Source organism: Providencia sp. PROV267 (genome assembly GCF_028477825.1).
In the GTDB taxonomy this organism is placed as follows: Bacteria; Pseudomonadota; Gammaproteobacteria; order Enterobacterales; family Enterobacteriaceae; genus Providencia; species Providencia stuartii.
In genome coordinates this window covers 1-115,343 of sequence record NZ_JAMPLX010000002.1, presented here as the reverse complement: position 1 = coordinate 115,343, position 115,343 = coordinate 1, and the positions used below count along the sequence as shown (strand labels likewise).

Annotated in this window: 110 protein-coding genes and 1 tRNA gene (1 of these 111 running past the window's edge); 39 read left to right on the top strand and 72 right to left on the bottom strand. The window is 41.0% G+C overall.

The window, feature by feature from the left end; genetic code table 11:
• Positions 1–690 carry the 5' portion of an NAD(P)/FAD-dependent oxidoreductase gene (locus PR709_RS01360; RefSeq protein WP_004920811.1) on the bottom strand. Its footprint begins 615 nt before the window's first position, so only the first 690 of its 1,305 coding nucleotides appear in the window; its start codon is at positions 688–690; its stop codon lies off the left edge, out of view.
• 1,309 nt (positions 691–1,999) lie between these two features.
• On the opposite strand from PR709_RS01360, the gene PR709_RS01355 reads away from it, so the two are divergent.
• From PR709_RS01355 to PR709_RS01330, 6 genes are read left to right on the top strand one after another with little or no spacing between them, the layout of a single operon-like run.
• Entirely contained in the window at positions 2,000–3,040 is a 1,041-nt protein-coding gene (locus tag PR709_RS01355; protein WP_040133242.1) for a LuxE/PaaK family acyltransferase, read from the top strand.
• Complete coding sequence (locus PR709_RS01350; RefSeq protein ID WP_272570689.1) at positions 3,037–4,128, top strand: acyl-CoA reductase; 1,092 nt, start codon at positions 3,037–3,039, stop codon at positions 4,126–4,128. The genes PR709_RS01355 and PR709_RS01350 overlap by 4 nt, the downstream gene beginning before the upstream one ends.
• Entirely contained in the window at positions 4,115–5,146 is a 1,032-nt protein-coding gene (locus PR709_RS01345; RefSeq protein ID WP_141173241.1) for an NAD-dependent epimerase/dehydratase family protein, read from the top strand. Before PR709_RS01350 ends, PR709_RS01345 begins: the two co-directional genes overlap by 14 nt.
• Positions 5,143–7,374 carry a penicillin acylase family protein gene (locus tag PR709_RS01340; protein WP_076914079.1) on the top strand — a complete coding sequence of 744 codons (2,232 nt, stop codon included), beginning with the start codon at positions 5,143–5,145 and terminating at the stop codon, positions 7,372–7,374. Before PR709_RS01345 ends, PR709_RS01340 begins: the two co-directional genes overlap by 4 nt.
• Positions 7,375–7,386: 12 nt before the next feature.
• Positions 7,387–8,805 carry an AmmeMemoRadiSam system radical SAM enzyme gene (gene amrS / locus PR709_RS01335; RefSeq protein WP_053109906.1) on the top strand — a complete coding sequence of 473 codons (1,419 nt, stop codon included), beginning with the start codon at positions 7,387–7,389 and terminating at the stop codon, positions 8,803–8,805.
• A gap of 1 nt (position 8,806) precedes the next feature.
• Positions 8,807–10,057 carry a lipase/acyltransferase domain-containing protein gene (locus tag PR709_RS01330; protein ID WP_272570688.1) on the top strand — a complete coding sequence of 417 codons (1,251 nt, stop codon included), beginning with the start codon at positions 8,807–8,809 and terminating at the stop codon, positions 10,055–10,057.
• Between the two features lie 339 nt (positions 10,058–10,396).
• On the opposite strand, the gene nagZ is transcribed toward PR709_RS01330, so the two are convergent.
• From nagZ to yceD, 18 genes are all read right to left on the bottom strand, one after another.
• On the bottom strand, positions 10,397–11,416 hold the full coding sequence (gene nagZ / locus PR709_RS01325; protein ID WP_004920819.1) for a beta-N-acetylhexosaminidase: 1,020 nt from the start codon (positions 11,414–11,416) through the stop codon (positions 10,397–10,399).
• Between the two features lie 63 nt (positions 11,417–11,479).
• Positions 11,480–12,340, bottom strand: a complete 861-nt coding sequence (locus PR709_RS01320; RefSeq protein WP_004920820.1) for a phosphotransferase — start codon at positions 12,338–12,340, stop codon at positions 11,480–11,482.
• Complete coding sequence (lpoB, locus tag PR709_RS01315; protein ID WP_004920821.1) at positions 12,330–12,914, bottom strand: penicillin-binding protein activator LpoB; 585 nt, start codon at positions 12,912–12,914, stop codon at positions 12,330–12,332. Before lpoB ends, PR709_RS01320 begins: the two co-directional genes overlap by 11 nt.
• The gene (locus tag PR709_RS01310) at positions 12,914–13,330 is read right to left on the bottom strand and encodes a YcfL family protein (RefSeq protein ID WP_014656171.1); all 417 of its coding nucleotides are present in this window, start codon (positions 13,328–13,330) and stop codon (positions 12,914–12,916) included. The genes lpoB and PR709_RS01310 overlap by 1 nt, the downstream gene beginning before the upstream one ends.
• A gap of 9 nt (positions 13,331–13,339) precedes the next feature.
• Positions 13,340–13,690 (bottom strand): purine nucleoside phosphoramidase, encoded by a 351-nt coding sequence (hinT, locus tag PR709_RS01305; protein WP_004920823.1) that lies wholly within the window; start codon positions 13,688–13,690, stop codon positions 13,340–13,342.
• A 28-nt stretch (positions 13,691–13,718) separates the two neighbouring features.
• Positions 13,719–14,510, bottom strand: coding sequence for a metal-dependent hydrolase (locus PR709_RS01300; protein ID WP_014656172.1), 792 nt, complete (start codon positions 14,508–14,510; stop codon positions 13,719–13,721).
• 13 nt (positions 14,511–14,523) lie between these two features.
• The gene (gene holB / locus PR709_RS01295; RefSeq protein ID WP_036940789.1) at positions 14,524–15,516 is read right to left on the bottom strand and encodes a DNA polymerase III subunit delta'; all 993 of its coding nucleotides are present in this window, start codon (positions 15,514–15,516) and stop codon (positions 14,524–14,526) included.
• Positions 15,517–15,525: 9 nt separating this feature from the next.
• Positions 15,526–16,152 carry a dTMP kinase gene (gene tmk, locus PR709_RS01290; protein WP_014656174.1) on the bottom strand — a complete coding sequence of 209 codons (627 nt, stop codon included), beginning with the start codon at positions 16,150–16,152 and terminating at the stop codon, positions 15,526–15,528.
• Between the two features lies 1 nt (position 16,153).
• Positions 16,154–17,182 carry an endolytic transglycosylase MltG gene (gene mltG, locus PR709_RS01285; RefSeq protein ID WP_061063927.1) on the bottom strand — a complete coding sequence of 343 codons (1,029 nt, stop codon included), beginning with the start codon at positions 17,180–17,182 and terminating at the stop codon, positions 16,154–16,156.
• A gap of 18 nt (positions 17,183–17,200) precedes the next feature.
• Positions 17,201–18,031 (bottom strand): aminodeoxychorismate lyase, encoded by an 831-nt coding sequence (gene pabC / locus PR709_RS01280; RefSeq protein ID WP_141173238.1) that lies wholly within the window; start codon positions 18,029–18,031, stop codon positions 17,201–17,203.
• Positions 18,032–18,191: 160 nt separating this feature from the next.
• On the bottom strand, positions 18,192–19,442 hold the full coding sequence (gene fabF / locus PR709_RS01275) for a beta-ketoacyl-ACP synthase II (RefSeq protein WP_014656177.1): 1,251 nt from the start codon (positions 19,440–19,442) through the stop codon (positions 18,192–18,194).
• A gap of 80 nt (positions 19,443–19,522) precedes the next feature.
• Positions 19,523–19,759, bottom strand: a complete 237-nt coding sequence (gene acpP / locus PR709_RS01270) for an acyl carrier protein (RefSeq protein WP_004920830.1) — start codon at positions 19,757–19,759, stop codon at positions 19,523–19,525.
• 155 nt (positions 19,760–19,914) lie between these two features.
• Positions 19,915–20,649 carry a 3-oxoacyl-ACP reductase FabG gene (gene fabG / locus PR709_RS01265; RefSeq protein ID WP_004920831.1) on the bottom strand — a complete coding sequence of 245 codons (735 nt, stop codon included), beginning with the start codon at positions 20,647–20,649 and terminating at the stop codon, positions 19,915–19,917.
• A 7-nt stretch (positions 20,650–20,656) separates the two neighbouring features.
• Positions 20,657–21,589, bottom strand: coding sequence for an ACP S-malonyltransferase (gene fabD, locus PR709_RS01260; protein WP_004920832.1), 933 nt, complete (start codon positions 21,587–21,589; stop codon positions 20,657–20,659).
• Positions 21,590–21,607: 18 nt separating this feature from the next.
• A complete protein-coding gene (locus PR709_RS01255; RefSeq protein ID WP_004920833.1) occupies positions 21,608–22,558 on the bottom strand; it encodes a beta-ketoacyl-ACP synthase III in 951 nt (316 codons plus the stop codon).
• Positions 22,559–22,561: 3 nt separating this feature from the next.
• Entirely contained in the window at positions 22,562–23,608 is a 1,047-nt protein-coding gene (plsX, locus tag PR709_RS01250; protein WP_014656180.1) for a phosphate acyltransferase PlsX, read from the bottom strand.
• A 23-nt stretch (positions 23,609–23,631) separates the two neighbouring features.
• A complete protein-coding gene (rpmF, locus tag PR709_RS01245; protein WP_004920835.1) occupies positions 23,632–23,802 on the bottom strand; it encodes a 50S ribosomal protein L32 in 171 nt (56 codons plus the stop codon).
• 12 nt (positions 23,803–23,814) lie between these two features.
• Positions 23,815–24,339, bottom strand: a complete 525-nt coding sequence (gene yceD, locus PR709_RS01240; protein WP_004920836.1) for a 23S rRNA accumulation protein YceD — start codon at positions 24,337–24,339, stop codon at positions 23,815–23,817.
• A gap of 143 nt (positions 24,340–24,482) precedes the next feature.
• Here yceD and PR709_RS01235 point away from each other — a divergent pair, with 143 nt between their 5' ends.
• Positions 24,483–25,067: a Maf family protein gene (locus PR709_RS01235; protein WP_004920837.1), complete on the top strand. Its 585-nt coding sequence runs from the start codon at positions 24,483–24,485 to the stop codon at positions 25,065–25,067.
• A 48-nt stretch (positions 25,068–25,115) separates the two neighbouring features.
• Here the strand turns inward: PR709_RS01235 and rluC are convergent, their stop codons facing one another.
• Positions 25,116–26,069 (bottom strand): 23S rRNA pseudouridine(955/2504/2580) synthase RluC, encoded by a 954-nt coding sequence (gene rluC, locus PR709_RS01230; protein ID WP_004920838.1) that lies wholly within the window; start codon positions 26,067–26,069, stop codon positions 25,116–25,118.
• Positions 26,070–26,613: 544 nt separating this feature from the next.
• Between rluC and rne the strand changes: the two genes are divergently transcribed.
• The gene (gene rne / locus PR709_RS01225) at positions 26,614–29,865 is read left to right on the top strand and encodes a ribonuclease E (RefSeq protein WP_004920839.1); all 3,252 of its coding nucleotides are present in this window, start codon (positions 26,614–26,616) and stop codon (positions 29,863–29,865) included.
• A gap of 179 nt (positions 29,866–30,044) precedes the next feature.
• Positions 30,045–30,671 carry an SDR family oxidoreductase gene (locus PR709_RS01220; RefSeq protein WP_042116667.1) on the top strand — a complete coding sequence of 209 codons (627 nt, stop codon included), beginning with the start codon at positions 30,045–30,047 and terminating at the stop codon, positions 30,669–30,671.
• A gap of 43 nt (positions 30,672–30,714) precedes the next feature.
• On the opposite strand, the gene tmaR is transcribed toward PR709_RS01220, so the two are convergent.
• The 3 genes from tmaR to PR709_RS01205 all read right to left on the bottom strand — a co-directional run bounded on the left by tmaR (position 30,715) and on the right by PR709_RS01205 (position 32,948).
• Positions 30,715–31,047, bottom strand: a complete 333-nt coding sequence (gene tmaR, locus PR709_RS01215) for a PTS system regulator TmaR (RefSeq protein WP_004920843.1) — start codon at positions 31,045–31,047, stop codon at positions 30,715–30,717.
• 162 nt (positions 31,048–31,209) lie between these two features.
• Complete coding sequence (locus PR709_RS01210; RefSeq protein ID WP_004920844.1) at positions 31,210–32,481, bottom strand: MFS transporter; 1,272 nt, start codon at positions 32,479–32,481, stop codon at positions 31,210–31,212.
• 272 nt (positions 32,482–32,753) lie between these two features.
• Entirely contained in the window at positions 32,754–32,948 is a 195-nt protein-coding gene (locus PR709_RS01205; RefSeq protein WP_004920847.1) for a hypothetical protein, read from the bottom strand.
• Between the two features lie 374 nt (positions 32,949–33,322).
• Between PR709_RS01205 and sbcB the strand changes: the two genes are divergently transcribed.
• Positions 33,323–34,750 (top strand): exodeoxyribonuclease I, encoded by a 1,428-nt coding sequence (gene sbcB / locus PR709_RS01200; RefSeq protein WP_004920849.1) that lies wholly within the window; start codon positions 33,323–33,325, stop codon positions 34,748–34,750.
• 46 nt (positions 34,751–34,796) lie between these two features.
• Here sbcB and dld read toward each other — a convergent pair whose 3' ends face one another.
• From dld to yieE, 8 genes are all read right to left on the bottom strand, one after another.
• Positions 34,797–36,530, bottom strand: a complete 1,734-nt coding sequence (gene dld, locus PR709_RS01195) for a D-lactate dehydrogenase (protein WP_004920852.1) — start codon at positions 36,528–36,530, stop codon at positions 34,797–34,799.
• A gap of 224 nt (positions 36,531–36,754) precedes the next feature.
• Entirely contained in the window at positions 36,755–38,137 is a 1,383-nt protein-coding gene (locus tag PR709_RS01190; RefSeq protein WP_004920857.1) for an APC family permease, read from the bottom strand.
• 593 nt (positions 38,138–38,730) lie between these two features.
• Positions 38,731–40,704 (bottom strand): ligand-gated channel protein, encoded by a 1,974-nt coding sequence (locus PR709_RS01180; RefSeq protein ID WP_004920862.1) that lies wholly within the window; start codon positions 40,702–40,704, stop codon positions 38,731–38,733.
• A 264-nt stretch (positions 40,705–40,968) separates the two neighbouring features.
• Positions 40,969–41,757, bottom strand: a complete 789-nt coding sequence (locus tag PR709_RS01175) for an ABC transporter ATP-binding protein (RefSeq protein WP_004920863.1) — start codon at positions 41,755–41,757, stop codon at positions 40,969–40,971.
• Positions 41,754–42,848: a FecCD family ABC transporter permease gene (locus PR709_RS01170; protein ID WP_004920866.1), complete on the bottom strand. Its 1,095-nt coding sequence runs from the start codon at positions 42,846–42,848 to the stop codon at positions 41,754–41,756. Before PR709_RS01170 ends, PR709_RS01175 begins: the two co-directional genes overlap by 4 nt.
• Positions 42,849–42,866: 18 nt before the next feature.
• On the bottom strand, positions 42,867–43,991 hold the full coding sequence (locus PR709_RS01165) for an ABC transporter substrate-binding protein (protein WP_154598944.1): 1,125 nt from the start codon (positions 43,989–43,991) through the stop codon (positions 42,867–42,869).
• A gap of 347 nt (positions 43,992–44,338) precedes the next feature.
• Complete coding sequence (locus PR709_RS01160; RefSeq protein ID WP_004920869.1) at positions 44,339–45,829, bottom strand: amino acid permease; 1,491 nt, start codon at positions 45,827–45,829, stop codon at positions 44,339–44,341.
• Between the two features lie 215 nt (positions 45,830–46,044).
• On the bottom strand, positions 46,045–46,908 hold the full coding sequence (yieE, locus tag PR709_RS01155; protein ID WP_004920871.1) for a DNA-binding transcriptional regulator YeiE: 864 nt from the start codon (positions 46,906–46,908) through the stop codon (positions 46,045–46,047).
• A gap of 225 nt (positions 46,909–47,133) precedes the next feature.
• Here yieE and PR709_RS01150 point away from each other — a divergent pair, with 225 nt between their 5' ends.
• The gene (locus PR709_RS01150) at positions 47,134–48,213 is read left to right on the top strand and encodes a YeiH family protein (RefSeq protein ID WP_004920873.1); all 1,080 of its coding nucleotides are present in this window, start codon (positions 47,134–47,136) and stop codon (positions 48,211–48,213) included.
• Positions 48,214–48,319: 106 nt separating this feature from the next.
• A complete protein-coding gene (nfo, locus tag PR709_RS01145; protein WP_004920874.1) occupies positions 48,320–49,162 on the top strand; it encodes a deoxyribonuclease IV in 843 nt (280 codons plus the stop codon).
• 58 nt (positions 49,163–49,220) lie between these two features.
• On the opposite strand, the gene fruK is transcribed toward nfo, so the two are convergent.
• Positions 49,221–50,156 (bottom strand): 1-phosphofructokinase, encoded by a 936-nt coding sequence (gene fruK, locus PR709_RS01140; protein ID WP_004920877.1) that lies wholly within the window; start codon positions 50,154–50,156, stop codon positions 49,221–49,223.
• Between the two features lie 161 nt (positions 50,157–50,317).
• Here fruK and PR709_RS01135 point away from each other — a divergent pair, with 161 nt between their 5' ends.
• The 3 genes from PR709_RS01135 (at position 50,318) to yeiP (ending at position 52,874) form a co-directional block, all read left to right on the top strand.
• On the top strand, positions 50,318–50,755 hold the full coding sequence (locus tag PR709_RS01135) for a nucleotide triphosphate diphosphatase NUDT15 (RefSeq protein WP_004920878.1): 438 nt from the start codon (positions 50,318–50,320) through the stop codon (positions 50,753–50,755).
• 165 nt (positions 50,756–50,920) lie between these two features.
• On the top strand, positions 50,921–52,171 hold the full coding sequence (mtr, locus tag PR709_RS01130; RefSeq protein ID WP_004920881.1) for a tryptophan permease: 1,251 nt from the start codon (positions 50,921–50,923) through the stop codon (positions 52,169–52,171).
• A 130-nt stretch (positions 52,172–52,301) separates the two neighbouring features.
• Positions 52,302–52,874 (top strand): elongation factor P-like protein YeiP, encoded by a 573-nt coding sequence (gene yeiP / locus PR709_RS01125; RefSeq protein ID WP_004920883.1) that lies wholly within the window; start codon positions 52,302–52,304, stop codon positions 52,872–52,874.
• A gap of 98 nt (positions 52,875–52,972) precedes the next feature.
• Here the strand turns inward: yeiP and PR709_RS01120 are convergent, their stop codons facing one another.
• Positions 52,973–53,320, bottom strand: coding sequence for a hypothetical protein (locus PR709_RS01120; protein ID WP_036940824.1), 348 nt, complete (start codon positions 53,318–53,320; stop codon positions 52,973–52,975).
• Between the two features lie 324 nt (positions 53,321–53,644).
• On the opposite strand from PR709_RS01120, the gene PR709_RS01115 reads away from it, so the two are divergent.
• On the top strand, positions 53,645–54,262 hold the full coding sequence (locus tag PR709_RS01115) for a YrbL family protein (protein WP_004920888.1): 618 nt from the start codon (positions 53,645–53,647) through the stop codon (positions 54,260–54,262).
• Between the two features lie 589 nt (positions 54,263–54,851).
• The gene (gene mepS / locus PR709_RS01110) at positions 54,852–55,433 is read left to right on the top strand and encodes a bifunctional murein DD-endopeptidase/murein LD-carboxypeptidase (protein ID WP_004920890.1); all 582 of its coding nucleotides are present in this window, start codon (positions 54,852–54,854) and stop codon (positions 55,431–55,433) included.
• Between the two features lie 86 nt (positions 55,434–55,519).
• Here the strand turns inward: mepS and PR709_RS01105 are convergent, their stop codons facing one another.
• The 3 genes from PR709_RS01105 to rsuA form a co-directional block, all read right to left on the bottom strand.
• Positions 55,520–55,861: a hypothetical protein gene (locus PR709_RS01105; RefSeq protein ID WP_004920891.1), complete on the bottom strand. Its 342-nt coding sequence runs from the start codon at positions 55,859–55,861 to the stop codon at positions 55,520–55,522.
• Positions 55,862–56,539: 678 nt separating this feature from the next.
• The gene (locus PR709_RS01100; protein WP_014656192.1) at positions 56,540–57,727 is read right to left on the bottom strand and encodes a Bcr/CflA family multidrug efflux MFS transporter; all 1,188 of its coding nucleotides are present in this window, start codon (positions 57,725–57,727) and stop codon (positions 56,540–56,542) included.
• Positions 57,728–57,825: 98 nt separating this feature from the next.
• Complete coding sequence (rsuA, locus tag PR709_RS01095) at positions 57,826–58,530, bottom strand: 16S rRNA pseudouridine(516) synthase RsuA (protein WP_004920895.1); 705 nt, start codon at positions 58,528–58,530, stop codon at positions 57,826–57,828.
• Positions 58,531–58,755: 225 nt separating this feature from the next.
• Here rsuA and PR709_RS01090 point away from each other — a divergent pair, with 225 nt between their 5' ends.
• The gene (locus PR709_RS01090; RefSeq protein WP_004920898.1) at positions 58,756–60,516 is read left to right on the top strand and encodes a DEAD/DEAH box helicase; all 1,761 of its coding nucleotides are present in this window, start codon (positions 58,756–58,758) and stop codon (positions 60,514–60,516) included.
• A gap of 162 nt (positions 60,517–60,678) precedes the next feature.
• A complete protein-coding gene (gene rplY / locus PR709_RS01085; RefSeq protein ID WP_004920900.1) occupies positions 60,679–60,960 on the top strand; it encodes a 50S ribosomal protein L25 in 282 nt (93 codons plus the stop codon).
• An 88-nt stretch (positions 60,961–61,048) separates the two neighbouring features.
• Here the strand turns inward: rplY and yejK are convergent, their stop codons facing one another.
• Positions 61,049–62,050, bottom strand: coding sequence for a nucleoid-associated protein YejK (yejK, locus tag PR709_RS01080; protein WP_004920902.1), 1,002 nt, complete (start codon positions 62,048–62,050; stop codon positions 61,049–61,051).
• 242 nt (positions 62,051–62,292) lie between these two features.
• On the opposite strand from yejK, the gene PR709_RS01075 reads away from it, so the two are divergent.
• The 3 genes from PR709_RS01075 (at position 62,293) to PR709_RS01065 (ending at position 64,411) form a co-directional block, all read left to right on the top strand.
• Positions 62,293–62,520, top strand: coding sequence for a YejL family protein (locus PR709_RS01075; protein WP_014656193.1), 228 nt, complete (start codon positions 62,293–62,295; stop codon positions 62,518–62,520).
• A 22-nt stretch (positions 62,521–62,542) separates the two neighbouring features.
• Positions 62,543–64,261 (top strand): LPS biosynthesis-modulating metalloenzyme YejM, encoded by a 1,719-nt coding sequence (yejM, locus tag PR709_RS01070; protein ID WP_004920906.1) that lies wholly within the window; start codon positions 62,543–62,545, stop codon positions 64,259–64,261.
• A 73-nt stretch (positions 64,262–64,334) separates the two neighbouring features.
• Positions 64,335–64,411 (top strand) — tRNA-Pro (locus PR709_RS01065).
• 293 nt (positions 64,412–64,704) lie between these two features.
• On the opposite strand, the gene PR709_RS01060 is transcribed toward PR709_RS01065, so the two are convergent.
• From PR709_RS01060 to PR709_RS01045, 4 genes are all read right to left on the bottom strand, one after another.
• Positions 64,705–65,163 (bottom strand): Hsp20 family protein, encoded by a 459-nt coding sequence (locus tag PR709_RS01060; RefSeq protein WP_004920908.1) that lies wholly within the window; start codon positions 65,161–65,163, stop codon positions 64,705–64,707.
• 199 nt (positions 65,164–65,362) lie between these two features.
• A complete protein-coding gene (locus PR709_RS01055) occupies positions 65,363–65,695 on the bottom strand; it encodes a DMT family transporter (RefSeq protein ID WP_376738364.1) in 333 nt (110 codons plus the stop codon).
• A gap of 78 nt (positions 65,696–65,773) precedes the next feature.
• Positions 65,774–67,084: an HdeD family acid-resistance protein gene (locus PR709_RS01050; protein WP_004920912.1), complete on the bottom strand. Its 1,311-nt coding sequence runs from the start codon at positions 67,082–67,084 to the stop codon at positions 65,774–65,776.
• Positions 67,085–67,111: 27 nt separating this feature from the next.
• Positions 67,112–68,383 carry an MASE1 domain-containing protein gene (locus PR709_RS01045; protein ID WP_004920914.1) on the bottom strand — a complete coding sequence of 424 codons (1,272 nt, stop codon included), beginning with the start codon at positions 68,381–68,383 and terminating at the stop codon, positions 67,112–67,114.
• 300 nt (positions 68,384–68,683) lie between these two features.
• Between PR709_RS01045 and PR709_RS01040 the strand changes: the two genes are divergently transcribed.
• Together PR709_RS01040 and PR709_RS01035 are read left to right on the top strand one after the other, a co-directional pair.
• Positions 68,684–69,361 carry a DUF1345 domain-containing protein gene (locus tag PR709_RS01040; protein ID WP_014656196.1) on the top strand — a complete coding sequence of 226 codons (678 nt, stop codon included), beginning with the start codon at positions 68,684–68,686 and terminating at the stop codon, positions 69,359–69,361.
• 92 nt (positions 69,362–69,453) lie between these two features.
• Positions 69,454–69,864, top strand: coding sequence for a GNAT family N-acetyltransferase (locus PR709_RS01035; RefSeq protein ID WP_004920918.1), 411 nt, complete (start codon positions 69,454–69,456; stop codon positions 69,862–69,864).
• Positions 69,865–69,907: 43 nt separating this feature from the next.
• On the opposite strand, the gene PR709_RS01030 is transcribed toward PR709_RS01035, so the two are convergent.
• Positions 69,908–70,483, bottom strand: coding sequence for a GNAT family N-acetyltransferase (locus tag PR709_RS01030; protein WP_004920920.1), 576 nt, complete (start codon positions 70,481–70,483; stop codon positions 69,908–69,910).
• 213 nt (positions 70,484–70,696) lie between these two features.
• On the opposite strand from PR709_RS01030, the gene PR709_RS01025 reads away from it, so the two are divergent.
• Positions 70,697–70,957, top strand: coding sequence for a DinI-like family protein (locus PR709_RS01025; RefSeq protein ID WP_004920922.1), 261 nt, complete (start codon positions 70,697–70,699; stop codon positions 70,955–70,957).
• 74 nt (positions 70,958–71,031) lie between these two features.
• Here PR709_RS01025 and PR709_RS01020 read toward each other — a convergent pair whose 3' ends face one another.
• Both PR709_RS01020 and PR709_RS01015 read right to left on the bottom strand, forming a co-directional pair.
• The gene (locus tag PR709_RS01020; protein ID WP_004920924.1) at positions 71,032–71,832 is read right to left on the bottom strand and encodes a MipA/OmpV family protein; all 801 of its coding nucleotides are present in this window, start codon (positions 71,830–71,832) and stop codon (positions 71,032–71,034) included.
• Positions 71,833–71,854: 22 nt separating this feature from the next.
• Positions 71,855–72,097 (bottom strand): hypothetical protein, encoded by a 243-nt coding sequence (locus tag PR709_RS01015; RefSeq protein ID WP_004920926.1) that lies wholly within the window; start codon positions 72,095–72,097, stop codon positions 71,855–71,857.
• A 175-nt stretch (positions 72,098–72,272) separates the two neighbouring features.
• On the opposite strand from PR709_RS01015, the gene PR709_RS01010 reads away from it, so the two are divergent.
• The 3 genes from PR709_RS01010 to PR709_RS01000 all read left to right on the top strand — a co-directional run bounded on the left by PR709_RS01010 (position 72,273) and on the right by PR709_RS01000 (position 74,990).
• Positions 72,273–72,950 (top strand): response regulator, encoded by a 678-nt coding sequence (locus PR709_RS01010; protein ID WP_014656200.1) that lies wholly within the window; start codon positions 72,273–72,275, stop codon positions 72,948–72,950.
• Positions 72,940–74,301, top strand: coding sequence for a sensor histidine kinase (locus PR709_RS01005; protein ID WP_004920930.1), 1,362 nt, complete (start codon positions 72,940–72,942; stop codon positions 74,299–74,301). The genes PR709_RS01010 and PR709_RS01005 overlap by 11 nt, the downstream gene beginning before the upstream one ends.
• 98 nt (positions 74,302–74,399) lie before the next feature.
• On the top strand, positions 74,400–74,990 hold the full coding sequence (locus tag PR709_RS01000) for a cysteine hydrolase family protein (RefSeq protein ID WP_004920932.1): 591 nt from the start codon (positions 74,400–74,402) through the stop codon (positions 74,988–74,990).
• A 9-nt stretch (positions 74,991–74,999) separates the two neighbouring features.
• Here the strand turns inward: PR709_RS01000 and PR709_RS00995 are convergent, their stop codons facing one another.
• Positions 75,000–75,848, bottom strand: a complete 849-nt coding sequence (locus tag PR709_RS00995) for a D-amino-acid transaminase (protein ID WP_004920934.1) — start codon at positions 75,846–75,848, stop codon at positions 75,000–75,002.
• 321 nt (positions 75,849–76,169) lie between these two features.
• Between PR709_RS00995 and PR709_RS00990 the strand changes: the two genes are divergently transcribed.
• The 5 genes from PR709_RS00990 (at position 76,170) to PR709_RS00970 (ending at position 82,816) form a co-directional block, all read left to right on the top strand.
• Positions 76,170–76,745 (top strand): DUF308 domain-containing protein, encoded by a 576-nt coding sequence (locus PR709_RS00990; RefSeq protein WP_004920937.1) that lies wholly within the window; start codon positions 76,170–76,172, stop codon positions 76,743–76,745.
• 671 nt (positions 76,746–77,416) lie between these two features.
• On the top strand, positions 77,417–78,682 hold the full coding sequence (locus PR709_RS00985; protein WP_014656205.1) for a mechanosensitive ion channel family protein: 1,266 nt from the start codon (positions 77,417–77,419) through the stop codon (positions 78,680–78,682).
• A gap of 297 nt (positions 78,683–78,979) precedes the next feature.
• Positions 78,980–81,409 carry a DMSO/selenate family reductase complex A subunit gene (locus tag PR709_RS00980; RefSeq protein ID WP_004920940.1) on the top strand — a complete coding sequence of 810 codons (2,430 nt, stop codon included), beginning with the start codon at positions 78,980–78,982 and terminating at the stop codon, positions 81,407–81,409.
• Between the two features lie 11 nt (positions 81,410–81,420).
• Complete coding sequence (locus PR709_RS00975) at positions 81,421–82,038, top strand: DMSO/selenate family reductase complex B subunit (RefSeq protein ID WP_014656207.1); 618 nt, start codon at positions 81,421–81,423, stop codon at positions 82,036–82,038.
• A 1-nt stretch (position 82,039) separates the two neighbouring features.
• Positions 82,040–82,816: a dimethyl sulfoxide reductase anchor subunit family protein gene (locus tag PR709_RS00970; RefSeq protein WP_004920946.1), complete on the top strand. Its 777-nt coding sequence runs from the start codon at positions 82,040–82,042 to the stop codon at positions 82,814–82,816.
• Between the two features lie 774 nt (positions 82,817–83,590).
• Here the strand turns inward: PR709_RS00970 and PR709_RS00965 are convergent.
• Positions 83,591–84,133: a DUF924 family protein gene (locus tag PR709_RS00965; protein ID WP_004920950.1), complete on the bottom strand. Its 543-nt coding sequence runs from the start codon at positions 84,131–84,133 to the stop codon at positions 83,591–83,593.
• Positions 84,134–84,826: 693 nt separating this feature from the next.
• Here PR709_RS00965 and fumC point away from each other — a divergent pair.
• Complete coding sequence (gene fumC / locus PR709_RS00960; RefSeq protein ID WP_004920952.1) at positions 84,827–86,278, top strand: class II fumarate hydratase; 1,452 nt, start codon at positions 84,827–84,829, stop codon at positions 86,276–86,278.
• A gap of 665 nt (positions 86,279–86,943) precedes the next feature.
• Positions 86,944–87,213 (top strand): hypothetical protein, encoded by a 270-nt coding sequence (locus PR709_RS00955; protein ID WP_014656212.1) that lies wholly within the window; start codon positions 86,944–86,946, stop codon positions 87,211–87,213.
• Positions 87,214–87,257: 44 nt separating this feature from the next.
• Here the strand turns inward: PR709_RS00955 and PR709_RS00950 are convergent, their stop codons facing one another.
• The 5 genes from PR709_RS00950 to PR709_RS00930 are packed head-to-tail and all read right to left on the bottom strand — an operon-like array spanning position 87,258 to position 93,437.
• The gene (locus PR709_RS00950; protein WP_004920957.1) at positions 87,258–88,997 is read right to left on the bottom strand and encodes an acetyl/propionyl/methylcrotonyl-CoA carboxylase subunit alpha; all 1,740 of its coding nucleotides are present in this window, start codon (positions 88,995–88,997) and stop codon (positions 87,258–87,260) included.
• Positions 88,990–90,597, bottom strand: coding sequence for a 5-oxoprolinase/urea amidolyase family protein (locus tag PR709_RS00945; RefSeq protein ID WP_014656214.1), 1,608 nt, complete (start codon positions 90,595–90,597; stop codon positions 88,990–88,992). Before PR709_RS00945 ends, PR709_RS00950 begins: the two co-directional genes overlap by 8 nt.
• A 9-nt stretch (positions 90,598–90,606) precedes the next feature.
• Entirely contained in the window at positions 90,607–91,413 is an 807-nt protein-coding gene (locus tag PR709_RS00940) for a putative hydro-lyase (RefSeq protein WP_004920961.1), read from the bottom strand.
• Positions 91,410–92,183 carry a LamB/YcsF family protein gene (locus PR709_RS00935; RefSeq protein ID WP_004920963.1) on the bottom strand — a complete coding sequence of 258 codons (774 nt, stop codon included), beginning with the start codon at positions 92,181–92,183 and terminating at the stop codon, positions 91,410–91,412. The genes PR709_RS00940 and PR709_RS00935 overlap by 4 nt, the downstream gene beginning before the upstream one ends.
• Before the next feature lie 15 nt (positions 92,184–92,198).
• Positions 92,199–93,437, bottom strand: a complete 1,239-nt coding sequence (locus PR709_RS00930; RefSeq protein WP_014656216.1) for an NRAMP family divalent metal transporter — start codon at positions 93,435–93,437, stop codon at positions 92,199–92,201.
• A gap of 386 nt (positions 93,438–93,823) precedes the next feature.
• Here PR709_RS00930 and PR709_RS00925 point away from each other — a divergent pair, with 386 nt between their 5' ends.
• Positions 93,824–94,486: a GntR family transcriptional regulator gene (locus PR709_RS00925; protein ID WP_004920968.1), complete on the top strand. Its 663-nt coding sequence runs from the start codon at positions 93,824–93,826 to the stop codon at positions 94,484–94,486.
• Positions 94,487–94,914: 428 nt separating this feature from the next.
• Here the strand turns inward: PR709_RS00925 and PR709_RS00920 are convergent, their stop codons facing one another.
• Together PR709_RS00920 and PR709_RS00915 are read right to left on the bottom strand one after the other, a co-directional pair.
• Positions 94,915–95,268 (bottom strand): hypothetical protein, encoded by a 354-nt coding sequence (locus PR709_RS00920; protein WP_272570687.1) that lies wholly within the window; start codon positions 95,266–95,268, stop codon positions 94,915–94,917.
• 343 nt (positions 95,269–95,611) lie between these two features.
• Complete coding sequence (locus PR709_RS00915) at positions 95,612–96,190, bottom strand: DUF3828 domain-containing protein (RefSeq protein WP_004920974.1); 579 nt, start codon at positions 96,188–96,190, stop codon at positions 95,612–95,614.
• Between the two features lie 633 nt (positions 96,191–96,823).
• On the opposite strand from PR709_RS00915, the gene gltP reads away from it, so the two are divergent.
• Positions 96,824–98,131, top strand: coding sequence for a glutamate/aspartate:proton symporter GltP (gltP, locus tag PR709_RS00910; protein WP_004920976.1), 1,308 nt, complete (start codon positions 96,824–96,826; stop codon positions 98,129–98,131).
• A gap of 441 nt (positions 98,132–98,572) precedes the next feature.
• Entirely contained in the window at positions 98,573–99,526 is a 954-nt protein-coding gene (locus tag PR709_RS00905) for a glycoside hydrolase family 6 protein (protein WP_004920978.1), read from the top strand.
• Positions 99,527–100,089: 563 nt separating this feature from the next.
• On the opposite strand, the gene PR709_RS00900 is transcribed toward PR709_RS00905, so the two are convergent.
• Positions 100,090–100,755, bottom strand: a complete 666-nt coding sequence (locus PR709_RS00900) for a DUF7822 domain-containing protein (protein ID WP_014656221.1) — start codon at positions 100,753–100,755, stop codon at positions 100,090–100,092.
• A 434-nt stretch (positions 100,756–101,189) separates the two neighbouring features.
• On the opposite strand from PR709_RS00900, the gene PR709_RS00895 reads away from it, so the two are divergent.
• A complete protein-coding gene (locus PR709_RS00895; RefSeq protein WP_004920986.1) occupies positions 101,190–101,663 on the top strand; it encodes a hypothetical protein in 474 nt (157 codons plus the stop codon).
• 367 nt (positions 101,664–102,030) lie between these two features.
• On the opposite strand, the gene PR709_RS00890 is transcribed toward PR709_RS00895, so the two are convergent.
• From PR709_RS00890 to PR709_RS00810, 18 genes are all read right to left on the bottom strand, one after another.
• A complete protein-coding gene (locus PR709_RS00890; RefSeq protein WP_004920987.1) occupies positions 102,031–102,648 on the bottom strand; it encodes a tail fiber assembly protein in 618 nt (205 codons plus the stop codon).
• Positions 102,648–104,228 carry a tail fiber protein gene (locus tag PR709_RS00885; protein ID WP_004920989.1) on the bottom strand — a complete coding sequence of 527 codons (1,581 nt, stop codon included), beginning with the start codon at positions 104,226–104,228 and terminating at the stop codon, positions 102,648–102,650. The genes PR709_RS00890 and PR709_RS00885 overlap by 1 nt, the downstream gene beginning before the upstream one ends.
• Complete coding sequence (locus tag PR709_RS00880) at positions 104,215–104,871, bottom strand: DUF2612 domain-containing protein (RefSeq protein ID WP_004920991.1); 657 nt, start codon at positions 104,869–104,871, stop codon at positions 104,215–104,217. Before PR709_RS00880 ends, PR709_RS00885 begins: the two co-directional genes overlap by 14 nt.
• Positions 104,864–105,988 (bottom strand): baseplate J/gp47 family protein, encoded by a 1,125-nt coding sequence (locus tag PR709_RS00875; RefSeq protein WP_004920993.1) that lies wholly within the window; start codon positions 105,986–105,988, stop codon positions 104,864–104,866. Before PR709_RS00875 ends, PR709_RS00880 begins: the two co-directional genes overlap by 8 nt.
• Positions 105,972–106,334, bottom strand: a complete 363-nt coding sequence (locus PR709_RS00870; RefSeq protein WP_004920995.1) for a hypothetical protein — start codon at positions 106,332–106,334, stop codon at positions 105,972–105,974. Before PR709_RS00870 ends, PR709_RS00875 begins: the two co-directional genes overlap by 17 nt.
• Positions 106,334–106,990 carry a Gp138 family membrane-puncturing spike protein gene (locus tag PR709_RS00865; RefSeq protein ID WP_004920997.1) on the bottom strand — a complete coding sequence of 219 codons (657 nt, stop codon included), beginning with the start codon at positions 106,988–106,990 and terminating at the stop codon, positions 106,334–106,336. Before PR709_RS00865 ends, PR709_RS00870 begins: the two co-directional genes overlap by 1 nt.
• Positions 106,987–107,811, bottom strand: coding sequence for a phage protein (locus tag PR709_RS00860; protein WP_004921005.1), 825 nt, complete (start codon positions 107,809–107,811; stop codon positions 106,987–106,989). Before PR709_RS00860 ends, PR709_RS00865 begins: the two co-directional genes overlap by 4 nt.
• Positions 107,786–108,124, bottom strand: a complete 339-nt coding sequence (locus PR709_RS00855; RefSeq protein WP_004921008.1) for a phage baseplate plug family protein — start codon at positions 108,122–108,124, stop codon at positions 107,786–107,788. The genes PR709_RS00860 and PR709_RS00855 overlap by 26 nt, the downstream gene beginning before the upstream one ends.
• Positions 108,121–108,852: a phage baseplate protein gene (locus tag PR709_RS00850; RefSeq protein WP_004921010.1), complete on the bottom strand. Its 732-nt coding sequence runs from the start codon at positions 108,850–108,852 to the stop codon at positions 108,121–108,123. Before PR709_RS00850 ends, PR709_RS00855 begins: the two co-directional genes overlap by 4 nt.
• Before the next feature lie 82 nt (positions 108,853–108,934).
• Positions 108,935–110,719 carry a hypothetical protein gene (locus PR709_RS00845; RefSeq protein ID WP_004921012.1) on the bottom strand — a complete coding sequence of 595 codons (1,785 nt, stop codon included), beginning with the start codon at positions 110,717–110,719 and terminating at the stop codon, positions 108,935–108,937.
• 144 nt (positions 110,720–110,863) lie between these two features.
• Positions 110,864–111,256 (bottom strand): phage tail assembly chaperone, encoded by a 393-nt coding sequence (locus PR709_RS00840; protein WP_004921014.1) that lies wholly within the window; start codon positions 111,254–111,256, stop codon positions 110,864–110,866.
• Positions 111,256–111,690 carry a phage protein gene (locus tag PR709_RS00835; protein WP_004921015.1) on the bottom strand — a complete coding sequence of 145 codons (435 nt, stop codon included), beginning with the start codon at positions 111,688–111,690 and terminating at the stop codon, positions 111,256–111,258. The genes PR709_RS00840 and PR709_RS00835 overlap by 1 nt, the downstream gene beginning before the upstream one ends.
• Positions 111,691–111,699: 9 nt before the next feature.
• Positions 111,700–113,211: a DUF3383 domain-containing protein gene (locus PR709_RS00830; protein WP_004921017.1), complete on the bottom strand. Its 1,512-nt coding sequence runs from the start codon at positions 113,209–113,211 to the stop codon at positions 111,700–111,702.
• The gene (locus PR709_RS00825; RefSeq protein WP_004921019.1) at positions 113,208–113,708 is read right to left on the bottom strand and encodes a phage neck terminator protein; all 501 of its coding nucleotides are present in this window, start codon (positions 113,706–113,708) and stop codon (positions 113,208–113,210) included. Before PR709_RS00825 ends, PR709_RS00830 begins: the two co-directional genes overlap by 4 nt.
• A gap of 98 nt (positions 113,709–113,806) precedes the next feature.
• A complete protein-coding gene (gene lysC, locus PR709_RS19530; RefSeq protein ID WP_004921021.1) occupies positions 113,807–113,986 on the bottom strand; it encodes an Rz1-like lysis system protein LysC in 180 nt (59 codons plus the stop codon).
• Positions 113,958–114,269: a hypothetical protein gene (locus PR709_RS00820; RefSeq protein WP_114143460.1), complete on the bottom strand. Its 312-nt coding sequence runs from the start codon at positions 114,267–114,269 to the stop codon at positions 113,958–113,960. Before PR709_RS00820 ends, lysC begins: the two co-directional genes overlap by 29 nt.
• A gap of 62 nt (positions 114,270–114,331) precedes the next feature.
• The gene (locus PR709_RS00815) at positions 114,332–114,727 is read right to left on the bottom strand and encodes a M15 family metallopeptidase (protein WP_004921025.1); all 396 of its coding nucleotides are present in this window, start codon (positions 114,725–114,727) and stop codon (positions 114,332–114,334) included.
• Complete coding sequence (locus PR709_RS00810) at positions 114,727–115,068, bottom strand: phage holin family protein (RefSeq protein ID WP_004921026.1); 342 nt, start codon at positions 115,066–115,068, stop codon at positions 114,727–114,729. Before PR709_RS00810 ends, PR709_RS00815 begins: the two co-directional genes overlap by 1 nt.
• Between the last annotated feature and the right edge of the window lie 275 nt (positions 115,069–115,343).

The following is a 115,343-nucleotide window of genomic DNA, read 5'->3' as shown; positions in this document are numbered from 1 at the left end:
CGCAGAAATACGTGGTGGTAATGCAGGCAGAATACGTTCACCGGCTTCGACTAATGTCACATTTAACGCGTCAGTATCTAATCCTTTAAATCCATAACTGGTTAGCTGCTCTACCGCGTTATACAACTCAGCCGACAACTCAACACCTGTAGCTCCAGCTCCAACAATCGCAATATTCACTTTCTCTTCTGCATTGTCGCGAACAGAATAACGTAAAAATAGATTAAGCATTTCATCGTGGAATCGATGGGCTTGTTGCGGATTATCTAAGAAAATACAATGCTCTTTAACACCCGGCGTACCAAAATCATTTGAAGTACTACCTAGTGCCATGACTAAAATGTCATAATCAATTTCACGCTCAGGAACCAATAACTCCGCGTTTTTATCCCGTAATTCACCCAAAATGATCTTTTTATTGTCACGATCGATTTGTGTCAAAGAGCCTAATTGGAAGTTAAATGCGTTGTGACGAGCATGGGCAAGATAGCTCAAGGCATCCACACCATCATCTAAAGAGCCTGTTGCTACTTCATGTAACAGAGGTTTCCATAAATGACTTGGATTACGATCCACTAAAGTGATTTCTGCACGTTTTTTACGCCCTAATTTACGACCTAGTCGTGTTGCTAGCTCTAAGCCGCCAGCACCACCACCGACAATCACAATTTTTGGTTGAGAAAAGGCCATATTTCCCTCATTGCAAAATAAATTAATGTTATTTAAGCCTTATTCGAAATAAAAAACTTAAATAACATTAATCACCACTTATAAGACCAAAAGTTTGTTGAGGATAACATGCTTGGTCATTTGGTCATACCAAATATTGATGTATATCAAATTAATTGATTAATATGACAGCGATCACAAAAAAGTGTGATTCATTAGCAAAATGAAACGAGTCAGCTTGCATAGATTGATATTAATCAATATTTGAGCCAATTTCCAATCTATTTGATAATGAGAATCAGTTATTATTGGTAGTCAATATATGTGGACTTAAGGGGGTCATGACAGCTTATTGTTCACTAAGGGCTTACAAAAAAAGCGGGATAGTGTAAATTTTGTAGAGAAAACAACCCATATTAGAGATCATCATTTGCCTATTTTTGGCTAGTTTCTCTGATAAATCTCTCGGTTTTTATCATTTCGGCGGTAAACGGCATCGTTCTTGTTGAAAGGCATAATTAATGAAATTTATTTTATATCAAATCATTACTAGCATTGTATCGAGCATTATTTGTATCTATCATCTTGTTACACTCTATCTTGTCTTTTCCTCTTTGCCTTTTGAGCTGTCCAGTGGTTATTTTTTAATAACTAAAATAACGATAATATTTCTTTCATTATACGTGATCGTTATTAATGAAGTGGCGAGACGGAACAAACGCTGGGAGTTTTGTGTTAATTTATTTAAATATAAAAAACAAAATAATATTCAACGAATTGATTTATTTATTCTTTTTTCATTTTCACTTGTCATCACCTACATCGTTACTCTACTGTTTAGTTTGCTACTCATCTTACTCATTCGCCTAAATCCAACCTTCTTGGAAAACCTCAATATTTGGATGTTACATATGACGATCACCGTCATTAAATATGCAACTTTATTGCTATGTTTAATCCCTTTATATAAAGCATTTATCGCCTATAAAAAGCAAAAAAACGATAAGTGAGACATTGTAGCGAAGAGATATCACTTTACCTCTTCGCACTTAAAAGCACGCTATGTCATCCCCATTAACTTTTTATACTGCTTGATCACTTAAATAAATCAATAACACAACTAAATTAAGTGACACTTTCTATTTACCAACGATTAATATTTCCCCAATCCGCTATAAATACCACTAACAAAACGGCTTTCATGATAACTTTTCAAACTTAAAATTCTCCTAAAGTGATAACTGCAACGCTTGATTCAGAATATTTACCTTTAGTTAGGTCATATAATAAAACTTAATAATAACTAAGCATTCTGATATAAGTGAAAAAAATGTCTGAGAACACAAGCAATCCTATTGATTTACTTATCAATAACCCGCAACCCTATGCGCCAGAAAGTATTGATGATGCGTTATTTTCAGCCGCAATGAAACAAGCTGATACCTGGCATTTAAACCGTAATGTTAATTATGCAAAGTTATGGGAAACAGAAGCCAACCCTCTGATCCCTATTAATTTGTTTAAAACCATGGATTTGGCGACAAATACCCAGCTTGATGGTATATGGTTAAATAGTTCAGGTACTGGGCAACATGGGAAAACACGCGTTTTCTTTGACAATCTCAGTTTAAAACGTATTGAAACGGCTATGGTGCAAATTTTTTTGCATAATCATTTGATTTCAACCACACCTTCTCGCTTTTTAATGTTATCTCCTGATCCCGCCACAGGTGAGCATGCAGGTTATGCCACTGCCTTTTTAAAGTTCACCCAATGTGCCCCAATACAAGAGCTTGTTTTTACTGTGTCAGAGCAAGGTCAATTTGATAGTGAGTTAGCGTGGTCTACACTCAAACGCTGGGCTAATGATCCTGCCCCTATCTATATTTTAGGCTTAACACTGTTTTTTGAATTTTTATGCCTAAAACGCCCTGAACCATTTACCTTGAAATCACCGATAAAAGGCTTAACCGGCGGTGGTTGGAAAGGGATGACAAAACAACTTGAACGCCCTGAGATTATTCAAGGTTTGCAACAAGTTTTACAAGCGCCTAGCGTCGATATTCGCGATATTTATGGTATGACTGAACATCCTCTTCACTACATTAGTTGTCCTGAAGGTCATTTTCATCTCCCTGCTTATTCACGTTTTTCAATCATGGCTGAAGATGGGAGCCATGCACCAGAAAATAAAAATGGACTCATTGTACTTGAAAGCCCTCTGTTTGCCTCAATACCTTCACATCGCTTATTAACGCAAGATCTGGGTTGTTGGGGCAATAATTGTGCCTGTGGTCAACCGCTACCCTTCCTGCGCTATCTAGGACGAGCATCTACCCCAGAGGGCACCTGTGCGGCACAAGTAAAATGAAAAACTCACTACAAACGCGTGTAAATAAAATCAAACTGTGCCTAACAACTTTGCGTGAAGCTAATTGGTCGTTTTCGGAAGATGAAAATACGCAACAATTTTGTTTATCGCGTTTGGAGCGTCTGACTGAAAATCAGTTATTGGAACAAAAGATCCATCGTGAATTAGGTGGAAAATATTGGCATGCACCGAAGCGTTTGCTGATTATTGTTTCTGAAAAAGATCCATTAGGTACACTAGAAGCGCTATGTGCCGCTTACCTTATTGGCAGTAAAATTCGCCTGAAAGCCCGCATATCAATCAATTATTTGCAACAGGTTAAACGCATTCTGTCACTTGATGATGAGGAGTGTGAAATCATTGATTGGCAAAGTCATTTACAAAATGATCAGCAGATACTCTCTGGCGTCGATACGGTCTTACTCGCAGGGGGCGAGGCATTAATCCAACACTATCGCCAAATCACACCGCCACATATCAAATTGGTCGAACTAGGGCCAAAAATCAGTGGCATGGCAATCATTGGCAAGCAACTTCCTGCAATTGAATTGATTTTGTACGATATCGCCCTTTTTCACCAACAAGTCTGTAGCTCACCTCGATTCATTTTGTTGGATAACCCCTTAGCGGCAGAAGCGCTTTATCATCAACTGATAACCACACTTGGTCACCTTCCCATTTTGTCTGACAACCTACGTTTACAAGGCATATCGCAATTTCGCGAGCATCGGTTCACTTATTCACTATCCACTCCCGACAAGCCGAGTGTTTACAGTGAAAAAACAGGCTGGGGAGTCACTTATCAAACAGAGTTTGCCCCTCAAGCATGGTTAACTCAGGGCTTTCAAATCGTCGTTGCTCCTATCGAAGATAGCCTAAAACAAGCGCAAACACTTTGGCCTGGGCGCCTACAGACCCTTGGTTATTTTGGCGATTTAGATTCTTTGTCATTACAACAATACAGTTTTACCCGTTATTGCCCAATTGGTCGCATGCACCAGCGCCCTATTCATGCGCCGCATGATGGCTTTTTCATGCTATCTGCCCTCGTTAACTTTATCAGTAAGGAAGAAAATGGCGATAAATAACCGCAACCTATTAATTACTGGTGGAACTGGGTTTATTGGCTCTCATCTGCTGCATAAGCTTGCTGAACAAGGTCATAATTTAACTGTATTATCTCGAAATCCACAAAATCGTGTGATTCCCTATCGCCCCAAATTACCTGAAAAGGTGAACGTGGTGATTGGTGATATTTTGCAACCTCAAAGCTTAAAACAAGCATTGGCAGGGCAAGATGCCGTGATCCACCTTGCTGCGGATTACCGTGTCGGTTTAGCGCCAACCCGCCAAGCACGGCAGCATATGTATCAAACTAATGTCATCGGCACCTCAAACCTGTTAGCAGCGGCTCAAGATGCTGATATTTCAAAAATCGTTTATATGAGCTCAACCGCTGCTTTAGGCGAAACCCAAGGCGCATTACTTGATGAATCTCACCGGCACAATGGCATCTTTCGTAGTTATTACGAAGAAACAAAACATATTGCACACGAATTGGTTGTAAAACAGCAATGCCAAGGCGCTCCTATCAATATTGCTATCAGCGGTGGGGTATTTGGTTTAGGTGATAACAGCGTATTAGCCCAGACCGTAAACGCCTTTTTACTTGGAAAAATCCCTTTTCAAATCGCAACGACAAGCACATTTCAACTTTGTCATGTGTCACATGTTTGTGATGGACTCATCACACTACTATCACCGGAAATTGTTCGCCAAAACTATATCTTGGCTGGCGAGACTTTCTCTATGCCCGAACTTTTTCAGATGCTAAGCCATTTTTGTGGCAGACCTTCTTTACCTGCCAAAAAGGCTTCTTCACTGAAAATACCTGCTTGGTTAATGGATAAACTCGCCAGCCTTGGGCTGACAATGCCGTTATCTTGCGAAGCGCTTCATATAATGGATGGCAGCTCCTACACTTATTCTTCCTATAAGGCCCAACAACAATTAGGTTGGAGTGCAGGCTATCCAAAAGAAGAGTTTATCGAATACGTATCACACCTCGCGACTCAATTGTCATCTGCTAAAAAGGATGTAGCATGAAAACCAAACATCTCTCATGCCAATGGGGGCACGTCACTCTATCCCTCGAATCAGCACAATTACTTTCCGTTAAAGGGAATAGCGATAATGCGGTTTTTTTTGGTCAAGGTTATGGCACCGCTAAACTACGTTTATGGCAACTCGATTTATCCCGCCGTGTCGCCAGTGGTCGCTTATCTGAAATTATGGGAAATGGGGCCTTACGTACCGATGTTTTTCAGCGACGATTAGGATTAGTGGAGCTGGCTGAGCGTGCGACAAACATTGATTGTGCCGCACCAACTCACTCTTGGCAGGCTATGCAATATCAACATATTCAAGCTTATACTGCCGGTATCAACCAAGCACTCAGTGAAATGAAAGTCTTACCCATCGAGTGCTTATTACTGCACTACCGTCCTGAAATTTTTTCAATCTCAGACAGTTATTTATTAGGACAACTGAAATATTTTATTAATTCCGCTTGGCAATATGAACTATTCCACACGCGCATAGCAAATCGATTGACGCCAAAACAGCATCAACAGTTATTGGCAACCTTTAGCCATGAAGGCCATCAAATTCCCCCACTACCACTAAATGAAAATGGGGATTGGCACCAAGAAGTGGTTAAGGCACTCAAAGATGGATTAAAAGGATTGCAGTATTTAGGGCTAGCTTCACCCGATACGGGCTCGAATGTCATTGCCATCAGTGGGTCATTAACCCAATCAGGAAAACCGCTATTGGCTACCGACCCTCATATGGGGCATGTGAATCCTAATTTTAATCTACTTTGCCGCCTTGAAAGTGATGAAGGACTCAATGTCGTCGGCTCTCATTTTCCAGGCTCTCCTGGCATTATCGTCGGTCGTAATAACCATGCTGCATGGGGAATGGTTGGTATCATGGCGGATAACCAAGACTTATTTTGGGGTAAGCTCGACCTTGAAAATGAGCAGGTTGAAACGGCATCAGGGAATCTGCCTTTAACTAAAAATATCCATGAAATCAAACTGAAAAATGGTAAATCACACAGTTTCACAACTTATAGCTTTGCTCAAGGGCGGTTAGTGTCAGAAAAAAATGGCTACGGTATGTTTTTACGTTGGCCTGCACTGGATGACCCAAGTGGTGACATTACCTTTTATCAGCTCGCCAAATGCCAAGATTGGCCTTCATTTAGAGATGCCCTTAAGCATGTAAAAAACTCACCAATGATGGTTGGCTATGCTGATATTCATGGGGATATTGGTCTGCAAACCATGGGATATATTCCAAAGCGTCATCAACAAATCGGTAGCTTGGTACTAAGCCTAACAGAGCCACAGCACCAGTGGTTGGGTTATGTGCCTTTTGATGAATTACCTTGCGAACATAATCCTGAACGAGGCTATACTCTTTATGCCAATCAATATAGTGAGTCACTGTTTACGGGAAAAGTGGCTTTATCTAATCGCTGGCATCCCCCTAGCCGTTCACGACGTATCGAGGCGTTGATCCAACACACCGACCAACACACCACCGAAACATTGACCGCTATTCAGGATGATAAAACAGATTATTTTGCCCAGCAGGCAAAACATTTTTTATTACCTTTCGTCCCTGAAGACAAGATGTTATCGCAGTGGGATGGTAACACAGAGAATATCCAAGCTTCGCGCTTACTTGATGTATGGTTCCAACATTTAACCGATAAATTACTTGGCAAAGTACTCAAACGAGGTTCCAGAACGCTATATACCGATTTTTGGCCAAGTTGCCGCTGGAGCATTCTCAATATCCTGCAACACCATATTGAGGATTGGCAGCATGAAGCCGATGCTTTGCCTGATCTGATCCGTGAATGTTATGCCACTGCGTTAGTCGCTAGCCAAAAAATGGCCCACCCCCAAGTTGAGTTTCAACACAGCATCAAAAAACCAATATGGCTCAATAAACTGTTAACAGGTCGTTTTCCTTATCAAGGCGGTAATCGCGAAACAGTCCATGCCACACGACAAAATGCCGATTTTCTGACGCAATCCCAAGCGGGTAAAAATAAGTCTATTAAGACTAAACCCTATACCTTTGGTCCTGGATTCAAACTAATCTCAAATTTAGCAAATCGAGGGGAATGTGTGTATTTAATCAATACACCGGCAAAAGGCTCCCCATTTTTCTGGCAACTAAGGAAAACACTTAACGATTGGCAAGCAGGTAAAAGAAAAACGACAAGACTGGCAAATAAGCAAAATAATAATGAGTGAGGATTTAGATCAATGGCAATATTGAAGCAATGGCAGCAAACTAGTCATCCTGCTCGCCTTTGGCACCCGATTTCTAATTCACGTATTCAATGTGAATTATGCCCTCGAGCCTGTAAAATTAACCTAGGTCGAGTCGGGACTTGTAAAGTCCGTCGCAATGAAAATGGTCGCCTAGTGACGCTTAACTACGGCAAATCCGTTCCTATGACACAAGAGTCCATTGAAACCGAAGCCGTTTATCATTACGCTCCCGGTGAACGCATTCTTTCTTTAGGCAATATTGGTTGTATGCTGCGTTGTGACTTTTGCCAAAACTGGACAACGAGTCAAGCCCGCTATGTTCAAGACAGCCATGTAGCATATTATCGCCCTGAAGATGTGGTGAATTATGCCTTAAAACACAATATTCGTGTTCTTTCTTGGACTTATAACGATCCGGTTGTTTGGCACGAGTTTGTCATGGATACCGCGAAACTGGCACGTGAAAAAGGCTTAAAAAATCTCTATAAAAGCGCATTTTATATCAGTGAAAAAGGGATTGATGAATTACTCACCGTCATGGATATTTTTAGTATTTCATTAAAATCAATGCAGGATAGCTTTTATCGCAAACACACCGGTGGTCGCCTTCAACCTATCCTTGATGGGATCAAACAAGTTTATGATGCTCGAAAATCAGGTAATTACCCACATTTAGAAATCTCCAATCTGTGTGTGACAGGCCGCAATGACACATTAGAAGAGGCTAAAAAAGTCTCTGATTGGATGCTAACCCATCTTGATGCTGAAATCCCGCTACACTATGTACGTTTTCATCCCGACTACCAATATACCCATGTCGAGCGCACCGCTATCCCACTCCTTGAACAAGCACGTTTGCAAGCGCTCAATGATGGAATGCGTTATGTTTATGTCGGTAATGTATTCGATACGCAAAGCGCCAATACCTACTGCCCTGAATGCCAAACACTGTTAGTAAAACGTAGTGGACTCATTGCAGAACCTTATATGGATAAAGGCTATTGCCCTCGTTGTCATTTCCATCCTCCAATTATTTTACCATGGGAAGATGCGAACACCGATAAAACAGTCTTGAGCATACCAGATGGGTTACATTGTATTACCCACATGTTCCGCGGCCCAGTTCAAGCCTGCCATATTGAGCAACAGCATGAATCGGATATTTATTACCAATTTGTCTCAAAAGACGGCACTCCTGTTAGCGATATCAATATGAATAACTGCGGTCGTTTTATGCTTTCTAAAAGTAACCCTAGCGCGGAAGGTATTCGCCTCTATCATCATTTAAATGAACCTTGCCAACTATTTGAAGTTTATGACCGTGCCCATTTTCCTGTCACGGAAGCAGAGAAAACCCACCTTGGTAGTGAAAATGTGCCGGTGACTTTTATACCGTTAAAGGGGCGATAATATGCCGTTAAATCGTGGATGGTCATATCTACGCGCACAATCCATCGCCACGCAGCTACGTCGTGCCAAACTCAATGATAAAAGCCCTAATTTACCCATTATTTATCTACCGGGTATTTTAGGCAGTAAACTGTTTGATAGATCCAAACAAGCATTTATCTGGGGGGATTATCGTGGCGTTTTCACGAAAAGCGATTATGAGTATCAGGCTCCTTCTCCCGATACCCCTTGTAATATCTTAGCCACAGAGCAACTGCATGAATTCACGATTGTTCCTAAGCTCATCACAACATTGGTCACACAGGAGCTGAAAGATGTTTTGCACGTTGGTTTAGGTTATCGAGAAGGCCAAGACCTCTTCTTTTTAGCCCATGATTGGCGAGCGGATCACCGAGAGCTTGTTACAATATTAGATGCCGAGATTAAGCGCATAAAGACCCTTTTTGGTGACAAACAAAAATGTATTATCATTGCGCAATCGGCATCTAATTTGGCTGTACGCTACTGGTTGCGTCAAACCAGTGAAGAGAATCGGCAGCTTATTGCCAAATGGTATGCTTTCGGCCCGCCATGGGAAGGAACGTTTCATGCGTGGTCAATGATGGAAACTGGCTATTACACCGGTAGTCGCTATTTTTATGGCTTTTCTCCCGATGATATTGCCGGATACCCGAGTGCTTACCAGTTACTTCCTGCTAATCCAACCGTTATCGATCATCATGGCAAAGCCATTGAACCGTTTGATATCTATGATGCCGACTGCTGGCAGCGGTTACGTATCGGCCCATACAAAACCTCCATCGTTTCAGAGCAATGCCAACGTGTACGCGATAATCTAGCAAGTTACTTACACAGTGCGAAAACATTTAACCATGCAGTTTCTGGTGTATGCCCTCATGAGCAGTCTGTTCCACAGGTTTGGTATCTGAGTGATAACAATACCGCTTTAACCGCTGCAATCTGGGCGCGTGATCGCTGGTATCTGAAAGCCAAAGAGATAAAACGAGATTTTGCCCATTTAGCTGATAAGACGTTAGCTAAAGGCGATGACCATTTACCACTTGCAGGCTTACTTAAACATCGTTGTGGGCCTATTGTCCGTGATAATTATCAACAGCCTTGGGGGGAAAGTTTTGTCTTTATCAGCCAAGCATCTACTCACCGTGCATTGATTAATCATACGCCGAATTTACGCAGTCTTGCTTTTGATATTGCCACCACAAGGCGATTACATAGAGATAAAGCGGCATAGCCTTGCCCCTGTGGCTCCTCCCCCAATTGAACGTTCCCATAAAATTGACCGTGAATTAAGCGGTCTTCAAGCACTGAGTTCTGTATTCAACAGGGCTTAGTCCTTTTCATTTAACCTTGCATCTTTCATAGTGATAATCATAGATACCTTCATTCACGACTCCCCTGTTTAACAATCGAGTTAAACTTTTTTCCGCAAAAACGTTCAAGCTTAAGTAATTTAAAACTGACGTTTTAAGGACTGTTTTACCATAGAAAAAGCCCCTTCAAGTGAGACTAAAAGCATCCAACTTTTGGGGGCTGTTCAGTTTACGGCTTTTTTACTAACGACCTGTAATAGTTAACGCTGTTCTTGCCATTTACGATGCAGTTCTACCAGTTTATTGTGGCTTTCTTGCCAGCGTTGTGCGCCTTGTAAGTCTTTCAAGCTATATTGTCGACCACTATGGAACAGTGATGAAGCTAGGCTCCCTTGCTGCTTTGGTAGGTTATCTAATACACTCACTGCACCATCACGGTTGTTGCAAACCAACACCATATCACAACCGGCTGACAACGAAGCGGCTGCACGCTCTGGATAGCTTCCCATGATAGCCGCCCCTTCCATCGACAAATCATCAGAGAAGATCACACCATTGAAGCCCAACTGCTCACGTAAAATCGATTTGAGCCAGAATGGTGAGCCACTTGCAGGGCGGTCGTCTGCTTGTGTATAAATGACATGTGCAGGCATCACGGCATCAAGCAAATCGCGCTGAATAAAGTCTCTGAAGATTGACATATCTTTTTTACGAATAGTTTCAAGGTCGCGGTCATCACGAGGGGTTTCTTTATGAGAATCCGCTTTCACTGCCCCATGCCCAGGAAAATGCTTCCCTGTCGTTTTCATCCCCGCACTACGCATACCTTTAATAAACCGTTCCGCCATGATCATGGCAATTTCAGGATCTTCATGGAACGAGCGCTCGCCAATCGCAATACTTTGATGCCCAAGATCTAGCACCGGCGCGAAACTAATATCAATATCCATAGCAATCATTTCAGATGCCATTAACCAACCAGCTTCCTCCGCTAATTTTGCCCCTTCAGATTGGCTATTAAGTGCTGCAAATGCTTGAGCGGAAGGTAATGCCGTAAAGCCATCACGAAAACGTTGCACTCGCCCGCCTTCCTGATCAACCGCTATCAATAAGCGATGACGGGATGCATCACGAATTTGGCGAACTAACTCCCTTAATTGTGCTGCATCATGAAAATTACGGGTAAATAAAATTAACCCGCCCACCAGCGGATGTGCCAGTATTTCACGCTCTTCACTGTCCAGCTCATAGCCCTGAACGTCTAGCATTATCGGACCCATACATGCCTCACTATTTAAAACGGTTTTACGATTTTTGCTCGCACTTGCGTTATACGAATTTAATTAACTAGGCAAACTAAAGTATTGCCTTAATGACCTTGAGTGTAACAAAAAATCATTATTTTGACTTTGGTTCCATTGCACTTCATACCACATTAACATCATATATTTGACCCATGGCGTCCATAGCCGGCATTGGTGAGCCAAGCGTTCAACATCGCCATAAGCATGGTATTTATTGCAATACTCTGATAAGAAAAAATCACGTTGTGTGGTATTCAATTGGTTCGCTTGAAAATAGGTTTCCAATGACAACCCAATATCGGTATTTGCCGCATACTCCCAATCCAATAAAGCCAGTTGACCACTCTCAGTACAGACAATATTGCCTTTATGAATATCCATATGGGCGGGGGCTAACTTTAGAACCCTTGGCATAGGTGCGGATAAAAAATGTTGGTGCCATCGATGCCACCGAGGCCCTTGACGTTTTGGATCAACTAAATACCCGTAATGGGCAATTTCTTGCCTAAGCTGTAGACGATAAGTGAGTAAGGGTTGAGTATGTAATTTAGCAATTGTTGCCGCTAATAAAGATTGAAATGTTGGTGTTAAAAATTGAGTATCACTGGGTTGCTGACCATCACACCATGATAGTAATAACCAATCTGAATTTCTTGCTAACACTTTGGGCGCTTGACCAAAGTGTTGTAATTGATGTAATACCCGCGCCTCTTTGCGTCTATTCACGAATAGAGCCGTTTGCGCCTGACTTTGAGCACGCGCAATCAGATTGAGAGTATGTGACCGTAAGTGATAGGTTCCCCCTGAAAGCCCTGCTAATGGGGTTACTTCCCACGTTTTAACGTTAATATTTGGGAAGCAACCTGCCAGCAGTGCCAATAATGCACTGTCATTGCTCAATATCGTTTTTTCCTGACCAAAGGATCTCACCGCTTTGCACTGCCATCAGCTGCATTTCGATATCGCGTTGGTCGTTAGAGCCTGAAATCACGCTATACAATACATAATCAGCTTGTACGTAACGCCCTAAGCCAATCGCTTTACTGCGTGTAACAAGGCTATCGTCTTGCGATAAACCTAACGTTCTACGCGCGGCATTGACCACATCTTGTGGTACGACTTTAAAGCGATGACTGTCATCAACCGCTTTTACGATGGCTGAGGTCACATTTTGTACAGAAAATGAACCTGTCGTATTGTTTTTAACTGAATCCACCAGCAGAACTTTGCCGCTCTCAACACCATTTGCCCCTGTCATCTGTCCGACTAAAGGCGAGACAGCAGCAGACCAATCTGTGGTTTTTTGCTTAGGTGGTGTAGGCACCTTATCGATTGGTGGTGGAGTTGTAGGCTCAGTGGGTTCAGTTGGCTCTACAGGGACAACTGGCGGAGGCGTTTTAGGCCTATCCTGCTGAAAAGAAGGACATCCTGCCAGCATCATCGCTGCCGCTGCAACGAACAAGATCCGTTTCATTATTTGTCTCCAAGCATTTGCGGTAAAAATACATAAACACGTACATTACGCGCGAGTGATGATGTACTTTCAGCATTAACACTAATCACTGAATTTGCAGGTATCATCTGCTGCAAATCATGGGTTGTTGCGATTTTCAATCCTTTATCGTCGTACCAATAGAGACGGTACATGACAGTCATCGGATTTGGCTGGCTATTGCTCATATTGATCTTAGCCACCGTCGCATAGTTCTCAACGCTGACTACAGGTTGCTCTACAATGATACCTTGCGCAAGAACCGCAGGCTCCATAATCACTCGTTGTTGATCATTGAATACTAACCCATCACGCTTACCCCATGAGCAAGCGCTCAGCGCAAACACCACAGCACTGAGTGTTAATATACGTATCAATGTTCCCCAAATCTTTTTCACATCATTACCTTATTTTGCCAGCAATGGTCCAAGAGGACGACCGCCAACAAGGTGCATATGAATATGAAACACTTCCTGCCCGGAGTGTTCATTACAGTTCATGATCAAACGGTAACCGCTTTCAGCAATCCCTTCTTGTTTGGCAATTTTTGCTGCAACGGTAAATAAGCGCCCCAATGCCAGTTCATCTTCCGCAGTCACATCATTCACTGTTGGGATGAGTTTATTGGGAATAATCAGGATATGTGAGGGAGTTTGTGGCGAAATATCACGAAATGCGGTAACCAGTTCATCCTGATAAACGATATCTGCCGGGATTTCACGTCGAATGATCTTACTGAAAATAGTTTCTTCTGCCATTGCGAATTCCTTTAATATTGACTAATTATTACGCTTTATTCTCGCCGACATTCAAATGAAATAGGCGGTTAAAGTTTTCAGTGGTAATACGTGCCATTTCTTCAGGGCTAACCCCTTTTAATACTGCCATATACTCTGCCACATCCCGCACATAAGCAGGTTGGTTCTCCTTCCCACGATGCGGCACGGGGGCTAAATAAGGTGAATCCGTTTCTACTAAGATCCTATCTAATGGAACAACCCTTGCGGCTTCACGAATTTGCTCTGCATTGCGGAAGGTAACTATCCCTGAAAAAGAGATATACATACCAAGATCTAGCAATTCCATGGCTGTCTGTTTATCTTCCGTAAAGCAGTGCAAAACACCGCCACAATCCATCACTTGTTCTTCACGTAAAATAGTCAGTGTATCTTCTCGCGCATCGCGCGTGTGAACTATCACAGGTTTATTAACCTGACGACCAATACGAATATGTTGACGGAAAGACGCTTGCTGAAGTGCTGCATTTTCTTTCTGATAATAATAGTCTAGCCCTGTTTCCCCTAACGCGACCACTTCTTCACCAGCAGCTAATTGCGCTAAGCGTTCAAAATCATACCCTTCATCCAAATTAAGTGGATGAATACCGCAAGAAAATGCCACATTAGCACGCTTGCCAATCATGGTTTTCATGTTATCAAAACCATGTAACGTTGTGGCAACCGCTAACATAAATCCGACATCGCGTTGCGACGCCTTTGCGATCACATCATCGACGCTTGTATGTAATTTTTCATAATCAAGGCAATCGAGATGGCAGTGTGAATCAACTACAAACATATTTCACTCTTTTTTATGGTGTTGGGGTAACAATTAATGCTTCCCATTGTAATAATTGATTTGTCAAAAGTAACTCTTGATTCAGTGCGGGCACTGTCATCAATTGGTGGCGGCAATTTTGCCAAGCCTCATAAACTTCAAACAATTGTGTATTTGTCATTCGTGATGCAAGTACGCTCACAAGTGGCAATTGGTCTTGATTTAAACAAAATTGGGCTGCATGTTGTTGCAGTTTCATGCTATCGGCTAATAGTCCGAGCAGCCACCCCATCGACTCAATCGCCTTATCATGATGAATCGCAGGTAATAACGACAACATATCATTATGTTGTATCCCATGAGCGAGTTTCTGGCATAGCACACTACGCTGTTGCCAATGCTCAGGTTGCAACAATGACATCGCCGCGACTGGGGCCCCTTGGCACAACTTTAACGCGGTCAATGCGTCGTTATAGTTGACGCCAACGATTTGCTTTTGCAACCAATACCACGCAATTTGCGATTCAGGTGGTGATAAAAAGGTATATAAGCAACGGCTTCGTAGCGTCGCTAATAGATTTTCACGTTTCTCGCAACCTAATAAAAAATAGGTCTGCTTTGTTGGCTCTTCCAAGGTTTTTAAGAGCGCGTTGGCCGCTGCATCGGTCAATGCTTCTGTTCGAGGAATATAGGCGACTTTAGCCCCATTTTGCTGTGCATGACTACTTAAGGTCTCTGTCAGTTTCCTTACCGCTTCCACGCTAACCGTTGTTTTGCCCTTCTCTGGCGCTAAAACATGGTAATCAGGGTGCGTCCCTGCCAACATCAATTGGCAGCTATGGCATTGCCCACAGCTTTTTAGCCCGTCTGTATTTTGGCAAATTAACCAGCGACTAATACCATAGCATAATGCTTCCACTCCGTTACCCGGTAGTGAATGCAATAACAATGCGTGGTGCCCACGACCTTGCTGGTAGGAGGTAATTAGTTGACGATACGTTTCATTCAACCAAGGGTACCAATTCATTGTATCACCTTATTTTGCCAACCATTGCTGCAAAGCTTGGCGAATATCATGTTGAACTTGTTCAATATTCTGGCTTGCATCAATCGTTAAAATAGTCTCATCGGAGGCCGCTAACTCACGATAACGTGCACGAGTGCGTTCAAAAAATGCCAGAGACTCTTGCTCAATTCGGTCTAGCTCACCACGAGCGCGTGCACGCTGTAACCCTAATGCTGGAGGTAGGTCCAAATACAGTGTTAACGCTGGTTTAAATTCCCCCAAAACCAGATCACGCAATGACTGCATAAGTTGGCGATCAATACCACGTCCGCCCCCTTGATAGGCCTGTGAAGATAAATCATGCCTATCACCAACAACCCATTTACCCGCCGCTAAGGCTGGCTTAATGACGTTTTCAACCAGTTGGACACGTGCGGCATACAGCATCAAAAGCTCGGCTTTATCAGTGACTTTTTCCCCGCTGATCCCCTGTTTAATGAGTTCACGTAGCTTTTCTGCTAATGGGGTTCCCCCTGGCTCTCGGGTAAACGCAATGTCTTGGATCCCTGCTTGATTTAATGTTTCAACAACGGTTTTAATCGCAGTGGTTTTACCTGCCCCTTCTAACCCTTCAATAACGATATAGGCGTTTTTCATCTTACTTATCATTCTGTTTTTCAATTTTTCGATACACTTTGACGGCTCGATTATGGTCATTAAGGCTACTACTGAATGTGTGCCCACCTGTACCATCTGCAACAAAGTATAAATAGTCCGTTTTCGCAGGGTGTGCCGCGGCTTTAATTGATGCAAGACTTGGCATTGCTATCGGCGTTGGCGGTAACCCATCAATGCGATAGGTGTTATATGGTGTATAGTTGTCTAAGTCGCTACGATAAATTTTCCCGCGATACTTATCGCCTAAACCATAGATAACTGTAGGATCTGTTTGTAACCGCATATTTTTCTGCAAACGATTCACAAATACCGACGCCACTTGGTTTCTTTCACTGTCAATACCCGTCTCTTTTTCGATGATTGAAGCCATGATTAGCATCTCATACGCGTTTTTGTAAGGTAGATCTTTATCTCTCCCTTGCCAAACTTCATCGACATTTTTTTTCATTTGTTGGTGAGCGCGTTTTAATATATCAATATCACGCGTTCCCGCCGTATACAGATAGGTATCCGGATATAACCAGCCTTCAAGGGTGGTCGCTCCATCAAAACCAATTAGCGCGTATAACTCTTCTTGTGTTTTCCCTTCCGCCTCATGTTTTAAGTAAGGCGCATCACGTAAGATATTTGTCCAATCAGAGAGTCGGTTACCTTCGACAAAACGAATGGAAAACTGTGCCTCTTTGCCACTGGAAATTAATGCTAACATCTGCGCGATATCCATATTTGGCTGGAGGCGGTAAGTCCCAGCCTTCATTTTAGCTAACTCTGGGCGCAATTTTAGTAACCATTGAAATTTGTTACTTTGATTAATCACTTTTTCGTCTACCAGCAATGCTTCAAGCGCAACGCGGCCTGTTCCAGCAGGAACCGTAAAAACTTTCTCTTGTGTTAGATTTAGCGGCTCTTTTGCATAGTTCAAAACCTGTTGATACATCACATAGGCACTTACGCCTATTACCAACAGAATAACGACAATTGCGATAGAGATTTTTTTAGCGAGTTTCATTCATTAACCATTCAGTGACTAAAGTTGGCAACGTAAAAACAAATATTCAAACAGTTCCCGTGATGAATATTGCCATTGAGGTTTATTGTTACCCAAGGTGATCGTAGCAACCGGCAGTATTGGCATCAACGTATTACAAATAAACACTTCATCACAGTTCCCCAATACATCGGGAAAACGTTCAACCTCCCGAAGATGGTACTGACTAGCAGCTAAAAGCGCTATGATCTTTTGTCTCATTAATCCATTTACGCCAGAAAATGCTAAATTTGGCGTAAATACCGTATCGCCTTTGCGCCAAAAAATATTGGCACTGCAACATTCAATTAAAATACCATCAGAATCAACAACTAAAGCCTCATCAACCTGAGCTTCATCAATTTCTTGGCGTATTAACACCTGCTCAAGGCGATTAAGGTGTTTGATCCCTGCTAAATAGGGATTTTTACTCGTTGGAATACGGCTTAATATCAGTTGGATACCTGATTTCTGCAACGCTTGGTAATGTTGTGGAAAAGGCGCGATAGACATTATTACCGTTGGCTGATTAAACCCTAAAGTGCTATAGCCTCTGCCCCCCGTGCCTCGGCTAATAATCACTTTAACAACGAATTCATCATCATTATGCTGTTGGCAAATCGCGTGGATCTGCTTCTCTAACATTTGCCAATCTGGTTGGGGTAATTTAAGGCGAGAACTATCCTGCATGAGACGCCTAATATGCATATCAAGCATTTTTGGTTGATGATTAAACACATGGATCGTGGTGAAGCAGCCATCACCAAATTGCACAGCCCGATCAGTCACGTCAATATGACGGCACTCAACTCCATTAACCCAGTATCGCATTGATAATTCTTATAATAATGGCTGATAAATCAGTCAGTAACAGGATATTAACTATCATAAACTAAACTGACATAGACTGCAAAACGACACTAAAAATAAAGCCCCAGTATTGTGAACACTGAGGCTTTTACCCTTTACAACGTAAAGTAATACGTCTGGGTTACTCTTCGTGATAGCGACGGAAAATTAATGAACCGTTTGTACCACCAAAACCAAATGAGTTGCACAGAGCATATTCCATATTTTCTACTTTTCTTGCTTTGCCTGGAACAAAATCCAGTTTGCAAGCTTCATCTGGGTTTTCCAGATTGATCGTAGGCGGAACGATTTGCTCTGTCAGTGAAAGGATCGTAAAGATAGACTCAATGGCACCAGCGGCACCTAATAGATGACCTGTCATCGATTTTGTTGAGCTAACTAATACGTCGGTTCCTTCACCAAAGACCGAAATAACCGCTTGCGCTTCCGCTAAGTCACCTGCTGGTGTTGAAGTACCGTGAGCATTGATATAGCCCACTGCATTAGCTTCAATACCTGCATCATGCAGAGCATTTGCCATCGCCAGAGCAGCACCTTCACCATTTTCAGGCGGTGATGTCATATGATAAGCATCACTGCTCATGCCGAAACCAGCAACTTCAGCGTAAATTTTTGCGCCGCGAGCTTTAGCATGTTCATATTCTTCAAGTACGATAATACCCGCACCGTCACCCAGTACAAAGCCATCACGGTCTTTATCCCATGGGCGGCTAGCCGCTTGCGGATCATCATTACGCGTAGAAAGAGCCCGCGCTGCGCCAAAACCTGCAACACCCAATGGCGTTGTCGCTTTTTCAGCGCCACCAGCAATCATTACATCAGCATCACCATAAGCAATCATACGTGCGGCATGACCGATATTGTGAACACCTGAAGTACAGGCTGTGGCAATCGAAATACTTGGGCCACGGAAACCGTAAATAATGCTTAAATGACCTGCGACCATATTAATGATCGTAGAAGGAACGAAGAATGGGCTAACTTTACGAGGACCGCCATTTTGTAATGCTTCACAGTTCTCTTGAATTAGGCCTAGACCACCAATACCAGAACCAATCGCTAACCCTATACGAGTAGCATTGGCTTCTGTTACTTCCAGCCCGGAATCTTTGATAGCTTGATTACCAGCAGCAATTCCATACTGAATGAAAGGGTCCATCTTCCGTGCATCTTTGCGGGAGATACCATAATCTTCGTAATTGAAATCTTTAACTACGCCAGCAAATTTAGTTGCGTGGTTGGTAGTATCAAAATGTTCGATAAGGCTGATACCACTCTGTCCGTCACAAACAGCTTTCCATGATGATTCAACTGTGTTGCCGACAGGAGATAACATGCCCAGTCCGGTTACGACTACACGACGCTTAGACACGTAAATCCTCCAAGGAGGGAAAAAAAGTTATCAAAGAAACATAGGCGGTCGAGTGACCGCCTAGACAAGTTTTAAAACAATTAGTTAGATGCGTTCTCGACGTAATCAATCGCAGCCTGCACTGTTGTGATCTTTTCAGCTTCTTCGTCAGGGATTTCGATATCGAACTCTTCTTCCAGAGCCATAACCAGCTCAACTGTGTCAAGAGAATCAGCGCCCAAGTCATCAACAAACGAAGCTGTTGTTACAACTTCTTCCTCTTTAACACCTAGTTGCTCAACGATGATTTTCTTAACGCGTTCTTCGATAGTGCTCATACTATTAAAATTCCTATCAAAACTCGCTTTCGCGATGGTTTTCGTAGTTTATAAAATACAGGAAAAGATACAACCCAATCCCGGCTGTTGAAACCTAAATTTTGCATTATTTTGCGCTAATTAACACTAATAATGCAAATGGTTCCATCATTTCTTTAGATCATGTACATGCCGCCATTGACATGTAATGTTTCACCTGTGATGTAACCAGCTTCATCAGAAGCTAAAAACGCTACAGCACTGGCAATTTCTTGTGCATCACCAAGCCTGTCGGCAGGAACTTGAGATAAAATGCCTGCACGCTGCTCATCTGTCAATGCCTTGGTCATATCAGTTTCAATAAAACCAGGTGCAACGACATTAACGGTAATGCCACGGGAAGCGACTTCGCGTGCTAATGATTTGCTAAAACCAATTAGCCCAGCTTTCGCTGCTGCATAGTTCGCTTGACCCGCATTTCCCATCACACCTACAACAGATGCGATTGAAATAATACGTCCACAACGTTTTTTCATCATGGCGCGTAATACGGCTTTTGATAAACGGTAAACGGATGAGAGGTTAGTGTCAATAATATCTTGCCACTCATCATCTTTCATACGCATCAAAAGGTTATCACGTGTGATACCTGCATTGTTGACCAGTATATCAATTTCGCCAAATTGTTGACGAATATTATTCAAGGTTTCGTCAATTGATGCAGGGTCTGTCACATTAAGAGCAAAACCTTTGCCTTTTCCATCTAAATAAGCAGAAATCGCTTCTGCTCCTTTTTCGCTGGTTGCTGTACCAATAACCGTCGCACCACGCGCAGCAAGCGTTAAAGCGATCGCTTTCCCGATACCGCGGCTAGCGCCTGTTACAAGTGCAATTTTTCCTTCAAAGCTCATATCGTCCTCAGAGGTTTTCTAATGCAGTGCCTAATGATACAGGATCATTGACTGCAACGGCAGTTAAATTAGAGACAATACGCTTGGTAAGACCAGTTAATACTTTACCCGGACCCACTTCAACAAGATGCTCAATACCTTGATTTGCCATGAATTCTACCGTCTCAGTCCAACGAACTGGATTATACAATTGACGAACCAAAGCATCACGAATATTTTCCGCTGATTGCTCAATTTTCACATCAACGTTGTTAATAACTGGGAAATTTGGTTGATTAAACGTTATTTCTTGTAACGCAACTGCTAATTTTTCAGCCGCTGGTTTCATTAACGCACAGTGTGACGGTACACTAACCGATAATGGTAATGCACGTTTTGCGCCCGCCTCTTTACATGCTGCACCAGCGCGCTCAACCGCCGCTTTTTCACCTGCAATCACCACTTGACCTGGTGAGTTAAAATTCACAGGAGAGACGACTTGGCCTTGAGCGGCATCTTGACAAGCTTTCTCGATTGATTCGTTATCTAAACCGATGATCGCATACATCGCGCCTGTTCCTTCTGGAACGGCTTCTTGCATCAATTTACCACGCAACTCAACCAGTTTAATTGCCGCTTTAAAATCAAGAACACCCGCGCACACTAAAGCTGAATATTCACCTAGGCTATGCCCTGCCATCATCGTAGGCATCGCGCCTTTTTTTTCTTGCCAAACACGGAAGATAGCGACAGATGCAGCTAACAGCGCTGGCTGGGTTTGCCATGTTTTGTTCAATTCTTCTTCTGGCCCGTTCTGAACAAGAGCCCAAAGGTCATAACCTAATGCTTCAGACGCCTCAGCGAATGTTTGTTCTACTAACGGACTTTCCGCCGCTAATGCAGACAACATACCAAGAGACTGAGATCCCTGACCGGGAAAAACCATAGCAAATTGTGTCATGTCTATTTTCTCAGTAAATTAAAAACGAACAAGTGCAGAGCCCCAAGTAAAGCCGCCGCCAAATGCTTCTAAGAGCACTAACTGACCACGTTGGATTCGACCATCACGTACCGCTTCATCAAAGGCGGTCGGCACGGATGCAGCCGAGGTGTTACCATGTTTATCTAACGTAACCACCACCTTATCCATGGCCATATCAAGTTTTTTCGCTGTTGCGGAGATGATACGCAAATTTGCTTGATGAGGAACTAACCAATCGAGTTCTTCTTTTGCGATACCGCTTTCAGCCAATGTTTCATCAACAATGTGCGCTAATTCACGCACAGCCACTTTAAAGACTTCATTGCCTGTCATGGTTAAGTAGGCTTGATCTTCTGAGCCTCGCTCACGATTCGGCAGCGCTAACAACTCGCCATAACGCCCATCGGCATGCAGATGTGTTGATATAATACCCGGCTCTTGCGATGCGCCGAGCACCATCGCGCCTGCCGCATCACCAAACAGAATAATAGTACCGCGATCATTTGGGTCTAACGTTTTTGACAGTGCATCTGCACCAATCACTAATGCTTTTTTTGCCATTCCCGTTTTAATAAACTGGTCCACGATGCTTATCGCATACGTAAAACCTGCACACGCTGCGGCAACATCAAATGCAGCGCAATCATTAATGCCTAACATTTGTTGAATTTGGCACGCTGCGCTTGGAAACGCGTGTGTTGAAGAGGTCGTTGCGACAACAATTAGCCCAATCTCACTGCTATCGACTTGCGCCATTTCAAGGGCCTTTTGTGCGGCATGAAACCCCATTGTGGCAACACTTTCATCTTCACCAGCAATTCTTCTTTCATGAATACCTGTGCGAGTTACAATCCACTCATCAGAAGTATCAACCATTTTTTCCAGGTCAGCATTTGTTCTAATTTGTGTGGGTAAATAGCTGCCTGTGCCTAATATTTTACTATACATAGGTTATTGATCACTCCTGGGTAATACGATATTCAACCGAGCTGCTATTCTGTCCGGAACTTGTCTATCTACCGATTGAACAGCCCGTTCAATCGCAGCTTTAAATGCACTTTCGTTTGCAGCGCCATGACTTTTTATGACAATTCCCTTTAATCCTAACAGAGTTGCACCATTATACTGGTCGGGGTTCAACTCCCCGAAACGCTTCATCAGCCGTTTTTTAAGCCACTTTTTGGCCAATTGAATCAACCAACTAGGTTTTTTATTCTTTTTGCTTTCATCTGTTGATTTCAACAAGGAAAGTATGACGCGGATCACCCCTTCCATTGTTTTTAGCGTGACGTTACCTGCGAAGCCGTCACACACTAATACATCCGTTTTGCCAGTCAGCAACTCATTGCCCTCGACATAACCGATGTAATTTATTGCCGCGGTTTCTTTGAGAATTGCGGCGGCTTCGCGGATATTATCAAGCCCTTTACTCTCTTCTTCACCAATATTTAGTAGTGCCACTTTTGGTGAAGCAATTTTGGCCACCTCTTCAGCGACGACAGATCCCATCACAGCAAATTGCACTAGCATATCACTACTACAATTGACGTTAGCGCCTAAGTCTAGCACCACGGTTTGACCTTTTTGCTGATTAGGCAAAATGGTCATCAAAGCAGGCCGTTCGATGCCATCAATTGATTTAAGCATCAACTTAGCTAGCCCCATCAAAGCACCCGTATTACCTGCACTCACGCACGCCTGTGCCTGCCCAGTCTTCACTAACTCAAGCGCCACTCGCATGGATGTTCCTTTGCTTTGACGTATTGCCGTTGATGGTTTGGCATCATTAGCGATAACATTTTCAGCAGGAATAATTTCGACACGCGAAGTCAGCTCAACACTTTGTTGTGCGAGCAGTGGTTGAATGGCGTCAGGTTGACCGACTAGCAGTAATTTGAGTGCTGGATTAGATGCCAGAGCCTGCAATGCAGCAGGCACTGTGACGCGGGGACCAACATCCCCGCCCATAGCATCTAACGCAATGGTTAGATTAGCCAAAGTATCAACTTGTAAATCTATAATTACTTGTTGATAACCTTACGGCCACGGTAGTAACCATCTGCAGTCACATGGTGACGCAGGTGAGTTTCACCGGTAGTTTTGTCTACAGAAACTAGGGTAGCAGTCAGTGCATCATGTGAACGACGCATACCGCGTTTTGAACGAGTTGGTTTATTCTGTTGTACGGCCATTGACCTTACTCCTTAAGTACTTTTCTTTAAACTGGCTAATACGGCAAATGGGTTTGGTTTTTCCGCCTCAGGCGGTAGTTCACCAAAAACCATATCCGCTTCGGACACTTCACAGTGTTCAGAATCATGAACCGGAACCACTGGTAAGGAAAGAATTATTTCATCTTCTATCATTCCCAGCAAATCTATTTCACCAAATTCATCAATTTGAATTGGCTCATAGCCTTCCGGTAATGCTTCGGCCTTTTCGTCACTGACGACAGGACTAAAACAATACGATACGTAAACATGATGCTTGAAATCTTTTCTGCAACGCTGGCATTGTAGGGTGACATCCACATCAGAATGCCCCTCTATGACCGTCAGACGCTGATTATCAATTTTAAATGATAATTCGCTCTCAACATCGCTGTCTACACTGACTACTGATTCAGCAATACGTGTTACTTGCTCAGGTGTGTAACTCCCGACATAGTCGAGGTTTTTTTGAGCTGCACGCTGCGCATCGATAGTCAGGGGTAATTTTACCTTTTGCATAAGGCGCGCATATTAACTTTGTAATGAGCTATAGTCAAAGAAAAAGGCGGGCAAAACTCGCCTTTTCACCAAAAAATCGCCTGTTAAGCGTCAGATAGTTTAAAATGAGTTAACCCTTTTGGCTATGAGTTTCGAGAAAAAATATGAAATCGATTATTTTGGCATCAACCTCTCCCTATCGGCAGCAATTGTTAAAAAAGCTGGGATTACCCTTTTTAGCCGTAGCGCCGAATGTAGACGAAACCCCAGTGTTAAATGAATCCGCTGAGGCATTGGTCACTCGCTTAGCGCATGCTAAAGCACATGCCATCAGTGAACAGCATAAACAACATCTCATCATCGGCTCAGACCAAGTCTGTGTGATTGATGGTGAAATTGCAGGCAAACCATACAATTATGACAATGCCTTTAAACAACTGAAAAGAGCCTCAGGAAAACAAGTCACATTTTATACCGGTCTATGTTTATTAGATTCAACGACGGGAAACTACCATGTGCAGTGTGAACCCTTTAATGTCTATTTTCGTTCTTTAAGTGATAAAGAAATCGAGACTTACTTGCGCAAAGAAGAGCCTTACCAATGCGCCGGAAGTTTTAAGTCGGAAGGGTTAGGGATTGCCTTATTTGATAGGCTTGAAGGGCGTGATCCTAATACATTGATTGGGTTGCCTCTGATCCTGCTATTAGAGATGCTACGCCATCATGGCTACAATCCATTAGATAATTAACAACGCAATAAGTTACCGGCAAATTTGTCTGCCGGTAACTTAATATGCTTAGTTTTTACGTGAACGTAAAACCTTTAAGCATTGATTAAGCTCTTTATCAAGCGGCGCTTGTAACCGCATTTCCTCCCCCGTTTTAGGGTGAGTAAACTTTAATGCACTGGCATGCAAGAACAATCTTTTTAGGCCTGTATCCGCTAATTGGCTATCAAATTGTTTATCGCCATAGCGGTTATCAAACGCAATCGGATGCCCTGCATGTAATGTATGTACACGAATTTGGTGAGTACGCCCCGTTACTGGGCTTGCTTTAACCAAAGTGGCATTATCAAAACGTTCCTCAACCTTAAAGCGCGTCTCTGACGGTTTACCTTCAGGGCTAACACGAACAACACGTTCACCACTTTGTAAGATATTTTTTAATAACGGGGCTTGGATCACTTTGGTATGTGATTGCCAATGCCCGCGCACTAATGCGAGGTAATCTTTTTGCATCTGTTTAAGGCGCAACTGTTCGTGTAACGCTCTTAATGCTGAACGTTTTTTAGCCACCAGCAAAATCCCAGATGTGTCGCGATCCAAACGGTGCACCAACTCTAAAAAGCGTGCTTCTGGGCGAAGCGCTCTTAACCCTTCAATCACCCCAAAACTTAAGCCACTGCCGCCATGAACTGCGGTGCCTGATGGTTTATTAATGACCAGTATTGCGTCGTCTTCATAGAGAATGCAATCAGCTAACGCAGAAACTTTATCCAGTTTTGCCGAAACAGGGGCTTCTTCACGCTCAGCGACTCTTACCGGTGGTACACGGACTTGATCACCTGCAATAAGTTTATACTCAGGTTTAATACGCCCCTTATTAACCCTCACCTCACCCTTGCGAATGATGCGATAGATCATACTCTTAGGAACACCTTTTAATTTTGCGAGCAGGAAATTATCAATACGTTGTCCGGCTTCGTCATCGCTAATATCGATAAACTGAACTTGATTTTGTGTTTTCATTCAAAAATGTGTTAACTCTGATTGATTAAATTACGACCTTATATGCGGGATATATCATACCGACTCCACAAATTTTTTTATCATTTTTTTTTATTTGGTCAAAGAATAGCTCGTTAGTCATATTTCTAAATAAAATTTTCATATAACGCATGTATCGACTTGCTATAATGTCATTGGCAGTGGGATAATATGTAACTGCCATAATGTTTGATAAAACGATAATTGGCATGAAATACAGATTTGCTATTTGATTGAGTAAAAGCGCGGCAATGGCGTAAGACGCTTCGCAAAATCAAATAATTAGCGAGCAACGAATATTAGCTTTTTGGGTTAGGAACTTCCGTTAACAAAATTATGACGGCTTCCTGATTAAGAACGCTGAATTTTTAATCTAAAAATCAGGTTCACCGAATACTGCGCGTCTCTATACGGACGACTGCCGGGAGGCAGGCGGCTTTGTAAAAATCACGAGGCCATCGGTTTACAATAGCTCCCTTTTTCGCTGCTCTTTATTGAAAGTAAAAAATAATGAGTAAGTAACAATATGAAAAGAATGCTAATAAACGCGACTCAACAGGAAGAGTTGCGTGTTGCCCTTGTTGACGGGCAACGACTCTATGATCTGGATATCGAAAGTCCAGGTCATGAACAAAAAAAAGCGAATATTTACAAAGGAAAAATAACTCGCATCGAACCAAGTCTTGAAGCTGCTTTTGTTGATTACGGTGCTGAAAGACACGGTTTCCTCCCTATCAAAGAGATCGCTCGCGAATACTTCCCAAGCAATTACCACTCTCAAGGCCGCCCCAATATCAAAGATGTCCTTAAGGAAGGCCAAGAAGTTATCGTTCAGGTTGATAAAGAAGAGCGTGGCAATAAAGGTGCTGCACTCACCACGTTTATCAGCTTAGCGGGAAGTTATTTAGTACTGATGCCAAATAACCCGCGTGCGGGTGGTATTTCTCGCCGTATTGAAGGTGAAGATCGTACAGAATTAAAAGAAGCGCTCTCCTCCCTTGAGATCCCGGATGGGATGGGGTTGATTGTTCGCACCGCGGGCGTGGGTAAATCCGCAGAATCTTTACAACAAGATTTGCTCTACCGCTTACGCCACTGGGAAGCTATCAAAAAAGCGGCTGAAAACCGCCCTGCTCCGTTCTTAATACACCAAGAAAGTAACGTCATTGTTCGTGCGTTCCGTGACTATTTACGCCCAGATATCGGCGAAATCCTTATCGATAACCCGAAAGTGGTCGAAATGGCACGTAACCATATTGAAGCGATTGGCCGTGGTGATTTTGCCAGCAAAATCAAATATTATAGCGGTGATGTTCCGCTATTTAGCCATTATCAAATCGAATCACAAATTGAATCTGCCTTCCAACGTGAAGTACGCCTTCCATCTGGTGGTGCATTAGTGATTGATACCACCGAGGCGTTAACGGCTATCGATATCAACTCTTCACGCTCAACACGCGGCGGAGACATTGAAGAGACCGCATTTAATACAAACCTTGAAGCGGCCGATGAGATCGCACGTCAATTACGTCTGCGTGACCTTGGCGGCTTAATTGTTATCGACTTTATCGATATGACGCCAGTCAGGCATCAACGTGAAGTTGAAAACCGCCTACGTGAGGCCGTGCGTCAAGACCGTGCACGTATTCAAATCGCCCGTATCTCGCGTTTCGGTTTATTAGAGATGTCGCGCCAGCGTTTAAGCCCATCATTAGGTGAATCTAGCCACCATGTGTGCCCTCGTTGCTCGGGTACAGGAACCATCCGTGATAATGAATCATTGTCTCTTTCTGTTTTGCGTCTTATTGAAGAAGAAGCATTAAAAGAGAATACACATGAAGTTCATGCTATCGTTCCGGTACAAATTGCTTCCTATCTACTTAACGAAAAGCGTAAAGCAGTCAGCGAAATCGAAACGCGTCAACGCAATGTTCGCGTGGTCATTGTGCCAAACGACCAAATGCAAACGCCTCATTTTCACGTGATCCGTATTCGTAAAGGTGAAGAAGTAAATACGCTGAGCTATAACTTAGCTCACTACCATGAAACGGAAACCTTAAACAGTACGGAGGATCCAGCCGCTGAACGTAAAGCCCCTGAGCAACCAGCTATCTCTGCTTTCGCGTTACAAGAGCCCGTAGAACAGCCTGTTACTGTTAAGTCTAAAGAGAACAAAGCACGCACTGAAACACCAAAACAAGGGGTTAAAGTGGATGCCCAGCCGAGCTTTTTTAGCAAGGTAGCTGAATTCTTCAAAAAACTCTTCGCTGGTGAAGAAGAAAAAGTTGCTGAAAAACCTGCTGAGAAAAATCGCCAAAATAGCGGTAACGACAAGCGCCGTAACAATGAACGCCGCAATAATCGTCGTAATAATCGCCGTGATCGTGATGAAAACAGTGACAACCGCGAAAATCGCGATAATCGTTCTAACCGTAATGCGCAATCTGACGAAGCTAACAATCGTAAAGGCCGCAATAATAAGAACGCTAATCAGCAAGATGAGCAAAACGTTGATAGCAATAGCCGTGAAGCGCAGCAACAGCAGCGCCGCGAACAACGTGCTGAACGCCGTCGTCGTCAAGATGAAAAACGTCAACAACAAGCAGCTAAGGCACAACAAGAGGCAGTTCAAGGTGCTGATAATACACCTGTAGAGAAAGAAGAGCCTCAAACGCGCCCTGTTACGCCTCGTCGTCAACGTCGTCAATTGACACAAAAAATTCGTATCACTGATAATGTTGAAGCCGTAGCGCAAGAAGATGAAGTGGTTAAAGTTGCAACTGCCGTTGAAAATGATGCTATGCCTATCGCAGCACTCCCTGCTCCGACTCATGTTGATGAGCAAGTGGCTGAGGTAAATAGCTCAGAACAACAAGATGTTCAAGTTGCTAACCAAGAAGATAAGCAAGATACCATCATTCCACGTCGCTCACGTCGTTCACCACGTCACCTACGTGTCAGTGGTCAGCGTCGTCGTCGTTACCGTGATGAGCGTCATCTGACAAAATCACCAATGCCTCTGTTCGCTGCCGTAGCCTCACCTGAGTTAGCGTCAGGTAAGGTGTTTATCAGCTATCCTGTTGTTCAACCACAACAAGAAACCATCGCTATCATGACCAATGAAGAGATGCTTGAGCAACAAGGTATTGTTAGTGTAGAGGCCGTTGAAACCACCGATATCACACCTTCTCAGGTCATCGAGCAGGCTAATGAAACGGTTGAAACTGTCGCTATCGAACCAGTAGAAACCGTCACTGAAACCAACGTTAATCTTGTGGCTGAATCCGCAGATGAGCATGCAGTTTCTCTTGAACCTGCCATTGCCCCACAAGCTGAACCTGCTGTCGTTCATACAGAGCAAGCTCTAGAAGACACTCAACCAGAGCCTGTTGTTGAAACGGCACCAACCGTTGAACCTAAAGCACCGGTCGCGGTCGTTGAAGACGTTGTGATTGAGCAACCTAAAGTGGAGCCTACAGCTGAGACAGCCGAACAAGATGATCAGCCGCAAACCAGCACAGATGCAGTTGAAGAGCCTAAGGCTGAAGCTGTTGAAGTGCCTTATGTAGCGAAATCAACGGTTATTGTTGCAAGTAAGGCAGCACGTCATGCTTACTCACCAATGACCAAAGCACCAGCGCCTGAAGTGGTCGAATCAACATTCGAAATCAAGGTTTACCAGCGTGAAGCCTCAACCTTTGTCAGTAAAGGTGCCGGTGGGCATGTAGCAACCAATTATGCGACATCACAAATGGCAAAACCGGCTCATTTTGAATAGTATTCTTTAAATACGTCAAACAGCCCTGCAACTCGCAGGGCTTTTTTATATCTATCTCTCTGCACTGAATAGCTCTCCCACTTATTTGACAGAGCAATAAATCAAAACCTATTATTGATAATAAAAATTAAAACCATCATTATTTCTATTTACTGATTGTTAATTGAAAGGAAAATATGATGGCTCATTGGGTAATTTTTGGTGCAACAAAAGGAATAGGCCTCGCATTAGCCAACATTGGCATTCAACAAGGCCACCAAGTCACAGCCTTAGTGCGTCAACAAACGGATGCTGAGCGGCTAACGGCTGAAGGCATACAAGCCTTTATTGGCGATGCCACCGACCCGTCTTCTTTAGAGGCAATTTTTGCATACATGACACCTGATACCGTCATATTCACCACTATTGGCGGCGGGCAAGCCGATTTTGTTGGTAATTACCATATTATCCGCCAAGCAGAGCAGCATCAGATACATCGTTTATTATTTGTCACTTCAATTGGTTGTGGCGACAGTTGGTCAACCTTATCACCAAGAGCAAAAGCCCTTTTTGGGCAATCTGTACGCCAAAAATCAATGGCAGAGTCCTATTTACAGACTAGCGAAATAAATTACACCATTTTAAGACCTGGGGGCTTAATGAATAGCGCGGCAACGGGTAACGCAACCTTATTAACAGGGGAAGCCCATGGTGTCGTTAGTCGAGAGGATGTCGCGAGAATATTAGCGAAGCTCGCTGAAGATAAAAGTAGCTATAGGCAGGTTTACGCTGTTATTGACCCAGATTTAAAACCACACTGGGGTTGATGCGATGACATTGAGCCGAGCTAACCTCGGCTCTAGTCTTCAATTATTTCACGTCTTTTTTATTGAGTTCGCCCATCTCTTTTAATTTATTCGAGATCTCACGGCGCTCTTTGGACAGTTCCGCATTTTTAATGATGTAATCATCAACACGGTCGTCATAATCGCTACGCATATTCGCGATAATTGCTTGAATTTCCTCGATGGTCATACCCGGTTTAATATAGTCGCTTAAGTTATCAAGCAATAAAACACGTTTTTGGTTATCACGAATTTTCTTTTCATTGTCGGTAATTTCACGACGAATTTTATTCTTACGACGATACATACGCACAAATTCCAAAACATTATGGAAAGATTGTTTGTTAGCGTTGTCCATGTTTAAAAACCCTCTGTTAGAAAAACAAAACGCATTCACTCGTTACACAATACCTTCTAACAGCACCGTGTTACAACCCTATTTCATCTATTCATTGATATAAAAACAAATAAAAAGGCATTTTTGCTCAATCGACTCCACTCACGAGCTGAATTGTTTCAGTTACACCTTTTGTACCTCGTCCTTAACGCCTATTTCCTGAGCAACTCTGGAAGTTTGTTTGGCAAGCGCTATTTTATCGCTGCGTAAACAGAAAGCAGATAAAATTGTGGTGATCACGACAAAGCCCCCCATTACCAGATAGGTATCAGCAAAACCGATTTTATCGTAACCCCAACCCGCCAACGGCGATAAAATACTCCCCACAATCGAGGTAATACAGCTAAAACCCACTAAGTACAGTGTCGATGATAAACGCTTATCAAAATGGCGACTGTTATATTTAAAAATTGCAATCAGCAATATTGGCAGCTCTACAGCATGAAGTAATTTCATAATAGAGATCATGACAGGTCCTTCGACTAAACCTGAGCCAATAATCCGCAATGCCATCACACTACTCGCAAACAATAACCCTTTTTTGGCTCCTATGCGGTTAACAATATATGGAGCTAAAAACATACCTCCTGCTTCTAAGAAAACCTGCAATGAATTCAGATAACCATACATTTCATTACCTGTTTTCTCATCTTGGAATTGGTGTGCGAAATAGACCATAAATTGCTGATCATAAACACTGTATATGCATGTGCCCAACACAAATAAAATCAGCGCCCAAAAACGAGGAAGTGTGAACAATTGCAAGGCGTCATCAAGGGTTATGCCAGAAGGTTTTCCATGCTCTAGGCTATTAAATGCGTTTGGTTTTGCCGTTTTTAGTTTTAATAAAATAACGAGAAAAATCGCACCGGAGAGGGTCGCCATGATAAAATTGTAATTAGGGTCAACGTTAATATTGCGACCAGCAAAAAATGTCGCAATCGCCCAACCTAATGAGCCCCACATCCTCGCTTTGCCATATTCAAAATCACGCAAGCGACTGACGCGTTCCGTATACGACTCAAGTACCCCAATTCCGGCATGGAAAGTCATACCGATAAAAAGACCACCGATTAAGCTTCCTACCACCACATTCCATTGCAATAAATAGCCAAACACCATAAAAAATGGGCCAGATGATATCAAGAGTATCGCAATAAACAGTAATAAGTTCTTTCGTAGACCTAGCTTATCCTGTAAAAAGCCATAAAGAGGTTGCGCGCAAAGCGCCACTATGGAAATACATGAAAAAATGATCCCCGTTTCAGTGCCTTCTAAACCAACATATTTTCTAAGCCAAATAGCAACAATTGAAAATGTTGACGACCAAGTAAAAAAGAAAAAAAACAGCAACGCACTCAATGACACGTAGTACTTTCTCGATTCATTATTCATTGTTATTCGCCTGCATATTCCCCTAAATGCCAAAAATGTTAAGGTTAACATTTTTTCTAAACCAGTAAATCGCTCTCAAATTGTGATGTTAAGCACATTTGTTAACGTTAACATTACTGATTTATGAAGCAAATCACTCTTCAGTGTCGGTATGGAGCCGTTGTTTTAGCAATATCAACTTGCGGGTTGATCTTCTGATCAACGAAAGAAAGGTCACGTAATGAAATGATAAATGTTGCTGTCACTAGCCCTCAAACGAGGGCTCGTATTATCTAAACTTGGCTATTTAGAAAGGTCACTGCATCATCAAGAATGCTTTTTCGCGCTGGGTTGTTTTCTTCTTTTGCGTCCTTTTTCAACTTATCAATAATACTTTGTTTAGACACGTCGCTATTACCCAATAGCTCTAGTGTCACATGACCTATTTCAGATAAAATTAAACGTGTTCTTTCATCATATGTATTCATATTCACATCCTCTTTTTTGTTAGTCGCATTTAAAAGAGTAGATCAAAACATCCTTTATTAGGCAAATTTTTACGCTGATTTACCTGTTTTTTCAAGAAAAAATGGCATCTTATATCAAATGATTGATATAAATATCAATTAGATAGCAGTTTGTTCCTATTACATATTTAAATTGCAACACCAACCATTTAAGGGCCTCTGTTCAGGTTTTCACATCTATCAGGTATGATAGTCGCTACTATTTGTGAGAAGTTACCGCCTATTCTCTGGAGCAATTTTTGTGTTTATTAGCCTAAATTATTTGCCCCTTATCAGTAACCATCACAAAACCTCATCATCACAAAAATAGCAGCAAAGGCTTACGGAGAATAACGTTGCAAGAGACTAAAAAGCAGCCTACCTTTTTTATTCATGACTATGAAACCTTTGGTAAACACCCCGCACTTGATCGCCCCGCACAATTTGCAGGTGTTAGAACCGATCTCGATTTTAATATTATTGATGAGCCAGAAGTCTTTTATTGCGCACCAACAGACGACTATTTGCCCCAACCAGAAGCGGTGATGATCACCGGTATTACACCACAGCTCGCCTTAGCCCAAGGGGTCAATGAGGCTGAATTCGCTAAACGGATCCACCAGCAATTTAGCCAACCGAATACCTGTATTATGGGTTACAACAATATTCGTTTTGATGATGAAGTGACTCGAAATATTTTTTATCGTAATTTTTATGACCCCTACGCTTATAGCTGGCAGCAAGGTAATTCGCGTTGGGATTTATTAGATACTGTGAGAGCGTGTTTTGCGCTACGCCCTGAAGGGATTATTTGGCCTGAAAATGATGAAGGCTTACCTAGTATGCGCCTTGAACATCTAACAAAAGCGAATGGTATCGCCCATGAAAATGCTCATGATGCGATGTCCGATGTACTCGCCACCATAAATATGGCGAAGCTGCTCAAAGCCGCTCAACCTAGAATGTTCAACTACTTCTACCAGCTAAGAAATAAAAATAAAGTTAACCAATTAATCGACATTGTCGATATGACACCGTTGGTGCATGTTTCTGGCATGTTTGGCGCTCTACGCTCCTATATTAGCCTTGTAGCACCATTAGCATGGCACCCAGACAACCGTAATGCGGTTATTATGTGTGATTTAGCGGCGGATATTTCACCCCTGGTTAATTTGCCCGTTGAGACTTTGCGTGAGCGCTTATATACCCCTAAAACGGAATTAGATGGCGAATTACCGGTTCCGATTAAATTAGTACACATTAATAAATGCCCTATTCTTGCGCCTGAGAAAACATTGCGTATAGAAGATGCTGAACGCACGGGGGTTGACCGCGATCTCTGCCTACGCAATTTGGAAATCTTACGTAAGCACCCCGATATTCGTCATAAAGTGATTGAAATTTTTGCCCAAGCGCAACCATTTGAAGAGCCGAATGATGTTGATGCTCAAATTTACAGTGGCTTTTTCAGTAGCTCTGACCGCTCGACGATGGATATTATTAGAGAAACACCGGAAAAAAACCTGCCTGCGTTAGACCTCACTTTTGAAGACCCACGTATGAAAGAGCTATTTTTCCGTTATAAAGCACGTAATTACCCCTCAACCTTATCCTATGATGAGCAGCAACGCTGGTTGCAGCACCGCCGTGACTACTTTACTGAAAGCCGTTTAATGGAATATATGCAATCTATTGAGTCGTTAATGATTGAACATCAAAACGATGTTGAACGCTGTAAGCAGCTCAAAGCACTGGTCAATTACGCGGCTGAATTAGCCAGCTAATATGGGTTGGGCAGGGTTTCCTGCCCAAAAACAACGTTTGTACTGATTAGTGATCGTGATGGCAACCACAATCCCCTTCCCAATTTTTACGTTTCGTTGTTTTGCCTAAACCGGGGTTCATGGTGTTAGTCGGATCGGCTTTTTTATAGAAAGATTTTAGCTGTGGCTGAGCTTTATATAAGTGGCCTACGTTATGCTCTGCGGGGTATTGTGCACCTCGTTCATCTAACAGCGCTAACATTTTCTCTTTCAATTCTTTTGGATCGACGCCTTTTTTCAATACATAATCTTGGTGCATCACATGACACATAAAATGCCCACAATACAGTTTATGAACTAACAATTTTTCAATTTCTGGCGGCAATTTTTCAAACCAATCACGATCATTTCGACGCAAAGCGATATCCAGCGGCAATACATCCTCAACATCTTTATTGTGTACCGCATGGTAACGAACCGCCGATCCCGCTGCGGCAAAGCGGTGTAAAAATGCTTTTGCCCCTTCCTCTGGTGTACACTCAAAATACCCCCCATCCGCCGTTGCAAAGAAGGATTTCAGCCAAACTTTCGCCTCATCAATACCTTCACCCGCCATTTTTAACATCAGATGATGCTCATACTTATCACGAAATTGCTTCATGCGTGGAGGTAAATGTGCAGGCCATAATTTACTGAGTAGCTGCATAGTCCGGTCAACAAGGTTTGACGGTAACAACGGTACTTTATTTAATACGGCATCAATACGGCCTTTGATAGTAAAAAATAGTGGCATTTTGTCAGTGCCAAATTTATCTATCATTAAAAAGGTATCTTTTCCGTATACTTCAGCGATATCAAAACAACCGCGGTGCATATACTCACCTGCTACTGGTAAGTTTTTAAATTCACTAAGAATATGACGGCGAATGTCTTCCAGAACATCCGGATTGTTTGTGCCAATATAAAACACTTGTGTTGAGGTATCGGCAGGGAAAGTATCAAGGCGGACAGCAAATACGGCTAATTTACCCGCACAACCAGATGCTTCAAACAAGCGGCGCTCATCTGCGTTAAAGCGTGATGGTGTATCCGCATTCACATCACGAACTCGCTGAGCATATTCATGGTCTGACGCCAGCTTTTCACTGTGTTCAACATCTTCTGTTCGATAACGTCGATTTTGCAAGTTCGTTAAAATTTCTTCAGGTGTATCCCCTAAGTTAATCCCTAGGTGGTTTACTAACTCCACTTTTCCATCTTCATTTACTCGCCCATATAAGGCTAGCTCCGTATAAGCCGGGCCTCGGCGCACTAGGGAGCCACCTGAACTATTACAGATCCCGCCAACCACTGACGCCCCGATGCAAGAGGAGCCAATGAGGGAATGCGGTTCACGACCTAATGGTTTTAGTAATTTCTCGAGGTCATACAGCGTACTGCCTGGCATAGCAACAACTTGATTAAATTCAGGTAATACTTGAATTTGATTTAATTTTAATGTGCTAATAATAACGATATCACGATCATAATCATAACCGCTTGGCGTCGAACCTTCTGTCAGCCCTGTGTTCGCGGCTTGCATAATCACTATTTTATCCGCCTCGACACAGGCTTTAAAAACATACCATTGCTCTAACAACGTGGTAGGGAAGACGACCGCTATAGCATTACCAATACCTGAGCGAAACCCTTTGCGGTAACGTTCGGTTTTATGAGGCTTAGTCAGGATATTTTTTTTACCAACAATATTGGTGAGTGTCAGTAATAATCGTTGATTTTCAGGGCTGTTTACTGCATTCATTTCTGCGCCTTCCTGTCAGGGTAATTATCAATAAACTGTTCAATTAATTGTAATGTCATAATCATTTAACAACCATATCACATTATAAAGCGTTTTAGATTGAGATATCGGTGCAGTGTCACAATTAGCTGATTGGAAGGTTAAAACAAATAATAGACTAACAGCCTGAATAATAGGCAAAAAAAACAGCACTCTGAGGTGCTGTTTTTATTCAATCGACTAAATTAATAATCGCTCATTTGAGGCATTGGACGACGGAACATACGCGTCAATATCGCCATATAGACCAGACCGACAGCCGTCCAAATTAAGCCATATACCATTGAATCCTCTTCGATATTTAACCATAGTACACAAACGGTCAGCGTACCAATGACAGGCAAAATCAAATAGTTAAGGATATTCTTAATCCCATGTATACGGCGTTCACGAATGAAGAACTGGCTGATAACTGAAATGTTAACGAACGTAAACGCAATCAGTGCACCAAAGTTAATTAATGCTGTTGCAAAGTCCATCTCAAACCAAATAGCGCCAAGTGCTAACACACCGACCATTAATACGTTATAAGACGGAGTACGCCATCTTGGACTTACGTGGCCAAAGATTTTTTCTGGGAACACCCCATCACGCCCCATCACATACATCAAGCGAGCACTACCTGCATGTGCAGCCATACCTGAAGCTAATACGGTAACACATGAGAAAACCAAAATAATGGACTGGAAGAATGCCCCAGCAACAAATCTCATAATGTCAGGTTGTGTTTCATTGATGTTTTTAAAGCGCGAAACATCTGGGAAAAATTGTTGTAAGAAGAATGACACGGTAATGAAAATAATCCCACCGATAAGTGCTGTCAGGAAAATAGCACGCGGGATCACTTTACCTGCATTTGGTGTCTCTTCTGACAGAGAGCTTAACCCATCAAAACCTAAGAATGAAAAGCAGAGTATTGTCGCTCCGGCTATCAGAGGGATCAATTCCGTGTGCTCATCAGCAAATGGTCGGAAGGTCCAAACTTCACCCGTTCCTTCGCCGTTCGATACACCATGAATCACAATCAAGGTAAATACAACCATGACCCCTATTTGAATAATGGCAATCACGGTACTTAGATTAGCGATGACGTTGATACCGCGTAAGTTAGCGGCAGTCATCAGAATAACTAGCCCCACAACAAAAATAGCAGGCTCAACCGTTGGGAAGATATCTTGTAAATAAATCTTCGCTAATAATATGTTGATCATTGGCATAAAGATGTAAGACAGCAGCGAGGTCCATCCTACAAGGAAGCCAATATGTGGGCTCATTGATTTTTGAGCGTAGGTATACGCCGAGCCAGCAGATGGAAAACGTTTTACCAATTTGCCGTAGCTCAGAGCAGTAAATAGTATCGCAGCAAGTGCAATAATATAGGAAGTCGGGACGTGACCACCGGTTTTATCCGATACCATACCAAAAGTATCGAAAATCGTCATTGGCTGAATATAAGCAAGACCAATCATCACCACTTGTAACAGGGTGAGCGTTTTTGCCAGCTCTACGCGGTTGTTTGCACCAGTTTGGTTGCTACCGATGGATAATGGTACTGAATTATTTGGCATGATAAAGCCCTCCCATAACTTTCGATTGAGTACTATTTGACCTACTTAATCGACAGTTACTGGGAAGACTTTGCATCTGCCTATAGGCAGAGAAGAAAGATGAAAGGTTAAATGGTGAAGTTGCGAAGCAGCCGATTGCTCCGTAATCATCGATGCGGCAGCCACGGCCACCAGGCCCTGCTGCGAATGCGAAAAAGTAAGCCATGCAAGCATTCCTCAAATCGGTAGCATAAAATGTTTGCTACACGTAAAAATATAATTTATCTATCCGGCCTATTATCCGGCCCCATAAAATTAAACGAACTTAAAAAGCAAAAAAAAACCGATACCGGAAATTGAGGTATCAGTCATTTTTTTAGTTCGCGCATTTTGCACTTCAAGTTATCAAATAGCAATAGGTATTGTTAAAAAAACAGACAATATTTGATGAGAATTTTTGATAAATTTGCCGATTTTGCGCTGGTAGCTAATAACTTGTTTTCTTCTATAAATTTTTGCTATTAAAAGACATTTTTTACTCTTTTTCGCACGCCAAAAAACAAGGCCCTCTTAACTCAATAAGAGGGCCTTAATTCAGTCAGTTATCAAACTCATTAGAAGTTATAGTTGATACCTATATTGTATCGACGACCTTCTAATTCAGCACCATAGTTTGTTGAGTCAATGCGGCGATCTAGCACGTTATAGACACCACCGACAATATTTGCATTCTTGTTCAACTGGTAGCTTGCCCCTAAATCAAACAATGCATATGACGCCGTACCATTATTCATTGTCTCACCACGGCCTTGGTAATCAGACGTTTTACCGCGGAAGTTCATGCGTGCCCATGTTTGCAACTCTTCAGTTGTATCCCATGTCAATGTCGTATTACCCATATGTTTTGGCTGCTTGTTTAGCGGCTTACCTTTATTGACACCACTTCTTTGTTCAGTGTCGGTGTAAGTATAGTTCGCCGAAAACGCTAAATTATCCAGAATGCCCCAGTTAAACGTTAACTCAACACCACGCATTCTTGCTTTATCAACGTTTTCACGGTCACTAACAAAACGGTATGGCTTACCATTATCACCAATACCATCATCTAATGTACAGTCTCTGATATTTGCATTGCTATTATCACAGCGTCTAACTTCTGTAATTTTATCTTTGAAATCGGTATTATAGATCGTGATCCCTGCGGTAATATTGTCTTGGTTATTCCAAATTACACCAATTTCTTCTGTAACACTTTTCTCCGGTTTCAAATTCGGGTTACCGTAAATCACTGCGTTACCTGCGCGCCCACCCGTTGATTGCCCCCAGTCTGCTGAAGATTGACGTAAGTCAGGTGCTTTATAACCTGTAGACACACCACCTTTGATGGTCCATTGGTCGTCAGCATGCCAAACACCATAAAGACGAGGTGTCCAGTGAGTACCATAGTTTTCGTCTTTATCCATACGGATACCGCCGGTTAAAGCGAAATCATTGGTCATTAACCATTCATCTTCCGCAAACAGCGCCCAGCTATAACGGTCAAGTTTGTTTAGTGCAAATTTATTATCACCTGCTTCTAATTTTTCCTTACGATATTGGCCACCTAAACTTAAACTGTGGTCACCAATTAAGAAGACACTTTGATTACGTATGATGAGATCATCAAATTTCATCTTACGAGTTGGGTTCTTAGTTTCATCGTATTGAATATAAGTATCAGTGTTAGCTAGGTCATAAACCCCTGTATGAGTTAATGCAGTATGCGTCATCTCATATTTACTAAAGCTGCTACTATCACCTTCTTTATACGTATAGCCTTCACGATAGTCCCTATGCTGGCTATCTTTTTTGAAATCCAAATCAAAGGTGTTCTTTTCATCTGGTGTTAATGACAGTGTTCCACCACCACTTGCAACGATTTGACGACCGAAACCATCAACGATTTTATCTTCACCACGGTGTGAATATTGACCGCTAAGCTTCACGCCTAACAAGCCATCAATCAGTGGACCAGAAGTATAGAAACTGCCTTGTCCAGTGTTTCCTGAATTTCTACGCTCAGTAATTGTCGTATCAGCACGTAAACTTGTCGTCCACTCTTGCTGCACACGGCGAGTAATAATGTTAATTACCCCACCCATAGCATCAGAACCATAGAGGGAAGACATAGGCCCACGAACAACTTCAATACGTTCTATTGCAGGTAGTGGTGGCAGCCATCCCTGTTCGATACCTGAACCGTCACTATTTGGGCGCGTACTGCGCGTATCAACACGCTTACCATCAATCAAGATCATCGTGTATTTTGCATCCATACCACGAATACTGATATCTGAACTACTACCGCCGCCGGTGACTAGAACGCCCGGAACGTCTTTCAATGCATCGGTGACATCACGGTAAGCTTTATTTTCTAGTTGCTCACGCGTTACCACAGAAATAGACGCCGGCGCATCTTCAATTTTTTGTTGGAAGCCAGATGCGGTGGTAACCATAATCGTGTCTTTACTATCATCCGCAAATACAGGGGCTGCTGTGATTGCCGCAATAACGCTTATTGCAATTTTTCTTTTATTGAAAACTACCATTCCCAACTCTCCAAGAGATAATTTTGATTTGAATTTTGATATGACATAAGCTCAATATTCGGGTCTATAACCCTATCATTACTATTATTATTTTTTTGGTTATTAGATAATAAAAATTACCCATAGAAAATTTATGGTAAATACTATTTGTATATATTGAAATTTTCTATAACTAATTATCGCTAGAAAAATATAACCTTTATTCTTTTATTCAATTAATAGTGCCAATCTAAACTTCATTGACACTATTAATTTATATCAAAACTAGCTCGCTAACTTATCCACTAAGCCATCAATTAAAACTTGTGGTACCCCTTGAGAACAGCGCTCTATTCGCCCCCTAACACCGTACACATCAGCCAAGCTATCTGGCGTAATCACGGCCTCTGGTTCACCTTGAGCAATCAGTTTGCCTTTTTTTAGCATTAAAACATGTTCAGCATGTCTTAACGCAATATTGATATCATGAACCACAACCACCGTAATAATATTGCGACGCTTTGTTTCTTTCGCCACTAAATCCATAACGTGATATTGGTAATTTAAATCTAATGCACTTAATGGCTCATCTAATAACAATAAGTTTGGTTGACGAATTAATGATTGTGCCAAACCAACCAATTGCTTTTGACCACCTGATAATTGGTCTAAATAACTTAATGCTAAATGTTCAATACCTAATTGACGCAATAAATGCATCACTTCATCTTTACTATTTTCATTACTCAGACCACCCGATGCTCTTTGAGCAACGATCACTGATTCCAAGACATAAAGATGAACACCTGCTGGTAAGCTTTGAGGTAAATAGACAACATTTTGCGCACGCTGAGCAAAGTTTTGCTGTGTTAAATCCATTCCATCTAACAGCAATTGCCCTGTAGCTTTATTTAAACCAGCCAAAGAGCGCAGCAGAGTCGATTTGCCGCTTCCATTTGGCCCTAATAACACAGTGATCTGACCTCTTGGTAAAGCTTCTGTTGTCAGCCCTTCAATCACAGGGTTTTTAGGATAACCTGCATTAAAGCGATTAATAATCAGGCCATCTGTCATGACACACTACCTCTATGACGTAAAATAATACTTAAGAAGAACGGTACACCAACGAGTGAGGTCACAATACCAACAGGAATAATGACACCCGGTATAATATTTTTAGATGCAATAGATGCCATGGATAAGACTAAGGCACCAATTAATGCGCTTGCTGGCAAATAAAAGCGGTGATCTTCACCAAACATCAAGCGCGCGATATGAGGAGCAACCAGACCGATAAAGGCGATAGGCCCCACAAATGCGACTGCCAACGCTGATAAGATACTGATACGCAACAATGTGGTTAAACGTAACCGACGGACATCAATACCAAAACTAATCGCTCGGTCTTCGCCCAACCTCAGTGCGGTCAGTTTCCATGAACTCATCATCGCCAATGGGAAAATTAGAGCAAAGACGAGTGTCATCACACCGAGTTTTACCCATGTTGCTTTTGAAAGGCTCCCCATTGTCCAGAATACTAGACCTTGCAGAGTGTCCTCTGTGGCAATAAATTGCATCATTGAAACTAAAGCATTAAAGGTAAATACCAATGCGATCCCAAACAATACGACACCCGATGTTGCAACGCGCGTCCAACGGGTCACCGCATCTAACATCAGTGCAGCCAATAGTGCAAAAATAAAGGCATTCGCTGAAATTACCCACTGATCAGGCACACCAGGAATAGCAATACCGGAAACAATCGCTAATGCCGCACCGAAAGCAGCGGCATTGGAAACACCGAGGGTAAATGGACTTGCCAACGGGTTATTCAAGATAGTTTGCATCTCGGCCCCAGCAAGGCCAAGTGACATGCCAATCACAACGGCCATAAGGGCATAAGGCAAACGGATATCCCAAACAATCACACGAGTTCCCGCTTCTACAGATTCAGGGGATACGATGGTTTGCCATAATTTTTCCAGCGATAAGCCGGATGGGCCTAATGTGAAATCAATAACCAATGATAATACGATTGCAGCGATGATCACGGCAATCCATGCTACCCTACGACGTAACATTTTTTGATAATGCTGCTTCACACCATTATCATTTTCTCTCACTGACGGCTTAACAGTTGATATAGACTCGGTAGTAAGACTCATTATTATTACCTACAAAATTTACTTCTCACTTACCCAATAGATGCCGGTTGGCTCAACTGCAAGAAATTGGCTATGTAATTCATTCAAGGTTTTTTGCGGATCCAGATCAGCAAACTGCTCCGGATAGAACCATTTAGCAAATACTTGAGTCGCTAATACGTTGTAGGGAGAATTGTAATAGTTATGCCAAATTGCATAGTCTTTGCCATCTTTCACCGCTGACAAAGAGCTAATTCCTTTGCGTTCAGTAATTTTTTTCAAGCTACTTTTTGCATCTTCAACAGTGCCTTGTGCCCCTAATTGCACTCCGACATCTTTACTGCCGGGAGCTTTAGCACCTGTTGCGATATAAATTTGTGGGTCAACAGCGATAACCTTTTCTAGGTTCATATTACCCAAGGCACCGGGTAGCACATCTTTGGCGATATTTTTCCCACCCGCTAGGTCGATAAAATTCCCCATGTTCCCGTTGCCTGCGGTTCCACAACAATCTTCAAATGCACCAGCACGTAAATCAATAAACACGGTAGGCTTTTTATCTTCAGGGATTTTACTGGTGATATCAGTCACTAATTTTTGATTTTTTTCGTAAAAATCAGCATATTTTTCTGCAGTCTGTTCGCGATTTAATGCTTTCCCAAGCATACGGATACTCGGTAGCGTGTTTTGCAGTGGATTGTCTCTAAAATCAACAAACACAACAGGCACACCCGCCTTTTCTAACTGCCCTACTAACTCACTATTTTTACCGGGGCCATGACCAGAGAGGCCAAAAATCGCAATGTCTGGATTCAGTGTTAATACTTTTTCGGCACTGACACTATCAGCGCTGGTATTACCAATTAATGGAATATTATCAATTTGAGGGAACTTAGCTTTATAAGCCGCGTAAGTTTGTGGATCAAGTTTACGTAAGTCGCCTTGCCAGCCAACAATTCTATCAAGCGGTTTATCGCCTTCAAGTAAAGCAATTGCACTCAACAAACGGCCTTCACCAAGTAAGATACGATTAACATTATCAGGTACTTCAACCGTTCTACCAGCAACATCAGTGACTGTTGCAGCCAATGAACTAATACTGATACTCATCACAGAGCCTGCAAATAATGCTAAACCTATCCCTTTTGCTAACGACTTTGCCATCAACTTCACATCAAACCTCTTATCCCCTTTATTTTGGTGCCCATAACAATAAAGCAAATAAGAATACTTATCAATACGATTGCTGATTTAATTCCATCTATGTATTGAATTGTGATCGTGGACGAAAATTTTTGTTAATCAATTGATAAATTGGCTATTTCGTCTTTAAAAAAGAAGATAACGCCAGACTCAGCATGCAAAGCATATCATGAGGAAACGACCCGATTATTCGGTTTTTCCCATTATAAAAAATGCCAATCAACGTTCGAACTGACCCCAGTTCATTGTTGATTGGCATTTTTATTTATAACTTACTGTTATTGAATATGTGTAAATAATTTAAGCAATTATTTATTCAGATTTTCACGGTAGCTTGGGAATTCCATGTCTTTATAACGAATAATTGACGTTTTTTTGGCTATTTTATAGCCAAACCAAATTGCTAAAAATAATGGAATACCAATATAAGTGGCTGTAACCCCTACCCAATCAATTTTATCTTCTAAAAACGCTTGATAGTTTTGCCCTAATGTAATCACTAAACAGAGAACAAAAGCAAAGATAGGACCAATTGGGAAGAAGCCCGAACGATAAGGTAAGTCATTAATATCCTTACCTTGCGCAATATAACCTTTACGGAAACGATAATGGCTAATTGCAATCCCCAACCAAGCAATAAACCCTGTCATACCTGAAGTATTCAGTAGCCATAAGTAGACAGTTTGGTTACCAAACATTGAACTTAGGAAGCACAGAGCAGCAATTACCGTAGTGGCAAATAGCGCATAACGCGGTACCCCACCTTTTGAGAGGCGAGCAAAAATGCGTGGTGCTTTACCTTCACGGGCTAAGGTATACAGCATACGTGTTGAGGCGTACATCCCTGAGTTACCTGCCGATAGTACCGCCGTTAAAATAACCGCATTCATTACTGCTGCTGCCGATAGCAACCCAGCATTTTCAAATACTAAGGTAAATGGGCTAACACTAATATCTTTAACATCATTGCGCAGTAGATTAGGATCTGTATATGGAATAATCAAACTAATGATCAAGATTGCAAAGATATAGAACAAAAGGATACGCCAAAATACTTTACGTACTGCTTTAGGGATATTCTTCGCAGGGTCTTGAGATTCACCCGCGGCGATACCAATCAGTTCGGTTCCTTGGAAAGAGAAGCCGACAATCATCGCCACACCAATCATGGCAGAGAAACCACCAGCAAATGGTGCATCCCCGATGGTCCAGTTATGCCATCCCGCATTTTCAGCACCACTCATGATACCAAAAATCATCAATACGCCGACAACGATGAAAATAACAACGGTTGTCACTTTAATGAGTGAGAACCAATATTCTGCCTCACCAAACCCTTTAACAGAAATATAGTTCAGTAAGAAAATGACGGCTAAAAATATTGCGCTCCAAATCCAACCCGGCGTATCAGGGAACCAGTAAGTCATGACCAGCTGCGCGGCAACCAAGTCGACAGCAATAGTTACAGCCCAGTTATACCAATAGTTCCAGCCTAATGCGAAACCAAAACCTTCATCAACATATTTAGCGCCATAGGTCGCGAAAGAACCTGACACTGGCATATAAGCCGCAAGTTCACCTAAGCTGGTCATCAAAAAATAGACCATTAAGCCGATAATTGCATAAGAAAGAAGCGCCCCGCCGGGACCTGCTTGTGCAACGGTTGCACCGGATGCAACAAAGAGGCCGGTGCCAATGGAGCCGCCAATGGCAATCATTGCAAGATGGCGAGCTTTCAACTCACGACGTAATTTGCTTTGTCCGCTACCTTGTACCGTAGTGGTTTGTTGTTCTGACATCTGTTCCCTGTTTTTCTTTATTTAATCAATATTGAAGGAATTCTAGCAAAACATCCTGTCAGAACTAAGTAACTCTTGGCAGTTATAAGATACCTTCATAATCCCAACGGAATTATTAGTAAAACACTTATATCCTATGCATCATAGTTCAAATAACAACCTTGTTGACCATTTGGGTTTATACGAACCATAAACTTTGTTAAATCAGCAACACATTACTTGCAATAATCTAATAAGTTTTTAATTGCATTAGATAAATGTTTTTGGCGGTGATAAATCAAATACAGTGTTCGCTGTAACTGTAGCCCTTCAACCTCTAGCTCTACTAACGACCCGTTCGTCAATTGCTCCTCAATAACGCGTCTTGATAAGCAACTGATCCCCATACCAAAGCGAACTGCATGCTTAATAGCCTCCGAATTACCAAGCTCCATAAAAATATGAAAACCCGGTAAATGAGCAAATAACAGCTGATCGAGCACATCTCGTGTACCTGAGCCTCTTTCACGCAGCACCCAAGGCGCATCACGTAACTCTTTTAAGGTGAGTGCTCTTCCCGCCAATGGATTACTAGGAGCCGCAAATATCACCAATTCATCTTTTAGCCATGGTTCGGTAATTAACTCGGGGCTATGGCACACGCCTTCAATAAGACCCACATCAGCGCGAAATTCCATCACCGCTTTAATAACTTCCTCTGTATTACTGATATTTAACTCTAATGGGATCGTCGGGTGGTCACGACGATACTCCGCCAGCAGTGATGGCAGCATGTAATTACCAATTGTGGTACTGGCAGCGAGACGCACCGCCCCCATCTCTTTTTTGAATAATTGTTCTACTTCCAACGCTTGTTCAAGCAACGCCAATGCCTTGGGATAGAGCAGCCGACCATGCTCATTAGTCACAAGCCGTTTGCCTACTCGGTCAAACAGTTGTACTCCAAGTTGCCCTTCAAGGTCGGTCAACGACGCACTTACAGCAGATTGCGATAAAGCGAGTAATTGGGATGCTTGCGTCGTGGAGCCACTTTTTAGTACTTCCGTAAATACCTCGAGTTGCCTAAGTGTTATTCGCATACAGGTAGCCCCAACATTGTTCACTAGAGTTTGTAATAATATTGTTAATATTAACGATTTATTACCAACTTACCAGAAGAAACTTATAACCAGAAATTCAGATAGATTATATATAAACAATCAATTTAAATTATTATAGTTTTTGTTATATGCTTATTCCAAAATTATCTATACCCTGAATAAACCGCTTTATGAAGGGTATTAGTCGTAACTAAAGGTAAGGTTATGGATAAAAGCAATACAAAAACGTTAGTACAGAGCGCACAGCCCCCAGCTCTAAAACTAATTTCAGGTATTATTTTAGCGGGAGTTTTAACCGCAATTTCGATATATCTTGGAGAGCAGCAATGGTTTATTGATGTCGGTTTAGGCGCCCTGACATTGGCAATTTTATTAGGCATCATCGTCGGGAATACAATCTACCCTGCTATTAGTCATCGTTGCGATGAGGGGATCAAATTTGCCAAACACTATTTTTTACGTGCGGGGATCATACTTTATGGCTTTCGCCTAACATTCCAACAAATTACTGATGTTGGTGCCACAGGGTTGCTCATTGATGCACTTACCCTCGCATCCACTTTCTTGTTGGCCTTTTGGTTAGGTAAAAAGGTGTTTGGACTCGATGATGAAACCACTTTTTTAATCGGTGCAGGTAGCAGTATTTGCGGAGCCGCAGCGGTTATGGCGACAGAGCCTGTTGTCAAAGCCTCTGCCAGTAAAGTTGCCGTCGCCGTTTCAACGGTGGTGATTTTTGGTACTATCGCCATTTTTGTGTATCCATGGCTTTATCAACTTAATGCACATTTTGGTTGGTTCACACAGACCCAAGACACCTTTGGTATTTATATTGGCTCAACAGTGCATGAAGTCGCTCAAGTCGTCGCTATCGGTCACACTATCGGCCCTGACGCAGAGAATGCTTCCGTGATCACCAAAATGATCCGAGTGATGATGCTTGCACCCTTCTTAATTATTTTATCTGCTTATTTGAGCCGCCGCTCTGCGATCGCTAAAGGACAAACAGCCCAAAAAAGCAAAATCACGATCCCTTGGTTTGCCGTTATCTTTATTCTGGTCGCTGCATTCAACTCGTTCAATTTGATACCGGCAGAAATAGTAAAACACATTATCACGTTAGATACCGTATTGTTGGCGATGGCCATGGTTGCCCTCGGTTTAACAACTCATGTTAGTGCAATACGTCAGGCGGGGATCAAACCATTATTGATGGCGCTTATCTTATTTGTATGGCTAATCATTGGTGGTTTCGCCATCAATGCCATTATCCAAACTATCCTATAAACTCTTTGTTCATTTTTTAATTTGGTCGCATTTAATGCGACCTTTTTGTTGATTTCATTTATTCGCCTATTAATGGCATACTTCTTCATAAAAGAAGGAGTCAAGAATGAAATATGTTGGAGCACACGTCAGCGCTTCTGGAGGCGTTGATCAAGCTGTTATTCGCGCTCATGAAATTAACGCTACGGCATTCGCGCTGTTTACCAAAAATCAGCGCCAGTGGAAAGCCCCACCTCTTAGCGAGGAGGTGATTGAAAAATTTAAGGCTAACTGTGCAAAATACGGTTATGGTAAGCACCAAATTTTACCGCATGACAGTTACTTAATTAATTTAGGTCATCCAGAGCAAGAAGCGTTAGAAAAATCACGCATCGCATTTATTGACGAAATGCAACGCTGTGAGCAGCTTGGTATTGACCTACTCAATTTTCACCCTGGCAGCCACCTGAAAAAAATCGATATAGATGATTGCTTAGCTCGTATTGCCGAATCTATCAATATCGCCCTAAATGAAACTCAAGGCGTCATTGCCGTCATCGAAAATACGGCGGGGCAAGGTTCAAACTTAGGCTATCGTTTTGAACATTTAGCAAAAATCATTGAAGATGTGGATGATAAAAGCCGAGTAGGTGTTTGTATTGATACTTGCCACGCCTTTGCAGCAGGCTATGATTTGCGAACAGAGGAGGCTTGTGAAGAGACTTTCAAACAGTTTTCTGACATTGTTGGTTTTGAGTACCTCAAAGGTATGCACTTAAATGATGCCAAAAGTGAGTTTGCCAGCCGAGTCGACCGTCACCATAGCTTAGGGGAAGGTAATATAGGCTACACACCTTTTAGTTACATAATGAAAGACCCTCGTTTCGATGGTATCCCTCTGATCCTTGAAACCATTAATCCAGATATTTGGCCTCAAGAAATTGCTTGGCTAAAATCACAGCAAAAATAACCAGTCACTATCTATAAAGCATAAAGGCGGCGAGTTAACCTCCGCCGCCTTTATCGTTTTACAGTGATTCCATCTCAATTTTTGCCATCATATCGGCAAGCTTATTACGATTTTTTAAGCCAACATCAGGCTGTGATACGGATAACGCTGAAATAGCCGTGGCCATACGCAATGTGTGTGCGCTAGATTCACCATTCAGTAAGCCATAAGCGAGGCCTGCAACCATTGAATCACCAGCCCCCACCGTGCTGATCACTTCACAACGAGGCGGTTTAGCTAACCAAGAGCCTGAAGCATTCACCCATAATGCCCCTTCTTCACCAAGCGAGATAACTACATGAGAAATGCCTTTATCGCGTAATTCATGTGCTGCCGCAATGACATCTTTCAATTCAGGTAACTTGCGACCCACCCACATTTCTAATTCATGGCGATTGGGTTTTACTAACCAAGGCGAGGCTTTTAACCCTGCTTTTAATGCTTCACGGCTACTGTCGAAAATGATACATGGACATAATTGACGCAAGCGGCTCATCCAACGAGTGAATTCTTCGGGATCAATCCCATTTGGTAGGCTACCACTCACCACCACCATATCAAAATGGCCTAACCAATTGAGTGACTCCGTTGAGAAACGGTTCCAATCTTCTTTACTGACTTCAAAGCCAGAAAAGTTGAAATCTGTCGATTCACCATTATCTTCTGTCAGCTTTACGTTGATCCTTGTGCGTCCTGACACCATATAAAAGCGGTTTGCCATACCATTATCACTAAAGAAGTGTTGGAATTCTTCTTGGTTATCTTTCCCCATGAAGCCGCTAACTGTGATATCAATACCAAGATCTCGTAGAACTTTCGCGACATTAACGCCTTTGCCTCCTGCATTGAGGCTAGCCGTCTTCACTAAGTTGACTTCACCGACTTCGATTGATGGACATAGCCCAACAAGATCATAGGCAGGATTTAATGTAATTGTAGCAACCCGGCGAGTCATAACCTCGAATCTCCCTTATCATTATCGTCATGTGTATGCAGCCATAGTTATACCATTAAAACACAATGGCTTCAGTGATATTTGTAGTTTTTCCTGATTGTTTTTCTGCTATAAACTGGCAGAATCGCACCGAATAGAATAAAAAAAGAAAGGAGAAGTTGATGTCTACTGTTGATGGCGTTGTCGTTGGTGTTGGCGTAATTATCACGAATTCACAAGGCCAAATTTTAATGGGCAAACGCAGCAGCAAGCACGCACCTTACTGGTCAATATTTGGGGGGCATGTCGATGCTGGGGAATCATTCGAAACCTGTGCTATTCGTGAAATAAAAGAAGAAATTGGTATTGATATTACCGCCCCAACGGTTTTTGGTATTAGTAACAATATAAACACCTATCACCAAGAAGGTAAACATACTGTCTCTATCTGTATGCATGTTGAATATAATGGCGATATCGAGCCGCAAATCATGGAAAAAGATAAGTGCGAAAGCTTGATGTGGGTATCCCCGAATGAACTCCCAGAACCCCATTTTGAGGCTAGCCGTAATGCCATTGACCTCTGGCTAAACCAACAATTTTATCATCACCCCGCTTAATCGCTTTACTCAGGTACAAATAGCTCAAGGCTATTTGTACAATAATCACCCAACCTATTATTACTACTCTTAATTTTACCTATTTGTGCTTTAATTATTGTTTACATCAACATGCCTCAACTGTATCATTAAGCTAGTACAAAGAAACATTAATCGGGAGTTTCCATGTCTGTTGATGCAGTAAAAACAAATAAGCAGCCCTCCATCTTAGGTGGGGCGATGATCATCGCGGGTACAGCCGTTGGCGCTGGTATGTTTTCAATCCCCATGGTGACCTCCGGTGTCTGGTTTACAGGCTCTATCCTACTTTTGCTGTATACCTTTTTTTGTATGCTGCTTTCAGGATTAATGATTTTAGAAGCCAATATGAATTACCCTGCTGGCGCAAGTTTTCATACCATGGTTAAAGATTTACTTGGGCCTATGTGGAACTCAATTAATGGGCTATCCATTACTTTTGTCCTTTATATTTTAACGTATGCTTATATTTCCGCGGGTAGCTCGATTATCTCGGAAAATTTATCTTCCTATATAAAAATGGACGTTCCACAAGCCGTTTCTGGATTGTTCTTCGCACTTCTGGTTGCCTTTGTTGTTTGGTTATCTACGCGTGCCGTCGACCGTTTAAGTACCATTTTAATTGGTGGTATGGTTATCACCTTTATTATGTCAGTTGGCGGTATGGTCACCACAGCCTCACCTTCGATTCTGTTTAACCAAGTCGATCAAGGCAATACACATTATTTACCTTATGCCCTCGCTGCACTGCCCTATTTGCTGACATCGTTCGGCTATCACGGTAACGTTCCTGGGCTTGTAAAATACTATAATAAAGATAGCCGTTCTGTGGTTCGTAGCCTTGTCTATGGTGCGATTATCACCGTTGCCATTTATATCTTGTGGCAGTATGCGGTCCAAGGGAATATTCCACGCTCTGCCTTTATCCAAATTCGTGAGGACGGCAATAATATTGGTGCACTGCTTAAGCAAATGAATTTGTCTACCAACAGCGATTTTATTTCGAAGTTTTTGAATTTGTTCTCGTATATGGCACTGGCAAGTTCATTCTTAGGTGTATCTTTGGGGCTGTTTGACTTTATTGCTGACTTCTTTAAATTCAACGATAGCAAACAAGGCCGTTTAAAATCTGCCTTAATCACTTTCCTGCCACCGGCTGTATTTGCCCTAGCTTTTCCTAATGGCTTTATTTATGCCATTGGCTTTGCAGGCCTCGCTGCCACTATTTGGGCAGTGATTGTGCCCGCGCTGATGGCAAGGGCAAGTCGTAAGCGTTTCCCGAATAACAGTTATAGGGCGCCTGGCGGCATTGGTATCATCCTATTTGTTATCTTGTTTGGTGTCATTAATGCCGTAGCACACATACTCTCCTTATCTGGTTTACTGCCTGTTTACTGATGATACCCTCCCCAACATCACCGTTGGGGAGATTTTTTTTATTGAAAAGTACATTTCCTATCTTGCCTAATCGCCTATCTGCGAGTAATTTTGTCGCACTCTTTTCTGACGATAATAAAGAAGGTTATTTATGGCAAAAGCCAATGAGATCAAACGCGGGTTTGCGGTGAGTTACAACGGCAAGCTGCTCTTGGTTAAAGATATCGATATTCAGGCACCAAGCGCTCGTGGCGCCAGTACTTTATATAAAATGCGCTTTACTGATATTAAGACTGGCCAAAAAGTCGAAGAACGCTTTAAAGGTGATGATATTTTAGAAACCATCTCTTTAACTCGTCGCGCTGTTAGCTTCTCTTATATCGACGGTGATGAATATGTTTTCATGGATAATGAAGACTATACGCCTTATCTCTTTAAACGTGCAGACATTGAAGAGGAGCTGTTATTTATCCCTGAAGAGGGATTGCCTGGCATGCAGGTGCTCACGATGGATGGGCAAGTATTGGCGCTCGAACTTCCACAAACCGTTGATATGGTTATTGTAGAAACAACACCTGCAATTAAAGGTGCTTCAGCCAGTGCGCGAACAAAACCTGCAACAATGGCAACGGGCCTAACGGTTCAAGTCCCTGAATACCTCACGAGTGGTGAAAAAATTCGTATTCATATTCCTGAACGCCGCTATATGGGCCGCTGCGATTAATTAGATATATCACCTATGGGCATTAGCCCATAGGGCTTTCTTTTTCTTAAACAAATTAAACTAACTTCCTACCTAATAAACCGCTTAAGTTTTTTTATTCAGTTATATGTCAGTGTATACACACCCAACGTCTGTTCTTTATTTATCCATTTAAAGCTTTGAGTGCCTTGACTATTAGGCAATTCATGGATGCCTACTCTCAATTTTTTTAAAGACGTTTTTGTTATTTCTGGTTTACCTTTATTGCTAGACCAACATGTGGTTTCAATATGCCCATCAATTGCACCAATTTGACATGGAGGCATAACAATTGCACCGATAAAGGTAATCGTTCCACCGCCAACATAGTTTTTTTCTTTTGCTTGAACACTACCAAAAGGAAAAAAGCTAAAAATGGTTATTGCTAATAGCGCTGTCAAAGAAATTTTATTTGCTGTAAGTTTCATAAAAGTCATCCGCTTAAAATTAGGTTATCGTCATCTGCGATGAATTATTTATATCTGTAATAATTTTTTACTTTTTATTACTGAATAACCGAATCTTAATTTGAATGAATGAAACAATATTTAACTTACAGTCGTAGTTTTTTATTTTTCTCAAACTCTAAGAAATAACACATAATTAGTTAAGTTGATCACAAATTTGAGACGATCACACATATTGCAACTCCCATTAGGTTTAATCTATTAAAATTAGTACGGATATTTTTAGGAATAGAAGCCTTAACAATAATCGTTATGATCACTAATAGACTTATAACCTAACTCACTATGAAAACATTACTTTCAAAAACCATCGAATTGACGCCATCCCTCTTGATTGCAAGTGGTCGGCAACGTGCATGTTATCAGCATCCCGAGCGTGATGATTTATGTGTCAAAGTTCATCATTCAAATAGAGATGATCGAGAAACAATACGTGAAATTAAGTATTACAAACGAATTTACCGAAATAAATCATCATCAGATGCGATTGCCCATTATTATGGCATTCAAAAAACCACGTTAGGTACAGGCTACGTATTTCAGTTAATAAAAGATAAAGCGGGAAATGTATCCAATACGCTGGATTATTATTTAAAAAATAAAAATGCTTTTTTAAAACATCAAAAAAATATGAGAATTGCCTATGATATTTTTAAAAAGACTGTTTTTAAAGATGCAATAGTGACAATGGCATTAAAGCCTTACAATATTGTTTATCAATTAGGCTATAAACCCCACGGCCAATTTTTTATCATTGATAATCTAGGTTGTGCGACTTTAATTCCCGTCGACTACTTTTCATCTACAATCGCTCGAGCCACACTCACTCGTCGATTTACCGATTTTGAACAGCGAATGCTAAGAGAATATCACGTCAAACTGGCTAATATGCAAATAAACTAGTGGCAAAACGATATTGCGTTGCTTTGATCTTGCGGCGCAATATCGTATGCTTCACCATCGTATTAGATTATTCAATTTAGAAAAATTTAAACTTCTTTACAATTCAAAAAAGCCTGTAGACGCTGTTATACTATTAAGCAAATGTTGTTTCACTCAAAGCGTGATCTAGATCGTTATTTTTACTCGATTATTTGAGTACCTAACGATAACACACACACTTTTTTAACTCTAAATGTACAAAAGATGATACACATCCATGCTTAATATAATGTTTTGTAAATTATTACCTTATTAACTCGCCATTTTGCTTTCGTTTATGTATGCTCTCTATGTTTGGCGAAATAAGTATGCAACTGCCAAACTCTAACGGTGAGTGTTTAACAGTTTGTTGTTATGTTGACATAACAAATGTGTCGCCAACGCAGCAAATCGTCGTTTTGCTCATATACAAGTTTTAGTTGTTCTGTATTAAACGCTTTCTGTGAAAAGCCAGTGTCGCATTTTGTAAAATGCGCTTTTCACAGGGATAAGTTTACGTTTGTTGTGTGGAAAAAAACACAATAAGAAATGGCAAGGGATATTAACAATAATGGCAACATCTGAAAAATTTAAGCGCAACATTTTGCGCATCATACCAGCAATAGCAATTGCCGCGACACTGTCAGCTTGTACTGCTCCTGATTCTTCAAGAAATGCTCAACGTACCACTCATTCTGAACCACGTATGTTAAATGGTTCTTCCGATTCGTTAGCAATGGCTTCTCAAGATGAGTTCGAACAACTCGTTCAAAGCGTCGATACCAAATCGAAGATCATGAATCAATATGCAAATTGGAAAGGTGTGAGATATCGTCTTGGCGGTACAACAAAAAGTGGTATTGATTGTTCAAGCTTTGTGCAGCGTACCTTTATTGAACAATTTGGTGTTGCCTTACCACGTACGACCTCAGAGCAAGAGTCTTCCGGTAAGAGTGTTAACCGTAACAATTTAAAAGCAGGTGACTTGGTTCTCTTTAAAACCGGTCGCCGCATGAAGCATGTTGGTATCTATATTGGTGACAATAAGTTTGTTCACGCCTCTACCAGCAGTGGTGTTATCGTATCAGAAATGACTAATGAGTATTGGAGCAAACGGTACTACGCTGGTCGCCGCATCATTAATGGTTCATAACCGATAATACCTTTTTAAATTCCTTGCCAATAAAAAAGCTTCCAAGTTAAAAACTGGAAGCTTTTTTATTGCGTTCAATAGCGATGTTAGGATGAATAAAAACCTGACTCAAGCTCCGCGATAGCAACACCAGCCGCCTTTAAGCGGCACATGGCGGCAAGTTCATCACTAGCATGAATGAAGAGGCAAATTTCTTTTTGCCATTCTAAAATCGCACTTTCAATTTGCAATTCAGACAATGATTCTGACAACTGCTTCATTGCAATGCAATCTGTAGCACAGTCATGGCTGAGTAATTTCAGCCCCACAAGTTTATCGCTATCGAAGTCATCTGTAGGTACGACTTCAACGTCCGTGCCTATTTTCCCAGATAACCAGCGGTAACTTTGCGGCAGCCTGTGCACAACCGAAAGACCTGATTTTTCCACAACAAATTCCTATTGCTACCTAAACCATCATAGTGTTCGTTGAACGAAGGCTATTTACTTAATCAACGCTTCGCTGAGGCTGCCTTTATGGCGAGATACCTACGAGCCTTAAGCTTTGACTCTCCCTCCTCTAAATAAATGTTTAGAGGTCAGTAAACGATATCAAACTTCGTTCAAACCGAATTCGCGACAAAGCCCAAAAGTAACGGGTTTGTTAAATATACATACCTAAATATAACATTAAATATTACTCGTGTCGTTAAATTTTTGTGACATAAATCCTTGCATGCACATTTTTTTACTATGAATGTTAAATTTTAAATTTTTTTTGATCTTAAAACTCAACACAGAGACTAACTATTAGTCATTTTTTTTACATTATTAAACGGACATTAATAATAAGCTGAGTAATTTTGAAGAAAACTCACTAACTCCACCAACTTATGACTTAACTGCAATTACCTGAGTTTAATACACAAATTTAACAAATCGCTATCAAATGATTATTGATTTAGATCATTTTTATTCATACTTTCCAATTTTACTGGCAAAAAATTCGGTTTTACCGAGTAATTAATTTTTGCTTAACACTATATAAAAAGAGATGGTCACGAAATGAAATAAGTACGAAGGAAACCACTGTTTCATCCATGAAACAGCCAGTCTTATTGGATTAATTTATTTTTTGGCGCGTTTCGCCAATAAAACAAATAGCATTGAGCAAGCCACGCACGCAACCATAGAGCCAACCATCGGCCATGCTGACTTAGCGGGGATCATCGATAGTAAAGTTCCTATCAAAGCCCCAATGGAAAAACGGATTGTTCCCGCTAATGAGGAAACCGTACCTGCAATATGTGGATAATTATCTAAAATTACCGCCATTGCATTTGAAGTTATCATGGCAATCCCACTGACATAAATCGCCACACCAAGCACCAAAGCCCAGAAGCCAACATCCATTGCCGTGGTCGCCAGTAACCAAATTCCCATGGTGAATTGGACAATGATCCCTAGGTAGAGCATGCGCTCTGCCCCAAAGCGCCTAACATAACGACCATTAAATGTGGTCATAATGAATAAGAAAATAATATTAATACCAAAAAAGTAACCAAAATTTTCTGGCGCCACGCCATTCAGTTCAATATAAACAAACGGGCTCGCATTCAAAAATGAAAACATTCCCGCAAATGAAAATGAACTCGCTAAAATATAAAACAGCACTTGTTTGGCACGAAAAAGGGTTGCAAACTGCCTTAATGTATTACCTAAATGAAAGGGTTGCCGTTTCTCAACAGGTAACGTTTCACGTATAAATAAACTCACTAAAATAACCGCAATCACGGCCGCTATCGAAATACTCCAAAAAATGGCATGCCATGAGAACCATAACATCACCTTGCCACCTAAAATCGGTGCCAATAGTGGGGCTATTGTCATCACTAAAACAACAAATGACATGCTGCGTGAAAACTCATCACGCGTAAACATATCCCTCATTAATGCGTTGATCACAACACTAGCCGCCGCCGCAGCAAAACCATGTAGGAAGCGAAACAAGATGAGTGATTCGATTGACTCAGAAAGCGCACATGCTGCTGAGGCGATGGCAAATACGATGACGCCGCCTAAAATCACAGGCTTACGACCCAGACTATCGGCCATTGGACCATAAAATAGCTGCCCAATTGCAAAGCCAAAAATATAGCTATTAAGCGTCATCTGGATACGCCCTTCATCGACATTGAAGTACTCACCCATCACTAAAAAGCTAGGTAAATACATATCAATGGCTAAAGGCATAAGCATTGATAATAAGCCTAATATTAATATCAACCCTATGTAGGATGATTTTTGCTGTTGCACTCTTTAAACTCCTATCTCGCTCTCGCCTGATACGACACACCTTAAAGATATGTCGCACACCAGAAACGATTTTATTTATTTTTATTAATAATTTATCGTTAGCGCGGAACGATAACGCTGTTGATTTCGTCTTCGGTTAACTCACGATACTCGCCGGGAGCAAGATCATCATCGAGCCAAATATCACCAATACGCTCGCGGTGTAGCCCACAAACATGATTTCCTACTGCTGCAAACATTCTTTTTACTTGGTGATAGCGCCCTTCGCTGATGGTCAATAGCACTTCTTTTGGAGAGATGACCTCCAACTGAGCTGGCTTGGTTGGATATTTTTCGCCATTTAGCATGACGCCTTCGGCAAAGCGTTTTGCAACATCGTCAGCAATGTCGTTTTCTAACTCAACTCGATACGTTTTTTCACAGTGGTGCTTGGGAGAGGTTATGCGATGTGACCACTGACCATCATCGGTTAGCAATACTAACCCTGTGGTATCAATATCAAGGCGCCCTGCTGAGTGCAATTTGTCTGCCAGCGGCTCATCAATAAAATAGAGAATGGTGGGATGAGCAGGATCGTCTGTTGAGCAAACATAGCCTTGAGGCTTATGCAACATAAAATAACGCGGGCCTGTAACATGAACTAAAACACTGCCTTCATAAGCGACAACTTGTTCAGGGCTGACTTGTACCGCACCTGATTTGACAATTTCATCATCTACAGTGACTTTTCCGGCACGCAGCTCTCGCGCCACTAGGCTCCGGCTAATCCCTAATTGCTGGGACAAAAACTTATCCAGTCGCATAAACACTCTTAATTTGATGGAATAGTAACTTAGTGCCTAAAGACAACTAAGTTGTTAGAAATAAAATTGAAAGGTTATTGTGATTGTGCTCACATCTTTTATTATATCAATAACTAACTACAAGTGATAGCGTCTCAAAATTAACGCGTGTTTTTAGCTCAACCCATTGTGTTAACCTAAATTTTACATTAAGCGACTTACTATTTTTAATTAATACTGAATAATATGCCTTTTGTCCTTCGTCCCTATCAACAAGAAGCTGTCGATGCGACCGTTCGTTATTTTCGCCAACACACGCAACCTGCCGTGATTGTGCTACCAACGGGAGCAGGAAAAAGCTTGGTCATTGCCGAACTTGCTCGCTTAGCTCGAGGAAGAGTATTGGTTCTTGCTCACGTCAAAGAATTAGTAGAACAAAACCATGCAAAATATATCGCTTATGGCCTTGAGGCTGATATTTTCGCTGCTGGCTTAAATCGCAAACAATCCCAAAGCAAAGTCGTCTTTGGCAGCGTACAATCCGTTGCGCGAAACTTAGACAGTTTTAATGATAATTTCTCCTTAATCATCATTGATGAATGTCATCGTATTAGCGCGAATGAGAAAAGCCAATATCAACAAATTATCAATAACCTTAGCCAGTACAACCCTGCATTGAAGATCCTAGGTTTAACCGCCACTCCCTATCGACTCGGTTCAGGATGGATCTATCAATATCATTATCACGGCATGATAAGAGGCGATGAGAACTGTTTTTTTCATGAATGCATTTATGAGTTACCTTTGCATTACATGATTAAAAATCATTTCTTAGTCACCCCCGAACGCCTTGATATGCCAGTATTACAGTATGACTTTAGTCAAGTTTCTCTCAGTTCCGCCGGCATTTTTAATGAACAAGAATTAAACCTTTCTATTAAGAAACAAAAACGTATTACACCTAAAATTGTCGCTCAAATTGTTGAATACGCCTTACCACGGCAAGGTTGTATGATCTTTGCCGCTACCGTTGAACACGCAAAAGAAATTTTCGGCTATTTACCTGAACAGACCGCCGCCTTAGTTACCGCCGAGACGCCCGCGATAGAGCGAGAGGCTATTATTCAACAGTTTAAGCAGAAAAAGCTGCATTTTTTAGTCAACGTTTCTGTTCTGACAACAGGGTTTGATGCCCCGCATGTCGATGTTATTGCCATTCTACGCCCAACAGAATCTGTCAGCTTATACCAGCAAATTGTAGGCCGAGGATTGCGCCTTTCACCGGGAAAAACCGAGTGCCTGATCTTAGACTATGCAGGGAATCCTCACGACCTCTTTCGCCCTGAGGTAGGTTCAACTAAGCCTAACACCAACAGTGTTCCCGTTCAGGTATTCTGCCCTCTTTGTCAGTTTGCTAATACTTTTTGGGGAAAATGCACCGAAGATGGGCAAATTATCGAGCATTATGGTCGCCGCTGCCAAGGCTGGGAAGAGAATGAATTAGGTCAAAAGCAGCAATGTGAGTACCGTTTTCGTTTTAAACAATGTCCTCATTGTGGTGCAGAAAATGATATTGCCGCTCGCCGCTGCCAAAAATGCGATGGGGTATTATCTGATCCTGACGATATGCTAAAAGCGGCTTTGAAATTAAAAGATGCGTTGATCTTACGTTGCGGCGGCATGGCACTAACCAATGGTGCTGATAACAAAGGTGAATGGCTAAAAATCACGTACTATGATGAAGATGGCACCTCCGTTTCGGAGCGCTTTCGTTTGCATACGCAGGCGCAACGCCGTGCTTTTGAATACCATTTCTTGCGGGAACATTTCCGTGCGCCAGGCGTTCCTTTTCATTGGTCTTCGGCTAATGACATTATCTCTCAGCAGGCTTTATTACGTTATCCTCAATTTATAGTGGCTCGTAAGAAGGAAAGTTATTGGGAGATCCGCCAAAAAATATTTGATTATCAAGGGCGTTTTCGAGTTGCCGACCAACTCTACTCCTGATATTGATTAGATTATGATTGCTGTAAAGACGGTTTTCCGTTAAAATGCCGCCCGCTTGGATGTTTCGCGTCAGCGAATTACACATCAACAAGCCAAATCTCGAACCTGCTGCTGGGTCGCCTGTAGCAGGATTTTATTTTTTTCTTGTATAGAGAAATAGTAATGTTAACTATTAATGCAATTGCACGTAAAGAGCAGGGTAAGGGTGCGAGCCGCCGCCTGCGCAGAGCAAACCAGCTTCCAGCTATCGTTTACGGTGGCAACCAAGAAGCTATCTCTGTTACTCTTAACCATGATGAAGTGATTAACCAAGAAGGCAAAGCAGAATTTTATGAAGTTCTGAGCCTGGTTATCGATGGTAAAGAAACTAAAGTCAAAGTTCAGGCAATTCAACGTCACCCATTCAAGCCAAAAGTGACGCACATTGACTTCCTGCGCGTTTAATTAAAGCCACAAGCCGAGCTTTAGAATTTATCGGGACGCCGAGTAAATAACGCCGCAATTGCGGCGTTATTTATTTTTAGTGGTTACCTTATTTGCCACTACGACGTTGCAGTTGATCCCGCAAATTTGGCGGAGTGCCTCGAATCGTTAATGTATCTGTGACTGGATCCCAAAAAATACGCTCTCCCATCAGTAATGCATCAAAACTGATCGTTATTCCACCACCACTACCAGAAAACTTGGTCAGTTGCTTTAACGTACCTCTATCTGCGGGAAAGCTATCTTCTAATTGATAATCATTTTGGCGAGCAAAATCACTGAAGCTTTGTTCCTCAACTACCGGCAGCTCATTCGATAGCGCTTGTAATTCAATTTCTTCCCCTGATTGCAACTGCTCAGTACAATAATTATGGACTTGCTGACGATACGCTTGACGCGTATTTTTATCCATCTGAGCATTATCACAAAAATCATCTAGCGCTTGTACTAAGCCTTTATTTTGAGCTTTTGCATTTAGACCTTCTGACGCCGCTAAAAAGTCCATAAAAAAGTCAGAGACTTTGCGCCCTACTCTCCCTTTTAAAAAGGTCAAGTAACGGGTTGACTCTGGGTTCGTTTCCCACTCAGTTAAATCAATACGCGCTACAATATCTGCATGAGGGATATCCAGATAATGTGTCGTCGATAAATCGAGGTTATCTGTCACGAACATACTGTCACAGCTGCTTAATACCGCGATTAATAAATATTCAACCGCGAGGTAGCGATATTGACAAAAGAGCACCACGCCCCCTTCAGCAAAGGGATATTTTGCCAATTCATCTTTTAAGCGCACGGTCATTGCACGGCTAAAACCGAGAAACTCCTCTTCACCTTTGCGCAATAATTTCAATGCGTCCGCCAGCTCACTCTCTTCGTTGAACTCGCCAAACGCTTTGCTCTTCGCACTGTATACTCGGTGTAATTCTGCCATCATGTCTTGCACAACGTTATCGGTTGACAACAGAGAATCACGTAACATCACTTCGAGTGTTTGTTCATCGCGTTTGATCAACTGATGTAAAGCTATCTGGGTAATTTCCAGACTCATTGTAGGCTCCTTGTTCAAGCAGAAATATTGTCGCGCGTATTCAAACACCGATGCTATTTATCTGCAACTGAAACCGTCACCTCTACCTATTTTTACTTAGCAAAATTGAACTAATACTCATTCAAATTATCTTAATAAGCATTATTCTCACTTGAATATAAATTTCTTGCGAAGAATGAAGAAAAACATCCCGCTATACGCTATCATAGGTGAGCTTTAACTAATTTAGGATGTCGAAATTTATGCCACAGTCATCTCGCTATAGTGATGAAAAAGTTGAAACTTTGCTTGCTGAACTTGTCAGCGTGTTAGAAAAAAACCATACTCCTGTAGATCTTTCACTTATGGTGTTAGGCAATATGGTGACCAATCTGCTTAATACGTCTGTTGCGCCAACTCAACGTAAAATGATTGCAGACTCTTTCGCCAACGCTTTGTTGTCTTCTGTTAAAGAAGATCAATCTCACTAAATAGACTAATGAAATAAACAGTATGGTGACCCAGCAGCGCTACCGTGACAAAGTCTCCCAAATGATAAGTTGGGGGCACTGGTTTGCACTTTTCAATATACTGCTTAGCCTCGGGCTAAGCAGTAGCTATCTGTTTATTTTCGATTGGCCTGATACGCTAGCTGGGCGTATTTTTGCCTTCGTCAGTTGGATTGGCCATTTTAGCTTTGTCGTTTTTGCTTGCTACTTGCTCATTGTCTTTCCTCTGACCTTTATTGTGATGTCTCAGCGGCTGCTGAGGCTGATTTGTGTTGCCCTTGCCACCGTTGGCACCACATTATTACTCTTTGATATTCGGGTATTTAGCCAATTTGGCCTACACCTAACGCCACAAGTTTGGGATCTTGTCATCAACCCTGACAAAGGTGAAATGGCTCGCGAGTGGCAACTCATGTTTATCACCATCCCAATCATCTTTCTCGTTCAAATGCTATTTGCAACGTGGAGTTGGCAAAAGTTACGCAGTTTAAACAGGCAAACTTTTGGTAAGCCACTTGCGGGGATATTTATTGCGACCTTTATTATGTCGCACCTAATGTATGCATGGTCTGATGCTAATTTCTATCGCCCCATTACCATGCAGCGCTATAATTACCCGCTGTCACAACCTATGACGGCAAGGAAACTGCTTGATAAATACGGTCTGCTGGACTTATCAGAACATCAAAATCGTGTTTTTCAACAAGGTAGCCCTACTGCACTAAAAATCCAGTATCCATTAAAACCGCTCAGCTACTATGACCAAGGTATGGGTTATAACTTGCTGTTAGTTGTTGTTGATGATTTAGGCAATAAAACACAGCAAAATAGCATGTCATCGCTGAAATCATTTAAAGAGATGAGTACCGAATTCACCAACCACTATACGACGGGTTTACGTAACGATACTGCTCTCTTTGGCCTATTTTATGGTATCTCATCCAGCTATTTTGATAATATTCTTAATGAGCGGTATGCCTCTGTGCTTATCCAAGCATTGCAGAAACAAGGGTATCAATTCGGCCTATTCTCTACCGATGGCTTTAATTCCCCGCTTTTCCGTCAAGCTATCTTGGCCGATTATTCATTACCTGCAAAAGCGGCTGATAGTGATGCACAAACAATTTCTCAGTGGGATTCCTGGTTAAAAGGTTTAAAAAATGAATCGCCTTGGTTCTCCTTCTTAAATATTAAAGGTAAACCGGGAAGTAACCAGACGGATCAACAAATCAATCAAGTAATAGAGTCACTGATACGTGATGGTCGCTTGAAAAATACGATTGTTATTATTACAGCGAATTATAATAATGCTGAACAATCTGACACGACAAACTGGTTTAGTAATAAACGTTTTGAGCGGGAAAAAATGCAGGTTCCACTGCTTATCTATTGGCCTAATACACCGAGTCAACAAATTGATAAGCTGACAAGCCACCAAGACGTATTGACGACGATTATGCAACGGTTACTGCATGTGTCTAACTCGCCTGAGGATTATAGCCAAGGGGAAGATTTATTTAGCCCAGAACGTAAATACCCGTGGGTTATTACCGGCGATGACAATGATGTAGTGATCACGACCAATAGTGCGACCCTATATATGGATCATAACGGTCAATTTAGTATCTATGACCTGCAAGGTCGAGAAGTTAAAGACCAAAAACCTGATCTTGCACAGTTATTGAAGATTTTCACAGAGCTTAAGCGTTTTAATGAAAATTAACGTTTAAAAATCAATCAGTCGTGCAATCAATGTCTTGCTTTCATGGGGAAAATGAGTAGTATTAATCGCAGTTCGGCATGTAGCGCAGCTTGGTAGCGCACCGTCATGGGGTGTCGGGGGTCGGAGGTTCAAATCCTCTCATGCCGACCAGAATTCCCTAAGAAAACCAACCTGTTATGGTTGGTTTTTTTGTATCTAAAATTTAAGCGGGGTAAAAGTTTGCTTTTAAAGTCTTCAAAGTCTGGCTGTATCTTTTCCCGCCAATAGAAATAGAGACGCAACTAAAAATATTCTTTTCATCATCAATACTTTTTAATTATCAATGAGTGAATATGAGTAAATAGTTGCAACAATAAAATGCAAAAAACCCTACCAGCTGGTAGGGTTGCAAATTGAGGCTACACCTTATGTGTAGCCTAATAACCTAACTCTATATCAATTACTTAATTTTTATCTTTATTTTCTATTGCTATCAGTTGCGGTTTCTCTTCTTCCGGCAATTCATACTCAATGGCCACCGTTAAAAGCCCTCTTGATAGATCCGCTTTTTCTATCCTTACATTTTTACCTAGGTCAAACTGCAACGTAAACTGACCGTAGGATATTCCACGGTGAAGCCACTTCTCGTTATCTTCCTGAGATTTTTCTTCTCGTTTCCCTTCTACCAATAATCGACCACCTTTTAATGAAACAGTTAAATCGCTTTCTTGGTATCCAGGAACACTAACCGTAAGCTCATAATGGCTATCATCAATCTGTTTCAGATCATAGGTCTGAACCGGTGATGCAATAGGCCTGCTTCCGGTGAGTTGGCTGAATAAACGGTCTATCTGATCAAACCGATTAGATAGTAAGCTATCAGAAATTGTTGGAAATAATGAAAAAGGTTTAATGTTAGCCATAATTCCTCCTTCAGTATTAATGAGATTAAGTGGATGTACCTATCACCCATAAATATACATAGGGACGACTCATCACTTTTCAACCCTGCCAGCTCAAATTTTATAGAAAAATTTATTTTTTATTATTATCAGTCGTTTAATCGTAGTCTCTTAACGTGAAGATACAGTACCTCCGCATACTGCTCTTGACCAGACTGGCTTAATGAATAACCGATTTTGAAAACAGTTGGATAATAATAATGCCCAATGCAATGAACCCTAGTCCAATTAATGCTGGAAGATCGAGTTTCTGTTTGTAAACAAAGAACGATAATACCGAAACAAGGAATATCCCAACTCCTGCCCATATCGCATATGCGATGCCAATATTCATACTTTTTACGACCTGCGATAAGCCATAAAAAGAGACGGCATAACCTACGATAACAATAATACTCGGAACCAAGCGGGTAAATCCATCAGACGCTTTCATCATGGTTGTCGCTGCTGTTTCAGCTAATATAGACACCATTAAGATTGCGTATACTTTCAGCATAAAGACCTCTTTGACTCATTTTGGAAGCTCATCGCTCCCTTGTTAAACAAAATAGATTATTGATTCATCATAATGCTATGACGTGCGCCGCCATGGTATGCGCTTGTACCACGGTATAGGCGCTGGATGGACGATAGCGCGTAATGCTCGTGCATAATCCATCATCAATCCTGGAGTCCAAGCCATCATCCGTGCGCGACGCCGTATCTGAGCGGCTATCCATAATTCAGGCATACAAAGTACACTTAATACTCCCAAAAAACTGCTTCTTTTCTGGATAGATAAAACCCCATCCAATGCAGCCTCTAACGCATACGCAACGCTGCTAGAGCAATTTTGATATGTCAGATTATAAACTGGGTGCTGCCGATATTTTTCCCAAAACGCTATCAATGATGCTGAGTTATAAACCTCGAAAGTGATCCTCCTATCTGAATCACACCATTCTGAAGCTTCTGTTTGATAATCAGGTAAGAAACGCCCCGGCACATTATTAGCAGCCGTTGCCTTCAATATTCTAAAAAACTCTGAAGGAGAACGGTCAATATCTTCCGCTGGATATAAACTAATATAGATATAGGGATAAAGTTCTAATGCGGCATGCCCTGTTGAAATAACGCCATCGGCATCAACTGCGGCAATATAGCGATTAATAATTGGGCGTGGCACAGGACGCTGATTAGCAGAGCCTTCCGGTGTCCATATATGGACCGTTAAAACTGAGTTAGGATCTATTTTTTGCTTCAAAGTATCTGCCGTTGAAGCCGTCGTATTCGTTGCGGTAGCGCCTGTCTTTTTAAATGACATAGGCCTCGGACGCATAAGCTCAAATATTGCTGTTCCCCGCCGAATATAACGTGCGCGCAACGCAATTCGCAAACAACCTAAACCACTTCCTATCATTAAAAATCCGAGAAAAAAGGAGATAGTGGCTTGATGATGCGTAAACAGAAAGAATGCAAAAAATATTTCAATTCCTCCCCATATCATGACCAATTGCCATCCGGGGAAACGAACAACCCATGCAGACACGACCACAAATAAACCAGTAAAAAAGTAAGCAAAGCCAAACATTGCTGATAGCAGTACATTACTAAATTTTTGATTGATTAATATAACCAGTGCGCAAAACAGAAATAGACAACCTTTAAAAAAGAGTATTGCTTTTTGGGTACCAACCCCACTCGAAGCGACACTTAATGTCACCAAACTTTCTAGAAATAATAACAAACCAAAGAGATGTATCGGGAAGAAAGCATTCCCATCAAGGCCATCAATAAAAATAAAAATACCCATCAAACACCAAAGGCTCCCTATACCCCAAAGGTAATGAGCTTTTCCTCTGATGAACTCCGCACCAAAGAGTAATAATGCAATTTGTAGCATCACCTATCCCTTGTTATGACCTCAATTTCAAGAAACTTCACTTGAAATAAACCAATTACCAACAACCATCATGGGATCGCTGCTACCAAAAAATACACTGCCACGATCTTCTATCGTCCACCAGTGGCCATCGCTATCCGCAAAACGAAATAGTATTGTGGGAAGAACAGCATGATGCTGCTGTGAATACCAATGCTGATTAAGTTTTTCCTGATCCTCAGGATGAATGGCCTCGATAAGCTGCTTAATATTGGAACATGCAGTAATATCTGTATCAGGAATACCGTTATTTGAGTTTCCCCATTCAATCGTTCCATCGCTTAAATTCAATTGATAAACAAGATGCTGTCGAGTATAGATGCCTTGATTTTCATCGATCCGTTGAGTGCTACGCGTCACAACGCGCAAAAATACCATTAATAGCGATATTACTGTCAAATAACCTTGAATAAGCCAAAGAGACTCATGACGAAACAAGCCGTGAAGATAAAAAGGCCCTTGTCGATTACTGGTATAATAGATAGTGATAGTGGCAAGCACTAATAATGCTAATGACCCCCCACGGTTCCCCCAGAGCAAGGATAAAATAACGGCAAATAAAACAGGGATACACAGCAAAGATAGCCGAATAAGATTACGTTGATGGTGGAAATAGGCGTTATACAGTTGTATTGCACTATCATTAAATATCAAGATAGTACTCATAATCAGTAAGCCAAGAACGACGACGCCCCAAATTAAATGCATCCGCAAATTAGTTATCGTTTTAAATCGGGTATTTATTAACCCCATCATCACTGTTGTAGCAAATATATTCCCCGTAATATCAGCAATAAATCCATCCCAAAAGATATTTTTAATCGAAGTATGATCCAACCAATACATGCTGACCGAAAACAATACCGCATCTAACAAACTGACGATGATGATGGTAAATAGCCATAGTAAGATAATATGCAAATCATCATCTTGATGGGCATATTTGCGTACAATCCAAGCAATAATAATGCAGGAAAGTACCCCTAAAATAGAGTAAAGAACTGAAATTAGAATAGCTTCACTATCAAAGCCATCTAAAAAAAGATTTAACACAATGAAGCCAAATAACAATATTGGCCATTGGCGTTTATGCATACATAGAAATGCCGTCGTTGCTACTCCGGCAGGAAACCAGACAACGGAAATTTCAGCGTTAGGTGGCGTGAGAATTTCTGAAATCTCACCTGTCACATAATAAAGCAACAGCCAGCCTATTATGGCAACGAATGGCATTTTCTGTGATAACAGAGATGTTTTCATATATTATCTCAGGCTCAGTAAAAGTTATCTCTGGTGTTTCTCAATAAAAAAAGAACAAATCCCCTTTTCGCTGGCAAAAAATAGCAAAATTAGAGCCTCAGGTATAGTAATTACACTGATTTATTATGTTCGATAGTATCTTAATCATACCTCACTTAATAACGAAATATCGCAAAAACTGCGCCGCGACAACGCACCTATCGTGCAAAGGTTTCCATCATAGTGCAATTTACTTAGAACAAATATACAACTATTTGATATAGTGAATATTATTTTTCTATTCTGTTGAAGGTTTAGTCGATGTTACGTTACCCTGCTCATATTACACATATTCTCCGTCATGCATTTCGTTCACGGCCTCGCTTTATTATCTCTTTGCTTGTTGCATTGACTACCTTTTTCGCTCTGTTGCCATATCAAGGCACTATGATGTGTTTGATCCTAAGTTGGAACGCCTTTGCTTGGATCTATTTACTTTTTCTCTTTGCTCGAATTATTAATCATAAAGTCAAAGATATACGCAAAATAACCAGAGTTGAGGATGAAAGTGCGCGTATGGTTATATTTTTTCTCGTCGCGGGCTGTTGTGTCAGTTTATTGGTGTTATTTTTTGCGTTAGGGGGCCATGGCGATTTTTCACAAGATGATAAATTTGTTTCTTATGCACTAACGGCTTCAACACTGATTTCTTCGTGGTTACTGCTTCCTACCGGCTTTACCATGCACTATGCACATTTGTATTACAGTAATTCAGATAAACAACAGCCATGGTTGCGGTTTCCTGATAAATTGCTTGAGCCGAGTTATTCCGATTTTATGTATTTCTCTTTTACTATTGCCGTCGCGTCACAAACAGCGGATGTTGAAGTTGCCTCAACTCCTATGCGTCGTGCGGTATTGCTACAGTCCGTTATTTCTTTTATTTTTAACATGGCAATCTTAGGGTTATGTATCAATATCTCGGCAAGTTTTTTCTAACGTTAATGAGGCTTATTTTCACGCCGTCTGAATCAGTTACACGCTAATAGCACAAAGACAGCGGCATGATAATTATTAAAAAGGAACAATGATTGGATTATTTTCGACTCGCCACACCACAAGATATCGAAGCACTGAAACACATTGATAGCGTAGCGACTGCTGAACGAGCCCAAAATATTCAGCAATGGGTTAATGAGAAGAATTGCTATCTCATCGAACGCCAGAGTCAAATTATTGCCTATGGCGTTTTACATTACCGCTTTTTTGGATGTGGATTTATTGAAATGTTGATGGTTGATAGCGAATTTCGGCGACAAGGCATAGGCTCACAGTTAATAGAACAGCTTAAATTAACTTGTGTGACTCCAAAACTATTCACCTCAACCAATCAATCAAATGTTTCCATGCAAAGATTACTCGCGAATGCTCAGTTTATTTCGAGTGGAATAATAGAGAACCTTGACGAAGGCGATCCTGAATTGATCTATTTTTACCGATGAACACCTTCTACCACTGAGCAAACATAATGTTTAATTTAAAACCTTATAACAAAGAAGCGTGCATCACTACATTTGTCAATTTTTCATTAAATTGCTGATAGGTTTGCGGATTTATCTTCGTTGGATAACTTAAAATTTCCAATTGATGTGGTGCATATTCAGGATGATAGCTTGGATGGGCATGTTGATATTCATTTTGCTTAAAGCCGCAATGGTGGTAAAAACGCAGCCTTTTCTCACTAATTTCATCGATAACAGGGTCGATTTCCAGAATAACCCGACTCACTTGTTCACAGAAGCTGCTTAGCACTTTTTGACCGTATCCCTTTCCCCGTAAATTAGGCGATATAGCAAGGTGTTCAATATAAAAATAATCACCAATTTTCCAACTTCCTACAAAACCAATAAAAACACCTTCATCAGAAAAAGAGTACAAATAATAATCTTTATGTTTAAGTATACTTTGTCGTCCTTGATAACTTCTTTTTTCATAAGCTGGGAATGACAAATCGTAGAGGCCATTGACCTTTTCTATTTCTATCGAATCTTTCTCTGTTAATCTCGTGACGGTCAGCATTAAACTAAAATCCATTATTTTACAAACAAACCCTGTTAGCATACCTATTATCTATTACTCGGCAACTGATTTTCACTTTCTCTTGGGTAAGAAGCTAATATAATCATTTGTTTTTCATAGATAAAAACAGATAATTACCTCTTCAGGATAACAATCCTTTGGTCTTTTAAAAAATATTATCATTCTGATATTGACTTTATCCCTCTCTCAATCTAAAAATACTGTATATGAATACAGTGTTAGGTAGAGGCGATTATGTTACGCATTGAGATTTTATTTGATAAAAATGCACCACAAAAACCTAGTGATATTATCTTGCAAGCACTTGAAACTGAAATTACTCGTAAACTTAGCCCACAATATCCAGACATGATAACGCGGGTTGCTTTTAGCTCTAGCCAGCGAATTAATATTTCAGGCACCAAACTTGCGCAAGATAAGGCTCGTATTGAAGAGATATTAGAGGAAATTTGGCTGGACGATGGCTGGATCCCTGAACAAAATTCAATGGATTAGGCATGTGGTCAATTAAAGGAATGTCTGGCTAAATTAGCTCAGCATTCCTTTGCCACTATCTAAAATAATACGTTTTAAAAAGTGTATTTTATTCCAGCTAAACCAACCCATCCTAAACGCTGCTCAGTAAGCGTGCTTTTCGCAGCATCTCCAACTAGGTAATAAGCACCAACGCCAGTATAAAGCGCGGTGTCTTCATTTAGGTTATAATTTAATATGGCACCACCGTGAATATCTTTAAAGCCACTTCCCGCGTCATATTCATTAAAGCGTGAGCGACTTGCCTGCTGTTTTGATACGCCAAAATAAGCTTGATTATAAGCTTTATTTCCCCAGACCGTCGCTAACGTATATTCAATATCCCACTTGCTATTTATTTGGTAATTACCAATACCACCGATTTCAACGTTCACTGTTCTACCAATATTTCGCCCCCCATAGTGGCGATCTTTGGTTGCCATGTCTGCTGAAACATAAAGCTGGTAGTTATTGATTGAGTAGTTGACTGTGGCTCCTACGGTCATTGAACCATCTAAATCGCCCATCCCTTTGAGATCTTCATTTTTATTGCCCAAAATCCCTATTTTTTCATCTCGTCCGGCATCATAGCCAATTCGGCTAGAAAACGTGAAGTTATCTGTTAAACCAATTGCCCATTCCGCCCCTTCTAATCCAATACTAAATACACCATAATCATCGGATATATAGCCATAGTTAATATCAACTGTCGGTGAAAATAGGTATTTATTGGATCCCTCATAAGCGGGCATTACTGAGCCACCAGCTCCTAATATCAGCATAGTTTCCCCTGCCATGACAGCACTATAGGGTAATAATGCCGCAACCAAGGTTACCGCTGAACACAATTGTTTCATTAGAAGTTTCCTATCTTATTTATTAATAAATTTTCTGCCTAATAAACGTTTTGATTTCCTTCATCGGATTAGTACCATTCTTTACTTCTTTAGTGATTTTCTCATTTGCAATGCAACTTTTTATTTTTGTACAAGCATGAATTTCATTTATTGAAACCGCTGGAAATAACCTTTCCTTCGGCAAATTAAAATTTTTCCCTATTAAAATCATTGAGATAAAAATAACCGTAACGAAAGCTGTGCTCTCAATAAGTTGTAATTTCATTTTAGTTATTCCTATAACTGCAAAGACGTTAAAATAATAATCTTATTACTCATTCATACCTTAAAAATGGGTTAAACAAACCTTAAGGCTTTATTAAATCTCACGTTGAATTGACCTTGATTATATTGTCGGAAAAATGTTGCCTGCTTATACTGCTCGCCAGAGAGGTGATAAAATGAATATTCTATTAGTCGAAGATGATCTCCAATTAGGCAAAGCACTCTGCCGTGGCTTAGAACTTGCAGGTTTTAATCCACTTTGGGTACGGTTACTTTCGGATGCTAAACAACAACTCAATTCCCGTAATTTTGATCTCATGCTCCTAGACTTAGGATTGCCTGATGGTGATGGTAATGAGGAATTAATCGCATGGCGCCGCTCAGGCCAATCAATACCGATTATTATTTTGACCGCACGTAATCAGATGGATAATTTAGTAACCAGTCTAGATTCTGGTGCCGATGACTTTTTAACCAAGCCATTTGCCATGCCAGAGTTAATTTCTCGTGTAAAAGCGGTCAGCCGCCGTATGGCAGGTTTTTCATCGGAAATTTGGCAATTGGATAATCTGCAATTAAATCCAATCAATCACCAAGTGCTCTTAAATGATCAGCTTTTGCTACTATCAGGCAAAGAGTATCAACTTTTATATGAATTAGTGAAAAATGCCGATAATGTAGTTCGCAAGGCCGATCTTGAGCAGCGCCTATTTGGTTTCGATGATAAAATAGAAAGTAATTCGCTTGAGGTACATATTCACAACTTACGACGCAAGATAGGTAAAGATCGCATTATCACTATCCGCGGCATTGGTTATTTACTTAAAAAAGAAGCTCAGCCAAGTGAAAGTTAAATCCTTTTTTATTTACACCTTTTTCTTACAGATAAGCTCAGTGGTTTTACTGTGGGGGCTGCTCGTTGGCTGGCTACAATTTTTTTATTTACCTAGCATTGATGATGATTTTAACCGGCAACAACAAATTGTTACCAAAGGCTTTGCTGATACTTTAGGCGCCGTTACCAATAATCCTGAATATTTTGATCGTATCGCCACCTCATTACAAAAAATGTATACCGATGCGATGGAAAATGGCTTGGAAGTCTCCTATAAGCCTTTTGTTGTGATCCGTAATCAACATGGTGAAGTGCTATACCGTAATAGCGATAAAATTAATATAACTGACAATATTACGTTCAATGAATTACAAGCACAGCAACCAAATTGGCACTTTACTGTGTCATGGAATGACGCGCACACCATTGAGGTGATCCTTGGTGAATCCTATTTTGACCGTAAATCAATAATTGGCAGCCCCGCAGAAGGCACCGCAATACCTTTATTATTTATATTAGGTATCATGCTAATCGCTATTATTGTCACCGCTTATTTCAGTTTGCGACCACTCAGACAAGCTGCAACTATAATCTCCAGCCGTAAGCCGGGGAATTTGACGCCAATTGAAGTCAAAGAGCAATATAAAGAAATCCGCCCTATTATTACTGCTATCAATAATCTCATGTTGCGGGTCGATGCCGCCAACCAGCGCGAAAAACGTTTTATGGCAGATGCCGCCCATGAACTCCGAACCCCTATCGCTGCTGTGATTGCACAATTGCATTTATTGATGCAAATAGACAATGTCAAAGAGAGGGAAGAGATTGTCAAAGATATGCAAGCCGCTTTAAATCGGGCTGCTTCACTGTCTCACCAACTTATTGATTTAGCACGCTTAGAAGCTGAAGACTTTTCTGTCAATAAAGAGCAAATTAATATACCTACTTTAATTTCCCATATCACTTCATCACATGTCCCTCATGCGATTAGCCAAGATATCGATATTGAATTACAAAGTCCTGATAATGTTTTTATTACCACCGATAAACTTGCATTGACCACTATTTTTACCAACTTGCTGGAAAACGCGATTAAATATAGTGACAAAAAAGGCAAAATTAAGATCACCATTAGAGATTTAAGTCCGTTCGGTGCCACTATAACCGTGCAAGATAATGGTCGAGGGATCCCTGAAGAAAGTCGCCAACTGATCTTTTCACGTTTTTATCGTGTACCCGGAACAATGGAAACAGGAAGTGGCCTTGGGCTTTCCATTGTCCATAATCTTGCGACAAAAATTGATGCGACTATCCGAGTGACAGATGGGTTAGATAAGAAAGGTGTTGGATTTATTATTGATTTACCTTAATGATAATTTTGCCATTAAGATCATAGAGCTTAGACCGTTTTTTGGGCTATAATTTAATTCTATAAGTCTTTTTACTTATTTTGTTAAAGGGAAGGCTCATGTCTCAAGCATTAATTATTATCGACCTCATTGAAGATATTATAGGTAAGAATGGATTATCAAATACCAGTTACCTACAAGCGCAAGAACGTCATGTTGTTGAGAACGCTAATCAAGCGGCTGCTTTTGCACGTAGCCACAACATCCCTGTTATTTGGGTCAAGGTTGGGTTTGCTGATGATTATCAAGATATCCCAGCAGGCTCTCCGATGTTTCACCGTGCAAAACAGCTTAACGCATTAAAATTAAGTAGTTCTGGTTGTCATTGGGTTAAAGATCTTGATGTACAGCTCCGAGACCTCATTATGATTAAAAAAGGCGTTAGTGCATTTACTGGAAATCAACTTGCACATTGGTTACAAGAAAATCATATTAAACAGGTTATTTTTGGCGGAGTGAGTTCACTACTCGCAATTCAAAGTAGTGCTCGCCAAGCCCATGATCTTGGTTATCAAGTTACCGTCATTGATGAACTTTGTGCAGCAGCAAGCTTAGAGTTGCATCAACAAAGTATGCAAGCATTACAAGGAATGGCCACCGTTTCTTCACTCTCAGAATTTTTGCAAGGAAACGTCAAACCATCCTACTGATTATTGTTTTTATAGTGCTAACATTTTCTGGATATAAATATCGCGAAGCCGGAGTGCTAACTGCCCTGGCTTGCCCCCAGCAATTTTCTGCCCATCAATTTCAATCACCGGCCAAACAAGCGTTGTTGATGAAGTAATAAACGCTTCCTTAGCAGTTATTGCCTCTTCAACAGTAAATGCACTTTCTTCAACCGCTAAGTTTTGTTCTTGCGCAAGGGTTAAAATGGCTTGCCTTGTAATGCCGGGCAATATTTCATGGCTTAAGCTACGTGTTTTAATTTTATTTTCAGCGGTGATAATAAAAAAATTGCTGGAACTGCCCTCTGTTATAAAACCATCTTTGACAAAAAGGGCATCTTCAACTCCCTGAGAGCGGGCATATTCTTTTGCTAAACATGCTGCAAGTAATGCAACTGTTTTAATATCACAACGCTGCCAACGAATATCCTCAAATGTCACAACTCTAATCCCTGTTTTTACACGAGGGTTCTCAATAATAGATGCCTGCTGAGCAAAAAGAACCAATGTTGGGGGGATCGTTTTATCAGGAAATAAGAAATTACGTTGCCCCGCATTTCCACGTGTTAATTGTAAATAGATGAGGCCTTCAGTGAGGTTATTTTTTTCAATAAGTTGCCGATGAATATCAAATAATACATCCTCTGTATAAGGTAGTGCTAATTCCAATTCATGACATGACCGTTTTAACCTTGCTATATGGTTTTTAAAATCAATTAACTTCCCGTTAATGACAGCTGTTACCTCATATACAGCATCGGCAAATAAAAACCCACGGTCAAAAATTGATATCGAGGCCTGCTCCTCTGGGATAAACCGCCCATTGATATAAGTCATCATAGCGTTACTTTTCCTTTTCAAATTGCACACACCAAGTTATGTGATGAAATAGAGATCGACAGCCATGCCACACAATAAAAACGTCATTGTTGCAATAAAATCTATTTTAGACGCTCATTAATTGAGTGTTTTTTATTGATGAATATTAATGTGAGATCAAAATTCATCACTTTTAGATTGATTCTCTAGTATTAACAATAGTCATTGTTGTTATTTTTGTGAAATAGCTATTGAACTAAATGCTAATGCCCTATATTTTTAAAATTAATACAAATCAACCCCGTCAACTACTCTTTATTTGACATAAGGGAGAGCCTTATCATGCTTAATATCAATCCAGATCAACTTAAAAACCTTGCAGAGTCACAATTAAAAGGTCATAGAACGATTATTTATCTCGTTGCCTTATTATTGCTCATTGGGGGGATTGTCTGTATTACTAATCCGCTTGTATCTGGGATCGTATTCAGTTCTTTCATTGGCGTGGTGTTATTAGTCAGTGGCGTAGCCGTTATTTTGAATATTTTCTTCAACCGACTCTACGCGAATATGTCTATTTTATTCAGTTTAATCGTCGGTATCGCCTACCTTATTTTAGGTTATGCGTTCCTCTCAGACCCACTACAAAGCTTGTTATTTCTCGCCATTTTTGTCGCTATTTTATTTATTTTCGGCGGGGTCATTCGGATCTACGCAGGTACTAAGCTGTTTAGTTCAGCAGCCGGAATGATGAATATTTTGATTGGTATTTTAGATTTTATCATCGCCTATATGCTACTAAGCGGAAATGCTCAAACTTCCATCACCCTATTAACCCTGTTTATTGGTATTGAATTGCTCTTTAGCTCTTTCACCCTGTTCCTACTGGCTGGGGCCTTAAAAAGCACCAATAAATAGCCCATGATTGATGGCGAGTTTCCCCCTGTTACCTACCTAACAAACTCGCCATCAAATATTTTTTAAAAATTAAAATAATATTTAATCCAAGCTTGACTTTCCTTTTCCAATAGTTAAAATGCCATCAAGTGATCTAGATCACACTTTAACATTTGGAGTTCCCATGCATACCCTTAAAGAATTTATTAGTGATGTTCAAGAAGTTATTGAATTACTTGCTAAACGTTTTATGTAAGACAGCGCATATTTTATTACCTCATCTTTAGCGTTCTGTGCATATTTTTTTGCAATACAGCCTTAACTCATTAAGGCTGTTTTTTTATCCAACTATAGCGTTAATCACAGTTGCCCCCATATCACCGATTCCTCTCCCTCTACTTAGTCATCATAAATAACTAAATGAGATATGCCGCCTATTGACGAGCCATATCTTGTCAATACAGTCAGCCGTTTTTATTACCTGCTAATTAAGCCTCTATAGGTTTATTTAAGGCTCACATTTCGCTTTAAACGCATATTTTCGGCTTATATTTTTGGCTATCTTAGATTGTTTCGCTATTATGGGTGAGTTTTGGTTAAATTTATGTTACTATCTATAAGTTGTCTATAAAGTGGAAAATTGAACTAAAGCATCTTTCAGCACAATGGATGCCAATAAAGAAGGAGAACACATGCAGCAGCAACTGCTAGACTGGGTACGCCAGTTCAACCAAGATTATGCCGAAATTGCTTCACTGTTAATCGTATTAGGCTTAATTCTTGTTGTCGCCTTAATTTTGCATTTTATTCTGCACAAAATTATCCTTCCTCGGATAGAGAAAAGTGGTCAGAAAAAAGGCAGTGGCTGGCAACGTCAATTAACCCAGTTTAATCTATTTAATCGCATTGCGTTTGTTATCCAAGGTGTTGTCGTCAACATCCAAGCCGTTCTATGGCTTCATTCAGGCTCTACCGCACAACAGATATTAAGTGTTGCTTCACAGGCTTGGTGCTTACTGTTTGGGTTACTTACGTTTTTCTCTATTCTCGATATTTTGCTTAGCGTATTACAGCGCGCCGCAAAAACAGCTCACCTGCCGTTACGTGGGATCTTCCAAAGCGTAAAACTTATCGCATCCGTACTCATTGCAATTATGATCATTGCACTGCTAATCGGAAAATCTCCTCTGATCCTACTCAGTGGATTAGGTGCAATGACGGCGGTCATGATGTTGGTCTTTAAAGACCCAATCATGGGGTTAGTCGCAGGGATCCAACTCTCTGCAAACAATATGGTTAACATTGGCGATTGGCTTGAAATGCCTAAATATGGCGCCGATGGTGCTGTCACCGACATTGGTTTAACAACCGTTAAAGTGCGTAACTGGGATAACACTGTTACAACTATTCCAACTTATGCCTTGATTTCAGACTCATTCAAAAACTGGAAAGGGATGACTGAATCAGGGGGGCGTCGTATTAAACGTAGTATTCGCCTAGATACCACGAGTATCCATTTTCTTGACCAAGAGCAGATTGACTCTTTAGTTAAGGCGAATCTTTTAGAGCCCTACATTGGTGATAAAATTTCTGAAATTAAAGTCTTTAACTCGTCTATTCCCGAAGATAGAGTGACACCACTTAACCAGCGTAGGCTAACCAATATTGGTACTTTCCGTGCCTATGTTGAAGCTTATTTGAAGGCACATCCTAAAATCCATAAAAATATGACAATTATGGTAAGGCAGCTTGAATCTGACTCAAATGGGTTACCTATTGAAATTTATGCCTTTACCAATACCACTGTTTGGGTTGAGTATGAAGGGATCCAATCTGATATCTTTGACCATATTTTCTCCATTCTGCCACAGTTTGAACTGCGCGTTCACCAGTCACCAACAGGCACAGATATGCGAGCTATCGGTCAAACAGTCACTGGATCTAATACCCAACAGTGATTAATTAAGTTAATTTATGGTATTACAACTTAGGTAGTAGTTTTTAAGAGGGGGAACCCCCTCTTTTCCTCTATTTCTCTCACCTCTCTATATAAGTAGTCACATAACGATAGATAATTTAAATGCGACTATCCCCTCTAGATAATAGAAAAAATCCTATAAAAATTAATGTGATAATAATTAATTTCCTCTAATTTATCAGGGATATTGTTGATGTAGGTCATGTTGCTGATGAGTGACTTTTTTTAACATATAAAACAAGAAAGTGATGTCGAACTTTACATATAGGCAATGTCAATGCATAAAACAAATAAAAATACTCATTTTGGAGAGCTGAGTCGGAGGGAGTTTATTCAAACCTCTGCAACGGTTGCTACCGCTGCTGCTGTTGCAGGCTCAATCACTCTTCCTTTTACCGCTCAAGCAAAAACACCAGAGATCATGCCTGATGAAGTCAACGAGAAAATCAGTTACAGCGCTTGCTTAGTTAACTGTGGTAGCCGTTGTCCACTCAAAGTCCATGTTAAAGATGGTGTTATCAGCCGTATTTCTAACGAAACCATGTACGACGACTCAACTTTGGGCGAACACCAAATTCGTCCATGTTTACGTGGTCGCTCTGTACGTTGGAAAACCTATAACCCAGATCGTTTGAAATACCCAATGGTACGTGTTGGTAAACGTGGCGAAGGTAAGTTCAAGAAAATCAGTTGGGATGAAGCGACTACTATCATTGCAGAAAAACTAAAATACACTATTGATAAATATGGTAGTGATGCCATTTATTATCAGTATGGTACGGGTTCGACAGGGGCGAATTTACATGGTCGTGCGGCCTGTAAACGTTTATTAAGCCTAACCGGTGGTTTTCTCGGTGACTACGGCACCTATTCCTATGCTCAATTAATGGAAATCACACCGTATGTATACGGTAGCGTTGAAGAATCGCTCCTATCTGAGATCCAAAACTCTGACTTAGTCGTGATGTTTGGTCATAACCTTGCCGAAACGCGTATGTCTGGTGGCGGTCAATTTTATGAAACATTGAACGCACTTGAGAAAAGTAAAGCTAAAGTCATCATTATTGACCCTCGTCGCACTGACAGCGTGACGACGCTAGGCGCAGAATGGATCCCAATCTATCCTGGTACGGATGCCGCGCTGGTTGCTGCATTGGGTTATGTGATGATCCAAGAAGGCCTAACTGATGAAGCGTTTTTGAAAAACTATTGTGTCGGTTGGGATGAGAGCACACTCCCTGCTTCAGCGCCACGTAATGGCTCCTACAAAGATTATATTTTAGGAAATGGCCCTGATGGCATTGCGAAAACACCTGAATGGGCAAGTAAGCTAACAGGTATTTCTGTTTCGCGGATCATTCAACTGGCTCGTGAAATTGGTAACGCAAATCATGCTTGGATTTCACAAGGTTGGGGTCTACAGCGTACTGAGAATGGCGAACAGGCTTGCCGCTCCATTATGATGCTACCTATTATGTCAGGCAACATCGGTCGTCCAGGTACTAACACTGGCCTATGGGGTAATAGCATTGCTTATCCTGTTGCCGGATTTAGTTTACCAAACCCTGTCAAAGCAACGCTGCCATCCTTTATGTGGACAGAAGCGATCGTGCGCGGCAAAGAGTTAACCGCAGAAAATGGCGGTATCAAAGGCGCAGATAAGCTAAACAACGATATTAAGTTCATGTGGTGTTACTCCAGTAATGTTATTGGTAACCAGCACGCTGACTTGAATAAAACACATGAAATTCTATCTGACGAGTCAAAATGTGAATTTATCTTAGTTTGGGATAATCATAATACTCCATCGGCTAAATACGCTGATTTACTGTTGCCAGATGTTACTCCTGTTGAGACCAACGATCTGATCAACAACTCTTACGCAAGTGGCGCATATCATTATCTGGTGCGTTTACAAAATGCTATCGAGCCATTGTGGGAAAATCGCCCTAACTATGATGTATTGGCCGAAATTGCAGAAAAAATGGGTGTAAAAGAGCAGTTTACTGAAGGTCGCACTTATGAGGAGTGGATTGAGTATTGCTACAATAAAACCCGTGAAACTATGCCTCATCTACCTGAATTTAGTGAAACAGATGGTGCAGGCATTATTGACCGTCGATTTGCTGATACGTCAAAACACATTGCCCTAAAAGATTTCCGTGATGACCCGATTGCGAATCCACTGAAAACGCCATCAGGTAAGATTGAAATCTATTCTGAGCAGTTAGCAGAGCGTGTTAAAAACTGGGAGCTTCCTGAGGGCCAACGTATTCCTGCCATCCCTGAGTACTGTGCAAACAAAGAAGGTGTTGAGCAGCAACGTAATCAACAGACTTACCCTCTGTTAATGACCGGTTTCCACGACAAAGGTCACGTCCATTCAAGCTATTTTAATGTTGAAATGTTACGTGAAGCGATCCCTCATCAATTCTGGCTTAACCCAATCGACGCGCAAGAGCGTGGTTTAAGCAATGGTGATATTGCAGAAATTTTCAACGACCGTGGTCGCATTCAGATTAGAGTTAAAGTGACTGAGCGCGTATTACCGGGGGTTATTGCGGTTCCACAAGGCGCATGGCGCACTTTGGATCAAGCAGGATTAGATACAGGAGGCTGTATCAATACCCTCACCTCACAAGTTCCTTCACCACTAGCGAAAGGAACACCACAACATACTAATCTTGTTGAAGTGAAACGCGCTTAAGGAGTTAATTGATGAAACAGTATGGCTTTTATTTTGACTCCACAAAATGTACTGGCTGTAAAACGTGTCAAGTCAGTTGTAAGGACGAAAAAGATCTCGATTTAGGCCCTAAATTCCGCCGTGTATACGAATTTGGTGGTGGTAGTTGGCAAAAACAAGATGGTATTTGGCAGCAAAATGTCTATAGCTACTATTTATCTATCTCTTGTAACCATTGCTCTAATCCAACCTGTGTGGAAGGTTGCCCAACAGGGGCGATGCACAAACGTGCCGAAGATGGTCTTGTCGTTGTTGACCAAACCGTTTGTGTCGGTTGTCGTTACTGCGAATTACGCTGCCCATACGGTGCGCCGCAATATGACGAGAAGAAAAAACTGATGAGCAAATGTGATGGCTGCTACGAGCGCGTTGCTAAAGGTATGAAACCCGTTTGCGTTGAGTCATGCCCACAACGTGCATTGGACTTTGATGATATCAATGTCCTACGTGAGCTTCACGGTACAGAGTGTGGTATTGCGCCTATGCCAGACCCTAGCCTTACCAATCCAAACATCGTTATTAAACCACATAAAGATGCCAAACCTTCTGGCGATAAAAGTGGTGAACTAAAAAACCCTGCGGAGGTGTAAAATGCATGAATTACCACTAGTCTTTTTCACCGTGTTGGGGCAGTCTGCTGCTGGGCTATTTTTATTAGCTTATTTAAGTAAAAAAATAGGTTCAATTGATGAAAAGCAACTGAAAAATGCCAATATCCTCGCCTTTGTTGTGATGATTATTGGGTTAGGTATTGGTGGCCTACATGTGGGCCAACCACTGCGCTTTTTCAATATGTTGCTAGGTGTTGGTCGCTCACCGATGAGTAACGAAGCCTTTTTAAGTGGTGTCTTCGTCACTTTTGCCGCTGCAACCTTGTTTTTTACACTCTTTTATAAACAAGCATTACTACGTGAATTAGCGAATATTGCCGCGGTTATTTCAGGTGTGGCGTTTGTTTGGTCAATTCCACAGGTTTATAACATTGCTTCAATCGCAAACTGGAATACGGGCTATACTACGCTGCAAATGTGGATGACCATGTTAGTTGGCGGTGGTGCTTTAGCAATAGCTATTGGCGCTCGTGGATTAGGGATCGCCTCTTTCCTTATCGGTGCGTTGGTTATTTTCGCTAGCCGTGCGGGGTATCAAGCGTTCTTATCCGAAACCGGTCCAGCATTGAGCGCTGAGCAAACTGGCTTCTGGGGTTTCCAAGTCGTTGTCTTAGTTATTGCTTTGGCAGGATTTATCGGTATGGCATTAAAACAACGTGCACCAAAAGCGACATTAGCGACATGTGCGGGTGCTGTTTTACTGGCTGAACTTGCAGGACGTATTGCCTTTTATAACTTATGGCAAATCACCATGTAGTTCCACGAGTATCAATTTAATAATCACGTTAAGAGCCTGCGAATGTAGGCTCTTTTTTTAATTAGCGTATAAACACAAAAGTAATAATTAAAGCCACCAGCATCACTGCGACCTTCTCAATACAGTATTCCATTTTAAGGCAATTTTCTGCATTAAAAAATCACACATTACCGCAACTAGCGCGATAATAAATGTCCCCCCTATAATATAAGCGAAGAGGATATCCGCTACTATAATTTCAATTATTAGACCCTCTATTTGATGGCTGCGTGGTAGAAGTTCTATGAACCAAAGGAGTATAGAAAAAAGGCCTGGGATCAAAAAGTACAATAAGTAGCGGTGAAAATGATTCAAACTTTTTTTGAGATAAAAGTAAAATACAGGTATTAGAAAGAGCCAATAACCGAGTAAATATAAACTCATTGATTTGTAGTACGCTAGCAATAGCAGATAAGTATTTGCCCCTTCTCTATAAAAAGGAAAAAATAGCTGCTGTACAGCTTGAAGATAATAACAAATTATACCAAAACAAAGTGATAGACATGATATCAACGCATTATGGTTATTAGAAGGCATTAGAGAGGTCCTTTTCACCTGTTTAAAATAACCTTAGTAATAAATCTTTTAATAAAGCGAAAGAATGCAGCAATACATTCGCCTTTTTTCTCACAATAATCAATAAGTGATACCACTAAATCTTCTTCATTTTGTCAACAGGGGTTTGCAGTGTTTCCATTCACGGCAAACCTAGCCACCCCAGCGTTTAGAAACTACCTAAAAAGCGGAATTTGGTTGCTGTAAAAAGGCAATTTCCTCTTTAGTAGAAGGACGCCCCAATATCTGGTTTCGATGTGGATAACGACCAAAACGATCAATAATCGCCTTATGTTGCATTTCATAATTTAGCGTATTGTCATCCCCTAAGCCACGAAATAGCTCAACCGCTTGCTGATGAATAAAGCTTGATTCAGAGTGCATAAACGGCATTAAAATAAATTTGCGTTGAGATAGTGGCAGCAAATTATAATCTGCTTGTTTTATCGCTTCTTGAGCCAATACCAGTGCCATTTGGTCTTGGGCAAAAGCTTTCGGTGTATCACGCCACACATTGCGAGAGAACTGATCTAAAACGATAATCTCAGCTAAGCGCCCACGAATAGAAATACGCCAATAAGCTAACTCTCCTTTTGCTGCACGCTCTAGTGTTCCGCCGAAACGCTGCATAATAAGAGCATCAAACTTTTCATTTTTTTCAAACCACTGTTTTGAGGTTGACTCCTCAAACCAAAATGTTAAAACGTTTTCCATGGTATTCATAATCGTTATAAGCCTAAATTTGTTAGTGATAAGTTATTTTTTATCGTAAATAAAACCTTATAGTATTGTTATGAGCTACTTCTTAAAACTGCAATCTTCAGATAAATATTTTGTATTTTTGCGAAGCGCTTCCAAAATCAGCGAGTAATAGTGCATATAAATTAATCATCAAGGATAGATAGTCCATTAAAAATCTGATAAAAAATAATCAGATCCCATGTGTTAACTTATTCTGATAGGTATTATTAATAATCCAATAATCTTGAGACTAAAGGAATGTTACTAGACACCGTTTATCCCCCTTATGAATAACGTATTCATCGCGGCATTGTTACACGCTCAATGATTTTTACTTCACTGATACGCTTCTCACTATTAATACAACCAATATGGGTTATCTAGACAATGTTTTGAGGAGAACATAAGTAAGTCTACTTTTGCCATTTAAACTATTTGACTTAATATTAAATAAATTTATTTCTCCTTTTCCCTCTATTTATTTTTCTTTTTAATATTTATTTTTGTTGCATAGAATTTTTTCACAGTTAATTTCTGTTAATTTACAAGTGAAATCGAAATCAAATCATCATTAATTGATTTTTTATTTATTTTTTATAAATGATTTGAACAAAAAATATATATCCTAAATAATATTCCCTAGATATACATCCTCTCATCATTTAGGAATTTATAATGGAAAATAAATACAGTCTAAATAAGACATTACCAATCGGTATTAATGAGACAGGTTTTCGTGAAGAATTCGATAGTATGGGGAAAATAAATGTTCCTGCCGACCGTTATTGGGGAGCACAAACTCAGCGTTCATTACAGCATTTTAATATTGGCAACGATTTAATGCCAAAAGAAGTGTATCACGCTTATGGTTATATCAAAAAAGCTTGTGCGTTAGTTAACTGTGCTGCTAACCGACTTCCTGAGTGGAAAAAAGAGGCGATTGTTATCGCTGCGGATGAAACTATTAATGGTCAATTGGATGAGCATTATCCTCTTTATGTTTGGCAGACTGGCTCTGGCACACAATCGAATATGAATGTGAATGAAGTTATTTCCAATCGTGCAATTCAATTGCTTGGTGGAACGTTAGGAAGTCAATCGCCCATAGGGCCAAATGATGATGTCAATATGGGGCAGTCATCTAATGATACCTTCCCAACCGCGATGCATATTGCTGCCATTTTTGCACTTGATGAGCAATTAATCCCAAGTATTGAAAGTTTAATTGATGTTATTGAGAAAAAAGCCAGCACTTGGATGAATGTAGTGAAAATTGGCCGTACTCATCTGGAAGATGCCGTGCCTTTAACTGTTGGTCAAGAGTGGTATGGTTGGGCAGGTCAACTCAGAGATGCTCTCGAAGATATTAAACGTAGTAAATTAGATCTTTATAAGCTCGCGGTTGGCGGCACCGCGGTTGGTACAGGTCTCAATGCACCAGCCGGTTTTTCAAAAGATGTTGCCGATAAAATAGCTGAGTTGACTCAAAAACCCTTTATTACTGCACCCAATAAATTTACTGCGCAAGGCTCTCTGGATGCGTTAGTTCGCACACACGCATCTATTCGTGGATTAGCTGTCGCACTCATTAAGATCGCCAACGACATGCGCTGGTTAGCTTCGGGTCCTCGCTGTGGCTTTAGTGAGTTAATTTTACCTTCTAATGAACCAGGCTCTTCAATCATGCCAGGTAAGGTTAACCCAACTCAATGCGAAGCAATTGTGATGATAGGTATTCAAGTGATGGGCAATGATACTGCAATCGCCATGTCAGGCAGCCAAGGTAACTTTGAATTAAATGCGATGCGCCCTGTTATTATCAATAACTTGCTACATTCAATTCGTATTTTAGCTGATGGTTGCCATAAATTTAGAGAGTTTTCTGTTGAAGGTACGCAATTAAATACCGCTAAAATCACTGAGTATGTCGATAACAGTGTGATGTTAGTTACCGCTTTGTCACCTATTATTGGTTATCAAAATGCGGCGCATATTGCAGAAAATGCCATAGCCAAAAATATCACTTTAAAAGAATCCGCTATTGCCTCAGGAAAAATAAGTGAAGAAGACTTTAATAAATATGTGAATCCAATCGATATGACTGGCAATGGTTTATCGGGTGCTTAACCCATCTTTTTATGATGATTAAAATAGCAATACCACAGTAAGCAAAACAAGATACCCCCTTGAAATAACATTATTATATATTTCAGGGGGAATAGCATAAGTGATATATTACCACCTAGTGACATTAAAATTTAGCTTAACCGGATTTTGGCTTAGACCTATTATTTTCGCTGAGTTCACCCACAAAAAATACAACTGTGTGGCGTAATTTTGGAATAATCCACCCTTTACACTATTCGCCCTTCGCTGACGTCTAGTCAATGTACACCACTGTTCTATAATAGAAGCAATATGTATTATGATAGTTTGATCAAGCATTTTATTCACTATGCTGTCGCGGCCGATACACCTATACACGTTAGCTAATTCGCTGTAGAACCAAATTGTTAAAAATAAAATACGTTCGATTTAACCCTTTTTACGGTTGCCATTCCAATAATTTTATTGATTTGCTATTTAATGCCAATTTAAAATGATTTTTCACGCAATTACATACATTTGATAAATGCAATGGTAAGATCCGCGTAAACCCAATTAATGCTCGTTTATATCAACATTTATCGGGTTAACAATTGTCATTGCATTATTTAGATCATCAACAGTCAATTCAGCCACCACACTGTGGCATGGTATTAACCCAATACTCGTTGGAGGAGCGGCTCGAAATGGCAGGACATATGGTACTCATTGGCTGGGCATTATGGGTAAGTCCTTGTGGCACAGATGCCTGTGATGCATTGCCTGTGACTGAGACCATTTTTACACAAGATCAGTGTATCACCCGTAAATCTTATCTCGAATCAAAGCGCCCTAACCTCTATTTTATGTGTGGTGAAGTCTATCGCGATAGCGAAGAAATCAAAAAAGACGATAAGCACAGTGTGCCCGCCCCTAACCCACCATTGCGTGCACTCCCTGAACGTATTTCGCGATAATGGTTATTTAAACGGGAGCAAGTAAACACTTGCTCCAGAGTGAACTAGTCATTTATTTCTGCAATTACGCTATCTGCATCAATATAATCACCCTTATTGACAATATATTTCAGCGTACCGGCACGGTGAGCGATTACCTGTACTTCCATTTTCATCGCTTCCATGACACCAATAACCTCTCCTTGAGCAACCGTGTCGCCTTCTTCAACTAACCAACTAAACAGTACGCCTGAAATAGGGGCATTCACTTGCTGATCTTGTGCGACCGCTTGATGATTCGTTATTGAAGCTTGCTCTGTCGATGGCATCGCTAACCCAGCTAACCATTGTGTCGGTAAACCAAGCTCACAGCGCTTCCCATCGATTTCAATAAAGGTACGCGTTATTTGTGGGTTATTTTGTGGTAATTGCCGTTTTGCTGGTGCAATCTCAACAGAAAATTCAGTTTCAATCCAGCGAGTATGCACATTAAACCTTTCACAAAAGTCAGCATGCTCCATCACCGCGCGATGGAAAGGCAGTACGGATGCCACGCCTTCAATCGAAAATTCGCCTAAAGCACGGCGAGCGCGCTGGATAGCTTGTTCGCGTGTATTGCCAATGACAATCAGTTTTGCCATTAAAGAATCAAACGTACTTGGGATAGTCGCCCCTGCCACAACACCGCTGTCTAAACGGATACCCGGGCCGGATGGGGGATCAAATTTAAGGATAACCCCCGGTGTGGGTAAAAAACCATTTCCTGCATCTTCTGCGTTAATACGAAACTCAAAAGCATGCCCTCGTGGTTTAGGGGTTTCGCGGATACTTAATGGTAAACCTTGTGCTATCCGTAATTGCTCAATGACTAAGTCAATCCCTGCGGTCTCTTCGGTAATAGGGTGTTCAACTTGTAAACGCGTATTCACCTCAAGAAATGACAATTTGCCATCTTGGCTTAACAAAAATTCGACGGTTCCCGCCCCCACATAATTGGCGTGACTACAAATATCGACAGACGCTTTAATCACTTGTTGTTGTAATTGTTCTGATAAAAATGGCGCTGGTGACTCCTCCACTAATTTTTGATTTCGTCGTTGTAAAGAACAATCACGCGTTCCCACGACAACCACGTTGCCAAATTTATCCGCAATAACTTGCGCTTCAATATGCCGAGGATTATGTAAAAACTGCTCTAGGAAACACTCGCCTCGTCCAAAAGCCGCTGTCGCCTCTCGCACCGCAGAGTGATATAGCTCCTCTACCTCTTCCATGTGCCATGCTACCTTTAAGCCTCGACCGCCACCGCCATAGGCGGCTTTAATCGCAATCGGCAAACCATTGGTATGGGCAAATTCAACGACTTCTTTGGCCTCTTTGACAGGCTCTTTGGTTCCTGCCACTAAAGGTGCGCCGACCTGCATTGCAATTTGACGAGCTTTGACTTTATCACCCAATATGTCAATGGTTTCAGGTTCTGGGCCAACCCAAATCAAGCCCAACCCTTGTACCGCACGAGCAAACTCTGCACGTTCTGATAGAAAACCATAACCAGGGTGAACCATGGTTGCCCCTGATTTTTTCGCTACCTCAAGTAATTTATCCATATCCAGATAGCTTTCGGCGGGTGTACTTCCCGATAATCCATATGCTTCATCCGCCATCTGAACATGCAATGCGTTAATATCGGGATCCGCGTAAACCGCGACTGAATCGAAGCCAATATCCCGACACGCACGAATAATGCGAACTGCTATTTCGCCACGGTTTGCGATCAGTACTTTATGTTTAGTTTGATTATTCATTGTAGGCATAAGTATCCCGACTCCCTTCATATTCTTTAAATACCCCGATTGGGTTAAATTGTATTTGGGCATTAACGGGTAGCTGCCCCGCTAAATCCAAGTGATATTCACATACCGCACCAATAACCGGATAACCTCCAGTTAACGGATGGTCATTCAAAAATAAGACCGGTTGTCCATTCGCAGGGATTTGAATTGCCCCAATACACGTTCCCTCACTGGGTAACTCTTGATGTATTGCACGCTCAATAGCCGCATCGCCCGCCAAGCGTAACCCGATACGATTGGATGCTGCCGTAACCTGCCATAATTGTGACGTTAACCGTTGTACCGCCTGTGGAGTAAACCAATCAGTTCGAGGCCCTAAAATGATATCTAGCACCACCACATCACTCGTACTTGGGTAGTTAAATGCAGGTTGTTCATCAAGTGAAATAGCCGTTGGTTGTTTAAGTGATTTAACCGCTAATGTCTGCCCTACCGTTAATGGTGCAGGCCCTACCTGTGCTAATGTGTCAAAAGAACAGCTACCAAGTACAGGCGTACTTTGGATGCCACCGCGTATCGCAAAATAGCTACGCACGCCTTTTGTTGCCGTTCCTAAGCGAATAATATCCCCCGAGGCTAAATGAATCGCTTGATATTGCTGTGCGCAATAGGTAACACCTTCGGCTGTCGTAATTTCGATATCACAACATGCCCCTGTGACTGCTACCAATAACGGTTTATTTGCCTGTGCTTTAAAACCCCCTTGGGTAATTTCCAGCACTGCTTCATGGATTGCATTTCCTACCAACCGATTTGCGCTTCGTAGCGCGCCTTTATCCATAGCTCCGGATTCAGAAATTCCCAATGCAGCCTGCCCTATTCGCCCAATATCCTGTAATAACGTTTGTAATCCTGTGGCAAGGACAGTGATATCACTACGTTGGCTATCCTTATGATGCGCAACTGTTGGCTGAGGTAGGCTATAGGTGATCCCCGTTTTCGCAGCATCAACAAAATTGACACGATACCCCGGTTTTAACAGTGCAGGCTCTGTGCGATGTAAATCCCATACAGCCGTTGGTGTAACGCCAATTAATTGCCATCCCCCTGGACTTGCTTGAGGATAGACGCTACTGAACTCGCCAGCTAAAGCAACAGAGCCAGCCGGAATTCGGATCCGTGGTGATGGCCGACGTGGTACATTTAATTGGACATTTTTTGCAACCATATAAGCAAACCCTGGTGCAAAGCCACAAAAAGCCACTTGGTATTCATTGTTAGTGTGTCTTCTTATTACTTCATCAATTGACACCCCTAGGTGTTCAGCAACATCAGCAAGATCTTCACCGTTATAGTGAACAGGGATAGTCACCAACTGGCCTAATTTAAGATCCGCCTTCGAAATATCTAACCTTTCAATTTCATCAATGATGATATTGGCATTCGTAATAACAGGATTAAAGCGAACTAAAACGGTTCTTGCTGCTGGTGTAATTTCTTCAATCGCAAGCTGACGTGACATGTTACGCAGCACATCCGTCAGAGCCATTGTCTCTTCAAGACTTTGTAGCTCAATCATAAAAGTGCTTAAATTGACAGGTAAAAATCGCATTAAACCCCCTTATACATGATAGGCTGCATCAGGAATATCCGTTATAAACATATGCCCCGGCGCATGGCTTAAGGCAAATGGGACGCCTGATTTCATCACGGCTGCTTGTGGCGTTACACCGCAAGCCCAAAACACAGGTATTTCTCCCTCTTCAATGCGAACTGGATCGCCAAAATCAGGTTGCATAATATCGACAATCCCTAATTGTTCAGGGGCGCCAATATGAACAGGGGTTCCATGAACCGATGGAAAACGCCCTGTAATACTGACCGCATCCGCTACACGATCCGCAGCGATAGGCCGCATTGAAACCACGAGCTCTCCATGTAATCGCCCTGCTGGACGGCATAACCGATTGGTTTTATACATTGGCACATTGGTTTTATCCGTGATATGCCGTACATCAATACCCGCTTCTATCAATGAAGTTTCAAAAGTAAAGCTGCAACCGATTAAAAAAGTCACTAAGTCAGTGTGTTGATGATAAATCTTGCTGGCATCCGTGATCTCATCCACCAGTTTCCCCTGTTGCCAAACGCGATAACGAGGGATATCCGTTCGCAAATCGGCCCCTTCAGCCAAAATGGTTTGCCAACTCCCCGCTTCGCATACATCCAGTACAGGGCAGCTTTTCGGATTGCGTTGTGCATACAATAAAAAATCAAAGGCCCAATCTCGGGGCAACGCAATCATATTGGCTTGAGTCAATCCAGCAGCCAAGCCCGCCGTCGGTTTATCAAAACCTTGTCGAATAGCTTCTCTTGCGGCTCTTGCTGCCATAATCGCTTTTTCTGACGCCTTAAATAAACTTGTCATAGGGCCCCTCCCGAAAAAGCTCTGATTTCAACACCATGCTGTTGTAATAACTCACGCACATTTTGCGCCATCGCTAATGCCCCAGGGCTATCACCATGAACACAAATAGAGCCCGCTTCGATCGGCGTAAAATCCCCTTCAATTGATATTACTCCCCCTTCATTCACTAATTGCAGCATGCGCTGTGCAACTTGCTCAGGATCATGTAATACCGAACCGGCTTCCCGACGGGAAACCAAAGCACCATTAGAGTGATAAGCCCTATCCGCAAATGCCTCTGCAATAACGGTTAGCCCTCGCTCTTTGGCCCATCCAATCAGTGGAGAGCCTGCAAGTGCAACCAAAACTAACTGTGAATCGATAGCGCATATCGCCTCAATAACAGCCATTGCTTGACGCTTATCATGGGCGATGGTGTTATACAGTGCCCCATGAGGCTTAACATAGCTGATTTGGCAACCAACCGCAGTTGCAAGCCCTTTAAGTGCACCTATTTGATAAATAACATCAGCGCTCAGTTCATCCGAGGCGATATCCATATTGCGCCGCCCAAAGCCCACTAAGTCTGGATAGCCTACATGTGCCCCTACCGTAACATGGTTCAATTTCGCCGCTTTTAATGTTCGCAAAATACCTTCTGGCGAGCCTGCATGAAAGCCACAGGCGATATTTGCACTACTGACAATTTTCAGCATGGCTGTATCATTGCCCATTTTCCATTGACCAAAGCTTTCCCCGAGATCACTGTTTAAATCGATGATTTTTTTCATTGTTCTATTTGACCTCTATTTCAAGTAGTTAAAAATTGCTTCAACCGACATAGCCCCCATATACCATGTTAATGCACAGACAATGATACCGGACCATAACAACCAACGTGGATAGTGATAGCCGGACATCAAATCGGCACGTTTCCACCCGATATAAACAAAGATGGTTAAACCAATCGGTAAGATCAGACCATTAAACCCACCAGCAAAAACTAATAATGCGGCAGGTGCGGTTCCCATCATTAAGTAGACCGCCAGCGATATTGCGATAAATAAGATGGTGGCAATATTACGTTGCCTTTCTGTGATGGATTTTTTAAACGCGGTAATGAAACTCATGGAGGTATAAGCAGCACCGATAACACTCGTTAATGCAGCCGCCCATAAAATCAACCCGAAAATGCGTAAGCCAAAATTCCCAGCTGCCGCTTGGAAAGCTTGAGAGGCAGGGTTAGCAGCTTGGCCTGATATATCAATTGTCACGCCACTTGCCACCACACCAAGAATGGCAAGAAATAAAATATAGCGCATTAATCCGACAACTAAGATCCCTTTAGTTGCAGCGCTTGAAACAACATGGATGTTTTCAACTCCAACAGCCCCTTTATCTAGTAAACGATGGGCACCGGCATAGCAGATATAGCCCCCTACCGTACCGCCAACAATGGTAGTAATCATCGCAAAATCAACGGTATCTGGTAGCACGCTTTGGCGTAATGCTTCACCAACGGGTGGATTGGAAGCAAAGGCCACAAACAGCGTTAAACCGATCATGACTAGGCCTAACAAAATGATCACGCGGTCAATGAAGGTACTCGCTTTACGGGAAGAGAAGATATATATCGCTAACAAGGCACTGAGCAGCCCGCCCCATTTGGGGTCTAACCCAACAAGGGCATTTAACCCTAATCCAGCCCCTGCAATATTACCGATATTAAAAATCAAACCACCAAAAATCACCAATACTGCAAGCAGATAGCCACTTCCGGGGATGGTGGCATTAGCGATATCCGATGAATGCATTTTGGTTAGAGTAACCACTCGCCAAATATTCTGTTGCACCACAAAGTCAATAATAATGGATGCCAAGATCCCAAAAGCAAACGCGGCTCCTAAGGTAACAGTAAACGTTGCTGTTTGAGTAATAAAACCTGGCCCTATTGCAGATGTCGCCATTAAAAATATTGCCCCAATCAATGAGGTACGCCTATTTTTTATGAACTCTGCTGTGCTGGTACTTTCTTGAGCTGCCATGTGCATACTCCTTTCGGATTGTTTTTGTCGTTATCGATGTTGTGTTAGTTATAAAGGCAATAATCATGCCATTGTTCTACCAATACATATTATTGTTAATCTATCTTTAATATATTGTTGAACAATTAATAGTGAATGGCGAATTAACAAGCAATCAAAATCGTGGTTTGCGATTTAAAAATCAAAGACCGATCACTTTTTTAACAAAACACATAAATAATTAACATTTTTTGAATGCTAATTACGGCGAAATGCACCATATGAGTGCAAGAAACGATGGATTTGTGCTGAGCATGCACCAAAAGGAGCCTTGAAGCCGACTAGGGAATATGTGAAGATAAACTCTTACACTGTTCCTCATTGGCTCATACCTAAAACCTATTGATATGACTAAACAACCTGTTGTTCAGACCTTAGCTGTTACTATCGCCGAAACGATCCGCTACAAAATCACGGTTGGGGAACTTACGCCAGGCCAACGTTTGTCGGAAGCCGCTCTTAGTGAAGAATTAGATATTTCTCGTAATACTCTGCGCGAAGTATTTCGTGTTTTGACACAAGAAGGGTTACTTACTTATGCACCAAATAAGGGCGTATTTGTTTCAGTACCCGATATGGCGGCTATCATCGACATTTACCAAGTACGCCGATTAATTGAATGTGATGCATTGAAGCAAGCCTATGCCATGCATCCTGCCGTACAGAAAATGAAGCAAGCCGTCAACGAAGCTCGCGAACAAGAAAAGATGGAAAATTGGATTGGTGTGGGAACAGCCAATATGAAATTTCACACTGCCATTGTTGAGTTGTCTGATAGCGAAAGGCTAATTAAGCTTTACCGTAATATCGCCGCTGAGTTACGGCTAGCTTTTGGTCATCTTAATGATCCTAAGATTCTATATGCCCCTTATATCGATAAAAACCAATCGATATTAGAGTTATTAGACGCCGGGCGTAACCTTGAAGCGGCTGACACATTGAGCCGTTATTTAGATTTATCAGAGCGAACCTTGCTCGCCGCCTTTAAACGAAAACAAGCCGGCTATTAATTCTCTTTATTAATAAAGTGTGAAAGCCATCAATCCAGTACTGGTCAATCCTGAGGAATTCAGAGCCTGTTTACGCAAATAGGATCCCCTGCTTTTCTGTCATCAACTATATTGGTAAATAGGAGCAAGATTTCAATAACTCAGTGCTAATTCTTTCTGGTAAGAGGCATTAATCTATTTTTTGCGATTTAAAGAAAAACTTATCTAAATTAGAGGGCTCACCATCTCATGCACCTAAAATAACAAGTTAAATTGACTTTTAATCTGTATTTCCTCTTGTACATAATTTTAGCTACATCAAGCAGCATAAAAGAAGATAAATTAATTTTATCTATAACGCTAATGAGATATCGCTTGCTGCTTTTACTTTTTGCTCGTATAGATACCTTACTAGGACGAAGTAAAATTTGGATATTCAGCGTCTTATTTTATTGTTCTGAATATAAGTATTCAGGACAGTTACTTTCAACGCCATAACCGAGAGAGTAATATAGTTTAAGAGCTTTAAAGTTTATTTTATCATAAAAATAAAGCCCTTCAGTACTTAAACAAGTCGCAAGATTTAAAGTGTGATGACTGTAACTTACAGTGAAATTTGATGCATCTTGGGCTGTAAAATGAATATTCATCTTATTGTTTTCGTCATAAATAAAAGCAAAAAACAGGCCATTATTGTTATCATGCAATTCTTTTTTGTAACTATATTTAAGTAATAAATCGCTATTTATCGAGTTATATCCATCATTACCTTTTTCAGTCTTTTGAAAGTCACGCCCATTCATATGGTAACACTTGACTTTATTATTGCATTCATTATTTATACAAACCGTGGCCGTTTTGTTGTTTAAATTACTTTCAGTTGAATACAGTATGATTTCATTAGGAAAATAGGATAAGAAGCCAGCACTTAAGATATTGTTATCCATTGCAAATGTCATACTGCTGAATAAAAATAAAATTGACAATTTATAATTCATTTTATTAATAGCCCGTCTCATATACCGATAAGAGTACCATACTACCCTCACTTGGCTTTAATGTATATATTATTTCTTCCATATCATGATTTATTTTTATTTCTAGATTGCTTTTGTTTTTCCATGTATAACTTCTCCTTTCTTTTCTTTAAACTTTCGTAACTCGATTTATTTTCCAGTTATTTCCTTGTTTAACTAAGATAATCTGTAAATTTAATTTTGGCTCAGTGCCGTCACCTAAAATTAAACTTATTTTTGAGTAAGCATCAGTTTGCTTAATTTTCAATATCTTTATACTTTTTTCCCAAGAGGGATAATTATCCTGAGATTTTATAAAATAATTAACATCTGTCTCAATCCAAGTTCCATCCCAGTTACAAACAATATTCCCTCTATTTTTTCTGCACTCTTGTTCTTTTTTACAAATTTTTTCCAACTCTTTTTCATCTACATCCGAATCATAGTGACATATTGACGAATAGTATAATTTTAATGCTAATTCAGGGGTTACATAGTTCTCCACTAGACTTTCTTCATTTATATTTTTGAAATAGCCTTCATAAAAATTCACAACAACTTCTTCGGGAGATAACCCTGAACTTGCAGTTGATGAAACATTATTTGTCCTAGAATTGTCGTTAACATGCCCATTAGCTATGCCTATTAGTGGAAGTAATACTATCGAGAAGATAAAAATGTTAATTCGATTAAACATACCAAGTACCATCACCAATTAATCTTAAAATTTCCCAATGAATAAAATACACATAATCTCAGTGGTGCTAAATGCCCAATGAAGTTCTAAACAGCACCCGAAAAGTTGTCAACCCATATCAGGGCTAATCAAAGCTCAATCAATAATCTATTATGTTTCTTTCTCATACAATAGGTACTCCATCCTCCCCTGTTGATCAAGTGCCTCTATCACACAATTCCTTGACTTAGATTTTACATTATTTTAAAAAATTAGTTTTTTATAATTGCCTTTTTCTGCCTATAACTTATTTTCCTTATCCATTAAATAGATAAATAGAAACAATCTATTCATTCGTTTTATTTAGAATGATCCTCACTCAGCATTTAACATTTTAGTTACACCACGAAAACAATTAATTAATATTGATGGTTAAGCATTTAACTACCAAGCCCATTCTTACTCCACCGTGGCAAATCAATTATGAAAAGAATTATTACAATTTAATACAAATCAACGATAAATAATGATTGCCATGCTCAATTAATCGACTAAACAACTCAATATTTACGATCTAACAGTTGTAGTTTTAACGAATATTCGCTATAAAAATTGCGATAGAAAAAGTACAAACATAAAAATTATTAATATATTTGAGATTTCATTATGACTTCAAACCACATTTCGACAAAAAAACCATTTAAATTTGGCCTAGGATGGCAAATTTTAGTCGCACTGATTTTAGGTGTTATCGTAGGCGCTTTTTTGCATGAAAGCGTAGAATATAAAGATTGGTTAATCGTTAATGTTCTATCACCCGCGGGTAAAATATTTATACAATTAATTAAAATGATCGTTGTTCCGATTGTAATTTCAACATTAATTGTCGGTATCGCGGGGGTAGGAAATACGAAACAACTTGGGTCACTCGGGTTTAAAACCATCCTCTATTTTGAAATTATCACCACTATTGCAATCGTTGTCGGGATAAGCTTCGCCAATATCTTCCAACCTGGTGTTGGTATTGACATGTCACAGTTGACACAAGTTGATATCTCCCAATATGAAAAAACCACCCAAGAAGTTGAAAGCCACCCTTCGGGTATTATCAATACCATTTTAACCATGGTGCCGAGCAATATTTTTGCCTCTATGGCCAGTGGGGAAATGCTACCCGTCATTTTCTTTGCCGTCCTGTTTGGTTTGGGCCTCTCCTCATTACCTAAAGAGAAGAAGCAACCATTATTAGACGTTTTGCAAACCTTTTCTGAAACCATGTTCCGCGTCACTAATATGATCATGTTGTATGCCCCTATCGGGGTTTTTGCACTGATCTCCGTGACTGTCGCCAACTTTGGTTTTACCTCTTTAGTACCACTACTAAAATTAGTGATTCTGGTTCACTGTGCAATTTTGTTCTTTGCCATTGTGGTACTTGGCATTGTCGCTCGTTATTGCAAAATTAATATTTTCACCTTAATGAAAATTTTAAAAGACGAGCTACTTTTAGCCTACTCCACCGCAAGCTCTGAAACCGTGCTTCCACGTATCATGGATAAAATGGAAAAATACGGTGCACCTAAATCAGTAACCAGTTTCGTTATACCAATTGGCTACTCATTTAACCTCGATGGCTCAACACTCTACCAAAGTATTGCCGCCATCTTTATTGCTCAGCTCTATGGAATTGAACTGTCTATTGGTCAGGAGCTTATCCTTGTATTTACCTTAATGATCACCTCTAAAGGTATTGCAGGCGTACCTGGTGTCTCCTTCGTCGTTCTCTTAGCCACTTTAGGCAGTGTCGGTATTCCACTGGAGGGCTTAGCCTTTATTGCTGGGGTTGACCGTATTCTCGATATGGCTCGAACTGCACTAAACGTTGTCGGTAATGCCCTCGCAGCCTTGGTAATTGCCAAGTGGGAACATAATTATGATGAAGAAAAAGCACGTGAGTATGAGCAAACCTTTTAACGGTTGATAATCCACAATCCCTTTCCACACACCGAGCAACGACTCGGTGTGTTTTTATCTATTTCCTAAAAATTATAATCTAACATCGATTGAGATCTTATTAATATATTGATTAAATTTCATCTTAGATTATTAATGTAAAACCGTGATAAACAACACAATTTTTAATAACAGCGAGTAAGTATATTTACTTTACTGACTAGGCATGTTAAAAAATCAGCTTATTCAAATTATAATATAAATATATTCTATTATTTGTTTTCTAACTTACTGTTTTATTAACATATCGCTGTTAATTTGAATTATTCAATCCGGTTTAGTATGGCACGTTAAATAGCGATCTATTTATATCGTTTTAACTGTGGCAGAAATTAATTTAAGCTATTTACCAATATTAATAATTAATAGCCATTTTTTCTTATTAAATCCGGAGTCGATTTTATGTATAAAATACTTTTCTTAAGCTTAATTACAGCTTGCTATACCGGAAACCTAATGGCAACTGAGTATTTCGTTGATCCCACCTCGTCTGCCGCATTGTGGGTAGAAAAAAACAAGAGCGATCCCAGAGCACTGGCTATTCGGGCTAAAATAGCGTCTGTGCCTACGGCTATTTGGCTTTCTAAAATCCATGAAAATGAGACTGAATTAGCCCAGCAAATAACAAGTTATATTTCACAAGCTGATAAGCAAAAAACTCAGCTTATGTTTGTGTTATACGCTCTACCTAACCGCGATTGCTCAGGCCAAGCCTCCGCCAGCAACACTACTAATAGCCAAAAATATCGAACATGGATTAATCAATTAACAAAAGCAATTTCAAACACTGAGCTTACCATTATTTTAGAGCCTGACGCCTTAGCGGATATGAGTTGCCTAACGCCATTGCAGCGCAAAGATAGAACAGATTTACTCAAATATGCTGTGACTCAATTTAAAATAAAAAGTCCTAATGCGCATGTATACCTTGATGCTGGCAATATGAAGTGGCAACCCGCAAAAACAATGGCAGAACAACTCATTGCAGCGGGAATAAAAGATGCCTCAGGTTTTTCACTCAATATTTCTAATTACTATGCGACCGAGCCCACTATAAAATATGGTGAAGACATTAATCGATTTTTAATGGCGCTGATAGGGATAAAATCCAATATGATTATTGATACCTCACGCAATGGTCATGGTGCACCAGCATTGCCAAATCAATGGTGCAATCCACTTGGCCGTAAGATAGGTGAAGGCCCAAAAGATATTTCAGCAACCGTTAAAACCGCTTGGATAAAGCCACCGGGGGAATCAGATGGCGACTTTTCTCCAACAGCTAATTGCCATGGCGGCCCTAAAGCAGGGGTTTTTAGCCCTGATTTAGCGATACGCCTGATTAAAGGGGAATAATAGATACAAGACCAAGGCGAGAAAGTCAGCGCAGGAGAAGTGCCGATAATAGGTTATGGGTATTGGCATTTTTCCGATAAATTATTTTGTGTCAATTTATCACTACGATAATTTAACTTAATGCTGTACCATGAGTGCCAATAAAAACAGTGGAGAATAGGGATAAAATATGGATGCTCTTTTCGAGGCCGTCGCTAGGTTTTTTGCTTTTTGTATTGAACTCTTGTTAAATCTTTTTCAACTTTTCGGTATTAGAATTACAATATTACTCATTGCTTTTATTGGCCTATATTTTCATGGGTTTCAACTCAAATGGGTATTAGGCTATATCATTCTAGCTATCGTTTTATATAGCCCATTCATCTATCGGAAATTGAAACAAAGGCAATAACGCTATTTGAGTGAGCCTATTTGCTCTCTTTATCGTAAAGTTAACTCACTATCAATTATCTTTCGTTAAGCATAAAAAAACACTGTGCTACGCGGCGTTAATCGCAGATAATAGGGGGATTGTATCGAAAATATCTATATTAATCCCCCAATAGCATGATATTTCAATAGTATTATGACTCTTCTTCGAACTCTTTTTTATTCAAGATCCTATAATATAGGCTAGATTCCCAATAAGATAAGCCCATCGGATAACCTGCATCAACATAGTCACATTCGCTATTAAAATTGATAGCAGAAAATAAATTTTCTGGGTCAGATGCTGCCCATTTAATTACCTCAATTGCCGTTTCTTTATCATCTGGTATTGCATCAATGCCCCGCCCCACCAGTAAACATCTTTGTATTTCATCTTCAACTGCTTGACGTAAATTATCCGCTCCTTCCGTCAGCATCATATCTAATTCAATCGTTTCTAATAGCAAAAATGGCTGTTTATGCTGCTCTAAAAATTCAAGGGCTTCTTTGATTTCTTTACTCGCATCATAACCATTTTCTAAAAATAACGGTTCAATTGAGGTAAAAAATTTCTTTAATCTTGCAAACCCGATATCAAAATCACTTGTCAACGCATAAAAAGGTGTTTTTTCCCCTTCTTCTTCATGATCGTACCCATGATATAGCAGTGACTCACATAATTTTGGGTTTCCAGACATCAATATACGATAGGTCATTGGTATTGCATATGACCATTCAGAAAGTCCATTCGCAATATCTGGTCGGTCATAATAAGAGCTTGGTTGATTAGATATACTGTAAAGGTAAGAGCGGTTTGCCATAAAATATCCTTTTATATAAAAATGCTTAAGCGAAATGACTCTAGCAATCTCAAAGTGATATAGCAATAACTAGGCCTAACTTTATTAGCCGATAATTATTTTTGAATATCATTAGAAATATTTTCAGGAATTATCTGATGATTTACTTATTTCCTACCGCAATACACTATTTTTCAGTGGAGAATAAATACGGTGATACGTATCGCTGATCACTTCTTAACTTTATAATCAATATACGTATTTTTTTAAAGGATCCTTTAAGGGCATCGATACAACTTACAGGCGCTCAGCTCATAAAAATAACAGAAAGTATAGGCGCTGTTTTCCCCGATAAAGCATCTTTTGACCCTAAACAAGCTTTTCAAATAGAAGAAAATGCAACGGTACAAACAGCTCAAGGCAAATATTACGGTACAGTTTTATACGCTTTTATTGTGAACTCAACCCTAGAGATATCTGCAACATTACTTGAGTTCGATGAGGCTCCTTATATCCGAGCAGCGCAACACAATGCCCAAATAAATAACAATAAAGACCTTTATCAGGATGATTTTGAGCAATTAACCAATAAATATAGCCATTACACTAGTTTTCAAATTAATGTGACTTGCGGATTTCGACGTAACGGTTCTGAATACTATTATCATATCGATACAATGAAGGTTTACGACTCAATGGGGGAGCTATTTGATCTTATTAACGATACTCAAGAAGCGATGAGTGTGATGGGCGGTTGTTCAATGACAGTCACAAAACTTTATAAAAGCAATATTTGGGAAGTTCGTTCAACGGAAGGGGATATTGTGCACCATAAGGTACTTAATAGGGCCATCACAGAATGCTTTTTACTTTATACTGACCATCTATATGATGACTGGCCTAATGATGCAGAAAGGCTATATTTATAAAATAAGCCAGCTAATCAATTAATATATCAGCCATTTTATGAATTGAATAACTAGCAATACTCTGTTAATTGGTAATCACTGGAAAATGATACGCGTAATACTAGTATGGTGGACATATAAAAATATTTAGTGTGTATTTGATAAAAAGTCCAGTTTATTCTTGTTTAAAGGGCTTATCAGTGGCTTTCACTACCATGTCATTACACTCCGCATAAATAAAAAATAATTTATCGGAATGCCTATATTAGGAATAAAGCTGCTTCTCTCAATGTGACTAAAAGGACATAATAAGGCTTTTTATGAAATAGAATAGCCGATGCATTTTAAAATAGCCGCTTTTCATAAAGCGGCTATGGATAAGTAAAAATTACGGTTTTTCCGGCCACTCAATATTAGGTGCTAAAGAAGTATCAACACGATTTAGTAAAACGCGGTATTTTTTCCACGCTTGCAGCGCTGCGGCTTCTTCATCGGTTGCCAGTCCTGTATCGATGGAGTCTTGCAGATAAGTCAGCATATTATTTGCTTCATCCAGTCGTTGTGATTTCTCCTGTTCAGCCTGCGCGATTAATGCGGCTTTTTGGGCTTCTGTGTCAGTGACCCATTTTTTACCGTTCCATGCATCGAATTCCGTTTTTGGCTCTAAAAGTGTGAGTGTTTCAGGTAAATCGCCGATAAAATCGACTTCAATCGGTTGGCGGGTTTCTGTGCTGTAAGCCGTTTTCCCTCGGTTATCTGTCACAATTTCCCATTTTGAACCATCTTCACTACGCACAACAGCAAAACCTGTTTTGGTTGGTAGTTCAGGTGCATCGGTATAAGCTCCCGCGGACACGCTGACATCAAAGTAAATATATTCCATATTTGCATTGAGATATTCACGAGTGGTCGGGTCTGCAATATACGTTTTAATCCAACCGGCTTTTGTTGCTAAACCATTTTGACCGATTTCTGCTTGTTCAATTTCTAAATTGTAGTTTTTCATTATGCTGCTCTCACGATATATAAAAATGCAATGTTACGGGGGCGAGTTTCATTTGCCATAATTCCTGTAGAATTTGGATTACTGCCTTGGAACTCTGAACCATCATTTGTATAAAATAAGTAGTTATCACGATCGGTACTAGCTGAACCTACGTATCCGTTTTTAACAGTCTTACCAAATATTGCATTCGCATTACTTGCTTCCCCCCATCCTGAAATATGTTTGTGATGTTCTGTGGCACAACGCTGGAATGATAAAACTACTCGCCCATTATCAATATTCCGACCAGCATCAAGACCTCGGATAAATTCACCACGTAGATCAGGTAATTTTCCAGATGGGTAGGCTTTAGTAAGCAAAGGGTAAGTCGTTTTATTAAATGCCTGACCATTGCAGATTAAATATCCGCTAGGGGCCGTGGCCTGAGGCCAAGGAATAGGAGCACCGACAGGACAATCACTTAATTCAGATGAACCGGAAACTTTTAAATTTCCATTGTGGTCTTTTGTTGTATTGCCCGTCGAGTATAGTACTGAAGGTGGTGAAAACACATTTGCTGATAAGATTCTAAACGACAAGTTTTTATTCCCTGTTGTCCTGCCAATTTGAAACCCATAATTTCCGTCTCGGACATTAATAATATGTGCCGAACCGTTATTTCCCCACGGATTACCAGCATTACCAGGGATTGCGTAAAAACCACAACCCAGCGTTGTTGCTGTGTTATTTTCAATAGATTGAGGCAAGCTAACTCCAACGCCATAATCACCCACAAGCATTGCCGTACCTGAACGCTTGGGAATTGTTACAACTGAAACGTTTTTGGCATCCTTATCTCGATAAATGATATTGAGCGCCCCAAAAGAGGAGTCTTCGAGCGTTTCAATCACAACTCTTTCCATTGAGTTTTTTCTCAACTCTACACCGACATATTCAGATGACTTAGTTAGCTTTAAATCCCCTATAGCCGCAGGATAATTTGTATTCAACTTCCCATCTAGCCCACTCTTCAGCGCCGTATTTGTCGCATAGTCTCCCGCTGGGGCATAATTCCCCTTTGGTTGATACTTAGTATCAGACTCTGATTTTGAGTAGCTGTAGCCTGACGGGAGGTAATTACCTTTAGGTTGGAATCGAGTATCCGATTCAACTTTAGTGTAGCTTTCCCCTTTTAGTGCATAATTACCTTTAAGTTGAAATTTAGTGTCCGTATCTGTTTTAGTGTAATAATTACCCAACCCCAAAAACACACCCAGCGTAGACCATGCAGCTTGCGATTTATCCGGTTGTTCCCCTTTCGTTTCTTTATTGGAAACATAGATAACCCCATTCCACTGAACGATGGCCGTTTTTGGGTAAGATAGCGCCGCATCCCACTCCGCGACACCACGCTGCGTCAAGTACATCAACCACTCATCAACACGCTTACCTATGGCGTTAAACCATTCCAATGGCGGCTTGCCAGCAGTTCTGTCTAAAGTAATCCCCCACCCACGCAATACATCTGGGAATGTTTCAATTTCCCCCGTTTTCGCATCTTGCGCGAATATTTTTAAGTCTGGCTTTTTAATGACTGACATTCATTAACCTCGTGAATTTTCCATCGTTAAAACCAAATGCCGATTGATCCCCCACCCAACCAAATGGGTGTGCATCGGTAATAACGAGATATTGATAATTAACCCCTATAGGCCTCGATAAAATATCGAGATCTTTGATGGCATGGATCCGAAACGGTGTTAAATAATTGGCAGGGATAACCACATTCATCGACATATCATAATTGTCGATAATAAAGGCTTGCTCCCCCAATAAGTGACGTAAGGAATAGGTAATATTGGCGATATCGGGTTTTTGGTAATTTTTAATGATCTTGGCTTTGATAAAAAAGCGGTAATCATCATCACCCAATACCGATGATCCTTTGAGTGAATCACCATAACGATAAAAGGCCCCAATATTGAAGCCTAGCGCGCCTTCAATCCCCCGAAAGCCAAAATAGTCTTTCGGCACCAATGACTTCATGACCCGATGAAGACCGACATGTTTGCCGATTAAATCGAGTCCATACCCCGTAGCAGTGTCGATATTTAAAATGGTCGATAACGTAATGACCGATTCAAAGAGTTGCTTTGTTTCAGAAAGCAAAAGCCCGACGGTTTGTCGGGCTTTAGGTTTTCCTCGGTACTGCCAAATCAAAAAGTCTTCGCGTGGTTTACTCAATCAGCACCTCCACATCTTCTGGCCTGATTTGTGCGCATTGGCGAACCCCTATTGAAACAGCATCGCGCCCATTTACGGTAATTGATTTAATGTAAAAGCCTTGTACTGCATTTACTTGGCAAGTTAAACGCATCGCATAAACCGATTCACCAATATCAAATTCAGTGGCGGCTAACGCGGCTTTAATGGCATCGGTATCGATATCATGGAAGCCTCCCACTCGTTCAAGTAGTAATTTGACTTTAACATTCACCAAAGCGGCGCGATCAAAATAGACGGTTCGCGGTGCGCCAGCATACGTTTGTGTATTACTGATACGCCCAAATACCCCACACCCGCCCACTTTCTTACTTAAAATCGTTCGCCCAATATCATTATCATGGCCACCAATAACAACGGCATTTAATGTGTGCGGTGGAATGCCTTTTTCATCCGTTTGATTGGTGTAGTTTTCGTAGACCTTAGCTTGTTTTACATCCGGTAAATCAAGCAGAGCGCCTTCTAGTCCTTGATAATCATCATGATTATTGATGGCATGCGAACGCATAAAACGTAATAACAAATTGCCATCCGTTTCCTCAAAAGCGCCCTCTTTTGCCGCTTTTGTGGTTGTGATGCTATCAACCCCAATGGTCACCGTGTCCATGGTTAAGGGGCGATTTGCTGGCAACGAAAAAGCGCCAAGCTCCTGACTTCGTAGATCCACTCTTGCGGAGCCGTTACTCCCTAACGTGACATCCGCCAATGTGACCCACTTGGTGCGATTATCATCAGACAATAAGCTTCCTTTATGTACGGTAACGCCCTGTTTACCTGTGATCACCACCTCATTGAGATAACTGTAATCGGCCCCTCGGCGAACAATGCCGGCATACATTGCGCGTTGTTCTAGCCATGATCCAATGGCCTTATAGGGGTCAAGCATCTGCGCTATCAGGGCAATTGCTTGATTAATATTATCTATCTCTTGAGAAAATAGGCCGATCATTTGGCCGTCAGGGCTATCCGCATCCAGATTAATGTCATCCCCATAGATACGTTTAAACCCTTCCGTTAAGCGTTGGTGAACGTCAGTCAGCTTATCAATCACTATGCCCGTTTCAGTAATTTGGAGCATCTGTCATTACCTCTTTTTTATGGCCGTAAATATCAATATAAGTGACTGATATCGCCATCAACCTTGTATCAGGATTGAGTTGAATATCAAATTCGGTAATTTGCTCAACCCCTTGCGTATTTAATACACTCGCTTTTATTTCAGCCTCCATCGCTATCAAATTAGGGTTTTTGCGTAAATAATCGAACCATTTAATGCCATGTTCGCGATTAAGAAACCAATCCTGTTTCAATGACAATAGGCGAGTTAGCACCGATTGTGCGATAGCTTCCGAGCGAATGTTGTAATCTGCTCTCCCTCGCCCAAAACACCAATCATGGTTATCATCAAGCCGACGTACTTTCATTAGTTAGGACCTCCTGTATTGCCTCCTCCCGTTTGCACTCCGCTGTGCGTGTGGGTATCGCCAATATTTTTGCCATTATGTTTAAGTGTGCCGCCGGATGATTCACTATTACCATTCACTGAATGGTTACCTTTAATCAACGCATTACCTGTTAACTGATAATTACCTTGGTGTTCAATATCGCCTTTAATCATGATCTTTCCCGACTGCATACGAATAAACGTTGAGCCATCATCCGTTTGTAGCGATAGTGAATCACTCGAATAATTAGGAATTTTATTGGGTTGACTACTGCCTTGAGGTAAAAAGAAGGCATCGGATAGGTCATGAAAACGGTGATCAAGCGGTTGCGACTGTTTACCGGAAACATACCAGCCGTCAATGCAACGCTCGGCAAAAATCACCAGCCCCTCATCCCCCTCACGTACAGGCACTGTGACACAGAAACCACCTCCCCGATAAAATCCAACCGGAACATCGACTAACGGCGGCAACGCAATCACTTTTCCCTCTTTAGTGACATGGCTGATCATTAATTCAACCGTCGCACTATGCCCATTGCAAGACAGTAATTTACCGGGCAACGCAGTATGAATATCGTAGCGCTGGTTCTGAGCGTATTGATTCATCACATCAAGAAGTGTTGGCTGTTTCATTGTTTCACCTTATCAAACGTACCATCAACACAAACGAGCCTGCTATACCAATCCCTCTCCATAAAATCGCCCGTATGACTTAGCTGCGTAATTTTATAGTCACCATTAAATTCAGATGTAATGGATTGAAGCCGAATGAGGGCACCAATTTTTAATGTAGGATGACATAAACAGGTTATCGTCAAGCCATCTTCACTTTTTTCGGGTTTACCAATTAGCCCCGTTTCTTGCGATAAAACAAAACTTTCGTTATCCGTTATCACCTTTTGTTTTGGCAATAACATGAGTTGCCCATCCTGAATAGACCAATCTGACTGGTTATTTTTCGCGATTTTATGCAGTAATTCCCTTGCATCACCAAACATCACTTTTGCACGCGGAAGTTGACGATCATTTGGCAACTCTATAACGCCAATATCAATATCCATCGCCTGCGCATTTTCTGTTAAAATATCACGATCGCGATTACCCGAAGATAATGTTTTATTAACTAACGTACAGGTATAAGCCTTAAATCCATCGCCACAAATTAATTCACAAATAATATCTTCCGCACTTTCAGTTACCTTAACCTCAATAATATCCCCTGCATAAATTAGTTGCAGCTCTTCATAACCAACCGAAAGTGCTGCCCGATTAAATACCTTGCTGGTTAATAAGTTTCGATGTGACGCATTAAGGTTGTAAATACGGATAACAGCAGGGTTAGGCTCTGGTGTTAATGTTTTTTTGATATCAAACGTGACGCGTAATTGTGTTATTTCGAAAGATTCATCATCATTACCAATAACAAGCTTAAGTTGTCTGCCTAATTGTTTCATACCAAAATCCTTTATCAACAATATAGAGCAAAAGCCTTTCACCTAATTCACTTTGTGATATTGAATTAATACCAAAACGTGATTTATCACTTAACGTCAAAATAAAGGGGAGATTTTTCTCTATTAATGAAGGAGCATTAACAGCTAATCCCTGCATTTGTGTAATAACTTTATTCTCATTGGTGTCGAATAAATCAAACTGCCAATTTTTTGAAATTTTGTTGTAGTACAAAGTTAGCTTTAAGGCCTTACCAAATAAGGTAAATAATTGCTCTTGGATCGGCTCGTGAGATACGGGTATTTCATAAATCATGAACGTCCCCCTAATGTTTCACGGAAAGTATGGGCAGATTTGGCCTCAGGCTGAGTTCTTCCCATATTACTTTTTTGAGGTTGTTGTTTTAAATCAGGGTGTAATCCTTTTGCCGTCTGACTCTCGACAATAAACACTTCCTCTAAATTTAAACTAAATTCAACCGCCCCAGGCTTATCCTGTGTCGCGCCAATACTGGTTAACATCATATTCTTGTACAAACGAAGTCCTGTTTGTACATCAATCGGCTCCCCCATTTTTTGTATTGCCAATAATGATTCATAAGCACGACCAGCACGATCTAATGTCTGCGAACTATCAGCAAAAGGTTTCAATACATCCGGATACCAAGGTGCAATCACCTTCTGCACTTTATTGGCTAACACCCGTCCTATCGTTATATATTGCCCCAGCATCGCTTCCGCTTGCCGTATTGATGACGATATTTCTAACGGCAGAGGGTATTCCCCCATAGCCTCGGTATCGAACCCTAAAAAATCATTAAAATATTTCGCAGGTTCATAGCCCACTACCGTTCCCGTAATACTCAGTGATTTCGGCTCAAGAAATGCGTGATCAGCAATATCAGCCCCCGATTCAACGGGGTTTTTTGTGATCCTTAATGCAGAGGTATGAGTCTCGCGGATCGTACAATCAAGTTCAAACTGACCAATCGTTCTTGTAATAACAGACGCTCGACCAGTAAATATTCCGCTTGTAATATCCATAATCTATTGCCTAAATAAAAAAGGCCACATTAAGTGACCTTATCAGTTGAATTGAACCCAACTCATTCTTTAAAACGGCGGGTTAATCAGCATTCGCACTCTTTAAGGAATGGTATGCAATCTCATTAACATATTGATTGATCCCCTCTACCGCCAATACACCCGCTTGTCGGCTATCCATGGTATGAATATCTTGTTTCACATTAACATCCCCTTGGTTAACAACAATGCTCTTATGATTGCTAGTTGTGACATTAGATAAATTGGGATCAGCTAGGTTTTGCTTAATTAAGCCGCCAGCAAGATTTGAGATTTGTACTAATTTTTTTTCACTTTGATATTTATCGTCAATAATACCCAGTGCTTTTAATATTGAAATAATACCCGATGTCAACTCATCAAGCTTTTGGTTTACCCAATTAAATGCCAACTCGAAAGGCTTTTTAATTAATTCAGTCACCCCATTAAACGTATTCGCAAGATCATGAATAAACTTGCCAATATCGGTATCACTGAGATCAAAAAGATTTCTAATAAATTCCCATCCCGCTTTAAATGGTGCGGTTAAGAATTCCTGAATTGCGGCAAATGCTAAATTAAGTTTTTCCGTCCATGACGTTGAATCGTCGGTGAATATTTCATATAACGATTGTATCAAATCAAATGCTGACTGAAATGGTGCCAATAGGTAATCGATAATCGCAAAAAATACTGTACTTAAACCATCAATAAAGGTTTTTGCAACACTCAATACCCATTCAAAAGCCATTTTCGCTGCATTTTTAATGACATCCCAAGCCTGAATAACCCCTTGGATAAGCACTTGCCATAATGCTAAAAATGCCGTGGCAAAACCATGAAAGTAGTGTTCAAATCCTGCCCAAATCTCCTTCAATCCCTCGGTCATGCCCTCCCATGCTTCCCCCATCATCGCCGTATTACCACTGAATAAGCCAAAGAGTAGCTTTAAGGCATTACCTATATATTTAAAGAAGCCACGGAAAATCATCACAGCACTATCGATAGTGAGCGCCCATGCTTGAGCAATGCCATCGAAAATCAGTTTATTTTCAGCATAAAAAGTATTCCACCAAGCTAATACTGACTGTATCCATTCAATGGCTGGCGCCCAAAACTCACTAAATTGTGACTCACCACCGTCTAGATAAGCCATGAGATCCCCGAGCAGCACCATCAGTCCAGCCACCGCAGCCGCAACCCACATGACAGGGTTCGCGGCAAAGGCTATTAAAGCGGCTTTTTTAAAGGCCGCTAACACCGCTATAACGCCAATGATTGCCGCTTTCCACCCTATGGTTTTTTCGACTAAGAGATTAATGGCACGACCCGCATTCCCTATCGCTTGTATGCCTTTACTCCCCCACACGACCAGCTGAGCTAATCCCTCTGATATCAGTGTCTTATTCGCATCTAGCCATTCATTAAAGCGATTAATCACCTCCGTTAAGTTAGGGAGTAGCCCTAGTACGAGTTTCGTTTTTATTGACTCTATTGATAAGCTAGTTTTCTTCGTGACTGATTGATATTCATCAGCTTGCTGTAATTCTTTCTCAGAAATGGTAAATAACACACTTTTTTCCTGAGAGAGCTCTCTCGCCCCTGCTACCGCGCCACCAATAAAGCTAAAGAATTTATTCGACATAAAATCAATAGCCGTCACGAGACCAGAAACCACTGCTTTCAAATTATCAATCGTTAAACCCGCATTACTTAATTTCTCACCTAATTGGCCAATAACTGTTGCCGTTGAAGTCGCCGCCGCGCCGAGGGCAGTGACGACACCTTTTAGTTTAACCACTTGCTCTTCATTAAGACCGATAATGGTTAGAAGTTGTTCGATTCCCATCTTCTGCCCTCCGCTGAGACAACAAACGCTCGACATAGGCCTCATGAAAATCAAGCACATCGCCGAGCGTTGCTGTCGTTCTAAGATCATGACCGGTATATTTGCCTTCCATAATGGGCAGCATTTTTAACCAATCTACATCTGTTATGCCGTTAGATTGACCAAACTGGGCATATTTACCTTGGATGCGACTCCATCGGGCAAAAAATCAGCAAAATGAAAGACTAGGCCATTAACAATAAGTGGATAATAATGGGAACGATAAGTATTAAAATGGGTATTAAACACATCCACTTTATCAAGCTGAATAACATTGCCATCGGCATCTTTTGCTATCACCCATTTTAAGATGAATTTTTCGATACCTTGCATTTCTGTGGAGCCAATATTGGCAAGTACGCCCCCCACATCGATATCAACCTGTTCACCATTCATTGCAATGCAACCTTTTAGCATCCCCAATAGCTTCATGGCATGGGTTTTCGCTTCGATAAAGTTGCTATGACGATGCTCATAAGTGATGTTATCTTTTTCCATCAGTTAAAGGCTCCTTTACCCAATTTAGTGATCACACGTTCAAATTGGATCACCCATGACTGCGCATTATGGCCAGCCCCACGTGTTTGCGTCGGCGGTGTTGTGAAAAAGCCAACATGCCCCACAATCTCATCACCGTTCCACGTATCCTTGATATACAATTCAAGCGGCGCGGGAGCAGATTGGCTGCTGAGCATTTGATTACGTAGATTCGATAAAAAATGATTATCTGCAGAGTGTTGCAGTAACTTCAGTGTTAATATTCCCGACTGGTTACCACTAAAAACATAAACCCCACGCCCATTAGCGCCGAACGTCCAAGCACCATCATCGCCTACAGGAGCAATTGATAGCGCATCTGCAGATTCATCAAAGGCTGTGATTTCATAACCATTGATACTAACCATAAGACTTTTGTGATTATAAACAGACATAGTGACCTCTTAGCGGTTGAATTGAATTAATAAATCTGCTGAATGACCCGCACCCGCGAGCTTAATTGCACACATAATCGGCATCATTTTGCGTGCTTCTCGATCCGCTTGTGACTGAACATCAAAGCTATCCGAATAAAAATAGAAACCTTCATCTAAGCGGTCACCAAAAGTCACCTCGCCAATATCACTGCCACGCCAGATCCCCCCTGCTAAGAAGCCATTGCGTTTAAATTCGTTGCCAATGACAATCAAGGAGCCAATTAGCATCGCTTGGCCTTTATCGGTTTGAGGAATTTTTGTAGGGCTTGCTTGTAAGGTCGTGAAGGCTTGTTTTTGGCACGCATCGATAAACGCATCCAGCCCCATCACTTCATCAATAAATGTGCCGCCGAGCATCGTGCCTTCAGCTAACATATTGATACCGTCATAATCGGTATAAAAATTGATCCCCAAACGACGGCATTTTTGTGCCGCATCTTGAGTCACGCGATCGTCAGAGCGTACCGACGTTTGTTGCTTAAATTTGACAGTTTTTGCGGTGTTCTGTCCTTGCCAAACCGTTGAAACAGCAATCGCCAACAACTCAGCACCGGCATGGTTATCTCCCGTTTTGTTGAATTGCACCATCAACCGACCACTGTTTTTATCAAACAGCTTTTTCAGTATGTTACTGTTGTTCCACTCAATCTGCTCATCACGCGTCGCGGTATAGGCCATAACTTTTAAGTCAGCCGCGGTCACCCATGCATGAGCATCATCAAGCTGTTCATCGGTGAGAGAGTCTGCGAAATAGACGCCATACCAGTTTTGATAGACATTTTGTAGTTTATGCAAGGCTTCGGAAGGTAGTTCTGCATTAACAGTTTGTGCGGCGGCTCCCACCGTTAGCGTAGCTTGGCCTTCTTCCAATTTGAGTAAATTACCCACATAAGTACCGCTAGTGGATGGCTTCACATAACCGAAACGCGTTTTTGCATCTACTCCTGCCGTTTTCGATTGAATGATCATGCGCTTACCGATGGCATCCCACACCGCTTGTACGTTGGCATCACTAGGTAGCTTTTGATTAATAACTTTTGCAATGTCTGAAAAATCAATAGCTTTACTAAAGTCGAGGGCCGACAGTAAAATATCAGAGCCCGCAAGGTTCAAAGTCATTGCACCATCAGTAATCGCCTTTAATACATTCAGTCCAACAGAAATCGTTGAGCCTTTTAGCGCATTCGCGGTTGCGGCAATTGTCTGTTTCTCTTTCGCAAAACGCGCGATCATCGCACGCTTCAATTTAGGACGTGCAGAAAACAGTGCTTGTGCTGCTTTATAGGTTGACGATTTTGTACCAAATAAATTAGCAACATCTTGTTCATTAGAAACAAATACATAACGCGAAGATGCATCAACAAACGCATTGCCCATTTCAGACGTAAAAATTGCAATCATACTTAGATCACGACGTTGTACGGCTGCCGCTTGGGGTAAAATTTGTGCATTAATGATCTCTTTAATAGATAAACTCATAATGGTTCCTTTAGCGTGGTTATAACGACCGATTCACCATAAGTCAGTGATGATTCGATACGATGAATATGTGATAGTGTTAAATTGAGCTGTGCTCTTTGTTGCTTTCCTTCAGGCTCCTCCTCGGGGAAATATTGAATTTCTGATCCGTGAACTAATCCCGCCCCCATGGCTTTAAGTTGTTGCAAAGCAAGGTATGTGTGCATTTGCGCGGCTAAATCTTCAATCAATAAGAATGCCTGCTTACCTTGTGCGGTAATCGAAACCGTGGTTTCCCGTGTCATCGTCACCACTTCTCTACTGTTTTCTGCTTCGAATTTAACTTCCGTACCGATAGAATGAGATACCAATGGCGTGACAGTGATAAAGTCATCCCATTTCGATACATCGGTATAAACACTGCCATCAAGAACGCGTTCTTCCGGTAGTCGTGTGAGCAGCACGATAATTTGGCGCAATTTATCTAGGTTGAGCCGTGAAAGCATTGTTGTTTCCATGTGAATTCCCAATAATTAGGCATAGACAATCTTCCGCGCTATCGGTGATAGTCGGTTGTTTTATCTGCTATTCAATTAGTTAAAGATGTAATAAACACTTACTTGAAAAAGAGGGCGTGGCGTTGTTGTTCAATCACTCTGATGGCTTGCTTATCTAAATTACATTGTTCGATAATAGTTAATAATGTCTCATTCAGTAGAAGCGAATCACCCCAAGTTAATTCGAGAGGAATAATCGGGGGTAAACAATCATCGAGTAAATAATCTGGGATCGCCATTTGCGGCTGTGGAACGTATTCTTTCTGAATGTTTGTGCAACTGGACAGTAGCATCACTAGGCACACGATGAGTGGCACAAATAGTGTCAGAAAGCCTCTTTTTAATAACTTCTTTGGTTTGTTCAGAACTAAGATCCACCTCATTTCGTTGGTTAAGATGATTTTTGGTAATTTTATTGAGTTGTGCTGAAAATTTTAAATACCCATTAAATAAAGCCTGTTGCGCTGCCATTTGATGATTCAGTGACATATATTGGCGATTTAACTTGTCATAATCACGCATTACCCACCACAACCAAAAAGCTAGGACCAGGCTGGTTGCCGTAAATACCTTGGTTAGCGATGTCATAGAGGGTAAGCGCGGTATGACAATTGAAAATGTGGTCCGTCTTTAAAATTAACCCAGTCACCTCCCCATTCAATTTCCACGTTTAATTCCGCCGCGGCCTTTTTCATTGCTCGAGCAACCAGCTCGAACTTAGACCAATCATTCCATGGAATTTGACGGTGAATTAATGGAGCGCAGTCGACAGCATGCCCTGTTAGGTGCCGACTATTCATCGTTTGACTTTGTCCATTAGCCACTAATTGCCGTTGGCGAGCTTCATTGCGTTTTCCTTCAATAACCATGAAATCAACACGGCTCAATTTGATCGCTCGGCGCACCACTTTGACTAAATCAGGATGCACACCCCGTAAGTTTTGTTCACTACGCTGGCTAAGAAAAAATTGATTCATCATTAAACTCCAAATCGATTTTTAATAAATTGGATGATCATCTCAAAGATGCCATAGAGTTTTTTTGTTCCTAAAAAACCGATCACAACACCACAAAATTCGGCTAATAAGCTCCAAGACTCGGTATTGCCATTTTGTGCTAACCACCATTCAATAAACCGGATTGTGCCCACACTCAGCAAACCACACATCAACGCTTCCAATAAAGATTGTTTCCAAAGCATCCCTTCGCGTCGTTCACGAATATAGGCAATCGTTGTTGCAATAAAAAATCCGCCAATAAGCGGAAGATAATATTGTAGCCAACGCAAAATTGGCTCCCACCATTCATATTTGTCAGGCATAAATCTATTCACTTTATATAAGTGTTCTAATAAAAGCTTCTTTTACCATGATAACTTTATTGAACCATACTGAATAATTAATAGGCATTATTTTAAATAAAAGGCATATAACAAAGAGATAAAGTTTTCATTCAGTAAAATACTCTTTTCATAAACATAGTTTCATTAATCAGTAAAAAATATTATTCCTATTCATTAAGGATTCATTCATAATTGACCTGATTAAAAACGCTCAGTATTAACAGATTAATTCCTTTTTTGCGCGCGCACAAATT

What these genes read in the sequence shown, in the direction of transcription:
- PR709_RS01355 (WP_040133242.1), top strand. Translation starts at nt 2,000, where the DNA reads ATGTCTGAGAACACAAGCAATCCTATTGATTTACTTATCAATAACCCG.
- PR709_RS01350 (WP_272570689.1), top strand. Translation starts at nt 3,037, where the DNA reads ATGAAAAACTCACTACAAACGCGTGTAAATAAAATCAAACTGTGCCTA.
- PR709_RS01345 (WP_141173241.1), top strand. Translation starts at nt 4,115, where the DNA reads ATGGCGATAAATAACCGCAACCTATTAATTACTGGTGGAACTGGGTTT.
- PR709_RS01340 (WP_076914079.1), top strand. Translation starts at nt 5,143, where the DNA reads ATGAAAACCAAACATCTCTCATGCCAATGGGGGCACGTCACTCTATCC.
- amrS (WP_053109906.1), top strand. Translation starts at nt 7,387, where the DNA reads ATGGCAATATTGAAGCAATGGCAGCAAACTAGTCATCCTGCTCGCCTT.
- PR709_RS01330 (WP_272570688.1), top strand. Translation starts at nt 8,807, where the DNA reads ATGCCGTTAAATCGTGGATGGTCATATCTACGCGCACAATCCATCGCC.
- nagZ (WP_004920819.1), bottom strand. Translation starts at nt 11,416, where the DNA reads ATGGGTCCGATAATGCTAGACGTTCAGGGCTATGAGCTGGACAGTGAA.
- lpoB (WP_004920821.1), bottom strand. Translation starts at nt 12,914, where the DNA reads ATGAAACGGATCTTGTTCGTTGCAGCGGCAGCGATGATGCTGGCAGGA.
- hinT (WP_004920823.1), bottom strand. Translation starts at nt 13,690, where the DNA reads ATGGCAGAAGAAACTATTTTCAGTAAGATCATTCGACGTGAAATCCCG.
- PR709_RS01300 (WP_014656172.1), bottom strand. Translation starts at nt 14,510, where the DNA reads ATGTTTGTAGTTGATTCACACTGCCATCTCGATTGCCTTGATTATGAA.
- holB (WP_036940789.1), bottom strand. Translation starts at nt 15,516, where the DNA reads ATGAATTGGTACCCTTGGTTGAATGAAACGTATCGTCAACTAATTACC.
- tmk (WP_014656174.1), bottom strand. Translation starts at nt 16,152, where the DNA reads ATGAAAAACGCCTATATCGTTATTGAAGGGTTAGAAGGGGCAGGTAAA.
- mltG (WP_061063927.1), bottom strand. Translation starts at nt 17,182, where the DNA reads ATGAAACTCGCTAAAAAAATCTCTATCGCAATTGTCGTTATTCTGTTG.
- pabC (WP_141173238.1), bottom strand. Translation starts at nt 18,031, where the DNA reads ATGCGATACTGGGTTAATGGAGTTGAGTGCCGTCATATTGACGTGACT.
- acpP (WP_004920830.1), bottom strand. Translation starts at nt 19,759, where the DNA reads ATGAGCACTATCGAAGAACGCGTTAAGAAAATCATCGTTGAGCAACTA.
- fabG (WP_004920831.1), bottom strand. Translation starts at nt 20,649, where the DNA reads ATGAGCTTTGAAGGAAAAATTGCACTTGTAACAGGCGCTAGCCGCGGT.
- fabD (WP_004920832.1), bottom strand. Translation starts at nt 21,589, where the DNA reads ATGACACAATTTGCTATGGTTTTTCCCGGTCAGGGATCTCAGTCTCTT.
- PR709_RS01255 (WP_004920833.1), bottom strand. Translation starts at nt 22,558, where the DNA reads ATGTATAGTAAAATATTAGGCACAGGCAGCTATTTACCCACACAAATT.
- rpmF (WP_004920835.1), bottom strand. Translation starts at nt 23,802, where the DNA reads ATGGCCGTACAACAGAATAAACCAACTCGTTCAAAACGCGGTATGCGT.
- yceD (WP_004920836.1), bottom strand. Translation starts at nt 24,339, where the DNA reads ATGCAAAAGGTAAAATTACCCCTGACTATCGATGCGCAGCGTGCAGCT.
- PR709_RS01235 (WP_004920837.1), top strand. Translation starts at nt 24,483, where the DNA reads ATGAAATCGATTATTTTGGCATCAACCTCTCCCTATCGGCAGCAATTG.
- rluC (WP_004920838.1), bottom strand. Translation starts at nt 26,069, where the DNA reads ATGAAAACACAAAATCAAGTTCAGTTTATCGATATTAGCGATGACGAA.
- rne (WP_004920839.1), top strand. Translation starts at nt 26,614, where the DNA reads ATGAAAAGAATGCTAATAAACGCGACTCAACAGGAAGAGTTGCGTGTT.
- PR709_RS01220 (WP_042116667.1), top strand. Translation starts at nt 30,045, where the DNA reads ATGGCTCATTGGGTAATTTTTGGTGCAACAAAAGGAATAGGCCTCGCA.
- tmaR (WP_004920843.1), bottom strand. Translation starts at nt 31,047, where the DNA reads ATGGACAACGCTAACAAACAATCTTTCCATAATGTTTTGGAATTTGTG.
- PR709_RS01210 (WP_004920844.1), bottom strand. Translation starts at nt 32,481, where the DNA reads ATGAATAATGAATCGAGAAAGTACTACGTGTCATTGAGTGCGTTGCTG.
- PR709_RS01205 (WP_004920847.1), bottom strand. Translation starts at nt 32,948, where the DNA reads ATGAATACATATGATGAAAGAACACGTTTAATTTTATCTGAAATAGGT.
- dld (WP_004920852.1), bottom strand. Translation starts at nt 36,530, where the DNA reads ATGAATGCAGTAAACAGCCCTGAAAATCAACGATTATTACTGACACTC.
- PR709_RS01190 (WP_004920857.1), bottom strand. Translation starts at nt 38,137, where the DNA reads ATGCCAAATAATTCAGTACCATTATCCATCGGTAGCAACCAAACTGGT.
- PR709_RS01180 (WP_004920862.1), bottom strand. Translation starts at nt 40,704, where the DNA reads ATGGTAGTTTTCAATAAAAGAAAAATTGCAATAAGCGTTATTGCGGCA.
- PR709_RS01175 (WP_004920863.1), bottom strand. Translation starts at nt 41,757, where the DNA reads ATGACAGATGGCCTGATTATTAATCGCTTTAATGCAGGTTATCCTAAA.
- PR709_RS01170 (WP_004920866.1), bottom strand. Translation starts at nt 42,848, where the DNA reads ATGAGTCTTACTACCGAGTCTATATCAACTGTTAAGCCGTCAGTGAGA.
- PR709_RS01165 (WP_154598944.1), bottom strand. Translation starts at nt 43,991, where the DNA reads ATGGCAAAGTCGTTAGCAAAAGGGATAGGTTTAGCATTATTTGCAGGC.
- PR709_RS01160 (WP_004920869.1), bottom strand. Translation starts at nt 45,829, where the DNA reads ATGTCAGAACAACAAACCACTACGGTACAAGGTAGCGGACAAAGCAAA.
- yieE (WP_004920871.1), bottom strand. Translation starts at nt 46,908, where the DNA reads ATGCGAATAACACTTAGGCAACTCGAGGTATTTACGGAAGTACTAAAA.
- PR709_RS01150 (WP_004920873.1), top strand. Translation starts at nt 47,134, where the DNA reads ATGGATAAAAGCAATACAAAAACGTTAGTACAGAGCGCACAGCCCCCA.
- nfo (WP_004920874.1), top strand. Translation starts at nt 48,320, where the DNA reads ATGAAATATGTTGGAGCACACGTCAGCGCTTCTGGAGGCGTTGATCAA.
- fruK (WP_004920877.1), bottom strand. Translation starts at nt 50,156, where the DNA reads ATGACTCGCCGGGTTGCTACAATTACATTAAATCCTGCCTATGATCTT.
- PR709_RS01135 (WP_004920878.1), top strand. Translation starts at nt 50,318, where the DNA reads ATGTCTACTGTTGATGGCGTTGTCGTTGGTGTTGGCGTAATTATCACG.
- mtr (WP_004920881.1), top strand. Translation starts at nt 50,921, where the DNA reads ATGTCTGTTGATGCAGTAAAAACAAATAAGCAGCCCTCCATCTTAGGT.
- yeiP (WP_004920883.1), top strand. Translation starts at nt 52,302, where the DNA reads ATGGCAAAAGCCAATGAGATCAAACGCGGGTTTGCGGTGAGTTACAAC.
- PR709_RS01120 (WP_036940824.1), bottom strand. Translation starts at nt 53,320, where the DNA reads ATGAAACTTACAGCAAATAAAATTTCTTTGACAGCGCTATTAGCAATA.
- PR709_RS01115 (WP_004920888.1), top strand. Translation starts at nt 53,645, where the DNA reads ATGAAAACATTACTTTCAAAAACCATCGAATTGACGCCATCCCTCTTG.
- mepS (WP_004920890.1), top strand. Translation starts at nt 54,852, where the DNA reads ATGGCAACATCTGAAAAATTTAAGCGCAACATTTTGCGCATCATACCA.
- rsuA (WP_004920895.1), bottom strand. Translation starts at nt 58,530, where the DNA reads ATGCGACTGGATAAGTTTTTGTCCCAGCAATTAGGGATTAGCCGGAGC.
- PR709_RS01090 (WP_004920898.1), top strand. Translation starts at nt 58,756, where the DNA reads ATGCCTTTTGTCCTTCGTCCCTATCAACAAGAAGCTGTCGATGCGACC.
- rplY (WP_004920900.1), top strand. Translation starts at nt 60,679, where the DNA reads ATGTTAACTATTAATGCAATTGCACGTAAAGAGCAGGGTAAGGGTGCG.
- yejK (WP_004920902.1), bottom strand. Translation starts at nt 62,050, where the DNA reads ATGAGTCTGGAAATTACCCAGATAGCTTTACATCAGTTGATCAAACGC.
- PR709_RS01075 (WP_014656193.1), top strand. Translation starts at nt 62,293, where the DNA reads ATGCCACAGTCATCTCGCTATAGTGATGAAAAAGTTGAAACTTTGCTT.
- yejM (WP_004920906.1), top strand. Translation starts at nt 62,543, where the DNA reads ATGGTGACCCAGCAGCGCTACCGTGACAAAGTCTCCCAAATGATAAGT.
- PR709_RS01060 (WP_004920908.1), bottom strand. Translation starts at nt 65,163, where the DNA reads ATGGCTAACATTAAACCTTTTTCATTATTTCCAACAATTTCTGATAGC.
- PR709_RS01050 (WP_004920912.1), bottom strand. Translation starts at nt 67,084, where the DNA reads ATGCTACAAATTGCATTATTACTCTTTGGTGCGGAGTTCATCAGAGGA.
- PR709_RS01045 (WP_004920914.1), bottom strand. Translation starts at nt 68,383, where the DNA reads ATGAAAACATCTCTGTTATCACAGAAAATGCCATTCGTTGCCATAATA.
- PR709_RS01040 (WP_014656196.1), top strand. Translation starts at nt 68,684, where the DNA reads ATGTTACGTTACCCTGCTCATATTACACATATTCTCCGTCATGCATTT.
- PR709_RS01030 (WP_004920920.1), bottom strand. Translation starts at nt 70,483, where the DNA reads ATGCTAACAGGGTTTGTTTGTAAAATAATGGATTTTAGTTTAATGCTG.
- PR709_RS01025 (WP_004920922.1), top strand. Translation starts at nt 70,697, where the DNA reads ATGTTACGCATTGAGATTTTATTTGATAAAAATGCACCACAAAAACCT.
- PR709_RS01020 (WP_004920924.1), bottom strand. Translation starts at nt 71,832, where the DNA reads ATGAAACAATTGTGTTCAGCGGTAACCTTGGTTGCGGCATTATTACCC.
- PR709_RS01015 (WP_004920926.1), bottom strand. Translation starts at nt 72,097, where the DNA reads ATGAAATTACAACTTATTGAGAGCACAGCTTTCGTTACGGTTATTTTT.
- PR709_RS01010 (WP_014656200.1), top strand. Translation starts at nt 72,273, where the DNA reads ATGAATATTCTATTAGTCGAAGATGATCTCCAATTAGGCAAAGCACTC.
- PR709_RS01000 (WP_004920932.1), top strand. Translation starts at nt 74,400, where the DNA reads ATGTCTCAAGCATTAATTATTATCGACCTCATTGAAGATATTATAGGT.
- PR709_RS00995 (WP_004920934.1), bottom strand. Translation starts at nt 75,848, where the DNA reads ATGATGACTTATATCAATGGGCGGTTTATCCCAGAGGAGCAGGCCTCG.
- PR709_RS00990 (WP_004920937.1), top strand. Translation starts at nt 76,170, where the DNA reads ATGCTTAATATCAATCCAGATCAACTTAAAAACCTTGCAGAGTCACAA.
- PR709_RS00985 (WP_014656205.1), top strand. Translation starts at nt 77,417, where the DNA reads ATGCAGCAGCAACTGCTAGACTGGGTACGCCAGTTCAACCAAGATTAT.
- PR709_RS00980 (WP_004920940.1), top strand. Translation starts at nt 78,980, where the DNA reads ATGCATAAAACAAATAAAAATACTCATTTTGGAGAGCTGAGTCGGAGG.
- PR709_RS00975 (WP_014656207.1), top strand. Translation starts at nt 81,421, where the DNA reads ATGAAACAGTATGGCTTTTATTTTGACTCCACAAAATGTACTGGCTGT.
- PR709_RS00970 (WP_004920946.1), top strand. Translation starts at nt 82,040, where the DNA reads ATGCATGAATTACCACTAGTCTTTTTCACCGTGTTGGGGCAGTCTGCT.
- PR709_RS00965 (WP_004920950.1), bottom strand. Translation starts at nt 84,133, where the DNA reads ATGAATACCATGGAAAACGTTTTAACATTTTGGTTTGAGGAGTCAACC.
- fumC (WP_004920952.1), top strand. Translation starts at nt 84,827, where the DNA reads ATGGAAAATAAATACAGTCTAAATAAGACATTACCAATCGGTATTAAT.
- PR709_RS00955 (WP_014656212.1), top strand. Translation starts at nt 86,944, where the DNA reads ATGGCAGGACATATGGTACTCATTGGCTGGGCATTATGGGTAAGTCCT.
- PR709_RS00950 (WP_004920957.1), bottom strand. Translation starts at nt 88,997, where the DNA reads ATGAATAATCAAACTAAACATAAAGTACTGATCGCAAACCGTGGCGAA.
- PR709_RS00945 (WP_014656214.1), bottom strand. Translation starts at nt 90,597, where the DNA reads ATGCGATTTTTACCTGTCAATTTAAGCACTTTTATGATTGAGCTACAA.
- PR709_RS00940 (WP_004920961.1), bottom strand. Translation starts at nt 91,413, where the DNA reads ATGACAAGTTTATTTAAGGCGTCAGAAAAAGCGATTATGGCAGCAAGA.
- PR709_RS00935 (WP_004920963.1), bottom strand. Translation starts at nt 92,183, where the DNA reads ATGAAAAAAATCATCGATTTAAACAGTGATCTCGGGGAAAGCTTTGGT.
- PR709_RS00930 (WP_014656216.1), bottom strand. Translation starts at nt 93,437, where the DNA reads ATGGCAGCTCAAGAAAGTACCAGCACAGCAGAGTTCATAAAAAATAGG.
- PR709_RS00925 (WP_004920968.1), top strand. Translation starts at nt 93,824, where the DNA reads ATGACTAAACAACCTGTTGTTCAGACCTTAGCTGTTACTATCGCCGAA.
- PR709_RS00920 (WP_272570687.1), bottom strand. Translation starts at nt 95,268, where the DNA reads ATGAATGGGCGTGACTTTCAAAAGACTGAAAAAGGTAATGATGGATAT.
- PR709_RS00915 (WP_004920974.1), bottom strand. Translation starts at nt 96,190, where the DNA reads ATGGTACTTGGTATGTTTAATCGAATTAACATTTTTATCTTCTCGATA.
- gltP (WP_004920976.1), top strand. Translation starts at nt 96,824, where the DNA reads ATGACTTCAAACCACATTTCGACAAAAAAACCATTTAAATTTGGCCTA.
- PR709_RS00905 (WP_004920978.1), top strand. Translation starts at nt 98,573, where the DNA reads ATGTATAAAATACTTTTCTTAAGCTTAATTACAGCTTGCTATACCGGA.
- PR709_RS00900 (WP_014656221.1), bottom strand. Translation starts at nt 100,755, where the DNA reads ATGGCAAACCGCTCTTACCTTTACAGTATATCTAATCAACCAAGCTCT.
- PR709_RS00890 (WP_004920987.1), bottom strand. Translation starts at nt 102,648, where the DNA reads ATGAAAAACTACAATTTAGAAATTGAACAAGCAGAAATCGGTCAAAAT.
- PR709_RS00885 (WP_004920989.1), bottom strand. Translation starts at nt 104,228, where the DNA reads ATGTCAGTCATTAAAAAGCCAGACTTAAAAATATTCGCGCAAGATGCG.
- PR709_RS00875 (WP_004920993.1), bottom strand. Translation starts at nt 105,988, where the DNA reads ATGCTCCAAATTACTGAAACGGGCATAGTGATTGATAAGCTGACTGAC.
- PR709_RS00870 (WP_004920995.1), bottom strand. Translation starts at nt 106,334, where the DNA reads ATGAAAGTACGTCGGCTTGATGATAACCATGATTGGTGTTTTGGGCGA.
- PR709_RS00865 (WP_004920997.1), bottom strand. Translation starts at nt 106,990, where the DNA reads ATGAAACAGCCAACACTTCTTGATGTGATGAATCAATACGCTCAGAAC.
- PR709_RS00860 (WP_004921005.1), bottom strand. Translation starts at nt 107,811, where the DNA reads ATGAAACAATTAGGCAGACAACTTAAGCTTGTTATTGGTAATGATGAT.
- PR709_RS00855 (WP_004921008.1), bottom strand. Translation starts at nt 108,124, where the DNA reads ATGATTTATGAAATACCCGTATCTCACGAGCCGATCCAAGAGCAATTA.
- PR709_RS00850 (WP_004921010.1), bottom strand. Translation starts at nt 108,852, where the DNA reads ATGGATATTACAAGCGGAATATTTACTGGTCGAGCGTCTGTTATTACA.
- PR709_RS00845 (WP_004921012.1), bottom strand. Translation starts at nt 110,719, where the DNA reads ATGGGAATCGAACAACTTCTAACCATTATCGGTCTTAATGAAGAGCAA.
- PR709_RS00840 (WP_004921014.1), bottom strand. Translation starts at nt 111,256, where the DNA reads ATGGAAAAAGATAACATCACTTATGAGCATCGTCATAGCAACTTTATC.
- PR709_RS00835 (WP_004921015.1), bottom strand. Translation starts at nt 111,690, where the DNA reads ATGTCTGTTTATAATCACAAAAGTCTTATGGTTAGTATCAATGGTTAT.
- PR709_RS00830 (WP_004921017.1), bottom strand. Translation starts at nt 113,211, where the DNA reads ATGAGTTTATCTATTAAAGAGATCATTAATGCACAAATTTTACCCCAA.
- PR709_RS00825 (WP_004921019.1), bottom strand. Translation starts at nt 113,708, where the DNA reads ATGGAAACAACAATGCTTTCACGGCTCAACCTAGATAAATTGCGCCAA.
- lysC (WP_004921021.1), bottom strand. Translation starts at nt 113,986, where the DNA reads ATGGCGATCCCAGATTATTTACTCGATGATTGTTTACCCCCGATTATT.
- PR709_RS00820 (WP_114143460.1), bottom strand. Translation starts at nt 114,269, where the DNA reads ATGCGTGATTATGACAAGTTAAATCGCCAATATATGTCACTGAATCAT.
- PR709_RS00815 (WP_004921025.1), bottom strand. Translation starts at nt 114,727, where the DNA reads ATGATGAATCAATTTTTTCTTAGCCAGCGTAGTGAACAAAACTTACGG.
- PR709_RS00810 (WP_004921026.1), bottom strand. Translation starts at nt 115,068, where the DNA reads ATGCCTGACAAATATGAATGGTGGGAGCCAATTTTGCGTTGGCTACAA.